General features: G+C 62.3%; 85 protein-coding genes, 4 pseudogenes and 1 riboswitch. Of the genes and pseudogenes, 47 read left to right on the top strand and 42 right to left on the bottom strand.

What is annotated here, in order from left to right; translation table 11 throughout:
- Positions 1 to 499: 499 nt before the first annotated feature.
- On the bottom strand, positions 500 to 1,639 hold the full coding sequence (locus EOA19_RS22360; protein ID WP_063169258.1) for a porin: 1,140 nt from the start codon (positions 1,637 to 1,639) through the stop codon (positions 500 to 502).
- Between the two features lie 681 nt (positions 1,640 to 2,320).
- Between EOA19_RS22360 and EOA19_RS22355 the strand changes: the two genes are divergently transcribed.
- Both EOA19_RS22355 and hemN read left to right on the top strand, forming a co-directional pair.
- Positions 2,321 to 2,677 (top strand): hypothetical protein, encoded by a 357-nt coding sequence (locus EOA19_RS22355; protein WP_024505577.1) that lies wholly within the window; start codon positions 2,321 to 2,323, stop codon positions 2,675 to 2,677.
- 464 nt (positions 2,678 to 3,141) lie between these two features.
- Positions 3,142 to 4,468 (top strand): annotated as a pseudogene (hemN, locus tag EOA19_RS22350) (oxygen-independent coproporphyrinogen III oxidase).
- A gap of 234 nt (positions 4,469 to 4,702) precedes the next feature.
- Here the strand turns inward: hemN and EOA19_RS22345 are convergent.
- The 10 genes from EOA19_RS22345 to EOA19_RS22300 form a co-directional block, all read right to left on the bottom strand.
- A complete protein-coding gene (locus EOA19_RS22345) occupies positions 4,703 to 6,346 on the bottom strand; it encodes an MFS transporter (RefSeq protein ID WP_063169257.1) in 1,644 nt (547 codons plus the stop codon).
- A 173-nt stretch (positions 6,347 to 6,519) separates the two neighbouring features.
- On the bottom strand, positions 6,520 to 7,503 hold the full coding sequence (locus EOA19_RS22340; RefSeq protein WP_063169256.1) for a beta-ketoacyl-ACP synthase III: 984 nt from the start codon (positions 7,501 to 7,503) through the stop codon (positions 6,520 to 6,522).
- Positions 7,500 to 8,765: an adenosylmethionine--8-amino-7-oxononanoate transaminase gene (locus tag EOA19_RS22335; RefSeq protein ID WP_063169255.1), complete on the bottom strand. Its 1,266-nt coding sequence runs from the start codon at positions 8,763 to 8,765 to the stop codon at positions 7,500 to 7,502. The genes EOA19_RS22340 and EOA19_RS22335 overlap by 4 nt, the downstream gene beginning before the upstream one ends.
- Positions 8,765 to 9,400 carry a dethiobiotin synthase gene (bioD, locus tag EOA19_RS22330; RefSeq protein ID WP_063169254.1) on the bottom strand — a complete coding sequence of 212 codons (636 nt, stop codon included), beginning with the start codon at positions 9,398 to 9,400 and terminating at the stop codon, positions 8,765 to 8,767. The genes EOA19_RS22335 and bioD overlap by 1 nt, the downstream gene beginning before the upstream one ends.
- Positions 9,397 to 10,536 carry an 8-amino-7-oxononanoate synthase gene (locus EOA19_RS22325; protein ID WP_024505572.1) on the bottom strand — a complete coding sequence of 380 codons (1,140 nt, stop codon included), beginning with the start codon at positions 10,534 to 10,536 and terminating at the stop codon, positions 9,397 to 9,399. Before EOA19_RS22325 ends, bioD begins: the two co-directional genes overlap by 4 nt.
- Complete coding sequence (gene bioB / locus EOA19_RS22320; protein ID WP_224570943.1) at positions 10,533 to 11,501, bottom strand: biotin synthase BioB; 969 nt, start codon at positions 11,499 to 11,501, stop codon at positions 10,533 to 10,535. The genes EOA19_RS22325 and bioB overlap by 4 nt, the downstream gene beginning before the upstream one ends.
- Positions 11,502 to 11,675: 174 nt before the next feature.
- Positions 11,676 to 12,557, bottom strand: coding sequence for a carboxylating nicotinate-nucleotide diphosphorylase (gene nadC, locus EOA19_RS22315; protein WP_063169252.1), 882 nt, complete (start codon positions 12,555 to 12,557; stop codon positions 11,676 to 11,678).
- 1 nt (position 12,558) lies between these two features.
- On the bottom strand, positions 12,559 to 14,100 hold the full coding sequence (locus EOA19_RS22310; RefSeq protein WP_063169251.1) for an L-aspartate oxidase: 1,542 nt from the start codon (positions 14,098 to 14,100) through the stop codon (positions 12,559 to 12,561).
- Positions 14,097 to 15,071 carry a quinolinate synthase NadA gene (nadA, locus tag EOA19_RS22305; protein WP_063169250.1) on the bottom strand — a complete coding sequence of 325 codons (975 nt, stop codon included), beginning with the start codon at positions 15,069 to 15,071 and terminating at the stop codon, positions 14,097 to 14,099. Before nadA ends, EOA19_RS22310 begins: the two co-directional genes overlap by 4 nt.
- Before the next feature lie 62 nt (positions 15,072 to 15,133).
- Positions 15,134 to 16,096 carry a membrane protein gene (locus EOA19_RS22300; RefSeq protein WP_024505567.1) on the bottom strand — a complete coding sequence of 321 codons (963 nt, stop codon included), beginning with the start codon at positions 16,094 to 16,096 and terminating at the stop codon, positions 15,134 to 15,136.
- A 171-nt stretch (positions 16,097 to 16,267) separates the two neighbouring features.
- Between EOA19_RS22300 and panB the strand changes: the two genes are divergently transcribed.
- From panB to EOA19_RS22280, 4 genes are all read left to right on the top strand, one after another.
- Complete coding sequence (panB, locus tag EOA19_RS22295; RefSeq protein WP_063169249.1) at positions 16,268 to 17,104, top strand: 3-methyl-2-oxobutanoate hydroxymethyltransferase; 837 nt, start codon at positions 16,268 to 16,270, stop codon at positions 17,102 to 17,104.
- Positions 17,101 to 18,009, top strand: a complete 909-nt coding sequence (panC, locus tag EOA19_RS22290) for a pantoate--beta-alanine ligase (protein WP_063169248.1) — start codon at positions 17,101 to 17,103, stop codon at positions 18,007 to 18,009. The genes panB and panC overlap by 4 nt, the downstream gene beginning before the upstream one ends.
- A 98-nt stretch (positions 18,010 to 18,107) precedes the next feature.
- The gene (locus tag EOA19_RS22285; RefSeq protein ID WP_063169247.1) at positions 18,108 to 18,827 is read left to right on the top strand and encodes a LuxR family transcriptional regulator; all 720 of its coding nucleotides are present in this window, start codon (positions 18,108 to 18,110) and stop codon (positions 18,825 to 18,827) included.
- A 92-nt stretch (positions 18,828 to 18,919) separates the two neighbouring features.
- On the top strand, positions 18,920 to 19,552 hold the full coding sequence (locus EOA19_RS22280; protein WP_063169246.1) for an acyl-homoserine-lactone synthase: 633 nt from the start codon (positions 18,920 to 18,922) through the stop codon (positions 19,550 to 19,552).
- Positions 19,553 to 19,917: 365 nt separating this feature from the next.
- Here the strand turns inward: EOA19_RS22280 and EOA19_RS35990 are convergent, their stop codons facing one another.
- A complete protein-coding gene (locus EOA19_RS35990) occupies positions 19,918 to 20,166 on the bottom strand; it encodes a DUF6074 family protein (RefSeq protein ID WP_063169245.1) in 249 nt (82 codons plus the stop codon).
- Between the two features lie 599 nt (positions 20,167 to 20,765).
- Between EOA19_RS35990 and EOA19_RS22270 the strand changes: the two genes are divergently transcribed.
- From EOA19_RS22270 to EOA19_RS22265, 3 genes are all read left to right on the top strand, one after another.
- Positions 20,766 to 21,236, top strand: coding sequence for a hypothetical protein (locus EOA19_RS22270; RefSeq protein ID WP_224570941.1), 471 nt, complete (start codon positions 20,766 to 20,768; stop codon positions 21,234 to 21,236).
- Positions 21,229 to 21,363 (top strand): hypothetical protein, encoded by a 135-nt coding sequence (locus EOA19_RS36465; RefSeq protein ID WP_256754986.1) that lies wholly within the window; start codon positions 21,229 to 21,231, stop codon positions 21,361 to 21,363. The genes EOA19_RS22270 and EOA19_RS36465 overlap by 8 nt, the downstream gene beginning before the upstream one ends.
- 174 nt (positions 21,364 to 21,537) lie before the next feature.
- Positions 21,538 to 21,783 carry a hypothetical protein gene (locus EOA19_RS22265; protein WP_063169243.1) on the top strand — a complete coding sequence of 82 codons (246 nt, stop codon included), beginning with the start codon at positions 21,538 to 21,540 and terminating at the stop codon, positions 21,781 to 21,783.
- 189 nt (positions 21,784 to 21,972) lie between these two features.
- On the opposite strand, the gene EOA19_RS22260 is transcribed toward EOA19_RS22265, so the two are convergent.
- On the bottom strand, positions 21,973 to 22,362 hold the full coding sequence (locus EOA19_RS22260; RefSeq protein ID WP_024505560.1) for a hypothetical protein: 390 nt from the start codon (positions 22,360 to 22,362) through the stop codon (positions 21,973 to 21,975).
- 706 nt (positions 22,363 to 23,068) lie between these two features.
- Here EOA19_RS22260 and EOA19_RS22255 point away from each other — a divergent pair.
- From EOA19_RS22255 to EOA19_RS22245, 3 genes are all read left to right on the top strand, one after another.
- The gene (locus EOA19_RS22255) at positions 23,069 to 24,283 is read left to right on the top strand and encodes a cation:dicarboxylase symporter family transporter (RefSeq protein ID WP_210326676.1); all 1,215 of its coding nucleotides are present in this window, start codon (positions 23,069 to 23,071) and stop codon (positions 24,281 to 24,283) included.
- Positions 24,284 to 24,433: 150 nt separating this feature from the next.
- Positions 24,434 to 24,739, top strand: a complete 306-nt coding sequence (locus tag EOA19_RS35985; protein WP_126057771.1) for a thioredoxin domain-containing protein — start codon at positions 24,434 to 24,436, stop codon at positions 24,737 to 24,739.
- A 732-nt stretch (positions 24,740 to 25,471) separates the two neighbouring features.
- Positions 25,472 to 26,473 (top strand): zincin-like metallopeptidase domain-containing protein, encoded by a 1,002-nt coding sequence (locus EOA19_RS22245; RefSeq protein WP_063169241.1) that lies wholly within the window; start codon positions 25,472 to 25,474, stop codon positions 26,471 to 26,473.
- A gap of 157 nt (positions 26,474 to 26,630) precedes the next feature.
- Here EOA19_RS22245 and groL read toward each other — a convergent pair whose 3' ends face one another.
- From groL to EOA19_RS22230, 3 genes are all read right to left on the bottom strand, one after another.
- Positions 26,631 to 28,286, bottom strand: coding sequence for a chaperonin GroEL (gene groL / locus EOA19_RS22240; protein WP_128304813.1), 1,656 nt, complete (start codon positions 28,284 to 28,286; stop codon positions 26,631 to 26,633).
- A 62-nt stretch (positions 28,287 to 28,348) separates the two neighbouring features.
- Positions 28,349 to 28,645, bottom strand: coding sequence for a co-chaperone GroES (gene groES / locus EOA19_RS22235; protein WP_006203049.1), 297 nt, complete (start codon positions 28,643 to 28,645; stop codon positions 28,349 to 28,351).
- A gap of 233 nt (positions 28,646 to 28,878) precedes the next feature.
- A complete protein-coding gene (locus EOA19_RS22230; RefSeq protein WP_128304812.1) occupies positions 28,879 to 29,673 on the bottom strand; it encodes a class I SAM-dependent methyltransferase in 795 nt (264 codons plus the stop codon).
- 72 nt (positions 29,674 to 29,745) lie between these two features.
- On the opposite strand from EOA19_RS22230, the gene EOA19_RS22225 reads away from it, so the two are divergent.
- Positions 29,746 to 30,597: a hypothetical protein gene (locus tag EOA19_RS22225; RefSeq protein WP_128304811.1), complete on the top strand. Its 852-nt coding sequence runs from the start codon at positions 29,746 to 29,748 to the stop codon at positions 30,595 to 30,597.
- A gap of 67 nt (positions 30,598 to 30,664) precedes the next feature.
- Here EOA19_RS22225 and EOA19_RS22220 read toward each other — a convergent pair whose 3' ends face one another.
- Entirely contained in the window at positions 30,665 to 31,291 is a 627-nt protein-coding gene (locus EOA19_RS22220) for a TetR/AcrR family transcriptional regulator (RefSeq protein ID WP_164892997.1), read from the bottom strand.
- 123 nt (positions 31,292 to 31,414) lie between these two features.
- Between EOA19_RS22220 and EOA19_RS22215 the strand changes: the two genes are divergently transcribed.
- Genes EOA19_RS22215 through EOA19_RS22205 form a run of 3 tightly spaced genes read left to right on the top strand, consistent with a single transcriptional unit; the run spans position 31,415 to position 35,053 of the window.
- Entirely contained in the window at positions 31,415 to 32,602 is a 1,188-nt protein-coding gene (locus EOA19_RS22215; protein ID WP_128304810.1) for an MFS transporter, read from the top strand.
- A 13-nt stretch (positions 32,603 to 32,615) separates the two neighbouring features.
- Positions 32,616 to 33,917 (top strand): D-arabinono-1,4-lactone oxidase, encoded by a 1,302-nt coding sequence (locus tag EOA19_RS22210; RefSeq protein ID WP_128304809.1) that lies wholly within the window; start codon positions 32,616 to 32,618, stop codon positions 33,915 to 33,917.
- On the top strand, positions 33,914 to 35,053 hold the full coding sequence (locus EOA19_RS22205) for a DSD1 family PLP-dependent enzyme (RefSeq protein ID WP_128304808.1): 1,140 nt from the start codon (positions 33,914 to 33,916) through the stop codon (positions 35,051 to 35,053). Before EOA19_RS22210 ends, EOA19_RS22205 begins: the two co-directional genes overlap by 4 nt.
- Positions 35,054 to 35,057: 4 nt before the next feature.
- On the opposite strand, the gene EOA19_RS22200 is transcribed toward EOA19_RS22205, so the two are convergent.
- The gene (locus EOA19_RS22200; RefSeq protein ID WP_128304807.1) at positions 35,058 to 35,891 is read right to left on the bottom strand and encodes an AraC family transcriptional regulator; all 834 of its coding nucleotides are present in this window, start codon (positions 35,889 to 35,891) and stop codon (positions 35,058 to 35,060) included.
- 295 nt (positions 35,892 to 36,186) lie between these two features.
- Positions 36,187 to 36,394: riboswitch (cobalamin riboswitch) on the top strand.
- 161 nt (positions 36,395 to 36,555) lie between these two features.
- Between EOA19_RS22200 and EOA19_RS22195 the strand changes: the two genes are divergently transcribed.
- The 3 genes from EOA19_RS22195 to EOA19_RS22185 all read left to right on the top strand — a co-directional run bounded on the left by EOA19_RS22195 (position 36,556) and on the right by EOA19_RS22185 (position 39,459).
- Positions 36,556 to 37,344 carry an ABC transporter ATP-binding protein gene (locus EOA19_RS22195; protein WP_128304806.1) on the top strand — a complete coding sequence of 263 codons (789 nt, stop codon included), beginning with the start codon at positions 36,556 to 36,558 and terminating at the stop codon, positions 37,342 to 37,344.
- A gap of 45 nt (positions 37,345 to 37,389) precedes the next feature.
- Positions 37,390 to 38,337, top strand: a complete 948-nt coding sequence (locus EOA19_RS22190; protein ID WP_128304805.1) for an ABC transporter substrate-binding protein — start codon at positions 37,390 to 37,392, stop codon at positions 38,335 to 38,337.
- 135 nt (positions 38,338 to 38,472) lie between these two features.
- On the top strand, positions 38,473 to 39,459 hold the full coding sequence (locus EOA19_RS22185; protein WP_128304815.1) for an iron ABC transporter permease: 987 nt from the start codon (positions 38,473 to 38,475) through the stop codon (positions 39,457 to 39,459).
- Positions 39,460 to 39,483: 24 nt separating this feature from the next.
- On the opposite strand, the gene EOA19_RS22180 is transcribed toward EOA19_RS22185, so the two are convergent.
- From EOA19_RS22180 to EOA19_RS22165, 4 genes are all read right to left on the bottom strand, one after another.
- The gene (locus EOA19_RS22180) at positions 39,484 to 40,335 is read right to left on the bottom strand and encodes a metal ABC transporter permease (protein ID WP_128304804.1); all 852 of its coding nucleotides are present in this window, start codon (positions 40,333 to 40,335) and stop codon (positions 39,484 to 39,486) included.
- Complete coding sequence (locus EOA19_RS22175) at positions 40,332 to 41,192, bottom strand: metal ABC transporter permease (RefSeq protein ID WP_128304803.1); 861 nt, start codon at positions 41,190 to 41,192, stop codon at positions 40,332 to 40,334. Before EOA19_RS22175 ends, EOA19_RS22180 begins: the two co-directional genes overlap by 4 nt.
- Complete coding sequence (locus tag EOA19_RS22170) at positions 41,189 to 42,049, bottom strand: manganese/iron ABC transporter ATP-binding protein (RefSeq protein ID WP_023813519.1); 861 nt, start codon at positions 42,047 to 42,049, stop codon at positions 41,189 to 41,191. The genes EOA19_RS22175 and EOA19_RS22170 overlap by 4 nt, the downstream gene beginning before the upstream one ends.
- A 77-nt stretch (positions 42,050 to 42,126) precedes the next feature.
- Positions 42,127 to 42,996, bottom strand: a complete 870-nt coding sequence (locus EOA19_RS22165) for a metal ABC transporter substrate-binding protein (RefSeq protein ID WP_206638092.1) — start codon at positions 42,994 to 42,996, stop codon at positions 42,127 to 42,129.
- A gap of 222 nt (positions 42,997 to 43,218) precedes the next feature.
- Here EOA19_RS22165 and EOA19_RS22160 point away from each other — a divergent pair, with 222 nt between their 5' ends.
- Positions 43,219 to 43,647, top strand: coding sequence for a Fur family transcriptional regulator (locus EOA19_RS22160; RefSeq protein ID WP_128304801.1), 429 nt, complete (start codon positions 43,219 to 43,221; stop codon positions 43,645 to 43,647).
- 64 nt (positions 43,648 to 43,711) lie between these two features.
- Here the strand turns inward: EOA19_RS22160 and EOA19_RS22155 are convergent, their stop codons facing one another.
- The 6 genes from EOA19_RS22155 to EOA19_RS22130 are packed head-to-tail and all read right to left on the bottom strand — an operon-like array spanning position 43,712 to position 49,509.
- Positions 43,712 to 44,647 (bottom strand): phosphatidate cytidylyltransferase, encoded by a 936-nt coding sequence (locus EOA19_RS22155; RefSeq protein ID WP_128304800.1) that lies wholly within the window; start codon positions 44,645 to 44,647, stop codon positions 43,712 to 43,714.
- A complete protein-coding gene (locus tag EOA19_RS22150) occupies positions 44,647 to 45,309 on the bottom strand; it encodes a lysophospholipid acyltransferase family protein (RefSeq protein ID WP_128304799.1) in 663 nt (220 codons plus the stop codon). The genes EOA19_RS22155 and EOA19_RS22150 overlap by 1 nt, the downstream gene beginning before the upstream one ends.
- Positions 45,306 to 45,749, bottom strand: coding sequence for a hypothetical protein (locus EOA19_RS22145; RefSeq protein WP_128304798.1), 444 nt, complete (start codon positions 45,747 to 45,749; stop codon positions 45,306 to 45,308). The genes EOA19_RS22150 and EOA19_RS22145 overlap by 4 nt, the downstream gene beginning before the upstream one ends.
- Positions 45,746 to 47,071 carry a phosphatase PAP2/dual specificity phosphatase family protein gene (locus EOA19_RS22140; protein ID WP_128304797.1) on the bottom strand — a complete coding sequence of 442 codons (1,326 nt, stop codon included), beginning with the start codon at positions 47,069 to 47,071 and terminating at the stop codon, positions 45,746 to 45,748. Before EOA19_RS22140 ends, EOA19_RS22145 begins: the two co-directional genes overlap by 4 nt.
- 5 nt (positions 47,072 to 47,076) lie before the next feature.
- On the bottom strand, positions 47,077 to 48,864 hold the full coding sequence (locus tag EOA19_RS22135; RefSeq protein WP_206638088.1) for a bifunctional alpha/beta hydrolase/class I SAM-dependent methyltransferase: 1,788 nt from the start codon (positions 48,862 to 48,864) through the stop codon (positions 47,077 to 47,079).
- A gap of 36 nt (positions 48,865 to 48,900) precedes the next feature.
- Positions 48,901 to 49,509, bottom strand: a complete 609-nt coding sequence (locus EOA19_RS22130; RefSeq protein ID WP_127381491.1) for a CDP-alcohol phosphatidyltransferase family protein — start codon at positions 49,507 to 49,509, stop codon at positions 48,901 to 48,903.
- A gap of 194 nt (positions 49,510 to 49,703) precedes the next feature.
- Between EOA19_RS22130 and EOA19_RS22125 the strand changes: the two genes are divergently transcribed.
- The 3 genes from EOA19_RS22125 to EOA19_RS22115 all read left to right on the top strand — a co-directional run bounded on the left by EOA19_RS22125 (position 49,704) and on the right by EOA19_RS22115 (position 53,195).
- The gene (locus EOA19_RS22125) at positions 49,704 to 50,183 is read left to right on the top strand and encodes a MarR family transcriptional regulator (RefSeq protein WP_027038640.1); all 480 of its coding nucleotides are present in this window, start codon (positions 49,704 to 49,706) and stop codon (positions 50,181 to 50,183) included.
- Positions 50,180 to 51,361 carry an HlyD family secretion protein gene (locus tag EOA19_RS22120; RefSeq protein WP_128304795.1) on the top strand — a complete coding sequence of 394 codons (1,182 nt, stop codon included), beginning with the start codon at positions 50,180 to 50,182 and terminating at the stop codon, positions 51,359 to 51,361. Before EOA19_RS22125 ends, EOA19_RS22120 begins: the two co-directional genes overlap by 4 nt.
- Before the next feature lie 301 nt (positions 51,362 to 51,662).
- The gene (locus tag EOA19_RS22115) at positions 51,663 to 53,195 is read left to right on the top strand and encodes a DHA2 family efflux MFS transporter permease subunit (protein ID WP_023813528.1); all 1,533 of its coding nucleotides are present in this window, start codon (positions 51,663 to 51,665) and stop codon (positions 53,193 to 53,195) included.
- 9 nt (positions 53,196 to 53,204) lie between these two features.
- Here the strand turns inward: EOA19_RS22115 and EOA19_RS22110 are convergent, their stop codons facing one another.
- Both EOA19_RS22110 and EOA19_RS22105 read right to left on the bottom strand, forming a co-directional pair.
- Positions 53,205 to 53,714, bottom strand: coding sequence for a CAP domain-containing protein (locus EOA19_RS22110; RefSeq protein ID WP_023813529.1), 510 nt, complete (start codon positions 53,712 to 53,714; stop codon positions 53,205 to 53,207).
- Positions 53,715 to 53,784: 70 nt separating this feature from the next.
- Positions 53,785 to 54,147: a helix-turn-helix domain-containing protein gene (locus EOA19_RS22105; protein ID WP_023813530.1), complete on the bottom strand. Its 363-nt coding sequence runs from the start codon at positions 54,145 to 54,147 to the stop codon at positions 53,785 to 53,787.
- Positions 54,148 to 54,253: 106 nt separating this feature from the next.
- Between EOA19_RS22105 and EOA19_RS22100 the strand changes: the two genes are divergently transcribed.
- A complete protein-coding gene (locus EOA19_RS22100; protein WP_128304794.1) occupies positions 54,254 to 54,970 on the top strand; it encodes a glutathione S-transferase family protein in 717 nt (238 codons plus the stop codon).
- Positions 54,971 to 55,104: 134 nt separating this feature from the next.
- Here EOA19_RS22100 and EOA19_RS22095 read toward each other — a convergent pair whose 3' ends face one another.
- Complete coding sequence (locus EOA19_RS22095) at positions 55,105 to 56,328, bottom strand: TadE/TadG family type IV pilus assembly protein (RefSeq protein WP_128304793.1); 1,224 nt, start codon at positions 56,326 to 56,328, stop codon at positions 55,105 to 55,107.
- 285 nt (positions 56,329 to 56,613) lie between these two features.
- Between EOA19_RS22095 and EOA19_RS22090 the strand changes: the two genes are divergently transcribed.
- Complete coding sequence (locus tag EOA19_RS22090; RefSeq protein WP_023813533.1) at positions 56,614 to 57,438, top strand: DUF2189 domain-containing protein; 825 nt, start codon at positions 56,614 to 56,616, stop codon at positions 57,436 to 57,438.
- A gap of 48 nt (positions 57,439 to 57,486) precedes the next feature.
- Here EOA19_RS22090 and EOA19_RS22085 read toward each other — a convergent pair whose 3' ends face one another.
- Positions 57,487 to 58,236, bottom strand: a complete 750-nt coding sequence (locus EOA19_RS22085) for a CTP synthase (protein WP_128304792.1) — start codon at positions 58,234 to 58,236, stop codon at positions 57,487 to 57,489.
- A gap of 81 nt (positions 58,237 to 58,317) precedes the next feature.
- Between EOA19_RS22085 and EOA19_RS22080 the strand changes: the two genes are divergently transcribed.
- Positions 58,318 to 59,187 carry a LysR family transcriptional regulator gene (locus EOA19_RS22080; RefSeq protein WP_164892996.1) on the top strand — a complete coding sequence of 290 codons (870 nt, stop codon included), beginning with the start codon at positions 58,318 to 58,320 and terminating at the stop codon, positions 59,185 to 59,187.
- A 39-nt stretch (positions 59,188 to 59,226) separates the two neighbouring features.
- Here EOA19_RS22080 and EOA19_RS22075 read toward each other — a convergent pair whose 3' ends face one another.
- Both EOA19_RS22075 and EOA19_RS22070 read right to left on the bottom strand, forming a co-directional pair.
- Complete coding sequence (locus EOA19_RS22075) at positions 59,227 to 59,859, bottom strand: LysE family translocator (RefSeq protein ID WP_128304791.1); 633 nt, start codon at positions 59,857 to 59,859, stop codon at positions 59,227 to 59,229.
- A gap of 131 nt (positions 59,860 to 59,990) precedes the next feature.
- A complete protein-coding gene (locus EOA19_RS22070) occupies positions 59,991 to 61,976 on the bottom strand; it encodes a TadE/TadG family type IV pilus assembly protein (RefSeq protein WP_206638086.1) in 1,986 nt (661 codons plus the stop codon).
- Positions 61,977 to 62,206: 230 nt separating this feature from the next.
- Between EOA19_RS22070 and EOA19_RS22065 the strand changes: the two genes are divergently transcribed.
- Both EOA19_RS22065 and EOA19_RS22060 read left to right on the top strand, forming a co-directional pair.
- The gene (locus EOA19_RS22065) at positions 62,207 to 63,067 is read left to right on the top strand and encodes a TIGR01459 family HAD-type hydrolase (protein WP_164892994.1); all 861 of its coding nucleotides are present in this window, start codon (positions 62,207 to 62,209) and stop codon (positions 63,065 to 63,067) included.
- 6 nt (positions 63,068 to 63,073) lie between these two features.
- Complete coding sequence (locus EOA19_RS22060; RefSeq protein WP_128304789.1) at positions 63,074 to 64,054, top strand: bifunctional riboflavin kinase/FAD synthetase; 981 nt, start codon at positions 63,074 to 63,076, stop codon at positions 64,052 to 64,054.
- 18 nt (positions 64,055 to 64,072) lie between these two features.
- Here EOA19_RS22060 and EOA19_RS22055 read toward each other — a convergent pair whose 3' ends face one another.
- Positions 64,073 to 64,627 carry an HdeD family acid-resistance protein gene (locus EOA19_RS22055; RefSeq protein WP_128304788.1) on the bottom strand — a complete coding sequence of 185 codons (555 nt, stop codon included), beginning with the start codon at positions 64,625 to 64,627 and terminating at the stop codon, positions 64,073 to 64,075.
- A 194-nt stretch (positions 64,628 to 64,821) separates the two neighbouring features.
- Between EOA19_RS22055 and EOA19_RS22050 the strand changes: the two genes are divergently transcribed.
- The 3 genes from EOA19_RS22050 (at position 64,822) to EOA19_RS22040 (ending at position 69,799) form a co-directional block, all read left to right on the top strand.
- Positions 64,822 to 65,628 (top strand): MipA/OmpV family protein, encoded by an 807-nt coding sequence (locus EOA19_RS22050; RefSeq protein ID WP_127408602.1) that lies wholly within the window; start codon positions 64,822 to 64,824, stop codon positions 65,626 to 65,628.
- A gap of 290 nt (positions 65,629 to 65,918) precedes the next feature.
- Entirely contained in the window at positions 65,919 to 68,912 is a 2,994-nt protein-coding gene (gene ileS, locus EOA19_RS22045; protein ID WP_128304787.1) for an isoleucine--tRNA ligase, read from the top strand.
- A 206-nt stretch (positions 68,913 to 69,118) separates the two neighbouring features.
- Positions 69,119 to 69,799: a hypothetical protein gene (locus tag EOA19_RS22040; protein ID WP_128304786.1), complete on the top strand. Its 681-nt coding sequence runs from the start codon at positions 69,119 to 69,121 to the stop codon at positions 69,797 to 69,799.
- Positions 69,800 to 69,839: 40 nt separating this feature from the next.
- Here the strand turns inward: EOA19_RS22040 and EOA19_RS22035 are convergent, their stop codons facing one another.
- Positions 69,840 to 70,289: a nucleoside deaminase gene (locus EOA19_RS22035; RefSeq protein WP_127289016.1), complete on the bottom strand. Its 450-nt coding sequence runs from the start codon at positions 70,287 to 70,289 to the stop codon at positions 69,840 to 69,842.
- A 182-nt stretch (positions 70,290 to 70,471) separates the two neighbouring features.
- Here EOA19_RS22035 and EOA19_RS22030 point away from each other — a divergent pair, with 182 nt between their 5' ends.
- The 5 genes from EOA19_RS22030 to EOA19_RS22010 all read left to right on the top strand — a co-directional run bounded on the left by EOA19_RS22030 (position 70,472) and on the right by EOA19_RS22010 (position 76,874).
- Positions 70,472 to 72,592, top strand: a complete 2,121-nt coding sequence (locus tag EOA19_RS22030) for a pseudouridine synthase (RefSeq protein ID WP_128304785.1) — start codon at positions 70,472 to 70,474, stop codon at positions 72,590 to 72,592.
- A complete protein-coding gene (gene rsmD, locus EOA19_RS22025) occupies positions 72,589 to 73,143 on the top strand; it encodes a 16S rRNA (guanine(966)-N(2))-methyltransferase RsmD (RefSeq protein WP_023813546.1) in 555 nt (184 codons plus the stop codon). Before EOA19_RS22030 ends, rsmD begins: the two co-directional genes overlap by 4 nt.
- A gap of 131 nt (positions 73,144 to 73,274) precedes the next feature.
- Positions 73,275 to 74,663, top strand: coding sequence for a pitrilysin family protein (locus EOA19_RS22020; protein WP_128304784.1), 1,389 nt, complete (start codon positions 73,275 to 73,277; stop codon positions 74,661 to 74,663).
- Between the two features lie 4 nt (positions 74,664 to 74,667).
- A complete protein-coding gene (locus EOA19_RS22015) occupies positions 74,668 to 76,008 on the top strand; it encodes a pitrilysin family protein (protein ID WP_128304783.1) in 1,341 nt (446 codons plus the stop codon).
- Complete coding sequence (locus EOA19_RS22010) at positions 76,005 to 76,874, top strand: patatin-like phospholipase family protein (RefSeq protein WP_128304782.1); 870 nt, start codon at positions 76,005 to 76,007, stop codon at positions 76,872 to 76,874. Before EOA19_RS22015 ends, EOA19_RS22010 begins: the two co-directional genes overlap by 4 nt.
- A gap of 41 nt (positions 76,875 to 76,915) precedes the next feature.
- Here EOA19_RS22010 and EOA19_RS22005 read toward each other — a convergent pair whose 3' ends face one another.
- Positions 76,916 to 77,455: a dihydrofolate reductase family protein gene (locus tag EOA19_RS22005; RefSeq protein ID WP_128304781.1), complete on the bottom strand. Its 540-nt coding sequence runs from the start codon at positions 77,453 to 77,455 to the stop codon at positions 76,916 to 76,918.
- Positions 77,456 to 77,591: 136 nt separating this feature from the next.
- On the opposite strand from EOA19_RS22005, the pseudogene EOA19_RS22000 reads away from it, so the two are divergent.
- The 5 genes and pseudogenes from EOA19_RS22000 to EOA19_RS21980 all read left to right on the top strand — a co-directional run.
- Positions 77,592 to 77,786 (top strand): annotated as a pseudogene (locus EOA19_RS22000) (hypothetical protein); the annotation flags it as partial.
- Positions 77,786 to 78,298: a hypothetical protein gene (locus EOA19_RS21995; protein ID WP_128304780.1), complete on the top strand. Its 513-nt coding sequence runs from the start codon at positions 77,786 to 77,788 to the stop codon at positions 78,296 to 78,298. The pseudogene EOA19_RS22000 and the gene EOA19_RS21995, both read left to right, overlap by 1 nt.
- 26 nt (positions 78,299 to 78,324) lie before the next feature.
- Positions 78,325 to 78,459: pseudogene (locus tag EOA19_RS21990) on the top strand (patatin-like phospholipase family protein); the annotation flags it as partial.
- 401 nt (positions 78,460 to 78,860) lie between these two features.
- The gene (locus tag EOA19_RS21985) at positions 78,861 to 79,847 is read left to right on the top strand and encodes a thymidylate synthase (protein ID WP_128304779.1); all 987 of its coding nucleotides are present in this window, start codon (positions 78,861 to 78,863) and stop codon (positions 79,845 to 79,847) included.
- Between the two features lies 1 nt (position 79,848).
- Complete coding sequence (locus EOA19_RS21980) at positions 79,849 to 80,766, top strand: hypothetical protein (RefSeq protein ID WP_128304778.1); 918 nt, start codon at positions 79,849 to 79,851, stop codon at positions 80,764 to 80,766.
- Positions 80,767 to 80,771: 5 nt separating this feature from the next.
- Here the strand turns inward: EOA19_RS21980 and EOA19_RS21975 are convergent, their stop codons facing one another.
- The 4 genes from EOA19_RS21975 to efp form a co-directional block, all read right to left on the bottom strand.
- Positions 80,772 to 81,872, bottom strand: coding sequence for an ImmA/IrrE family metallo-endopeptidase (locus EOA19_RS21975; RefSeq protein WP_128304777.1), 1,101 nt, complete (start codon positions 81,870 to 81,872; stop codon positions 80,772 to 80,774).
- A complete protein-coding gene (locus EOA19_RS21970; protein ID WP_128304776.1) occupies positions 81,869 to 82,195 on the bottom strand; it encodes a hypothetical protein in 327 nt (108 codons plus the stop codon). The genes EOA19_RS21975 and EOA19_RS21970 overlap by 4 nt, the downstream gene beginning before the upstream one ends.
- Positions 82,196 to 82,267: 72 nt before the next feature.
- On the bottom strand, positions 82,268 to 82,633 hold the full coding sequence (locus tag EOA19_RS21965; protein WP_128304775.1) for a MazG nucleotide pyrophosphohydrolase domain-containing protein: 366 nt from the start codon (positions 82,631 to 82,633) through the stop codon (positions 82,268 to 82,270).
- A 309-nt stretch (positions 82,634 to 82,942) separates the two neighbouring features.
- On the bottom strand, positions 82,943 to 83,512 hold the full coding sequence (gene efp / locus EOA19_RS21960; RefSeq protein ID WP_128304774.1) for an elongation factor P: 570 nt from the start codon (positions 83,510 to 83,512) through the stop codon (positions 82,943 to 82,945).
- A gap of 117 nt (positions 83,513 to 83,629) precedes the next feature.
- Between efp and epmA the strand changes: the two genes are divergently transcribed.
- Positions 83,630 to 84,670: an EF-P lysine aminoacylase EpmA gene (gene epmA, locus EOA19_RS21955; RefSeq protein ID WP_128304773.1), complete on the top strand. Its 1,041-nt coding sequence runs from the start codon at positions 83,630 to 83,632 to the stop codon at positions 84,668 to 84,670.
- Positions 84,671 to 84,798: 128 nt separating this feature from the next.
- Positions 84,799 to 86,049 carry an FAD-dependent oxidoreductase gene (locus tag EOA19_RS21950; protein ID WP_128304772.1) on the top strand — a complete coding sequence of 417 codons (1,251 nt, stop codon included), beginning with the start codon at positions 84,799 to 84,801 and terminating at the stop codon, positions 86,047 to 86,049.
- 23 nt (positions 86,050 to 86,072) lie between these two features.
- Here the strand turns inward: EOA19_RS21950 and EOA19_RS21945 are convergent, their stop codons facing one another.
- Entirely contained in the window at positions 86,073 to 86,489 is a 417-nt protein-coding gene (locus EOA19_RS21945; RefSeq protein WP_127288998.1) for a VOC family protein, read from the bottom strand.
- 166 nt (positions 86,490 to 86,655) lie between these two features.
- Here EOA19_RS21945 and EOA19_RS21940 point away from each other — a divergent pair, with 166 nt between their 5' ends.
- The 4 genes and pseudogenes from EOA19_RS21940 to EOA19_RS21925 all read left to right on the top strand — a co-directional run.
- Positions 86,656 to 87,999, top strand: coding sequence for a TldD/PmbA family protein (locus EOA19_RS21940; protein ID WP_128304771.1), 1,344 nt, complete (start codon positions 86,656 to 86,658; stop codon positions 87,997 to 87,999).
- Entirely contained in the window at positions 87,986 to 88,801 is an 816-nt protein-coding gene (locus EOA19_RS21935) for a 3'(2'),5'-bisphosphate nucleotidase CysQ (protein ID WP_128304770.1), read from the top strand. Before EOA19_RS21940 ends, EOA19_RS21935 begins: the two co-directional genes overlap by 14 nt.
- Positions 88,802 to 88,904: 103 nt before the next feature.
- On the top strand, positions 88,905 to 89,150 hold the full coding sequence (locus tag EOA19_RS21930; RefSeq protein ID WP_127288992.1) for a DUF4170 domain-containing protein: 246 nt from the start codon (positions 88,905 to 88,907) through the stop codon (positions 89,148 to 89,150).
- A 5-nt stretch (positions 89,151 to 89,155) separates the two neighbouring features.
- Positions 89,156 to 89,527 (top strand): annotated as a pseudogene (locus EOA19_RS21925) (hypothetical protein); the annotation flags it as partial.
- Positions 89,528 to 89,570 lie beyond the last annotated feature (43 nt).

Below are 89,570 nucleotides of genomic sequence, written 5' to 3'. Positions count from 1 at the left end.
ACGCAGCGGTGTGAGACGGGCATTCTTGTGGATGTTCATTCGGACCCTCCGATGGATGCTGAAGCGTGGTAACTCCAGTCTCCTCGGTCCGGTCCGAATGGACAACCTCTCGAAAGCTCACACCTAGGATGGGTGCTGCCACGCGGCTCGGACTCAGCGTGCATTATCACGTAAATGTTGAGAGAATGAATGGCGCCGCGAAGGGCAATTCCAGCCGTCCAAAGCGACAGGCGTGTCGCGGCCTCGACATTGCAGTGGCGCTTACCTAACACGGCCTCACACTGCCCTCTAAACGGCCCCGAATTTGAACTGACGGCCCCTGGCCGGTTCATCGGGCAGGTCAAGGGCTAGGTGTAGTACACAGGGCTCATAACTTTCAGTTTCTAGTTGGTACGATGGGCCGTGGACGGTCGATGCAGACTTCAAGATGGCGAACGAAGCTCTCCATGCGTGCGTTGTCGAGGCAAGTGCCTTTGCCATGCTCGCGACTGGAGAGATTTCAAAATGAGCCTTGTAAGCGGAGAATGCCGCCGACGCTGTTCGGCTTGCTCGTGCCCTTGACGGCGGTAGGCTCGGCAGGGCCGAGGCCAGAGTTGCCGTAGTGGTCGTAATCGACCTCGGCTGTGACCGTGAAGCCGGGAACGACCATGTAGGCGACGTTTGCAGCCACACCAGCATCCTTGAGCTGATCACCCGAGACCTGAAGGTTGAACGAAGTTTTCTCGTCAAACTCGTAGGTGGCGCCCGCCCAGAAAGCCCACTGGCCGTTCCAGATTTTGTACGAGCCGCGCCCATGATTGGCAATTGCGCCGTTTGAGTCCTCGTTGAGACTGGCATTGGAACCGTAGCCGAAGAGTCCAAACAGCGACAGCTGGTTTGTGACAGCGACGTCGACGCGGATCTTGCCGGCAAAAGCTTCGTAATTGCTGTCATAAGCCGCGACGCCGATGATCGAGCCCCAGCCTTGCGTGTATTTCAAGCCGGCGACAACGTGCGGAATATAGCTGTCGATAGTACCGGCTGAGCCCGATCCTTGTTCGAGCGAAATCACAGTCGAAATGCCGTTGCCGGCGTCGAAGTGGTACTGAGCCACGTTGGTGTCGAAGCCGGCCGACGGAACGAGCATACTATCGAGAACGTTGCCAGCGTAGCTTGCAAACGTATCGAAGGCCGACCCCTCCTTGCCAACTCGCAGGCCTCCCAGCTCGACCCAGGCAGAAGCCAGTGCGAGGCCGCTGTTGAAATCATAGTTCTGAGGACTGTCATGCGAGTTAGCGCTGTTGCCAAAATTCACCTGGGTTTCGGTATAGGTCGTCAACGCGCCGAGCTCGGTCTGCTGGCCGGTCCAAGTTTTGAACGTGAAGCGTGTGCTGTTTCGCCAAGTGCCTTGGTCCTCGCCAGTTCTCACGTCCGAGGTTCTTGCGCTGTCATACGATCGGACGTCACCCAGGCCGATATCGTAACGGACATAGCCGCCGATGCGCAGGCAGGTCTCGGTGTTGGGAATATAGGAATATCCCGAGCCGAGGACGTCGCAGATCTTGATGTACTCGGCCGGTTCCCGCTCGGCGCCAGCTGCTCGACCGACGGAAATGGTCATCAGAGCAGTTAAGCCGAGAAGAGGACTCTTGATGTACATGTCTAGATCTCCATGAAGGAATAAAAAGGATAGAGGCGAAAGAGCAAGCTTTTCCTCTAAATTTTGTGCGTGTTGTCTCCAATATGTGGACGCCAAAGCGCTTGACACGAGAGGTGAGCCAGCGTAAAAGCCACATGTACTTATAATAGTGTTTTCTGCTAGGAGATTCATTATCGTTTACATGTGAAACACTCCGGTCGGACCGCTGCAGCTCTCCGAATAGAGCAGCAAGCGACATGCCAACCTGAAGCGTAGATGCGGCCGACACCAAAATCGGGCCGACGCGCCTTCGTCTCGCTGGAATCACTTTTTTTGAGGGTCACTGCGAAAAGAAATGTGCGACACGGTTCGCCATGTTCGATATGTGACAGTCTCGTTTAACAGCGACGGCTTCCCGTCTGACCGCAACGGAGGCCGCGCCATCCGCTACCGAGAAGGATCACTGCGCGTACGCTCCGCAAGGGCTGCGCCAGGAACAGAGGGCGTGCACGTCCGAGGCGTCGCATGGTGGCCGCAGCACCTTTTCGCCGCTGTAAGTTCGCCGTGCAGGTACATTGCGCGGCCGGAAGCGAGAGGGAGCGCACCCTGAAACGGCTGCCTACGGCTCGCCTCGAGTAATTGGCGATGAACAGTATTCTCGAGAACTTAGTCTCGACGGAAAGAGCAACGAAAGGAAGCCGCTTGGACGAGCACGATCCGAAGGAAGAACCGATCGAGACCATTTTCCGCAACGGCACAATCACTGCCGTGGGTATCCTGCTTGCCTTTTCCCTCGGCTTCCTCACTCATTGGGCCGCGAACCCCTTGCCATGGCAACTCTACGATCTGTTCGCCGTAGTGCCGATCCTGCTCGGCATCGCACTGCAGATGAGAGCGCTGTCCATGCTGCTCGACATGAGTTCCTTGCGGCGCCCCATCTACGAACGCGCCAATCGCATTTTCATGGTCGGCCTCATCCAGACCGCGTGTGGCGTCGGCATGGCCATCTTGGTCGATCTTTTCGGGATATCGGTAGGGGGCACGCTGCCCGGCGCTTGACGACAAGCCACACCGCTCTTCGCTCGAAGCGACGTCAAGCCGGGGAACCTTGTGCACCCCCTAGCGGCGTCCTCCTTTCATCAAATGAGCCGACGTCAGCTTTAGAGCGTCTCGGTGGCTAAAGCCGGTATGGTTTTTCGGCCGGCAGGGAAGGCCGCTGGCTGGACCTGGATGGCGTCTGAACGAGGCTTGACAGGTCCGTTGCGTCGGACATGAATTTCGCATTGCAAAGTTCTTCCGCAGACGCCTCAAGCACACTGCACTGGCGTCACGTACTCAGACGTTGAATGCGGCACCGCACCATCACCTCAGGCGCAACCATGGCACGCGCGCTCCCCGGCGTGGTTGACCCCATCCTGTCCAAACGAGACTGCGACATAAGCGGGACGCACTGACTTAGGTCAGAGACCAGGACGAGCGCGCAACGAAAGAATGATGGATGAGCGACGTGGGATGACAGCTCCTTGCACACCTCAATCCTGACAAAGTACCGGGACCCCCGGCCGCCTTGGTATACCATCTATCCGACTGTGCCAGACTTCTCTGCGGCAGTTGGTGCTGACGATTATGAGGAATGGCTGGGGGGCCTCCCGGCCGACGAATCGGTGTCGCTCTATTTCCACATTCCGTTTTGCCGATCCATGTGCTGGTATTGCGGCTTCCCTACCGCGGTCATCCGTCGCAACGGCCCGATCCTTAATTATTTAGCGGTGCTGCGTCAGGAGATCAGTTTGGTGTCGGAGCAAGTGCGGCAAGGGCTGCCGGTGAGCGATGTGCATTTCGGCGGCGGAACGCCTCACCTTATCGGGCCAGCCGAGCACTTGGCGCTGATGGAATTTCTACGCCGCCACTTCGCTTTCAGCAAAACTGCTGCGATCGCCGTGGAGATCGATCCCCGAACGTTCACACCGGAAATGGCCGAAGCCCTGGCAGCTAACGGTGTCAACCGCGCGAGCATCGGATGCAGAGCTTTGATCCCGATGTGCAAAGGCGATCAATCGGATCCAGAGTAAGGTGCAGACGGCCGCTGCAGTCCAAAATCTCCGCCGGCATGGCGTTGGCCATATCAACTTCGACCTCATCTTCGGTCTACCGAAACAGACTGTGCAGTCCTGCATCCAGACCGCGATGGCTGCGGTCGCCATGCGCCCCAACCGGCTTGCGGTGTTCGGATACGCGCATATTCCTTCCGTGATAAAGAATCAGCGCCTAATCGAGCAGGCAGGTCTACCGGACGGCGATCTTCGCGCCGAACAGGCTGCAACTGTCGCCGAGACACTGGTTGGCGCTGGCTACCGGGAGATCGGGCTCGATCATTTCGCTCCGCCGGACGACGAACTTGCGCTAGCGCCAGAAGACCGGGCGCCTACGGCGTAATTCGCTGGGATACTCGGCCGATACTTGCAAAACGTGATCGGCTTCGGCGCGTCGGCTATTGGCCGAGTCCGCGAGGGGTATGTTCAGAACGAAGTAACACGGGATTCTTACGCCCGGCACATCGCAAGTGGACGTCTGGCGACATCAAAGGGTCACCGTCTGACCGACGATGACCGGGTGCGCGCAGCGATCATCGAGCGACTGATGTGCGATTTGGAGGCCGACGTGCCGACCATCTGTGCCGCCCACGAAATCGAACCAGCTCGTTTTCTCGATTCAGTTGAGAGTTTGGTGACGCTGGCTGAGGAGGGGATCCTGGACGTCGAAAACGGCTTCATCCGCGTGCGGCCGGAGCACCGCTTTGTTGTTCGCGCCGTTGCTGCTGCATTCGATGCTTTTCTCGCGAATCGATGAGTTGAGGCCACGACGCCGAAAGGCATCAGACCTTGTTTGGCGCTCGTCGGCATGGGCTCTCGCAGAAGACTCCGCAAGCGTATGCAGGGGACTTCCACTTGACGCCGCGTTCACCATCATCTCGCCTGGGTGCGCGCGAAAGCGCACAACCCGGAGCACGCTGCTCTCGGTGTGAGGCTGTGCTCTGCAAAGCACCGGTGATCCACCCTGTCCCTGGACAGCAGCTTGATGGCGTCATCTTGGAGGACGAGAAAAGATTGTCGAGGTACGGGTACGAATTGCCTCGGTCGTCCGTTCAATCGAAAGCACTGTCTGCGGAGGCACCTCTCCTTCATGCAGTGACAGGAGATGCTGGGCGACTTCCTTATCTGCTGCGGTGAGTCGATGATTTAGGCGGAGAAAGTCCATCCAGGTGGGGGTGCGGAATGTCTCCGTCCAAAGTGACGGTGTTTGCAGATTTCGCTGGAGCGTCCAGTTTCGTGCACCGGCACGGCTCTGGACGTGTCGCCGCGTGCGCATGGAGCCCAGAAAGGCCTCGATATTTTCCTCCGATATCAAATACTCGACCTTGGCCACGATAGGGCCACTTCTGGGTTTCAGATCGAGAGCCACGTCCGGCGGATGAAAAACTGAACTTTCTTGATCGGTTTCTTCCCAGGGACGGACCGGCAACACGATCCCCGCTGCTGCAACCAGCAACAGAGCGCCTGCGGCGCCCTCCAATGCTGAGGTCAAGGAATAGTTTTGCGCGACAGAACCCCAGATCCAGCTGCCAGCAGCCATACCGCCTGCGCTCAAGGCGTAGTAAATGGAGAGCGTGCGGCCTACAACCCACCTTGGGCTTGCCAACTGCACCGACACGTCAATGCCCGTCCAGGTGATAAGCCAACCCGCTCCGCCGAGCGCCAGCGAAATGGCCGCCACAGGAAGCGACGATGTAAGGGCAAGGGAGAGGCAACAGACTGCACAAGCCACAGAGGCGAAGGCCACCAGCCTGTTTTGAGACGTGACCTTCCTCAAGAAGCCGTTGCCCATACCCGCGATGAAAGCACCCATGCCGAAGCCGGCCAATAAGATACCGTAGACAATTGGCCCACTCTTCAACTGATCCCGGACGACGAGGGGGAGCAACGCCAGAATGGAGATGCTTGCCAACCCGAAAAGAGCGGCTCGGGCGGTCGCTGCCCTGATCTCCAAAGACATCGCCGTAAAGCGCACTCCGTCATGAATTGCCGTCGTCATTCTCTCACGAGGGAGAGGCGAAGAGCGGACCTCCCATTTGGTGCGCCATATCGCGCTTATGGGCGCCAGATCACTCACCGCAGCCAAGGCGAAAGCGGCCAGCGGCCCAAAGACGGCCAGGATCACGCCCCCCAAGGCTGGACCAACGCTGCGCACAATGTTGTATCCGACGGACATAAGCGTCACTGCGGCCGGAATGTCGCGTTTGTGAAGGATATCGCCGACCGAAGCGTGCCAAGCCGGATCATTCAAGGCAAAGCCGCAGCCGGCCAGGAAACCTAACCCGAGAATCAGCCAAGGACTGACAAATCCCAGACCCACAGAAATCATCAGCGTCGTCGACGCCGATGCTATCAGGCAGTGTCCCGCAAACATCACCCACCGGCGGCTGAAGTTGTCGGCAATGGCTCCGGCGAAAACTGAGAGGAAGAACACCGGCAATGTGGATGCGGCCTGGACGAGTGCCACCATGAGGTCGGACGCTGAAATCGTTGCCATAAGCCAACTGATGGCGACCGTTTGCACTAGCCAACCGAGGCTGGAAATCTGGGTGGCCGCCCAAATTGAGCGAAACACCTTGTTTCGAAATGGGGCGAGCGTCTTTGAAACGGGCGGTTGGGGATTTTCGCTCTGCATGAGGTATTGCTGGCCTTCGATGAGCGCTGCGATTTGAGCAAGCGGGTCGATACTTAGACATCGCGGAGCACCGCACGGACCCCAGCTCTATGGAGCTTGCCGGCGACTATTTGCGTATTGAGCCATTCTCATAGTCTCATTCATGAGCAGTCCTGTGCGCAAGCATTGCTTTGCTAAATTCCCACCACAAGCGCGCCGCCGCTGAGACCCGCACCCGCTGCCGCCAAGAGGACTTTCTCGCCAGGCCGAAACGGCTGCGCCCGATGGGCCAGCGACAATGAGAGCGGGATCGTCGCGGCGGAAGAGTTGCCATATTCGGCGATCGTCTTGACGATCGAGTGATCAGCGATGCCGAGGTTCCTGCCGACCGCGTCGAAAATGCGCGCATTGGCCTGATGCGGCACGAAACGATCGAGGTCTTGCGGCCTCAGTCGGGCAGCAGTGAGCGCATCTCTCGAGCAGGCGGTCATCATCTCCACGGCCTTGCTGAATACTTCACGGCCGTCAGTGATCGTCATCCGTGTCTGCGCGAGGTCGAGGTCGGCATGGAACGGAGTGTTGCTTCCCCCGGCGGGAATCTGGATTAGCCCGTAGCGCGAGCCGTCGGAATCCACCGAAGCGCCGAGAATGCCTCGATCCGGGTCATCGCAAGGACTGATCACCATGGCGCCGGCGGCATCGGCAAACAGCACGGCGCTGGCGCGCTCGGCCAAATTGATGCGGTGGCTGAGGATGTTGGCGGCGATGACAAGGCTCGCTTTGCCGTGCAGGCGGGTGAACCCGTCGGCGAACATCAGCGCATAGATGAAGCCGGCGCAGGCGCCGGTCAGGTCGATCGCTCCGGCGCGGCCTAGCCCCAGCCGATGTGCGACCAGCGGCGCGCTTGGCGGCAGAAGGTGATCGGGCGTCGACGTGGCGAGCAAGAGTAGACCGACGTCGCCGCGGTCGATACCGGCATTGGTCAGCGCCATGTCGCCGGCAGAGGCGGCAAGGCCCGACAGCGTGTCTTCGTCTGTTGCCCAGAAGCGCGAGCGAATTCCGGTGCGCCGCTCGATCCAGCCGGGCTCAAGCCCGAGCCGGTCTTCGATTTCCGGGTTCTCGACCTTGCGCGTCGGCGCATGATGGCCGAAGCCGAGAACGCGCGACGATAGGTTCATGGCCGCGAGCCGAAGCGTTCGCCGGCCTCCTCTATCGCGTCATAGAGCCCGTCCAATTCGTCGCTGGTGATGCAATAGGGCGGCAGAAGATAGAGGACATTGCCGAGCGGGCGCACCAACAGGCCGCGCTCAAGGAAAAAAGCGCGCAGTTTTGGCCCGATCTCGGCCAGATAACCGGCTGAGCCGGTGCGTAGGTCGAGTGCCGCGATGGTGCCGGTTGTCCGGCAGTCGGTGAAATATGGATTGTCCCGGAAGCGTTGCAGCCCCGCGGCCTGCCTCGCGCTCAAGACCGCGATCCGCTCGGCCACCGGCTCGTCACGCCAGATCTCGACATTGGCAAGTGCTGCCGCGCAGGCGATCGGATTGGCGGTGTAGGAGCTCGAATGGAAAAACGTCTTCTTGCGATCCTCCGAAAAGTGAGCGTGGAAGATGGCATCGGTGGCGATCGTGGCGGCCAGCGGGATGGTACCACCGGTCAGACCTTTCGAGGTGCACAAGATGTCGGGCGAGACGGACGCCTGTTCGCAGGCAAACATGGTTCCGGTGCGCCCCCAGCCGGTCATCACTTCATCGGCGATCACGAGCGTGCCGGAGGCTTCGGCGATCCTCTTCAATTCGGCAAGAACCCAGGCCGGATACATCAGCATGCCGCCGGCGCCAAGCACCAGCGGCTCGACGATCAGCGCGGCTGCGCGCCGGTCGCGGCTAACGGCCTCGAACCGATCCAGCGTTTCCTGCTCGCGCCCGGCGGCCGGGAAGGGGATGGTGTCGACCTCGAACAGCAAAGGCTCATAGGCGGCGTTGAAGACGCCACGGGCGCCGACGCTCATCGTGCCGATGGTGTCGCCATGATAGCTGTGCTCCATGACGGCGATGCGCGAACGCGACGCGCCGATGTTACGGAAATAGCCGAGCGCCATCTTCAGCGCGACTTCGACTGAGGTCGAGCCACTGTCGGAATAGAACACCCGGTGGAGGCCGGCGGGTGCGATGCCTACAAGCGCCTCGGCCAGCCGTTCGGCCGGCTCGTGGGTGAAGCCCGCGAAGATGATCTGGTCGAGGCTCGAGGCGGTCGTCTCGATGGCCTTCATGATGCGGGGGTGGCGATGGCCATGGGTGACGACCCACCAGGAAGAAATCGCATCGAGGATGCGGAAGCCGTCGGCCTTGTGGAGATAGGCGCCTTCAGTCAGCACGATTTCAGGGAGCGAGGGCTCTAGCGCGTGCTGCGTGAACGGATGCCAGACTCGAGACTCCGCCATCAGTCGCCTCCGGCAATCATGGCCAGGTCGAAGCCGGAAATCATTGCATCTCTCAACGTTTCACCCGTCAGCGGACCGAGGTGCGGCAGCCTGCCCAGCTGCGGCACGCCGCCGAATTCCACGATTGTCCTTTGTGTATCGGCCACCTCTTCGCCAATGAAGGCAATGCCGATGAGCGGGATGGAGCGGGCTCTCAGGGCCTCGATCGACAACAGCGTATGATTGATGGTGCCAAGCGCGGTGCGGGCGCACAGTATGACCGGCAGCCGCCATTGTTCGAATATGTCAATGAACCTTGTCTGTCGATTGAGCGGCACCATCAGCCCGCCGGCGCCTTCGATGACGAGCGGTGTCGGCAGGACCGGAAATGAAAGATCGTCGGCCTCGATCGCGACGCCGTCGATTTCGGCTGATCGATGCGGCGACAGCGGCATCGTCAGTCGATAGACTTCGGGCAGCACGCGTCCGTCGGGCAAGCCGGAAAGCCGGGCGACGACCTCGCTGTCGGTCTCCTCGTTGAGGCCCGATTGCACCGGCTTCCAGTAGAAGCCGTCGAGCAGCCCGGCAAGTCCGGCCGAAAACACTGTCTTGCCAATTCCAGTGTCTGTTCCGGTGACGACGATGCGTTTGGTCATGCTGTGGCCAACACTCCGACGAGAGCCTCGACCATGGCGGAAATGTCGGCTTCGTCGACGTTGAGAGTCAGCGAAATGCGCAGGCGCGACGTACCCTCAGGCACTGTCGGCGGGCGAATGCCGCGTATGTCGAAGCCGCGTGCCTGCAGTCCTGCCGCCACCGCCATGGTGCGGCTGTTATCGCCGATCACAAGCGGCTGGATCTGCGAGCCGCTGGGCATCACGCCGCAGCGTTCGGCCAATTGCCGGCTCGCGAAAGCGACACGCTCGTGCAACTGAGCACGACGCATAGGCTCGTCAGACAGAATAGTCAGCGCCTCACGTGCCGCGACTGCCATCAGCGGCGATGGTGCGGTCGCATAGATGAATGGCCGGCACCGGTTGATAAGATAGTCGCACAGTGTTCGCGGTCCGGTAACGAGCGCGCCGGATGCGCCAAGCGCCTTGCCGCATGTGTGGAGCGTGACGATGTTGTCGCGGCCTTCATACGCGGCGGCCAGTCCCCGGCCGTCCGGTCCCCAGACGCCGGTGGCATGCGCTTCATCGACGACGATGAATGCCTGGTACCGATCAGCCAGCGCGACCAGGCTCTCCATCGGCGCACGGTCGCCATCCATGCTGTAAAGGCTTTCGAAGGCGATCCACACCCGCCCCATGCCGCCTTCGGCGCGCCAGCGGGTGATTGCGTCCTCGACAGCGTCGACGTCGTTGTGCGCGGCCAGCTTGAACTCAGCGCGCCCGGCCTGGGCACCCTCATGCATGCTGGCATGAGCGAGCTCGTCGAGGACCAGCAGGTCGCCTTTCTGCGGCAGGGCCGTCAGCAGAGCGAAGTTGGCGATATAGCCGCTGCCGAAGAACAGTGCACGCTCGGCTCCGAAAAATGCCGCTGCGTCCGCCTCCAGTTGCTCATGTTCCGGTGCATTGCCGCGCAACAGCCGCGATCCGGTGGCGCCCACTGGCGTGCCCCGCGCAATCGCCGTCGAAACCGCATCGCCCAGTCTTTTGGAGGCGGCAAGTCCGATATAGTCGTTCGACGAGAAGTCGAGCCCGGCGCGCGGTGCGAGCGTCCGCAACCGGTCCTTGCGCCCCAGTCCCCGCAAGGTTGCGTCATAGCGGGCAAGAATTGCCTCCTTCATTGCGTGGCGAGTTCCATAGGCTCAATGCCGAGGCGCCGGAACAGAAGGGTATCCTTGTCCTCGCCGGGATTTCCCGCCGTCAGCAGCGTGTCGCCGACAAAGATCGAATTGGCGCCGGCAAAGAAGCACAGCGCCTGCGTTTCGTCGCTCATCGCCGTCCTGCCGGCGGACAGCCTTACATAGGATTTCGGCATCATCACCCGCGCGAGCGCAACGATGCGGACGAAATCGATCGGATCGATGGCGTCGGCCGCGGCAAGCGGCGTGCCTTCGATGGGAATAAGCATGTTGATCGGCACGCTTTCCGGCGGCTCGGGCAGGTTCGCGAGCGTGACCAGCATGTCGATGCGATCGGTCTTTTCTTCTCCCATCCCGACAATGCCGCCGCAGCAGACTTTCATCCCAACCGCGCGCACGTGCCCAAGCGTTTTCAGCCGGTCGGCAAAAGTCCTGGTTGAAATAACCTCGCCATAGTAGCGCTCAGAGGTATCGATGTTGTGGTTATAGTAGTCGAGACCGGCCTGCTTCAGGCGAGCAGCTTGCTCAAGATCGAGCATGCCGAGCGTCATGCAGGTCTCCATGCCGAGGGCCTTGACGCCCTCAATCATGGCGACCACAACGTCCATGTCGCGCTCCTTGGGACTTCGCCACGCCGCGCCCATGCAATAGCGCGTTGCGCCGCCATCACGCGCCTTGGCCGCTTCGTCGATGACATGCTTGACGTCCACCAGCTTCGACGCCTTCACACCGGTTTCGTAATGCGCAGACTGGCTGCAATAGCCGCAATCTTCGGGGCACCCGCCGGTCTTGATGCTAAGGAGCCGCGACAGCTGCACTCGGTTTCGATCGAAGTTCTGGCGGTGGATCGTCTGAGCCAGGAACAGCAGATCGTTGAATGGCATGCCGTAGATGGCCTCGGCCTCTTTGCGGTTCCATCGCGGAGGCGTTCCGTCGACCGATTGCATGGTCTGGTTCACGTCGAACTCCGAGTTCATTCCAATCGTCATCGTCAAACCTTTGTTTGCTAGTCCGGTACGCCTTCTTGGCTTTGGGGCGCACTCGCTAAAGGCGAGCTGCGGCACGTCTTTCCAGCACCTCCTACGCCTGCCGAGCTGATGTTGCTCCTCACGCCGTAATCCTCAGTTCAAGTGCTTGCAGATGTTCTGGTGGTCCGGCATGTCCAGGCCGATGTCGAGGATCGGGGCGCTGTGCGTCAGCCAACCCATGGAGATGAGATCGACACCGGTCGCCGCAATCGCCGCCGCCGTTTTCGGCATCACCCGACCGGACGCCTCGGTGATCGTACGGCCATCCACTATAGAAACCGCGCGGGCAAGATCCTCGACCGACATATTGTCGAGCAGCACCGCGTCAACACCAATCGCGAGCGCTGCATCGAGCTGCTTCAGCGTGTCGACCTCGACCTCGACCTTCACCATATGCCCTGCTGCGGCGCGCGCCCGCTCTATTGCTGTGCGCATATCGCCGGCGATCGCGATGTGGTTGTCCTTTATGAGCACGCCGTCATCGAGGCCGAACCGGTGATTGGCACCGCCGCCGACGCGCACGGCGTATTTCTCCAATGCCCGCAGCCCGGGCGTCGTCTTTCGCGTCGATACAATCCTCGCCTTGTGACCGCGCACGGCCTCAACCATGGCCGCTGTGGCAGTGGCAATGCCGCTCAGCCGGCATAAGAAATTGAGGGCCGTGCGTTCGGCCGTGAGCAGGCCTCGTGCGGGTCCGGACAATCTTGCAATGGTTTCCCCGGCCCCAACCTCGCTGCCATCAGGGCGCCAGATCTGGATGTTGATCGCCGGTTCCACGAGAAGGAAGGCATACGAGACCAGATCGAGCCCGGCAACGACGCCCGCCTGCCTCGCTTTGAGCACCAACGTGGCAGTGCAATCATACGGGATAACCGCATCGGTGGTCAGGTCGCCGGATCTGCCCAGGTCTTCGAGGAGCGCAACGCGCACAATCGGTTCGATCAGGGTCGCGGGGAGGGGGGAGAATGAAGTCATATCAAGTGCTCCGTATGGTAGCCCGGCAATCGAGTGCGGCCGCGGCCCGCATTGCGCTGTGCAGTGTCAGCCGTGATGGGCGCACGTTGGCATCGTGGAGCGGGAAATCGGACCGACAGTGCGCGCCTCGACTCTCTTCCCGCCTCAGGGCCGCCGCGGCGATCATCAGTGAGACCAAAGCCGGACCAGAGGCAGCGACACTATTGGCTGCGATCGGCAGCAGGGTCGCCACCGCTTCGCGCATTGCCTCGCCGTCGCGGATGATACCCAGGGCGGCGGAGACAATCGGGCGGACCACGGAAGCGTCTGGTCGTGGAGGGACGAATGTGGAGCATCTGCGCGGTCGCCGGGTATACGACGTGCCGGCAACGCTTTCGGCAACCCAGCTCGCGGTGACCGCCGCTTCGGTGAGCGAGTTGCTGGCCAGGCGGTTGGCGCCGTGCAGGCCGGTACAGGCCACCTCACCGCAGGCCCACAATCCCTCGATGGAGCTGCGGCCGGCGCTGTCTACGGCGACGCCGCCCATGTGATAATGTGCCGCCGGGCGCACCGGGATCAGGTCGGTCGCTGGGTCGATTCCTGCGCTCCGGCACAATTCGGCGATGCCTGGAAAACGCTTGCCAAATCTCGGGCCGAGACTTTGCCGTGCGTCCAGGAATACGCGGCGTCCAACGGCAAGCTGGTGCCAAATGGCGCGCGCTACGACGTCGCGAGGCGCAAGTTCACCGCCAGGTGTGTCGGCGAGGAAGCGCTCTCCTCGCTCATCGATGAGCACCGCGCCTTCGCCACGCACGGCTTCGCTCACCAGCGGCATCGGCCGGCGCGGACCGTCGAGCGCAGTTGGATGGAACTGTATGAATTCCAAGTCGGCGAGTTCCGCCCCCGCCCATGCGGCGAGCGCCAGCCCGTGACCCCATGAGCCAGCGGGGTTTGTCGTGTCGCAAAACAGCCCGCCGACGCCGCCGGTCGCCAGCACCGCGCGACGCGTGGGCAGAGCGAGCGCGCCGGCTCGTCCTGCTGCGACCACGGCGATGACCGACCCGTCCTGCACGACCAGCCGGCGGACCTCCACATTTTCGATAATGGTGATCGAGGCTGTACGCCGAACCGCGGCGACGAGCGCGCGCACCAACTCGCGACCGGTGGCGTCGCCGGCTGCATGCACAATCCGCCGTCGCGAGTGTGCCGCCTCGAGCCCAAGTCGCAACGCGCGGTCAGGGTGCTGGTCGAAGTCGACGCCGAACCTTTGGATCGTCCTAATCGCTTCGGGTGCAGCTCGTACCACTCGCCGCACCGTGGCCTCATCGCAGAGTCCGTCGCCGGCAGCTATCGTGTCGCAAAGGTGAAAATCTGGGCCGTCGTCGCCCCCGAGACTTGCCGCAAGACCGCCCTGGGCAAGTTCACTGCAGGCTCCGGTTCCAAGCGGCGCGTTGGTCAAAAGCACGACCGGTTCCGGCGCCAGATGAAGCGCCGTCATCAGGCCGGCAATGCCGCCGCCGATGACGACCGGCGCCCCCGCGATTTCGCGAACCTCCAGACTCATAGGGAAAGCATGCGCTCGACCGCGCGGCGGGCGGGGCCGGCAATTTCGGGATCAATCCGGACCTCATGCCGGTTCTGCTCGAGTGCGGCGCGAATGTTGGCCAGGTTGATGCGCTTCATGTGCGGGCACAGATTGCATGGGCGAACGAACTCGACGTCGGGATGCGCGACCGCGACGTTGTCGCTCATCGAACATTCGGTCAGAAGGACGACACGCTTCGGTTTCTCACGCTCGACATAATCCGACATCGCCGCGGTCGAGCCGGAGAACTCCGCCTCCGCGACAACGTCTGGTGGGCATTCTGGATGGGCCAGCACGATGACGCCTGGATGGGCATCGCGCAGTTCCCGGATGTCTGCTGCGGTGAAGCGCTCATGCACCTCGCAATGGCCTTTCCAGGCGATGATCTCGACGTCTGTATCGGCTGCCACGTTCCTCGCCAGATATTCGTCCGGGAGCATCAGCACACGCGCCACGCCAAGCGATTCCACCACCGCCTTGGCGTTGCCGGACGTGCAGCAGATGTCGGACTCCGCTTTTACGGCGGCGGAAGTGTTGACGTAAGTAACAACGGGGACCCCCGGATACCGCAGCCGCATTAGCCGCACGTCGTTTGCCGTGATCGATTCGGCCAGCGAGCAGCCGGCGCGGAGATCCGGGATGAGCACGGTCTTGTTCGGATTGAGCAGTTTTGCCGTCTCGGCCATGAAATGAACGCCGGCAACCACGATGATGTCGGCGTCGACCGTCACCGCCTTGTGGGCCAACGCCAGGCTGTCGCCGACGATGTCTGCCACGCAATGAAAAATTTCGGGCGTCTGGTAATTGTGCGCCAGCACCACCGCATTGCGCTCACGCTTCAGCGCTAAGATGGCTTCAATATCGCCGGCGAACGCGGGCCATTCAACGGGTGGGATCACCCGCCGGACACGCTCATACAAGGACGCAGCCATAGGTAACGCCCCAGTCATTGGCGCCTCGATTATATTCGGTTTGACAATAAGGGAATATATCTACCTTGACTATAAGTATGTCAAGCCCGCGCCAGCGGTAATTTTGTCCCGGCGATAGCCCTGTCGTCGAGGACGGCATGCCGGAAGCGATAAAGCTTCGCCGGTCGGCCGCCCGTGTCGAGGGAGGTCTCCCCGGTCTCCTCAACAAGTTCCTGCTGCTCGACCAATCTCCGGAAGTTCGGCTTGTTGATCAGCCTGCCAGCCAAAGCTTCCACGGTTCGCTGCAGTTGCAGCAGCGTGAAGGAAGGCCGCATAAGCTCGAACACGACCGGCCGGTATTTGATCTTCGAACGCAGCCGCGCGATCCCGGTTGCCAGAATACGACGGTGGTCAGCGACCATTGGTTTGCCAGCCGCGGCCGCAATCGCGTCCCTGCCGCCACCGGCCTCCTCAATCAGAGCAGCTTCATAGAGCAACTCGTAGCGTTGGAGCGTGAGTTCCTCGTTCCAATGGCGGTCGTCGAAGCCGAAGGCTATCGCAGCGCGCTGCCGGCGCTCGCGTTGAGTGGTCGGCTCGCTGGCGCCGCCGGCCCACTCAATCAGGCGGGGCCGCAATCTATCGAGCAGCACAGGCGGCGTGCCGAAGCGGTGGTCCTCCCAGGGAAAATATTCGTACCAACTTTGCCAGCCGCACGCGGCCGAGTTCGTTGCCTGTTCCTTCCTGGTCAATGCGAGATAGCTGATTGAGATGACGCGCTGGTGGCGCTCAGTGCCGATGCGATCGCGATCGGCGAAGGTGTAGAGTTGCTCGATGTATCCAAGTGCATGGCCGGTCTGCTGCTCCACCCACCCCCTCAAACCCGACTGCAGTGATCGATGCTCAAGGGCAAAAGGTCCAGAAGGGAGGGTGTCCGCATGACCGACTGTGAGGACACAGGGCTCACTGTCGTTTACGGCGACCACGACGGCAGTCAGGTCCACTTTGGCTTCGTCAGCTTTGACGGCGGCTTTGCCTTTCTTGGTTCTTCTTGTCTGAGGATCCATGTTTGCGAAAGCGGGTTGGCCCAACGGAGCGCCTTAATCGATTGAATGTAACCTTGGAAGCCAGCACGTCAACACCGGAGTACTCAAGCGCTGTTTTTAGCTCTTCGCAGTCGCACAAAAATATGCCAAACGCGACACCCGCTGTTGGTAACGTAAGGGAAGGGGCCTCGGTTGAGCGCGGCTGGTGAGATAAAAGGGATGACTCCTCCAGATATTCGATCGCGAAAAGGCCAGACGCCACTTGTATGCTTGACGGCCTACACCACGCCGGTCGCGAGGCTGCTCGATCGCCACTGCGACATCGTTCTTGTCGGCGACAGCGTCGGCATGGTGCTGCACGGCCTGTCGTCGACGCTGGGGGTCACGCTCGACATGATGATCATGCACGGACAGGCCGTTCGCCGCGGCCTTGAACACGCGCTGATGGTCGTCGACCTGCCCTTCGGTTCCTACGAGGAAAGCCCAGAGCACGCTTTCGGCAACGCTGCGCGCGTGATGGGTGAGACCGGTTGTTCAGCGGTAAAGATCGAGGGCGGCGAGACCATCGCGGAAACCATCCGCTTCCTTACCGCGCGCGGCGTACCTGTCATGGCCCATGTGGGCCTGACGCCGCAGGCGGTAAACACGTTTGGAGGCTATCGTGTGCAGGGCCGGGGAGCCGATGCAGAGCGGATCAGGCGCGACGCCAGGGCGGTAACTGAAGCTGGCGCCTTCTCCTTGGTGCTGGAAAAGATACCGGAGCAGCTTGCACGGCAGATAACCGCCGATATCGACATACCCACCATCGGCATCGGTGCCTCGCCAGCTTGCGACGGCCAGATTCTGGTGAGCCACGATATGCTCGGGCTCTTCACCTCATTTCGGCCGAAGTTCGTCAAACGCTATGCCGAGCTCGGTGAGCAGGCTGAGGCGGCAATCGCCGCTTACGCCACCGATATGCGGAACCGGCACTTTCCGGCGGTCGAACATCTCTATGTCAACGCCTTGAAGGCCGGTGACTTCACATGAGCGTGCCGATCGCTCGAACCGTGAGCGAGCTGCGCGGCGTCGTTGCGCAATGGCGTCGCTCGGGTGCCACGATCGGTATTGTGCCGACCATGGGAGCCTTGCACGACGGGCATCTGAGCCTCGTGCGGAAGGCGCTCGAAAGGGCCGAGCGGGTGATCGTGACGCTGTTCGTAAACCCCAAGCAGTTCAACAGCCCCGCCGACCTGATTGCCTACCCTCGGACGGAAAGCGACGATGCTGCCAAGCTCGCTCTGCTGGGCACGCATCTGCTCTATGTGCCGGACACAGAGGAAATGTACCAGGTGGGCTTCGCCACGGCCGTTTCAGTGTCCGGCATCAGCGAATGCCTTTGCGGCGCATTCCGGCTCGGCCATTTCAATGGCGTGGCGACGGTCGTGGCCAAGCTCTTCCTGCAGGCCGGCGCTGACTTCGCCTTTTTTGGCGAAAAGGATTTTCAGCAACTTCAGCTTGTCAGGCGCTTGGTCCGGGATCTCGACATTCCGATCACTATTGTGCCCTGTCCGACAGTCCGCGAAGCCGATGGTCTTGCGCTATCGTCGCGTAACGTGCGGCTCTCCCCAGCCCAACGCGCCATTGCCCCAAAACTAGCATCGGTCCTGCTCGATACGGCCGAGCGGCTTGCACGCGGCTCCCCCATCCTGCCTACGCTTGATGAAGCGCGTGCAGCAATTCTGGCTGCCGGCTATCGCGAGCTCGAATACCTGGAGCTTCGCGGAGAAACAGACCTGCAATCGTTAGCAAGCCTTGACCGACCGGCACGCTTGCTTGCTGCGGCTTGGCTTGGCGACACGCGGCTCATCGATAACGTCGCAATATCACCCATCGGTAGTTGGTCAGGTGGGCGGAGCTCTCTCCAATCGGAAGCAGCACAGCAATTGCGGTGATGACGGCGGCGCGTCGTATGCCCTGCAGGGACAGGCCATCATTTAGAACCACGTCTCCGTCGGCTTCCAGCAACCTCCGCGAGGTACGCTAAGCGCAGATGCATCGCGTATTTGAAACCTTGGTCGAGCAACTCTCTGCAAGCGTCGATGCCGTCGATCTCCATGAGGCAATGGCGTCCGCCGCAGCCGGGTTCGACTTTCCGCTCTTCGCTTATTTCACCTACCCATCCGCTTCCGGCGACAGGCCGCGATTGATCTCGAATTATCCATCATCATGGACATCACATTACCTGCAACAGCGCTACCACAGCGTGGATCCCGTGATCCTGCGGGGACTGCGGGGCTGGGATACCTTCGACTGGGGTGTGGACCGCGATCACCGTTATTTGCCGACCTCTCAGCAGGAAGTCCTGGAAAAAGCAGCTGAGTTCGGCATTCGCGGCGGACTGACCATGTCGATGCATGATCATCGCGGCCGGTTCGCCGCACTGACCTTCGCCTCCAACGAGGCGCATCCGCCATTTCTGAGGTCGCTGACGCGCTACGAAAAAGCAATGCAACTGGTTGCGATCAACGTTCATATCCATGCCCGGCGCAGGCTCGCCGAAGATTGCGTGGTAGATGGCATAATGCTCACCCGGCGGGAGTTCGAGTGCCTGAAATGGGCGGCGTGCGGCAAGTCGGCCTGGGATATCAGCCAGATTCTCGGTGTCTCGAAACGCACCGTGACCTTCCATCAGGAAAACGCCAAGGCGAAGCTTGGCGTGCGAACCATCAACCAGGCCGTAGTGCGGATGGCTGCTCGGGCGAGATCCTGATCCTCTCCAAGTCTAGCTGTAAAGGTCTACAGGCTGCATTCATGACGGCTTTGCCCTTCGATTGCGTGGACACATCCCGCACGGAGACGACAATGATGCAGCTGATAACACCCGACTGCTACGCCGAGTTTGCGAGCGAACTCAAGGAAATGCACGGACTTAGGTATCGGGTTTTCAAGAAGCGGCTCGATTGGGAAGTGCAGACCGAAGGCGAAATGGAAACGGACTCGTTTGACAGCCTGAACCCCGTCTACCTGCTTCTCAAGGGGTCCGATTGGCGAACTTGCGGCTGCGTCCGCCTTTTGCCGACCACCGGACCGACAATGTTGCGCGATACGTTTCCGACGCTGCTGGATGAGATGGTGGTCCCTGCGAGTGCCGATATCTGGGAGAGTAGTCGTTTCGCGCTCGATCTCCCTGCGACAGCGCCGAAGGCAGCTGGCGGCCTGGCCCAAGCAACCTACGAGCTCTTCGCGGGGATCATCGAATTCGGCTTGGCCAACAATCTCTCCGGGATCGTAACGGTGACAGATACGCGCATCGAAAGGATCCTTCGTCTCGCGACCTGGCCGTTGTCACGTATCGGACAGCCCAAGCAGGTCGGCAACACCGAGGCAGTCGCCGGCTTCCTCGATATTTCCTACGCCAGTCTCTTGCGCATCCGCTGGAGGGGACGCCTCAACGGGCCGGTGTTGTGGCAACCAGTTCTCATCCAATCGGCATAGCGCCTGCGGATGCTCAGCCGTGACTTGAGTTAAGTCTGCTCACGGCCGCCACCGCCGCCGTGAGGGTGAGCGGACCCGCCCCACGAGCTTTCGACTGTTCCGGTCGATTGGCTCGCGCGGCCGGACTTTGGATTTCCGTAGGCGCAACCCGCAGTCCAGCGTGAGCACGCCAAAATGGCGCCCCTCCGCTTCGTCCAAAGAAGCCAACGTGGCTTCTGAGGTCGTCTTAGAATATTGGACCGGCCGCCGTGAGCGATCGCAACCTCAAAGCTTTGCCGGTATGCCGGTTTGGCCGGACCGTCGGCCAGTCGGAGCAGTCCCCCGATAAGGACCCGAGCTGACGCGCGGTCCAACAGCGCCCGAGCCTATGCTTTGTGCATTACCGTTCGGTTGGCCATGTCGTCCAAGACCGCATGAAGAAGGCTTCCAACCTCCTGCGCAGCGAGCTCTGGCGCAATTCCTACATCGGACAATTGAATGAGCATTTTCTTGGCGGCACAGCGCCAGAACGCGCTCGCCGCCTCGCCGTTCTTGGTCTCGAGGGCCTGGGCGATACTTTCGACCAATATACGTCGCCGATGCAGCGGAAATACGCAAATGTTTGATTCATGCATCAATCACCTCACAGATTCAGTTCCACAAAGAAAAACACCGGCGTCTTCAAAAGAGCCCCGCTAGCGCGGTGACGGTTCGCGGCGACATGACGAGTTCCACTTCCCCATCGACAAGCCATTGGGAGATGAGCCGCCGGACCGCATATCCGGGACCGCACATAAGGTGAACCACCATTGCTCATCCGGCTGCATTTTCCTGGGCCGTTCGACGAGGCGTTCCAGCCGAATTGACGTCCAATGACTTGATCTCTGAAAGGGCAGGGCGGTACGAATCACCCGACTGTTCCGCTGCTTACATTCCTGCGAGCTTGTGTATGAACGATTAAAGCGTGCCCGAGCCGTTCTTGGTGGCCGCCGCAGAAGGGAATCATGTCATCCGCTGCCTATCGTAGGCGGCGCGACTTCTAGCATGACTGCACTGCCCCGACAGGGCTTTGCAATCGCGCGTTTCGAAGCCTATGCTTTGGCATCGGCCGGCATTTACTTCGGTGCAGCCGACAGTAAGACGTACGCGCTCTTGCCCCGTTGGAAGAGAGCCTTGCCCGATCCCTCTTTCGCGACCAGGTGCTGAAGCCCTCACCCCGCAGGACTTCGCGCTTTTGCGACCATCGCTGCATCACGTCGAACCGGGCATCAAGGACAAGTTGGAGGTCGCGCATCAGCCGATCAAGAACGTATATTTTCCCGAGAGGGGCATCGCGTCGGTGGTCGCCACCATGACCGGCGGGCGGCAAGGTGAAGTCGGCATTGTCGGCTATGACGGGATGAAAGGAATTGCCGTCATTCTCGGAAAGGAAAGCACTACCTGGCGCCTGCCGGTTGAAAACCTTCGCCCTGCGATTAGCCCGTCGCTTCGCACCTCAGTGCTGGACTATGCCCACGCGTTCCTCGTCCAATCATGCCGGACGGCACTGGTCAATGGCCACTCCAAGGTCGAAGAACGGCTGGCCCGCTGGCAGCTGATGGTCCACGACCGTGCGGAAGGAGATAAGATCCTCCCGACGCATGAATTTCTGGCGACCATGCTCGCGCCCACCGCCCGGGGTCACCACGGCCCTGCAAATGCTTGAGTATCGAGGACTGGTGCACGCCAAGCGCGGCGAGATCACGATCATCGACCGTGCCGGATTGATAAAGCTCACACATGGCGCTTATGACAAGGAGGAGCAGCGTTATTTCGGCCTGGCCGCTGCCTGAAGCATGTCGGTTGAAACGGGTTCAGCCGACGTCTCCTTGCCCCTCACCAGGTCGCCCAAAAGCATCAGCGGTTTTGAACGAATCGCAGCGATTGTCCGCAATCGGACATAGGCTTGAAGGCGGTCGAATTCGTGCCATAAGTCGGGTTGGTCAGGGTTCAGGGAGGAATTCGTCATGACCAATTCGTTTCACACCGTCACCGTCGAAAAAGCCGCAGAAGCCTATGTCCTTTCCAGGGGAAGGGTCCGCTTTCTCTCCATGGCGCAGGCGATCCGCGCCATCCGAACACTAATGCCGGCATGCAAGGCCACCGACCGCGAGTTGGAGGAACTGTTGGCGGCCGCTTCCTTCGTTCATGGCGTGCCCGTCGCCTTCGACACAAAAACAGCCGATGGTGTAGAACCACGGCTGCATTCCTAAGAGGGCATGCCGCGCCATGCAGACTGTCAGAGGGCATTCGTCAGATGGTAGTCCGCTAACTTAACTGCAGAGTCTAAAGGACGTGTTCCAGCATTGCGAACTCACCGATCGCTTTGTTGCCAAAGCTGCCAGCAAGCGATCGCCTCATCCAGCCGTTTGCACCATCTCATCACAGACATCATCGCGATGCTACCTGTCCAGCATATGTCCAGCATTTCGCAAGGCGGCCAGAAGGAGCCTCGCATAGCCTGTGACATCGATCTGGGCCTGCATCGAAAGGGGCATGCTGGTCCAGTTCTCCAACGGTGCAATGAAAGGTGAGAAGGTGCCATTGACAAGGCAACAACAGCTAACAAGGCCCTCTCGGTCCAATGCCACCACACCGATCTTGTCGCCTGGATATCCAATGGCTGCGACTCGCTGGACCTCCAGGTCACCGTCCACCCGCACGTCAAAAAGAAGGCTACCACGGCTCCTCGTGGCTATCTCAGCCGCCTTCTCATCAAAGCTTGAAGAGAGCAAGCGGACGCTTTCCACCGCCATCTGGAAAATCACCAAATCCAGTTCATTCACGGCCATATGGGCATTTCCGCGCAACGGGTGGTGATTGCAATGACACATACTGCTTGTTCACAGATGTCGGTCACGAACGATCATTCGTCGGGTTCCGGTTCCGACCAACGGTGTCGCCACCTGATCGTGCTGCGGTTCGAACCTTCCGAACGCGAGCCGAGCGCGCTATGAGGTTGGAGTCTAGGTCTCGGACCCTGCCTCGCGGCCTGCTCATCTTTGGCAGACCCGTTGCAACGCCGCCGCGATGGCGCAAACGCCAGATGACGCTGATCCATCGCTTGATCGTGAACTGAGCTTCTGAACACCATTGGGACAGCAGGGTGGAAGGGCTTGACCAACGCTGCCCCCGTTTTCCAAGAGGACCCGTCCTCGATTGAATCTTTCGAGCCCCGTGCAGCGCGCAGCCAAATGATGACCATCTGGACCCAGCTCGCAGACCGCAAGGCAAAGAGGGAACCTTCCAGGCAGCCAAGCTGCGTCGACGCAAAGAGCGGCCTTTGGAGTTCCCAGAATCGACCCTTCCATAGTTGCGACAGGCAACCACTGCACGAGTGTGGGAGAGCGAATCGCAAGCATTGCGTGAGGTCCTGCGCGTTTTCCCCTCTTGCTATTTGGCACATCGTTTGCGCCGAAGTGGGCGCAGCGTTCGACCGGAGCACTGCATGGGAGAGGGAGGAGCCCCACCCCGATCCGGTCAAGGAGAGAGACGGTGTTGGTTCCAAGAGTTCCCCGCGCGATCTTAGCGCCCCGCAAGCGCCATTTTGCCCGGACCTACGTGCAGGTACTTGCCGCCATAATCCTGGGTGCCGCAATCGGCTATTTCCATTTGGAGACCGGCCACAGCCTGAAGCCGCTCTGCGATGCCTTCGTCGATGTCGTCAAGATAATCACCGTACCTGTCATCTTCCTGACAATGGCGACCGGCATTGCCGGCATGAGCGATCTGCAGAAGGTCGGCCGAGTTGCCGCCAAGGCGATGGTTTATTTCCTTACCTTCTCGACGCTAGCACTCCTTGTCGGGCTGATTGTCGCGAATATCGTTCAGCCTGGCGCCGGCCTCAACATCGATCCGGCCTCGCTCGATGTCGAAGCCGTTAAGGGCTATGTGGCCACGGCTCACGAGCAGTCCGTGACCAGCTTCCTGATGAACATCATCCCGTCAACGATTGCCAGTGCCTTCGCGGAAGGCGACATCCTGCAAGTCTTGTTCCTCTCGGTCCTGTTCCTCTCGATCCTGTTCGGCGCGGTCTGCCGCTACAACGGCCGCTCGCTCTTCTCTCTCGTCCGATACATCAAGGACGAGCTGCTGCTCGCAATGTCCTCCTCAGAGGCCGCGCTGGCCTCGCTCATGGAGAAGATGGAAAAGGCCGGCGCCACGCATTCGGTCGTGGGTCTCATTCCATTCAATCTGGACGGCACGAATATGATGCTCGCCGCCCTTTTCATCGCCCAAGCGACGAAAACTGATCTCCCGATCGGCTGCCGGATCCTCATGCTGTTTGTCGCATTGTTCCCTTCGAACGGAACAACCCGCATTACCGGTGCAGGCCTCGTCACAATGGCTGCAACGCTCTTTCTTGTTCCGGCCGCACCGGTCACCTCCGTGGGGCTTATTCTTGGCGTCGATCAGCTTATGTCCGAATGCCACGCGCTGACGGTTTTTCTCCGCAGCGTAGCGGCAACGCTGGCTGTCACCCGGTCCGGGGCGAGCGGGATAAACGACGATTCGGGGAGCGCCTCACTAGCGGACCGTTCAGCGCTCTGGCGGTGGACGGTCAAGTCGCCCGGCGTGGTGAACACAATTCCCCGTGCGAACGACGCTCAGCTATTGGGGTGGACCCGATGGCGCAAAGCCGTATTTGAGAAACCGCCAGATCGCACCGGCACCTGTGCGCCTGTAGCAACTGCGGGGCACGATCAAAACTGACCCATTTTACACCAAAAAGGCGGCCGTTGCTGCCACGCCGTCCATGGATTGGAGACTCATGTCTAAGCCGACTGCCATCACTGTCGCAGCTCTTCTTTTACTCCTCGCCTTGCTGGCGAGCCAATATAGCGCGAACCTGCACCGGCAGGCGTGGTCGACCGACAGGCAAAAGTGGAGCGGCGCATTCGACAACGATCTCCTTCGCCAATCGCCGGCAACCCGCAAGGCGATGCCGTTCTGGTCATATTCAATGACTACCACAACTGTCCGCATTGCAGACTGGCTGATATCAACTACCAAAAAGCCTTCAAGCATGAGCCCAATCTGAAGCTTGTGATCAAACAGTTCCCGGTCCTGGGACCGGATTCCCAATTCCCAGCCTTCGCCGCACTCGCCTCGAGAAAACAGGGAAAGTTCGACGAATTCCACCGCGCCCTTATGATTTCCCCCAGTTGAAGGGTCACTCTCAAGATCGCAGCGCGTGTAGGCCTTGACGTTGAGCAGCTCAAGCGGGAATGCAAGATCCGGCCATCGCAGATGAAATGCGCGCGTCCGCGCACTCGCGAAAGGTCTGCACTTAGACGGTACGCCCGCGTTGGTGGTCGGCGATATAGTGGTCGCCGACCTTGTGGACATGGCCAGCTTGCAACGCTTGCATCGCCGATGCGCGCTCAAAGCGTGCTGGCTCTCGTGCGGGGCAGCATCTGTAGACCGGCCACGCTGTTGTTGCCGGAGCGTGCCGTTTGTGGCAGCTGGCTTTGCTGTCGCTCCTCGTAATCTTGTTGCGGTCATCCAGCTGCCGTGGGCGCCAACAACAATCCTGAGCGCCCGCGCCTGAAGTCGCTGGCCGGGTGCTCGTGAACCGAGCCCGCTTTTCTTCGGCAAGCTCAGGCGGTCTTGGCCCTGCGGCATCGCCCCCTGGCGCGGGGCAGCCTTCGGCTGCTGACGGTCGCCGGCCTGTCGGCCGGCGTCTTTCTATTGTGGCCTTCCCCCTGGCGCAGGGTGGGCAGCACTCCCTTCTAGGCCCGCCGCGGCGTCCCGCAACCCTTCGCTTGTCGCTTTCGGGTCCTCCACTCCGTTCCGGTCCTGCTGATGCAGTCCGCCTCCGACGGCGGGCCTTTCCGGTCGCTTTTGCCGCCCACCCCGCTTCCGGGGAGGGCGCGCGATTGTAGAGCGGAGGACATCACGATGCGTGCAAACAACAAACGTTGCGGCAGCCGACAGGCTGGCGCAGACAGCGGCGGGCGCACCGGCGCCAGCCTTTATCAGGAAATCACCGACCGCATCATTGCCGAACTGGAGCGCGGCACCGTGCCATGGGTCAAGCCGTGGGGCAGGGCAAGGACAGGCCTCGGCCTGCCGCGGAATGCGGCCACCCAGCGCCGATATTCCGGCATCAATATCCTGATCCTGTGGGGCGCGGTCATCGAGCGCGGTTTCCCCAGCCAGAACTGGCTCACCTTCCGGCAGGCGCTTTCGCTTGGCGGCAATGTCAGGAAGGGCGAGCACGGCACCACCATCGTTCACGCTGACCGCTTTGTTCCCAAGAACGAAAAGCAACGCGCCGACACCGATGGCGACGAACCGCAGGCGGTGCCCTTCCTGAAGCGCTTCACCGTCTTCAATGTCGCGCAGTGCGATAATCTGCCCGAACATCTTTACGCCGCCGGCGAGCCTCTGCCTGAGCGCGAGATGGTCCCGCAGGCCGAGGCGCTCATTCATGCAACCGGCGCTGATTTTCGCGTCGGCGGCGAGCGCGCCTTCTACATGCCCGGCAGCGACACCATACAGGTGCCGCCGCAGCCGGCTTTCTTCCACCAGATCGACTATTACCGGACCTGCTTTCACGAGCTTGGCCACTGGACCGGCCACCCGAGGCGACTCGCGCGCGACCTGTCCGGCTCCTTCGGGTCCAACACCTATGCGCGCGAGGAACTGGTCGCCGAAATCGCATCAGCCTTCATCTGCAGCAGTCTCGGCATCGAGCCGACCGTGCGCCATGCCGACTACATCGGCTCATGGCTGACGGTTTTGCGCGAGGACAACCGCGCCATCTTCCGCGCCGCAAGCCATGCCTCGAAAGCCGCCGATTTCCTGCTTGGCCGCAATGTCGATGTCGAAGGCGAGGCACATGCCGAAACCGCCTATGGGAGCGCGCAATCCTCACACGCGACCGCCTTGCGCCTCTGATGACGCAAAGCCGCGCGCAACCAACTCGACAGTTCTTTTGAGGTTGCCCTAACGCCGATGGCCGGCGTTGGCGTCGATCGTTCATCGGACCGAGGTTCGCAAAAAAAGAGGGCGGCATTGATGCCGCCCTCTCGTTGCGAAAGCTGCCAGAGCTGGATTAGAAATCCATGCCGCCCATGCCGCCCATGCCGCCGCCGCCCATGCCGCCAGGCATGCCGCCGCCAGCCGACTCCTTCTTCGGAGCCTCCGCGATCATGGCTTCGGTGGTGACCAGCAGGCCGGCGACCGAGGCCGCGTCCTGAAGAGCCGTACGGACAACCTTGACCGGATCGACGATACCCATGGCGATCATGTCGCCATACTCGCCGGTCTGGGCGTTGTAGCCGAAGGTCGCGCCCTTGTTCTCAAGGATCTTGCCGGCAACGATCGATGCTTCCGCACCGGCGTTGGCCGCGATCTGGCGGGCCGGAGCCTGCAGCGCACGACGCACGATGTTGATGCCGGCGGCCTGGTCGGCATTGACGCCGGTGGCCTTGATGTTGGCCGAAGCGCGCAGCAGCGCGACGCCACCACCAGCAACGATGCCTTCTTCGACGGCCGCGCGGGTCGCGTTGAGGGCGTCATCGACGCGGTCCTTCTTTTCCTTGACTTCGACTTCCGTCGCACCGCCGACGCGGATCACCGCAACGCCGCCGGCGAGCTTCGCCAGACGTTCCTGCAGCTTCTCCTTGTCGTAGTCCGAAGTGGTCTTTTCGATCTGCTGCTTGATCTGGGCAACGCGGCCCTGGATCTCGGCCTTCTTGCCGGCGCCGTCGACGATGGTGGTGTTCTCCTTGGAGATCGACACCTTCTTGGCGCGGCCGAGCATGTTGAGGCCGACGTTCTCGAGCTTGATGCCGAGGTCTTCCGAGATGACCTGGCCACCGGTGAGGATGGCGATGTCTTCCAGCATGGCCTTGCGGCGATCACCGAAGCCCGGCGCCTTGACGGCGGCGATCTTCAGGCCGCCACGCAGCTTGTTGACGACCAGCGTGGCCAGAGCCTCGCCTTCGACGTCTTCCGAGATGATGAGCAGCGGCTTCGAGGTCTGCACGACGGCTTCGAGAACCGGCAGCATGGCCTGGAGGTTGGACAGCTTCTTCTCGTGCAGGAGGATGTAGACGTCCTCGAGCTCGGCAACCATTTTGTCGGCGTTGGTGACGAAGTAGGGCGAGAGGTAGCCGCGGTCGAACTGCATGCCTTCGACGACTTCGAGTTCGGTCTCGGCGGTCTTGGCTTCCTCAACCGTGATGACGCCTTCGTTGCCGACCTTCTGCATCGCTTCCGCGATCATCTTGCCGACCGACTCGTCGCCATTGGCCGAGATCGTGCCGACCTGGGCAACTTCCTCGGAGGTCTTGATCTTCTTGGCAGCCTTGCCGAGCGCCGCGACGACTTCGACGACGGCCAGATCGATGCCGCGCTTCAGGTCCATCGGGTTCATGCCGGCGGCTACCGCCTTGTGGCCTTCCTGGACGATCGACTGTGCCAGAACGGTCGCGGTCGTGGTGCCGTCGCCGGCAATGTCGTTGGTCTTCGAAGCAACTTCGCGGACCATCTGCGCGCCCATGTTCTCGAACTTGTCTTCAAGCTCGATTTCCTTGGCGACGGTGACGCCGTCCTTGGTGATGCGCGGGGCGCCGAACGACTTGTCGATGACGACGTTGCGGCCCTTGGGGCCGAGCGTGACCTTCACCGCGTCGGCGAGGATGTTGACGCCGCGCAGCATGCGCTCGCGGGCATCACGGGAGAATTTTACGTCTTTGGCAGCCATTTTTAGCTCCTGGCAGGGGCTTTGATCGAGCCCGGGAATTCAGTTGACGGAAAGGCCTGGTATCAGCCGATGATGCCCATGATGTCGGATTCCTTCATGATCAGAAGGTCTTCGCCATTGAGCTTGACTTCGGTGCCCGACCACTTGCCGAACAGGATGCGGTCGCCGGCCTTGACGTCCAGCGGGACCAGCTTGCCAGCTTCGTCACGAGCGCCGGAGCCGACAGCGATGATCTCGCCTTCCTGCGGCTTTTCCTTTGCCGTGTCGGGGATGATGATCCCGCCAGCGGTCTTGGATTCGGATTCGACCCGGCGAACGACCACGCGGTCATGAAGCGGGCGGAACTTCGACTTTGCCATTTTTTCTTCCTCGATGAGAACGGTGAGAAACAGTTCCTCCATCCGGCGGCGCCGGACATATGAGTTAGCACTCACCAATGGAGAGTGCTAACGTGGCGCTGAAATAGGCTGACGGCTTTTGAGAGTCAAGGTGCGCGAAGGCCGCGATGCGAGCGAAATTTTTCTCATGCTACCGCACGATTTAACAAAGCCTGGGTTGCGCCTGCCCCGGCTCGAGTGCCGTCCTGCTATCTTCAGTGTCTTGGCGCCCGCAGCACCAACAGCGGGCATCGCTCGGCGAGCCCATAGCTCCCGGTCAAAGCGATGCGAACATCACCAAAGAACGCTTCCGCCTCGCTCGCCAATGCAGTCGCCGGCGCGAAGGTGTAGATGGCCGGCGAGTTCCGATAGACATCGATGGTGCCGATGGTGGGCAGGTCCCAGCCCGTGCGAGCCGAAAGCTCTTTGCGGTCAGGAAACAGTGCATCGAACCTTTCCGCGATCATCCTGACCGGAATGGCATGGTCGGGCGCATCGCCCGTCGCGGTCATTGCGACGCGCCATTTGAGTTCGTGGAAGGTCGAGACACCGCCCGACAGTGCAAGCGCCCGCACCGCCGCCGGATCGTCCGGTGTTTCGGGACCGGCAAAGAGACGCAGTCCCGCTCGGCCGCCGGTGCGCAGTACGCCGGCGATCGCCGCAAACAGCGCCCGGCGCGCGGTTGAAAGGCCGAGCGCCGACAGGCAGCCATCGCCGATCACCGCATCTATGCTTGCGTCCGACACCGGCAAGTCGAGCCAGTCGCCGTTGATTGCCTTTCGCAACGCGGTGTCGCCTGGCCAGATACCGGCGATCATGTCGGAGGATTCGTCGACGGCCATCATCGTCGTCCCGAGCCCGGCGAGTTCCGGCGTCACGCCGAGCAGAATGACGTGCGCCTTCGAAAGGTCGAGCTCACGCTCATAGGCCTCAACCGCTTCCGCTGGCGGCCGCAACGGTGGCCCGAGCAACTGCCAGTGCCCTCGAATGGCATTCCAATGGTCGGTCATCCACACCCCCAAGCCGGCATTGTATTTGCAGGCATAATGGAGGACGCTAATGAAGCCAAGCTCGGGGGGCGCATGACACGCATCGCGGTTATTACGCATGAGTTCGACAGGTTCGAACGCCGGCGTGGCCTGCTGTTTCGCCGCCGGAGCTCCTATATGCTTTTCGGTTTGCTGGAGGAACTGAAGCGACGCGGTCATTCCGTCCGCATAATCCCCGGAACGTCGGCAAAGCCGGAGGCCGACATCGCGGTGCTGCACGTCGATGCGACTGTGACGCCCCCCGAATATGTCGAATACGCACGCGCTTTTCCCTTCTGCCTGAACATCGGAGCCGCCGACATCTCCAAGCGACGCGTCAGTGGCGCGGTGATCGGCAAGGAGGACGACTGGCAAGGACCCGTCATCGTCAAGAGCAATCTCAACAATCTCGGGATGCGGGAGCAAGCGCTCAACCGGCGATCGCTGCGAGCCGGGAAGCCGAAGCCGTTTCCCGGCGTCGAGCTCATCGAGGGTTATCGCGTCTATGCATCCCTTTCGGATGTTGCGCCGGAGGTCTTCGATCGCAGCGATCTCGTCGTCGAAAAATTCATTCCCGAGCCGGAGGCGGACGGCTTTGGAGCCCGCTTCTGGATATTCTGCGGCGAGCGCGAGCGCTGCACCCGCCATGTCTCGCCGCAGAGCCTCGTCAAGGGAGACGACACGATCCGCCGTGAGCCGGTTCCGGTTCCCGACGAGCTTCGCACGTTGCGGCGCCGGCTTGGCTTTGACTACGGAAAGTTCGATTTCGTCATGCATGAGGGCAGGGCGGTGCTGCTTGATGCCAACAAGACGCCCGGTGGCGCCCGCAATCTTTCTGCGTTTCTCGCTGCCGGCAATGCCAATCTTGCCGAAGGCTTCGAAGCCCTAGTCCGCCAGGTCGCATAGCGGGCGTTCTGATGCTTGCGATGCCCGACACCTCTCATTCGCGGCAGCTTGCTGACGATCGCCACGGCTACAAAAACAGCCGCAGCTGGGTGTGAATGATAGACCGGTAATCCTCGATGGTCTGGCGGCTTTCCGCTTCGCCCTCGGCGAGCGCCAGGCGCACCACGCCGCCGGCGAGCTGGAAGATCAGCAGAACCATGCGTTCGAACTGCTCGCGCCTCTCGGGCTCGAGCAAGGCGATGACGTGGTCGCAGAACATTTTGGCTTGGTACCGGGTTTCCGCGATGTCGAGGTTCTTGAGCGCCTTGTCGGCCTGGATGGCGTTCTGCAGATCCTGGATGGCCGGATCGCCGGCGACACGGCTGAGATAATCATCGAGCAGCCGGTCAGCGGCCTCGATCACATCTTTCGCCTCGTGGATTTCGGCGATGATTGTCGTCAGCCGTGCCCGGCTGACCTCTGAAAACCGCTCATAGAGCATCGCCAGGATCGCCGATTTGTTGGGAAAATAGTGGTAGACGGTGGCGATTGGCCCGCCGGCCAGCATGCCGACCTCCTTCATGGTGACGGCGTCGATACCCTTTTCCCCGATCAGCCGCATGGTCGTCGACAGGATCGCGTCGATGCGCTCGCGGCTGCGTTCCTGCTTGGGCCTGCGCCTCGGCTCGGTCGCCATTCTCTTCAATTCCGTCATGCACCAATCTTTCGCACGGTTTTCAAATTCCGATTGACAAGAAATATGATCAAGTATCAGTTTCTGAAATACTGACAGGTTGTCAGCTTTTTTGCCGCACGGCAAGGACGTTGGGAGGCGCCTTTGGCTTCGACAGACACCGGCCATGCAGGCAGCGGCGACTGGCTGGTCGGCAATCCGACCGGCTGGCAGCTGGCGTCTGCCCTGTGGATCGGTTCGGTCGGCCTGCTCATCCTAGGCCTGCAGCCGGTGCTGCTCGGGGCCCTTTACACCGAGGGTCATGTCAGCGGCGATGAACTGGCGCTGGTCGCCACCGCCGAGATGATCGCCATTGCCGTCGGTTCGGCTGTCGTGGCGATGCTGCTTTCGGCGCACCACATGCGCTGGAAAAGTGCCGTCCTTCTGCTGCTGCTGGCGCTGGCCAATGTGTGGACGGCCTATGCCGCAACCGCCAACACGCTGATCGCGGCCCGCGCCCTGGCCGGGCTCGCCGAAGGCGGTCTGGTCGCGGTCGCCACCGAACTGATCGCCCGTTCGCGGCGCGCCGAGCGCATCGGCGGCTATTTCGTCACCATGCAGACGCTGGCGCAATGCGCGCTTGCCCTGCTGCTGGCGCTTTATGTCATTCCGGCCGCCGGGTCGGCGGGCGGCTTCATCGTTCTTGCCGTCGTCTGCGTCGTGTCGCTGGCGGTCGCCTTCACCGTACCCGGTGACTATGCCGACCTGCCCAAGGAAGAGAATTTGGCCAATGTGCTGACTGTTCCCTCGATGACCGCGCTGTTGTCGGTCTTCTGCTACTTCATGTTCTTCGGCGCGGTCTGGGCTTTTCTGGAGCCGCTTGGCGCGCAATACGGCATCGATGGCCGCACCGTTGGCCTGATCGTCTCGGCCAGCCTCGCGGTGCAGGTCCTGGGGGCGATGACGGCGACCGCGTTCGAGGCGCGCATCGATTATCGCCTTGCCATCGCGGCGATCGGCGTCGTCGCGCTTGTCAGTTCCCTGGTTCTTGCCAGTAGCCCCGGCCTGACGACGTTCTGGGTCGCTGCCCTGGCCATGGGCTTTATCCTGCTGTTCATCGTGCCCTACCAGATCCGTCTGGCGATCACCGCCGACGAGACGCGCACCACCGTGCTGCTGGTGCCGGCAGCCCAGCTTTTCGGCCTGGCGATCGGGCCGATCGCGGCGTCGCTGCTCATCGATGGCAAGGATTTCCGGCCGGTGCCGGAATTCGCCGCCGCCAGCGCGGTGGCCAGCGTGGCGCTGCTCGGTCTGTTCGTCCTTGTGTCGCGTCGCCGTCGTGCGGTTGCCTGAGCGGGGAGGTGGCATGTCAAACATTTGGAGCAACTGGTCGGGCTTTGTAAGCGCCGAGCCCAAGCTGATCGCCAGCCCCGGCGATGCCGGTGAGCTCGGTGATCTCGTCCGGACCGCGCCTGGCCCGGTGCGCGTCGCCGGCGCCGGTCATTCCTTCACGCCGCTGGTGAAATCGCGGGGCACGATCCTGTCCCTGGAGAGACTGGAAGGGCTGGTCTCGCACGATGCGCAAAAACATCAGGCGCGGGTGCGGGCAGGAACCCGGCTCGGCGCGCTGATGGGCATCCTGCAAGGTATTGGCCAGGGCCTGCCCAACATGGGCGATATCGACCGCCAGGCGATCGGCGGCGCGCTGGGCACCGCCACGCACGGCTCGGGACCGACGCTCGGCGCCTATCACACGCAGCTGGAGACGGTGCAGATCGTCGACGGGCTTGGCAAGGTCCGCGACTTCAAGCAGGCAGGGGATCAGGACATGATCCATGCCATCGGTGTCGCGCTCGGCGCTTTCGGCGTGCTCACCGAAGTGACGCTGAACAACATCGCGACCTACCGGTTGCGCCGCCGCAAATGGGTGCTGCCGATCACCGAGATGCTGCGCGATTTCGAGGCAATGATGGCCGCGCATCGCTCGGCCGAATTCTACTACATTCCGTTTTCCGGCTATGCGCAGTTCATCGCCAGCGATTTCAGCGACGCCGCACTCACCGCACGGCCGCCGGAAGAGGACGAGTCGGGTTTGAGGACACTGCGCAGGCTGCGCACCTCACTTGCCTGGCTGCCATCGCTGCGTGGCCGTCTGATCCTGGGCGCCATCGCCAAATTGCCGGCCGAGGACTACGTGCAGGACTGGCTCAACGTCTATGCCAGCGACCGGCAGACCAAGTTCAACGAGATGGAATATCATTTGCCGTTCGAGGAAGGGCCGAAGGCGCTGGCCGAGATCATCGAGCTGACCGAGAAGCGTTTTCCCGAGGTCTATTTCCCGATGGAGGTGCGCTCGGTCGCGCCGGACCAGTTCTGGCTTTCGCCATTCTACAACAGGCTGACCTGCTCCATCGCCATCCACCATGATGCAGCGAACGATCCGTTGCCGTTCATGCGGGCGGCAGAGCCGATCTTCCGCAGATATGGCGGCCGGCCGCATTGGGGCAAGATGCACAGCCTGAAAGCGGCGGATCTGAAAAAGCTCTACCCGCGCTGGGACGACGCCATGGCGGTGCGCCGCGACGTCGATCCGCAAAACCGCTTTGTCTCACCCTACATGGCCGGCCTGTTCGGCATCGAGCCCAGTCCTTTTGGCATCGAACGATGAGCGCCTATTTTTACGCCCTGTCGGACGCACTGAAGAGCGCCGGTATCTTCCAGCCCTGTCTGGTGCTCGATCTCGACCGACTGGACCGCAATATCGCCCTGGTGAAAGACAGGCTCGACCCCGGCCTTGCTGTGCGGTTGGTCGACAAATCGCTCGCCTGCCTGCCGCTGCTTGTGCATATCGGCAAGGCGCTCGGCAGTGAGCGCTTCATGACCTTTCACCCGCCGATCAGCGAGGCGGTGCTGAAGGCGTTCCCGGATGCCGATCTGCTGTATGGCAAGCCGATGCCGATCGGTGCGGCAAGGGCTGCGCTGGTGAAGGGTAATGTTGACTGGTCGCGTGTCTGCTGGCTGATCGACAGCGAGGAGAGACTGGCGGAATATGGCGCCCTCGCTGGCGAACTCGGCATCGGCCTGCGCATCGCTTTCGAGATCGATGTCGGGCTGCATCGCGGCGGGTTCGCCAATCCTGAGGCCTTGTCGAAGGCGTTGAGCGCGTTGCCGGCCCGGCTGCATTGCGAAGGCGTCATGGCCTACGAGGCGCATGCGCCGCTCATTCCCGGCCTTTTCGGCGGACCGGCAAAGGCATTGGCCAAGGCGTCGGCGCAGGCCTCGGCGTTCGTCGCCTGTCTCGGCGCCGACCAGCGCCGTATCCTGAACATCGGCGGCAGCAAGACCGCGCTGCTTCATCATGGCGGCATGGCCAACGAGGTCTCGATGGGCTCGGCCTTCGTGCTGCCCAGTGATTTCGATACGCCAGGCCTCGACGGCTTCCAGCCGGCGGCCTTCATCGCCACGCCGATCTTGAAAATGGTCGAGCCGATGCTGCCTGGCCCGCCGGCCGTCACCCGCCTGCTGCAGGCGCTCGGCCGCTTCCCGCGCAAGGGCTGCTATCTCTATGGCGGCAAGTGGATGGCCGAGCCCGTCTTCCCCGAAGGCATGAAGGCGAATGGGCTGCTCGGCCTGTCCTCCAACCAGCAATTCATGGGCTTGCCCGCCGACGCGACCGTAAAACCCGGCGACTACGCGTTTCTAAGGCCGACGCAGAGCGAAGCCGTGCTGCAGCAGTTCGGGTCGATCGCGGTGTTTTCCGGCGGCGGGATAGTCGATCGCTGGCCGGCGCTGCCGATGGCCTGACCGACTACGCCTTCACCGGTATCCAGATCTCCAGCCCGCCATTGCCGCTGCGTGGGTCGAACTCAGGGCCGTAGCGTTCGAATTCCGGCGCATCCGATATCTCGTGGCCGGAAGCCGGCAGCCATTTGTTCCAGATCGTATTGACCGTGCGGCGGATGGTCGAGATGTGTTCGCGGTGGGCAAAGACCGCATATTTCTGCGCCGGCACCCGCACCCGGCTGAATTCCCTCGGCAGGTCGGAAAAATCAGACACTTCGACGCCGGCGATGTAGTCGAAATTGCCGGCATCGTCGCCGTTGACGCAGACGCCATAGTCGACATCGCCGGTCTCGCCCGGAATGTTGCCGATATAGGGGCCGAAGCGCTGCCATTGCATCGGAATGGCGGCGCTGGTTTCGCAGCTGTAGCGTTCGCCGAGGCCGGCGATCAGGAACGGCCGGCTGGTCTCGAAACGCGGTGGTTCGAGATTGGTGAGGAAGGACTGGTCCATCAGGATCGGCTCCACGAGGTCGAGCTTGTCGAGTGTGCCTTGCGCGCGCACCAGTTCCGGCGTGGTGCCGAACTGATCGCGGAAGGCACGGGTGAACGCCTCATGCGAGTTGTAGCCGGCGTCGAGCGCGACGGAGAGAATGTCGGGCGCCCCGCCGGCCAGCTTGCGCGCCGCCTCGGTGAGCCGGCGTGAGCGCATGTAGCCCATCACCGAGCGGCCCGTGGCAGCGCCGAAAGCCCGCGTCACATGAAAACGCGACACGCCGCTGCTTTGCGCGATATCGTCAAGCGAGATCGCCTCCGGCAGATGACTTTCAACGAACCACAGCGCTTTCTCGGTCGGGTTCATTTTGCTCCTCGCATTGGCCAGATCATCCTGCCGTTTCCTGGCGCGGCCAGTTTGATCGAAATTGCGCATCCCGCGCAATCGAACCGATCCCGTCACAGTCGCACACCGATATGGCACAGCGGTCGAGCGCCCCTTGCCGCCGACGAGCCAAATTCGGCAGGCTTCGCTTGACAGCGCCAGGCGGCATCCTCTAAATGCGTAATGTTATTACATATCGAGAGCGTGAAATGCATGTTTCCCCTAGCCGGTCCACCACTCCGTCCGAGAAATCCATTGCGAAGCGATTGGGGGAAATCTACGCTGAAGCGGTGATGGTCCCCGAGTCGAAAGGCGAGGGGTGAAAAGGGAACACGGTGAGATCCCCAGGGGTCGAGGCCGTGGCTGCCCCCGCAACTGTAAGCGGCGAGCAAAATCCGTGAATGCCACTGGCCGGCAAGGCTGGGAAGGCAGGATGGCGCAACGACCCGCGAGCCAGGAGACCTGCCATCACTGAGTTGACCGGACGGGGTGTGCCGGGAGGAAACGCGAATCCCGGTCTTGTCGGCCGCTTCGCCAGCTTCCTTCCGTCGCCAGTTTTGGAAAGTGACGGAAAGTTGGACGGCTCTATCGATCATCGCATCATCGTGTGCACGCTTTGCCATCCCGGCAATCTGGCGGGCAGCCGATGACCGTAGCGCTTCTCGAAGCACATGACCTCTGCGCCATGGCCAATGGGCGGGATCTGGTCCAGGCGGTCAGCTTCTCGGTGGCCGCTGGCGATCGCCTAGCCATCATCGGTCCCAACGGCGCGGGCAAGACGACGCTGCTGCGCATGCTGTCGGGCATGCTGCGGCCGAGCTCCGGCGAGGTGAACCTCGGCGGGCGCCGGCTGGGCGGGATTTCCGCCGCCGAGCGGGCGCTGCATATCGCCGTTGTCGGCCAGACCGACCAGCCCGATCCGCGGCTGGCGGTGATCGACTATATCGAGCTGGGCCGGGTCCCGCACGCTCGGCTACGGCGCAGGAGCGAGGAGCGTGACATTGTCGTCGATGCGCTGCGCCGGACCGGCCTGCTGCCGCTGCTTGGCCGCACCATCGGCTCGCTGTCGGGCGGCGAGCGCCAGCGCGCCCAACTGGCCCGCGCCATCGCCCAGCAGCCAAAGATCCTGTTCCTCGACGAGCCGACCAACCATCTCGACCCGCGCGCCCGCGGCGAACTGCTCGACCTCGTGGCAGGTTTCGAGATGACGGTGATCGCGGTGCTGCACGATCTGGCGCTGGTGGCACCGTTCGCCACCAGGGTGGCGGTGATGAACCATGCCCGTCTGCAAGCGCTCGCCGCACCGCGCGAAGCGCTGACCCAAAAGCTGATTCGCGAAATTTTCGGCATCGATGTGCTGCGTCTGCGCCATCCGACCGAAGACCGCGAACTGACGGTGTTCGATGTTCCGAACCGTGCCGCGCCGCCATCCTGATTGAAGCCGTCCCATATCGATCATCCCGTCCACAGGAGCAAACCCTTGAAACGCCTTGCTTTTTCGCTTGCCTTCTCGCTGCTGGCCTCGACAGCCCTGGCCTTCCCGGTAACTGTCGACAGCTGCGGCAAGCCGCTGACCTTCGATGCGCCACCGAAGCGCGCCGTCATCCAGGATCTCAACATGGCCGAGATGGCTTTCGCGCTGAAACTGCAGCCGTCGATCGTCGGCCTGACCGGCATCACAGGATGGTACAAGGTGGGTCCCGAATTCGAGGCCGAGCAGGGTTCGATCCCGGAACTGGCGCCGAAATATCCGACGCTCGAAAACCTCGTCGCGGTCGAGCCCGATTTTTTCTTCGCCGGCTGGTATTATGGCATGAAGCCGGGTGGTGAAGTGACGCCCGACACGCTTGCTCCGCACGGCATCAAGACGCTGGTGCTGACGGAAAGCTGCGTCCATCTCGACAAGAGCCGCCCCGCCGCCTCGATGGACCTACTCTATGGCGACGTCGAGAAACTGGGCAAGATCTTCGGCAAGGAGGCCGAAGCTGAGAAGCTTGTCTCCGGCTGGAAGACGCGGCTCGCCGACATCACCGCCAAGGTCGGCGACGCCAAGGGAACGCGGGTCTTCCTCTATGATTCCGGCGAGGACAAGCCGTTCACCGCAGGCAAATTCGCCATCCCCAGCGCCATGATATCAGCCGCTGGCGGCGACAACATTATGGCCGACATGGACACCAGTTGGGGCAATACGGACTGGGAAACGGTGGCGTCGCGCAATCCGCAATTCCTCATCCTGCTCGATTACCAGGATGGCGGTGGCTACAGGAAACTGCTCGATTTCCTGAAGGCGCATCCGGCGATGAAGGAGACGGACGCGGTCAAGAACGAGCGCTTCGTCGCCCTGCGCTATGCCGAACTGACGCCGGGCCCGGCCAACATCGAAGCGATCGACAAGATCGCCAAGGCCATGCATCCGGAAGCGTTTTGATGCCTGTGGCCCAAAAGTGCGCAGCGGTCTTGGGGCAACGACATGCATGAACAAAAGATCCTGGAAGTGCGTCGCACGCGTCCTGACAGACACGACGCATTTCCAGGCTTGCGCCATACGGCATTTGCACTGGCCATGCTGGCGGGGGCGGCGGCGATCGCCGCTCTCGCTCTGCTGTCGATCGCCTACGGCTCGACGCTGATCCCGCTGACCGATGTTGTTGCCGCGCTTGGCCGCGCAGTCGGCTTCAGCGGGCACGACGTGGCCGGGCCGGTCGGCAAGATCGTCGTCGACCTGCGGCTGCCGCGCACGATCCTGGCCATCTGCGTCGGGGCCGGTCTCGGCGTCGTCGGTGCGCTGCTGCAGACGGTGACCCGCAACGACCTTGCCGACCCGTTCCTGTTCGGCCTGTCGTCGGGCGCCGCCGCGGGTGCGGTTTCCGTCATCACCGTCTTCGGCGACAGTTTCGGCATCTGGACATTGCCGGTCGCGGCCTTCACCGGCGGCATATTGGCTGCCGGCGTCGTGCTGCTGCTGGTTGCGCGGGTGAGGGGGCAAGGCCCGGAGCGGCTGATCCTTGCCGGCCTTGCCGTGTCCTTCATGTTCACCGCCTTGACCAACTATCTTGTCTTTGCCGGCGATCAGCGCGCCGCCCACTCCGTGCTGTTCTGGACCATGGGCGGCCTTGGCCTGGCGCGCTGGGATAATATCTGGCTGGGCGCGCTGGGAGCAGGCACCATTCTGGCTTACGCGCTGTGGAACCACCGCCGGCTCGATGCTTTCCTGGCCGGCGAAAACGCCGCCGAAAGCCTGGGCGTGCCGGTGGCGCGGATGCGAAGGATGACCTTTCTCGTCGCCGCCTTCTCGACGGCGATCCTGGTCTCGGTCGCCGGCGTCATCGGCTTCGTCGGGCTGATGATCCCGCATCTGTCGCGGCCGCTGGCGGGCCCCTTGCACCTGCGCCTGGTTGCCAGCTGCGCCGTCTTCGGCGCCGTGCTGTTGCTGGCCAGCGATCTTCTGGCCCGAACGCTGCTGCCGCCGCAGGAACTGCCGATCGGCATCATCACCAGCTCGGTCGGCGCGTTCTTCGTCGTCACCATGCTGATCCGCAACCGGCTTTGAGTGCGGCCTGGGTCAGGGCCGCGATTACTCTCCCGAAATGCCCAGTTGCACCCGTTGCTTTGGGCGCTTCGACTGGAACAGGGCAAGCAAAAAAACGCCGGCCTGAACGACGACGATCGTCGGGCCGGTGGCTGCGTCGATGTGATAGCTGAGGATCGTTCCCACGACGCTCGACCCGATGGCGGCCGCGGCAGCAATGGCGAGCATGCGCTCAAAGCTCTTCGTCAAAAGAAAGCCGATCGCTCCCGGCGCGATCAGCATGGCGATGACAAGGATGATCCCGACAGCCTTCAGCGAGGCCACGATGGTCAACGCGAGCAGCGTCAGCAGCCCGAAATGCAGCAGGTTGACGGGCAGGCCGATCGCGCGCGCATGGGCCGGATCGAAACAATAAAGCAGCAGATCCTTGCGTTTTGCCAGAACGATGAGGATCGCCGGCACGACGATGACCGCCGCCTCGATCACGTCGCGCCACTGGACGCCGAGCATGTTGCCGAACAGGATATGATTGAGATGCTGGTCGGTCTCGACTTTGACGAACAGCACCAGGCCAAACGCGAACATGCCTGAGAAGACGATGCCCATGACTGCGTCCTCCTTGATCCGGCTTTGCTGCTTGAGGTAGCCCGTCGCCAGCGCGCAGCCAAGTCCTGCCACGAAGGCGCCGAAGGCAAGCGGGATCCCGGCGATATAGGCGAGCACGATACCCGGAAGCACGGCATGCGAAACGGCGTCGCCCATCAGCGACCAGCCCTTCAGGACGAGATAGCAGGACAACACCGCGCAAATGGCGCCGACCAGAACGGCGACGGCGAGACCGCGACGCATGAATTCGTGGCTGAGCGGTTCGGCGATCCAGGACCAGATCGTCATCATGACGCGACCTGCGATGCGGCACGTGCCGCCCGGCGTGCGGCGAGCCGCCCATGTTTGGGTGCGAAGACGAAGGCAATCAGAAAGACCACGGTCTGCAGCACCACGATCAGTCCGCCAGTCGCGCCATCGAGAAAGAAGCTGAGATAGGCGCCAACCGCGCTCGTCGCCGCGCCGATCGCCATCGCGAGCAGGATCATGACGCCGAACCGATCGGTAAGCAGATAGGCGGTGGCGCCAGGCGTTACCACCATCGCGATCACGAGGATCGCGCCGACGGTCTGGAGCGCGGCGACGATGCAGGCGCTGAGCAGCACGAAGAACAGGACCCGCAGCCGCCACGGATTCAGGCCGACGCCGCGCGCATGGTTCTCGTCGAAGAACACCAGCATCATATCCTTCCATCGAAGCCCCAGTACAGCCAGCGAAATCGCTGCGATGAGGATGACCTGGGTTACATCCTCGTCGGAGATTGCGAGGATGTTGCCGAGTACGATGGACTGGATGTTTACGGAGGTCGGACTGATCGACGCAATCAGCAGCCCGCCAGCGAACAGCGTTGTAAAGACAAGGCCGATCACGGCGTCCTCGCGAAGTTGCGTCACGCGCCGCACCAAGGTGATGCCGAGTGCGGCGATGAGGCCGGAGGCGAATGCGCCGGCGGCATAGGGAAGGGCCAGCATGTAGGCGGCCGCAACGCCCGGCACCACCGAGTGGGCAAGCGCGTCGCCCATCAGGGCCCAGCCCTTTAGTATGAGATAGCAGGACAGGAACGCGCAGACCATGCCGACCAGGGCGCTGACCCAGATGGCCTTGGCCATGTAGTTGTAGGTGAAGGGTTCCAGCAGGATGTCGATCACGGGGCTGGCGATCCGCTGTCGGGCTTCATCATCTTCTCTTGATCCCGCTCGCCGTAAAGCACCAGAGGACGCTCGTCATCGGTCAGCACGGTCAGGTGGCGAGCGTCGGGGTCGTCATGAAGATCGGCGCCGCCGAGGCGCAGATGCCTCAGCACGCCGCCAAAAGCTTTCGCAAGATTGGCTTGCGTAAACGTTGTCTCTGTTGGTCCGAAGGCCAGCACCGTCTTGTTGAAGATGACGACATGGTCGCAGAAATTGACGATGCTGCCGAGATTGTGCGTCGACACCAACATCAGCTTGCCGTCGTCGCGCATCGACCGAAGGAGATCGATGATCGCTGCTTCGGTCTGAACGTCGACCCCGGTGAACGGCTCGTCGAGCAGGATGATTTCGCCGCCCTGCGCCAGAGCGCGCGCCAGGAACACACGCTTCTTCTGGCCGCCGCTCAGTTCGCCGATCTGGCGCTTGCGAAAATCGGTCATGCCGACCCGTTCCAGTGCCGCGTCGACCGCCATGCGATCGGCTCTGCCTGGGATACGCAGAAAATTCATGTGGCCGTAGCGGCCCATCATGACGACATCTTCCACCAGCACCGGAAAGTTCCAGTCGACATCCTCGCTCTGCGGCACATACGCGACTAGGCCGCGCTTCAGCGCTGCGTGGACGGGCAATCCGGCGATAAGCACTGTTCCGGTCGACGGCGTCAGGAAGCCCATCAGCGCCTTGAACAGCGTCGATTTGCCGGAGCCGTTGACGCCGACCAGCGCGCAGATGGTGGAGGCGCCGAGCCTGAAAGAGGCGGAGTGTACGGCCGTGACCCCGCTTGAATAGCTGACGGTGACGTCGTCCACGTCGATGGAGGCAACGACCCGGCCGCTACCGGTCGATGTTCGATCATGGCTGCTGTCCGGAGCGAGCGCGGTGCGAACCCCGGTCACCCGCCGAACCCCTGGACGATCGTCTCGACGGTGGTTTCGAGAAGCTTCAGATAGGTCGGAACCAGGCCGTCTTCCTCGCTCAGCGAATCGACGTAGAGAACGCCTCCATAGGTGGCTCCGGTTTCGCGCGCGACTTGCTTGGCCGCCTTGTCGGAAATGGTGCTTTCGCTGAACACCACCGGAATCTTGTTCTCGCGCACCAGGTCGATCAGCTTGCGCGCCTGTTGCGGGGTGCCTTGCTGGTCGGCGTTGATCGGCCACAGATAGGCTTCGCGCAGGTCGAAGTCGCGTGCCAGGTAGCTGAAAGCGCCTTCGCTTGTAACCAGCCAGCGTTGGTCCGTTGGGATCGCCGACAGGCGCTTGCGCATGGGCTCGTCGATTGCCTTGATCTTTTCCGAATAGGCGGCGGCATTGGCGGCATAGACCGGGGCGTTTGCCGGATCCGCCTTGGACAGCGCCTTGCGGATGTTCTCGACATAGATGAGGGCGTTCTTCGGCGACATCCACGCATGCGGATTGGGCTTGCCTTCGTAAGGTCCCTCCTTGATCCCCATCGGCTCTATGCCCTCCGTGACGACGGCACTCGGCACGTTCTTCACGTTGTCGAAGAATTTCTCGAACCAGCGTTCGAGGTTCATGCCGTTCCAGAGCACGAGGTCGGCCGATTGCGCCCTCACCACGTCGAGCGGCGTCGGCTGATAATCGTGGATTTCAGCGCCGGGCTTGGTCACCGACTCTACGATTGCCGCGGTCCCGGCCACGTTTTGCGCGATATCCTGGATGATCGTGAACGTCGTCACGACGCGCAGAACCTTCCCTGCCGCAGGCCGGGTCTCCTGTGCCATGACCGGAACGAGGCTCGCCATCGTCGCAAAACCGATGGCCACAAGGCCGCCAAGCGCCCGCTGCATCGTCCTGCGGGTTGGGGAAGCAGAAACAGTCATCGGATGCCTTTCGACTGGAGTTGATCGTCGCCCATGCGCTAGTCACGTCATGCTAATGCAAGTGATTTGCATCTAATATTGCAGTTGCAACTGATTTGCAAGTAGCTAATTGCAGTCGCGTGGCAACGCGGCTAAGTATGACGGATGAAAGCGGACAACGACCTTTTCGAGCGATTCCGGAGCAATTTGAAAGCCGCCGGTGTCCGGATGACCGAACAACGCAAGGTGATCTTGCGGCTGCTGGCGGATGCGCACGACCATCCGGACGCGAACGAATTGTATTCTCGTGCCCACCAGATCGACGGCAGCATTTCCTTGTCGACCGTCTACCGGACGTTGCGGCTCCTAGAGGAGAAAGGCGCCATCCAGCGTCATGCCTTCGACGAGGGCCGCGCCCGGTTCGAAAACGCGGACCGTGAACATCACGACCATCTCATCGACCTCGACACCGGTCAGGTGATCGAGTTCCGTTCCGACAAAATCGAGAAACTGCAGGCCGAGATAGCGTCGGAGCTTGGCTTCGAGATCGTCCGCCACAAGCTGGAACTGTATGTCAGGAAACGCGATAAATAGCGGGGTTTCTGGTCGTCACCATGCTCATCCGCAACCGCTTTGAGCGCGGCAACAGATCGCCGGATCACACGGTCCAGAAATAGCGCACGATGTGGAAGAACACAGGGGCGGCGAAGACCAGGCTGTCGGTGCGGTCCATCATGCCGCCATGGCCTTCGATCAGATGGCCCCAGTCCTTGACGCCCTGGTCGCGCTTGATGGCCGAGGCGACCAGCCCGCCGAGGAATCCCATCGAGCAGGCGACGAAGGCTACGCCTGCCGCCTGCAGCGGCGAAAAGGGGGTGACGAACGACAACAATGCGCCGAGCAAGCTCGCCGACACCAGTCCGCCGATCAGGCCTTCCCAGGTTTTCGATGGTGAGACGTTCGGCGAAAAACGGTGTTTTCCAAACAGCTTGCCGAAGATGTACTGCAGCACGTCGCTGCCTTGCACGACGATGATCAGGTAGGCGATCAGCAGCAGGGTGCGGCCTTCGAATCCCGGCACCTCGAGTGTCAGCAGAGCAGGGACATGGCTGACGCAATAGACCGAGATCATCACCGCCCATTGCTGCGCGGCGATCCGCTCGAGGAAGCGTTCGGTGTCGCCATGCAGCGCCGTGATGGCCGGCATCAGCAGGAAGCAATAGACCGGAATGAAGATGACGAAGAGCCCGTACCAGGCGGTCCACACCAGCCAGTATTGAAACGGTATGATGATGCCGAACATGCCGAGCAGCACCCAATGGTCGCTGCGGCGCGTATGCGTCAGCGTCACGAATTCGCGCAGCGCGGCGAAGGAGATCAGAGCGAACAGGATGGTCATCCCGTAACGGCCGAAGAAGAAGGCGACCGTCATCAGCGCCACCATCACCCACCAGGCGTTGATGCGCTGGGTCAGATTGACCAGCGTCGAACTGAGCGGCTTCGGCGCCCGCGCCGAAAGGATGGTGGCGACGATGCTGGCGGTGGTCAAAACCGCCAGCAGGCCGATGATCAGGATGGAGATTTCGTGGCGCATCAATCGTCTCGCTCGGGACGCGGGTTGAGCGCCAGAAGCGTGGCGTGGGCGCGTTCGAGGAAGGCGCGGCGTTCTTCTCCCGGACCGATCGCCACCGGCGCGCCGAAGACGACGCGGCACAGCAGCGGCACCGGCAGGAACTGGCCCTTGGGCAGCACGCGCGACATGTTCTCGATCCAGCACGGGATCAGCTCGACCTCAGGCCGCGCCGTCGACAAATTGTAGAGCCCGGAGCGGAATGCCAGCAGCGGCTCTTCGGTCATGTTGCGTGTGCCTTCGGGAAACAGGATCAGCGAGTGCCCCTGGTCGAGAACCGACAGCATGATCTCGATCGGATTTTCCTCAGGTCTCGTCCACTGCCGGTTGATGAGCACCGACGACAGCATGTCCTGCGCGATGAAGCGGCGCAGCCGCGACTTCCCCCAATATTCGCCTGCGGCAACAGCATGGGTGATCGCGCGCTCCCTTTCGCTGAGGCAGGCCGACAAAAGGATGAAGTCGCCATGGCTGGTGTGGTTGGCGAAATAGATGCGCTGGCGGTCGGAGGGCAGGCTGCCGTTCCAGATCGGCCGCACGCCCGTCACCATCCGGGCCAGCGCCGACAGGCCGACCGAGGTTACCGTCTGCAGCAAGGTGAAGGTCTTGAGCGAAAGCCTGTTCATCGCGGCGCCCAAAACTCTGCCGCCAGAAGTGCTGCGGCAAACAGAGCCAGGGCGCCACGCTGCTTGAACAGCAGACGACGCGTGCCGGCCATGCGGTCATCGAGCGAGCGTGTCGCGGACGGAGCCGTTTTCAGGCGCATGCGCGCCAGCATGTCGTCCACTCCGGCACCGCCGGAAGCTTCGTCATCATGGCTGGCCATGATCCGGAACAGCAGCGCGTCAAACGCCAGCAGTGTCGACAGCATCAGCACCGCCACCGCGCTCGCGGCGGTGATCGACAAAGCAACGGCCGCGGGCAAGTTTTCGAAAGCGCCGCGCGTCGAGGCAGCCAGCGGCGCAAGGATGTTCGCGGCCACCACGATTGCGGCCGGCCACGCTGCCTGCCGCATCAGCATGCCAGCGAAGCGATGGGTGCGGTCCTGATAGGCATTGCCGGTCATGACGCCGCCGGATCCGTGGCTTCTGCAAGATGAACCGGCCGGCCGAGGGCCGCGAGCATCTCGCGGGCGAGCGTCGACGTTTTGGCCCTGCCGGTCGCCACCAGCCATTCGGCCACGACGCCGGCGCTGCGCTGGAAGCCGAGCGCGCAGCACACCAGCACGGTGCCGTCGCGGCGCGCACTCTCCAGCGCGCCGGCTGCCTGTTGCCGTATCGCCACTGGCGGCGGCAACAGGTCGACCATCGGAAAGCTGATCCAGCGGCAATCGGCTGCCGCCGGTCTTTCAAGTTCGGCGGCAAGGTCGATGACCGTGCCGAAGCCGTTGGCCTCGCGTGCCGTAGGAAAGCGCCCGAGAAAGACGCCATCGGCAATCGCCACCTGGGGAGCAAGTTTGCGCGTCCAGGCCCATATGTTTGCCCTGGCGCCGAGACGGTAAGGCAAGAGCAGGACACGGCTTGCAAGCGTGATGCTGCCATCGGCGGATTTCTGGAACACTTTTTCGCCTGCCCCTGCATAGGCGAGGGCGACGATGGCCAGCGCCAGCGCCGGCCAAAGCAGGAAGAGGGCGACAGCACAAACGAATGCCCCGAGCGCGGCGCCCGCCAGCGCAAGGACGGCGCCCAGCGCATAGAACAGCGCCAGCCGCCGCACTTTCGCATCGCTGGTCAGCCGGGCCCCTGAAAACGGCAACGCGCCGCTGCGCGGAAACAGCCACAGCGCAAAGAACCCGAGCAGCGCGCCGGTCGGGATATCGATGAAATGATGCTGCCAGGTCGTCAGCACCGAGGCACCGATCAGAAGGCACCAGCCATGCCAGACCGGCAGGAGAAAGCCACCGAGCCGACGGCGCCAATGATCCCAGATGATCACCAGAAGGGCGATGTGCAGCGAAGGCGCCTGGTTGAACGGCTTGTCGAAGCCGCCGAGCACGGCAAACAGGAAGCCGGGCAGGCCGGTCGTCGCCGGTCGCACGAATGTCGCGGTCAGCGGGAACAGGATGAAGCAGGCAACGGCGACGATTTGCGCGGTGAGATAACGCCCGGCCAGGCGGTCCACCCCTTGCCTGTCGTTGTTGAGCAGCAGCGACAGGCCGTAGAACAGGTTGATCGACCAATAGGGCACGATGGTCCAGGCGACGAACGGGATGCCGTGCTCCCACGAGAACACGATGCTGCCGACATCGTCGCGCCGCGAGGCCAGCCAGTTGGCGAAGCCGTAGCTGAGATAGAAGAACGGTGCCAGTAAGGCCAGCCAGAGCGCAGCCCTGACGACCACCCGGCTATAGGGTTCGGCACGCGCCACGGATGCAGGCGATAAGACCATGCTGTTCAGCGGCGCCGCGCGACCGAGACGGTGAAGATGCCCCATTGGTCGATGCGCTGGTCGAGCTTCTCGAACCCGGCGGATTCGACGAGCTGGTCCATCTCGCCCTGCGTGCGCCGCCGCATCACCCAGGCCTCGCCGCCGCGATGCGAAGTCAGGCTGCGGGCGATCATCTCGAGCTGCGGGTGCCAGGGCTGGTTGGTGTAGAGCAGCAGGCTGCCCGGCTGCATGGCGCGGGCCAATCCACCGAGCGAGCGCGCGATCATCGCATTGTCCGAGAACAGCTCGTAAAGGCCGGAAACGATGGCGAGGTCGGGCGCTGGATCGGCGCCGGCGAGCATGTCGGCATCGAAAGCGTCCGCACGCTGGAACGAGACATCAGCCGGCAATTGCCGCTCAGCGATCAGCTTGCGGCCAAGCTGGACGTTGAGGTCGGAATAATCCTGCAGGCGAACGCTCGCTGGCTGGTCGGGGCTCTTCGCGATGGCATCGAGAACATAGCGGCCATGGCCGGCGGCGATGTCGAGAATGTGCGCCGGCCGACCAGCGGCCTTGAGCGTCGCCAGGCAAGAGCCGATGAGCTCTTCGAGATGCAGCTTGCGCTGGCGGATGCCGCGCCAGCCGATGGCTTCAAGGAAGACCCGGTCGACGACGCGGCCAAGAGGTGTAAGACCCCGCGCGTCGTTCTCGTAGACGTAATCCAGCGTCGAGCCGGAATCGAAGCCGGTGGCGATGCCGGTCTTCATGCCCTGCGAGACCCAGGCGCCCATGCGGATGGAGGCACGGCTGAATGCCCAATAGAGACCCTTGGGCGACAACAGATCGAGCGGCGAGGCAAGCCTGTCGGCCTCGTCGCGGGTGTAGCCCGCAATATCCGCCTCCTTCAGGTCGACCGGCGCGTCCGGTGCCGCGAACTGCCTGGCCAGGAACGGCCGGATCAGCTCGAGGGCCTGCGCCCGGTCGCGTTCGCCCAGCGTGTCGTGAAAGAAGCCCGGCAGCACATGGCGTTCCTTGGCGCGGCTGCCGAGATTGACGAAGAACTCGTGCTGCGGGCCGTGGCGCACCACCCAGTCGCTGCCCGAAAGCAGAAGCTGGGTCGGCACGCTGATGGCGCGGGCGTCAGCGACGATGCGTGCGGCATGCTGGTAGAGTTCGACCAGGATGTTGGAAGCGATCGGCCGCGCGATCAGCGGATCGCTCTCGAAGGAGGCGATGCGCACGGGATCATGGGTCAGGAATTTCGCCTTGACGTAGGAATTGACGAAAAAGCGGCCCTTGATCTTCTGCCAGAGCGCGATGCCCTCCTTGGCGAAGGGTACGTAGAGTTTCACCGAGAAGGCCGGTGAAGCCAGCACCATGGCGCGCAGCTTGGGCGCATAGTCATGCACCCAGGCGGCGGCCAGCACGGCGCCGAAGGATTGCGCGATCAGCGCGATATCCCGAGTGGCAAAGCCATCCCTGGCTGCAATCTCGCGCATGAAGCAGTCGATGTCGCGCACCAGGGCCGAGAAGGAGGGCGCATAGCCGCGCTCGCCGGACGAGCGGCCATTGCCGCGGGCATCCCAGGCATAGAAGGCGTGGTCCGGCATCTGCAATTCATCGACGAGATGGGCCATGCGGCCGCCATGCTCGTGGCCGCGATGAAAGAGCACCACCGCGCCCTTGGCATCGGCGGAGGCCGCCGGCCAGAATCGGTAGAAGATCTCCGTCCCGTCATGGCTGCGGAAAACCCGCTCCTGTGCTTGCCGCGCAAGGCTTTCCGTGGCCGCGGCGGCGATCGGTTCGTGCATCATGGTCTTCCCCTCTGGCGGCATGGCGAGCCTCGATGCTCAGCTGGCGCTGCCAATAATGCCGGCGCGTATCCGGTTTATGGCGGTCAGCAGCGAAAGCGTTGCCATGGCCGGAAACACAAACGGCGTTATCGATGCCGGCCACAGCCCGGCGGCACACAGCGTGGCGACGACGCCGAGCGCCAGCGCCCTGTCGCTCTTGCCGAACGGCCCGGCATAATTACGCCCGACCTTGGCAGCGATGCCGAGCACGCCGGCGAACTCGGTCAGCACGGCCGATATCGCGAAGGCGACGACGCCCCATGCGCCAAATTCGGGAAAGACGGCAAAAGGGAGAATCAGCGCGAGGTCTGAAACGACGTCGCACAACTCGTTCAGATACATGCCAAGCGTCGAGGCTTGGCCATGCTCGCGCGCCAGCATGCCGTCCACGGCATTCAACGCCATGCGCACGAACATCACCAAGGGGATAAGCAACAGCAGCCAGCGCCATTCGTGCCAGATCGCAATGGCCGCGCCGGCGGCTATCGACATCGCGGCCGCCAGGATGGTTATGCTGTTTGCCGTGACCCCGATTGCCGCCAACCGATTGACCAGCGGCCGCAGTCGACCCTGGAAGGCCGGCTTGAGAGCGTAAAGCGTCGGCATTGCGTTGATCCCCCGATCCTGTTCAGCGGCTGTACATCAATATGCCAGACGCGACCAGTGTAGAGGCGGCGCGGCCATCTGCGTTTGCAAATCGATAACCATGATTGGTCCGGCAAAGCTGTCATGCACATTTGCCGGCTTCTCGTGCAACGCGGCGTCTTGAATAGTGAGCACGCTTATTATATATGCCGCTCATGGTTTCCGATGGCATCGACAGATTGGGCTTCTTGATCCACGACGTGCAGCGCTTGATGCGCAAGCGCTTCGAGGCGAGGGCCAGTGGCTTGGGGCTTTCTTCGGCGCAATGGCGGCTTCTGGTCCGCGTTGCCAAGGAAGACGGTGTCGCGCAGGCGCGGCTGGCCGAACTTCTCGAAATCGAGCCGATCAGCGTTTCGCGCCTGGTCGACCGCATGGAAGAGGGAGGCTGGATCGAGCGCCGGTCCGACGCCGCCGATCGTCGCGTCCGCATGATCTTCCTGACGCCCAAGGCAAGCGATGCCTACGCCGTGATCAAGAGCATTGCCGGAGAAGTCTATGAGGAATCGCTGGTCGGCGTGAAGCCGGAAGCCCGTCGCGTCCTCATCGAAGGGCTCGAGGCGATGGTTCGCAACCTGACCGACGACGAGACGCCGTCCATTGAAAAAGTGAAGAATACAGAAGGCGCAGCAGCATGAACGCGGTAGCCAAGATAGACGAGAAAGTGACCGAACTGGACATGGAAGCGCCGGCGCAGCCGGCCGCGGCCCCGCCGGCGGTTGCTCCCCCGGTGCAGCCGGCCCCAGTGCCCGTGAAGAAAAAGCGCCGGCTGGGCCGCTTCCTGCTGATGGTCGCGCTGCCTGCGGCATTGGCTGTCGGCGGCGGCTATGTCTGGGTCACCGGCGGCCGCTATCAGGAGACCGAGAACGCCAATCTGCAGCAGGCCAAGGTGTCGATCGCTTCCGACACGGCCGGCCGCATCGTTAAGGTCGACATCTTCGATAACCAGCTGGTCAAGCAGGGTGACGAGCTGTTTGCCATCGACCCCGAGCCCTACCGGATCGCGCTGGCGCAGGCCGACGCGGCGGTGGCGGGCGCGCGTCTCAATGTCGAGCAGCTGCGCGCGGCCTATGGCCAGTCGATGGCTCAGCAGAAGTCCGATGCCAGCCAGGTCGTCTTCGCCCAGTCGCAGTTCGACCGCGCCGCCGATCTTGCCCAGAAGGGCATCAACGCCAAATCGTCGCTGGACGAGGCCAAGAACGATCTCGACAAGGCCAAGCAGCAGCTGGCCGTTGCCGAGCAAGGCATCATCAGCGCCAAGGCAGCCCTTGGCGGCAATCCCGACATCGAGACCGACAAGCACCCGACCGTGATGGCCGCGCTCGCCGCGCGCGACAAGGCGGCCTACGACCTGGCGCAGACCACGGTCAAGGCGCCGGCGGACGGCATCGTCAGCCAGGCCTCGTCGTTCAAGGTCGGCCAGTATGTCGGTTCCGGCACGCCGCTGTTTTCGCTGGTCGAGACCGGCGACACCTGGATCGATGCCAATTTCAAGGAAACGCAGCTCACCCACATGAAGCCCGGCCAGAAGGCCGAGATCGTGGTCGACACCTATCCAGGGCGCACCTTCGAGGCGACGGTCAAGGCGATCGGCGCCGGCACGGGAGCCGAGTTCTCGCTGCTGCCAGCCCAGAATGCCACCGGCAACTGGGTCAAGGTCACGCAGCGCATCCCGGTTCGTCTCGAATTGACCGATGCGGACGCCAAGATGGCGTTGCGCACCGGCATGAGCGCCACCGTTACCGTCGACACCGGCGTGGCGCGTGGCCTGCCTTCGATCTTCGGTCACGCCACGGCTGGCGAGGCCGCGCAGTAACGTCAGAATGCCGCAGGACCAGCGGCGGAGGTGAATAGCAGGATTGGTCTGATGGGAGGAACTGGAGGATCAGCGTTTGGGCGCGCCGCGTAGCGGCCTGGCCGAAATCTGAAATCTCCGACGCGGACCCGTCGGTCCTCATGTTTCCGGGCGGCAGGCATCCGCTCATCAGAGACTTTCAGTCGATGTAACCCCCACATCGACAATCGCGTCCCACCGCGACGAGGGTCTCTCAACGGAAGGCGTTGCCGCCCGGAAACCCCTTGTACACGTTTTTGTTACCTGCTGGAAGTTTCATGCCATGAGCACGCCCGAACCCTTCAAAGAAGTGCCGCATCGCGGCCTGATCACGGTCGCGCTCATGCTGGCGACGATCATGCAGGCGCTCGACACGACGATCGCCAACGTCGCGCTGCCGACCATGACCGGCGATCTCGGCGCCTCACCCGACAACATCAACTGGGTGCTGACCTCCTACATCGTTGCCGCCGCCATCATGACGCCGGTCACCGGCTGGCTGGCCGATCGCTTCGGCCGCAAGGAACTGTTCCTGGGGGCGGTTGTCGGTTTCACCGTGTTTTCGATGCTGTGCGGTATCGCCTGGAGCCTGGAGAGCATAGTGTTCTTCCGGCTGATGCAAGGCGTGTTCGGCGCCGCCATCGTGCCACTGTCGCAAACCTTCCTGCTCGACATCAACCCCAGGGAGCGCCACGGCCAGGCAATGGCCATCTGGGGCGCCGGCATCATGCTGGGGCCAATCCTGGGTCCGACGCTCGGCGGCTGGCTGACCGAAAATTTCAACTGGCGCTGGGTGTTCTTCATCAACCTGCCGGTCGGCATCATCGCCTTCCTCGGTATGGCCGCCTACCTGCCGGCGGTTGCCCGGCGAGTGCGCAGCTTCGATTTCTTCGGCTTCGCCATGTTATCGCTCGGTGTCGGTGCGCTGCAGTTGCTGCTTGACCGCGGCGGCGAGGTCGACTGGTTTTCCTCGGTCGAGATCTGGATCGAGCTTGCTCTTTCGATCACCGGATTCTGGGTGTTCATCATCCACACGCTGACGGCGGAACGTCCTTTCATCGATCCCAAGATCTTCCTCGACCGCAATTTCGTGACCGGGCTGGCATTCATCTTCGTCATGGGCGTGCTGATCCTGGCCTCGATGTCGCTGCTGCCGCCGATGCTGTCGACCATCTTCGGCTATCCGACCGTCACCATCGGTGTCGTGTTGGGGCCGCGCGGTGTCGGCACCATGATTTCGATGCTTGTCGTCGGGCGGCTCATGAGCAGGATCGACGCCAGGATTCTTGTCGTCATCGGCTTTCTGCTCACGGCGCAATCGCTCTACACCATGTCCAGCTTCACGCCACAGATGGACAATTGGCTGATCCTCAGCTCCGGCGTCATCCAGGGCCTGGGGATGGGAATGGTGTTCGTGCCGCTGTCGACCGTCGCCTTCGCCACGCTTGACGTGCGCTTCCGCACCGATGCCACGGCTTTGTTCAGCCTGGTGCGCAATCTTGGCTCATCCATCGGCGTGTCGGTCGTGACGGTTCTGATGGTGCGCAACACGCAGGTCAACCACACCGAGCTTTCGGCCTTCATCAACCCATTCAATCCGAATCTGTGGGCGGTCTCTCCAGCCGCCGCGAGCGGCGATCCCATGGCGCTCTCACAGGTCGATCGCATGGTCAATCTCCAGGCGATGATGATCTCTTACGTCAATGACTTCAAAATGCTCATGGTGATGACGCTGCTTGCCATTCCGTTTGTTTTCCTGCTGCGCAAGCCGAAGCAGGCGCCTGCCGGCGGCGCGCCGGCAGCGCATATGGACTAGCTTTCCATCCTATTTCCCGAGCACCAGGCTCCAGTAACGGAGCTTGCTGTCGCCGCCGTCGCGCACATAGGCAAGGCCGAAGCGGGTGAAGCGCGGGTCGAGCATGTTGCGGCGATGGCCGGGCGAATGCACCCAGATGTCGAACAGCTTCTCAAGATCGAAACGGCCCTCGGCGATGTTCTCCGCCGCGGCACCGGAAATTCGATTGTCCCTGACGCGCGAGGCGAAATCCTTGCCCCAGCCGGTGGTGTGGCTCATGCGGCGGCGCTGCGCCATGTAGCCGGCCTGCTGCAGGGCGGCCTGTTCGAGCTGCCGGTCGGGGACCATCGGCGCCAGCCCGGCCGAGGCGCGGATACTGGCCAGCGTGCCGGTGGCGGAGGAGGAGACCCCGGCGCCTTCGCCGGTTGGCAGTGAAACAGTGCTGCAGGCGGCGAGTCCGGCTAGGGCGGCGAGGCCGGTCAACACCATGCGCCTGTTCAGATTCGGCATCGGGTAGGTTTCGATTTTCGCTATGGTCATGCCCCTGAGATAACGTCGATCATGGCTTTTGCCGGGCAGGGCGGCGAAAATTCTGGTCTAACCGACGGTTCTAGGCGGCGGTATCGAGATTTACGTCCGAAGCCGGCGAGCGGCCGGTCCGGTCGTCTTCGGTCCGTTCCCACCAGGCGCCGAGCGCATCGACCAGCGGGACAAGCCTGCGGCCCGGCGCGGTAAGGTCATAGTCGACCCGCAACGGATAACCCGGACGCGCCGTTCGCCGCACGATGCCGGCTTCCTCCAGCTTGCGCAGTTCCAGCGTCAGGATGCGATGCGACACCGTCGGGTTGTCGCGTCTCAGGTCGCTGAACCGCTTGGTGCCGTCCTTCAGATAATAGAGCAGCAGTGTGGGCCAGCGACCGCTGAGCACGCGCATGGTCTCTTCGATCGGGCAGCGTGAGACGACGTCTTTCATGGGCGGATCCTGGTTACAGAATTGTGCGTAATTTACATGGGACGATCAGCGTTTAGGGTCAAGTTTCGCTGCGCGGCGTGATCCCCTCAATCACGGAAGAAAACAAATGGAACCTATCCTGCTTTATGGCTTCCCGGCGGGAAGCTCGATGGGGCTCGTCGCTGCCTTCGAACGCATCGGGCAACCCTATCGCCTGTGCCGCGTCGACATGCTCACCGAGATGAAAAACGATGCCTATGCCAGCATCAACGACCGTCAGGAAACGCCGGTGCTGATCACCGACGAAGGCCGGGTGCTCACCGAGACAATGGCCATCGCCGCATGGCTCGAAGCCCGCGACACACAGCGTCGCATCAGCTTCGAACCGCGCACGCCGCAAGCCGACCGCATGCACCAGTTGATGGCCTTCGTGAACACCGGTTTCACCGCCGCCTTCAGCCCGCTCTGGGTGGCATTGGAAATGGCGGCGGATGAACCCGCGCTGAAGGCGACCTTGCGGGAGTTCGGCCGCAAGGCCGTTGCGGAACGTCATGATCGGCTCGAGGCGATGATCGCCGGTACGGATTTCCTGGTCGGCGACGGGCTGACTCTTGCCGATACCACGCTGATCGGCGTGGCACGCTGGGCGGAATTTCACCAGGCGATCGACGGCGCTGCCTATCCCAAGCTGGCCGGATTGCGCCTTCGCATCGAAGCCGATCCGGCCGTGCGTTATGCCCTGGCTGTCGAGGATGGCGAACAACCCGCCGGTTCTGGCGCCTGCCTTGGCCACGTCCCCCTGACTGAGGTGATCGATCGCTTCGCTGCACCGGCGCAATCGTAGCGATACCCCATTTTCAACCAGGATGTGCCTTTGTGAGAGGCACTGATCTGCCGGAGTGCGGTCGCCGCACTCCGGCATTGTTAAACGCGACCGCCATTTTTCTCAACGCGACCGCTTGGGCCGCCTGTCGTTTCTCATTTCACCAGAGTGATCATCCGATCGGCATACATTGTGCGATTTCCAAGCGCCGCCGCGCAGTCCGACTTGACGGACGAGTTTCCGGTCATCTGTATCGTATTGCCGACAAGCCTGAGACAGTTGCCCTGGGCGCTCATATCAGAGTTGCCGGCGTAGGAAATGGGCGCGTCCGGCGCGTAGATAAAACCGCTGATCACGGAATTTGCGCCGCCATTCAATGTCAGAGCAGACGTGTTGCCGTGATCCTGAAAAATGGTGATACCGGCATAAGGGCCGCTGGTGGGCGGGGAAAGGTTCACCTTCTCATTGGCATTTATGTAGATCTGAGCGCTTTCCATGAGGAATATGGTCACGCCCTGGCCAGTCAGGCTGCCGTTTCCCCCTGGCTTTATGGTGGTGCCGCGCATGATGTAGACGCCCGGATTAAGCGTGATGTTTCCCGACAATGTCTTGTCGCAATAAGTGCCTGGCGACAGCGTGTAGGTTTTGCCGTTCGGGACCGGCAAACACAATGTGTAAGGGGGAGGAACGACGTCGGCCAGCGGATCAAAGGATGCGTACCGATGTTCGTGCGGCGTTCCGCAGGCGAGACTGGCGCTGGGTGGCAACAGCCCGCTGGTGCCGCCGACAGTTGAGACACAGCCCGCTGAAACCAGGGCGGAGCCGCCCCTGTTCACGGAATCGGGGGCGTCCGAGTTCGCCGCGATCACACAATTGTCCATCGAGACGTTGGTCGAGCCCTGCAGGTTCACGGCGGCGGACGCATGCGGATCGAGCGCCAGCACGCAGGCCTGCGCGCCAGGTTTTATCTTGACCGAGGCCGAGCGGTAGGCCTGCCAGGGGGCCGAGGCGCTGATGAAGCTTGGGCGGCTTATGCTGGACGACAGCGAGATAAAGTAGGCGCTTGGGCTGCCGCTTGCCGTTGCCGCGAAAGCGGAGACGCTGCCCAGATATTCCTGCTGGTCGGCCACGCTCATATTGGCGGCGAAGAATTGCAGCCCAAGCTGCTGGACATCGCCGGCCGCCATATCGGGAGAGAACTTCGTGCCGATGGCGAGCCCCGCCGCGTCAAGCGAGTTCTGTAGTTGCGAGGCGTCATGGCTCGTGCCGATCAGATCAACGGCGCCGGCCAAACCAATCATTATCGGCAGCATCCCGATGGCGGTCGTTATGGCAAAGTTGCCACGCTCCGAAGACCAGAAGCCTTTCAATGCGAACATAGTTCCTCGCCGAACTTCGTAAAGCTCAGGTGATACGCCAAAGATCCCTACGAGCAATTTAAGTAAATGCTAAAATGCGTAAATGCTAAAATGCAGCACAATGATTGGTCAAAATGAAGGACCGCCAAGGTACGCCATATGAGAGGCCATACGGAGAGTGTTGCTCCCCAGGCAATTGACGCGGCGACAATCGCCGCCAACTCTGCTATCGTGCCTCTCGTTCTTGAAGTGGCAGCTCTGGCGGCCATCCTGGCGGTGACCGCCCCGACACACGGGAGGAAGGTTATGGCCGGCTTTCATGTCATGGCGGACGCACGTGGAATGCATGTGCAGCCAACGGTGCGCCGCATCACCACGTCGGACCTTTGGGATGCGCTGCGCCTCGGCGTCGAGGATTTCTGGGCAAAACCTTCGCACTATGTGTTCCTGTGCTTGATCTATCCCATCGTCGGCCTGATCCTGACGCAGTGGACGTCCGGGGCCAACGCCATCCAGCTCATCTATCCCCTGATGTCGGGTTTCGCGCTGGTCGGGCCCTTTGCGGCGCTCGGCCTTTACGAGATCAGCCGCCGGCGCGAACTCGGCATGAACACCTCCTGGCGGCACGCGTTTGATGTGCGGCGCTCGTCCGCGGTTCCGTCGATCGCCGTCATCGGGATCATGCTGGTGGCGCTGTTCCTGTTATGGCTCTACACCGCGCAATCGATCTACACCGGCCTGTTCGGCGACCAGCCGCCGGCCTCGATCGGTGGCTTCATCCGCGACGTGCTGACCACCAGCAAGGGCTGGACGCTGATCCTTGCCGGCAATGCCGCGGGCTTTGTCTTTGCCGTAATCGTGCTGGCCACCACCGTGGTTGCCTTCCCGCTGCTGCTCGACCGTGACGTCGGCGCCGTTTCGGCGATCGAGACCTCGGCACGGGCGGTAATGGCCAACCCGCTGCAGATGGCGCTGTGGGGCTTGCTGGTCGCCGTGCTTCTGGTGATCGGTTCCATCCCGCTGTTTGCCGGGCTAGCCGTCGTCATGCCGGTGCTCGGCCATGCCACCTGGCATCTCTACCGCAAGGTGGTCGAGCCCGAGCGGGCGCAGCAGACAAGGCGGCCGATGTAGGGTGCGCTGTCGCTAACTTCTTGCAATCACTCAACGACGATAGGCCGTTCAGCGATTGAGCTGGGAAACATCACCGCCCCAAAACGCGGCGCGCGGTCTTGACCGGGCGCTTTCCAGGAAGGCGACAATGATTGGATGCGGGTGCTGCTTTGTCGACGTCAGCTGCGGCACGAAGAGCGTGGCAAGGTAGAATGGGTGGGATGGCAGCAGGAGGACGCGAGCCTCGCCATTCGAATCCCTGCCGACAATGTGAAAGCCGCCGGCGTCCAGTTCTTTCTGGTAGGCTGGATTGATGCCGAAGTTGCAATAGTAGCGCTCTTTCGTGTTCGTTTGTCCATAAATCCGCGCTGCCCGGCTCCCTCGCGTCAGAAATACGTCCATGGTTTGCCCAACGAGTGAACAGGTCAGCTGTGTGACGAACAGGGTGGAAGCATAGGGATCGTATTCCGCATGCTCGGCGTCCTGGAAACCCAGCACGTTGCGGGCATATTCGACGACCATATGCTGGCAACCGCCGCAGGTCCCCAAAGCAGGAATTTCGTTTTCCCTGGCATGCCGGATGGCATTCAGAGCGCCATTCATGCTCCTGTACGGGCTGCCTGGAGCGATCCAGATCGCATCAAAAGGTGCCAGCTTGTCGCTGACCCCGGTGATCACTTCTTCGGTCGAAATCCACTGGTGTTCGTACTGGATACCGAGCGTGGACCCGGCATGATCCAGCGCTTCGTCCATCTTGGCGTGTGGTTCGAAAGATGGCGTGTATTCACCGATCAGCGCCAATGCGAGTCGTTGTGTCATGAGAGCTCCTATGAATTGAAGTGAGCTTCCAGATGCGTTATCGGAGATGCATAAGTAAAATGCATTCGGATGATATCTATCATGACTATCACTAATATCACTCTCGCTCAGCTGCGGGTCCTGACCATGATTGTCGAAGACGCGAGCTTTTCGACGGCCGCTACGCGGATCGGCATGACGCAGTCGGGCGCAAGCCAGGCGATGAGAAGCCTTGAAGGCGTTCTTGGAGTGAAGCTTCTGGTTCGCGGCAAGAACGGGGTGTTTCCGACGGAAATTGGACAAGCAGTGCTTCAGGATGCGCGAGAGGCCGTTCTGGCCATCGAGCGAATCCAGCAAAGGAGCGCCGCAGCTTCAGGCGCTCAGACCGGGCGGTTGCGCATTGGAAGCGTGGCAAGCGCGGTAGAGCGTTTGCTGCCGCAAATACTTGCCCGCTTCCAGCGGCTTTTCCCCGGCGTCGAACTGGTTTTGCTGGAAGGAACCGATCATGAGGTTCTGGAATGGGTTGAAACAGCAGTCGTTGACGTCGGCCTGACCTCCGAACAATCAGCCGAAACTGTCGGGGATGTAGTCCTGGAGGATGATTTCGTCTTTCTTGCTGCTTGCGACCACCCGCTAGCAGCGACGGCGCGCGTCAAATTGTGCGACCTGGCCGACGAGAATTTCATCATGTCGGGCTCTGGTTGCGAGCCGGTCATCCGTCAGCTCTTCGCATCCGTGAACATCTCGCCTAAGGTTGTCCTTACGGTTCGCGATACGGCTGCCCTGGTGGAAATGGTGTCGCAGGGGATCGGTGTGACACTGATGCCTGAGCTTTCCACTCCGGAAGGAGACGCTCGCGTGTGTCGAATTCCCATTGTTCCTTGTGTTCAGAGGCGGCTGCTCGTTGTCAGTCTTGCAAGGGCCAATCGTTCGCCAGCCGCGGAGAAATTCGTGCAGCTGCTGGCGCCCTGACGTTTCTAGCTCAGCTCGCGATGATCGTCCAAGGCGAATTCAGCGCTGCGCCTCTGTCGCCATCTTCAGCGCAAGTGCCGCCAGCACGGTGCCCATCATCCAGCGCTGGATGACCAGCCACAAAGGCCGTCCGGCGAGAAAGGTGGCGATCGAGCCGGCCGTCACCGCGATGACGGCATTGACGCTGAGACTGATCGAGATCTGCGTCGCGCCGAGCACCAGAAGCTGCGACAGGACGTGGCCTTTGCCGGGGCTGATGAACTGCGGCAACAGCGACAGATAGAGCACGGCCACCTTCGGATTGAGCAGATTGGTCATCAGGCCCATGGCAAACAGTTTGCGCGGCCGGTCCCTCGGCAGGTCGCGCACCTGGAACGGCGAGCGTCCGCCCGGCTTCACCGCCTGCCAGGCCAGCCACAGCAGATAAAGCACACCGGCAAAGCGCAGCGCGTCATAGGCGTAGGGCACGGCGAGCAGCAGCGCGGTGATGCCGAATGCCGCCGCCAGCACATAGAAGACAAAGCCGAGTGCCACGCCGCCAAGCGAGATGAGCCCCGCCTTCGGCCCCTGCGACAGGGAACGCGAGATCAGATAGATCATGTTGGGGCCAGGCGTCAGCACCATGCCGAGGCAGACCAGCGCGAAGGCGAGATGATTGGCTGTTTCGGGCATCTGTTCTTCCCCAGCGCGCCGCGAATGGACGCGCGATCCGGCAGGCGGCCAACATGTGCCTGTCCCGGCAGGCGCGCGCAAGTGCATGGCGGCGCCAGCCGTTGTTCCAGCTAGCCGCCGGTGCCTACGGATCAGCCGACGATGCGCAGGTTCGACAGTTCGTTGCCGATTTCCTTGAAATCGTTCGACAAGCTGGCGCCGGTGGCGTTCCAGAACAGTTTTGCCGGCTTGCTCGCGTCCGTCGGATCCTTGCGGAAGCGCGAGTTCGACGAGCAGGATTTCAGCGCCTCGATCGCCTGCTGGTCGGCGATTTTAGTCGTCGACAGATCGAGCGCTACCGTCATCACCATGATGTTGGCCGCCTTGGCGTTGTTGCAAAGCGTCGCCATCTGCTCGTTGAGCGCGTTGGTGTAATTGCCGTTCGAATAATCGAATTGGCCAATGGTGCTCGATGTGCCCATGAACAGGCGGCCCACCGACGTGCCGTTGTAGCCGGGTTTGAGATAGCCGAAGGACGCGTAGGTCGACTTCGAATCGGCGGGGTCGGAATAGCCGAGCGAGGAAGGCGTGTAGTAGGTGTTGGCGCCGTCGGTCAGCACGATCACGACCTTGTCGTTGCCCCTCTCGGTTTCCGGGCGTCCTTGCGTGAAGGGCTCGCCGCTCGAAACCACGCGCCATCCCCAGGCCATGCCTTCGGGAACATTGGTGCCGCCATCGGGCTTCATCAGGTCGATCGCGGCCTTGATCGCCGTGAGCCCAGTGGCAACGCTGACATCGGTCAGCGGCGTGATCGGGTTGGTGGAGCAGCTGTAGTTCGGCCCGTTGCCGGCGGCCAGCGCCGGCGCATTGATCGGCCGCGGCTGGAAATATTTGGCCATGTTGCGCAACCGGGATTGGCCGGTGCTGCTTGTCGGGTCGTCATTCCACCAGCTGTTGATAGCGCCATAGGCCGTCGGCGCGGCCTCATCCGGATCCTGAGTGATCTTCCAATGGTTGCCGGGTTCGTCAGGGGCGAACATCGGCACGAACATCGTCGCCGGATCGCCAATCCCTATGCCGGTGTTCGCAGAGCCGCCGGAAGGCGCCGCGTCGTTGACATTGTAGGGATAGGGCCTGGCCTCGACGCAACCCTGCCAACTGGCGAACGGGCCATAGGAATCGATGTAGTCGTATTCGTCGTGGTCGCGTTTGCAGGTGTTGTTCGAGTTGTATTCGTCGCAAACCACGCGCTTGCTGTTGGTGACACGCTCATGGTTGGTGACGACCTTCATGTCTCGGTAGAGCGAAAACCGGGTCAGCATCTGGCCTTCGCCGGTACCCCATCCGGTGCCGCGCTTGTACCAGATACCGTTGGTCTGCTGGGCGTATTTGTCGACCGCGTTCAGCGTCGACCAGTCGAAATTCTCGTTCGATACCGGCGACAGTCCTTCGGTGTCCATCCAGGACGCGTTACCGTTGCCGGGTCCGACATTGACCGAGGCGGCAAACGGCACGAGGCCGAACTGCACCGGCCTGTCGACCTGCTTGATCATCGCCGCCTGCTGGGCCAGCGTGTCGACCAGCTGTTTGGCCGCGGTCTTGAGAAGGTCGATCCGCGTTTGCCCCGAGCCCGTTCCGGTCTTGGTCATCGACCCGGAATTGTCGAGCACCAGGGCGACTTCAAGAGTGTTCTTCAGCCGCACTTCCGAGGAGACGTTGAAGCTGATCTTCTGGTTGGCGTCGGTTTCGGATTTGCCGACGATCTGGCCGAAGACCGGATAGAAATAGGGCTTGTAGTCAAGCCGCGCGCTCATCTTGAGCAAGCCCCCGCCGGCGGTGTTGCTTGGCAAGGTGACGCTGAGCGTCGTGTTGGCGGGGTTGATCTTGTTGAGGTTGGCATTGAAGAAATCGAGCGCATAGGCTCTCAACTGGTCGTCGGTAGCACCTTCCGTCAGCCGGCGCGCCGTGGCGAAGTTTGCGGCATCGAGCGCATTCGAAACCGCCTGTTTTTCGCGGCTCATCTCGGTGAAGTCGACGGCCATCGCCAGGGCGCCCATGAGCGGAACCATCGCGACGACGGTCATAAGAGCATAGTTGCCGCGTTGGTCGCGGCAGAACTGACGCCAAAGTCCATGCATGTCTTGCAGCGGCCCCCGCCGGCGGATTCTCGATCGATGCCAGCTTTCCACAAAACGCTGAAGGCCGTGTTTGGGAAATCGCTCGATTGCCGGGGCAGCGCTTCACCAACCGCTAACCAATCGTGCCTGGCGAAAGCTGATGACAGGCCGGGGCGGTTCGGCTAATCCGAACCGGCTGCGGCGAACCGTCGGTCGCGGCGATCGCAACGATCATGACTGAAGGAAACGGCATGGCGGATTCGCCTGAAATCATCAGCTCGCTCGAAGACGTGTCGAAGGCCTATTCGGCAATCCTGTGCGACGTCTGGGGCGTGGTGCACAATGGTGAAACGCATTTCCCGGTGGCGGCCTCGGCATTGGCAAGGGCTCGAGAGGCGAAAATCCCCGTCGTCCTGATCACCAATTCGCCGCGCAGAAGTGCCGATGTCGTGGCGCAGATGAACGCGATCGGTGTTCCACCGTCAGCCTACGACCGGGTGGTTACCTCAGGCGACGTGACGCGGGATCTGATCGCCGAAGGGCCGCGCAAGATTTTCCATATCGGCGCCGACCGGGACGTCACCCTCTATGAAGGTCTCGATGTCGAGCTTGTCGAGGAGTTCGAGGCGTCCGGCGTCGTCTGCACCGGCCTGTTCGACGACGAGGTCGAGAAGCCCGAGGATTACACCGAGCTCCTGCGGCGGCTGCGCGCCCGGAACCTGCCTTTCATCTGCGCAAATCCCGACATCGTGGTCGAGCGCGGCGAACGCATGATCTGGTGTGCCGGCGCGCTGGCGCGTGACTATGCCCAGCTTGGCGGCCGCACATTGATCGCTGGAAAACCATACGCGCCGATCTACAATCTCGCGATGAAGGAGGTCGCCGAGATTCTTGGCCAGCCGGTCGAGCGCGGCCAGGTGCTGGCCATCGGCGACGGCATGATGACCGATGTGAAGGGCGCCGCCGACAATGGCTTCGATGTTCTTTATGTCTCCGGCGGAATCCATGCCCGCGACTATGGCGATACCCTGTACCCGGACCCGGCAAGACTGGCGGCGTTCCTGGAAAAGCATGGCTATGGTCCGGTGGCCGTCATTCCCAGACTTCGGTAGGTGACGATGGCAGCCTTCCAACGCATCCTGGCAACTGCGCCGCTTCCCGCCGACCTGCGCGGCGGCGTGGTGGCGATCGGCAATTTCGATGGCGTCCATCGCGGCCATCAGGCGGTGCTCGAGCGGGCCTCTGCCGAGGCCGGACGGCGTGGAGTGCCGGCCCTGGTGCTGACATTCGAACCGCATCCGCGCAAGATCTTCAGGCCTGATATCCCGTTGTTCGTGCTGACGCCGCCGCCGATGAAGGCGCGGCTCCTGTCGCTGCTGGGCTTCGCCGCGCTCGTCGAGCAGCCGTTCACGCGCGACTTCGCCTCGCTGTCGGCGGAAGCGTTCGTGACGGATGTGCTGGAAAGAAATCTTGGCATTACCCACGCCGTGACCGGGTTCGATTTCCATTTCGGCAAGGATCGTCAAGGCGGCCCGGCCTACCTGATGGCGGCCGGCCAGCGTCACGGCTTCGGCGTCACGCTCGTCGACGCCTTCCGGGACGAGGGCGCCGAGGTGGTGTCGTCCAGCCGCATCCGCGGATTGCTGGGCGAGGGCGAGGTGGCTGAAGCCGCCGGTCTGCTCGGCTACCGCTTCACCGTCGAAAGCGAGGTGGTCGGGGGACAGCAGCTTGGCCGCACCCTTGGCTTTCCAACCGCGAATATGAGGCTGTCGGCTGAAGCCGCACTCAAAGAAGGAATCTATGCCGTCCGCTTCCGCCGCGCCGACGGCACGCTTCACGACGGCGTCGCCAGCTTCGGCCGTCGGCCCACGGTCGACGACAATGGCGCGCCGCTGCTTGAAACCTTCGTCTTCGACTTCTCCGAAGACCTCTATGGCGAGGTCTGTCAGGTTTCCTTCTTCAGTTTCCTGCGCCCGGAGGTGAAGTTCGAAGGGCTCGACGCGCTGGTCGCGCAGATGAAGCGCGATGAAGCCGAGGCACGCGCGCTGCTTGCCGGCGTCAAGCCGCTCTCCGATCTCGACGCGGCCATGGCTTTTTGAGTATAGTCGTGATCCCGGCTACTTTTTCAGCGCGAGACCGACGGCGATGAAGGTCCAGCCCTGGAAGATCAGGTCGATCGCAAGGAACAGACCGAGCACCCACAGGCTGTTGACCGGCCAGCCCATGGCGATGATCAGACCTGCAAGGGCGCTGATGACACCGGCGGCGACGATCCAGCCCCAGCCGCGTTCCGGCCGATGGCTGTAGCCGACCCAGGCCCTGAGCACCCCTGACGCGACCAGCGCGATCGCCAGCAGGAACGTCAGCACCGCCGAGGCAAGCAACGGATTGCCGAAAGCGAAGAAGCCGGCAACGGCGTACAGCAGTCCGCTGAGCAGCCAGTAGAAGAAGCGACTCCAGCTCTTGACGCCGAACGCGTGCACGATCTCGATGATACCCGCCATCAGCATCAGCCATCCCACGACGTAGACGGAAGCCACCGTGGCGACGAACAGATTGGCGAAGGCAATGCCGCCGAAGATGAGCAGCAGCACACCGAGCGCGACAAACCATCCCCATTTTGTCCGTGTCTGTTCGATCCCGATTTTCAAGGCGTCGCCATGCAGGGTCATTGTCGCGATCTCCATCGAGGGCTGCGGAATACTGCGGATGGAAGGTAATCCGGGCGCCGGCCAACGTCCAGTCGATGACCGGCAACGGGATCGCGGCAAAGCGCGAGCATATGTCTCGGGTTTAAATCAAATTTTACCAAACGGCCGTCAAAGCTGTCATCGGCAATCATATGCGTTGTGTTAGTGGAGTGGCCATGAGTTCGGTCGGAAGAATCTCTCTGGTGTTGGCCGCTGCGGTGCTGGGTGGGACGGGCGCTGCCAATGCGGGCGAGGGCAGCTGGCTGTCCGGCGACTGGTATCTGACCGTAGGCGCCACCGGCATGGTCGCGCCGAATTTCGAGGGCGGCAAGAAGTACCTGCTCAGCGCCTCGCCGATCATTTCGCTGGGCAAGGCCGGACCTGCCGCCCGCTTTGTCTCGCGCAACGACAACATCTCGCTGGCGCTGGTCGATGATGGCGGTGTCCGCGCCGGCCTGACCGGCAAGTTCCTGTTTTCCCGCGACGATGACAACGCCGATGAGCTAAAGGGCCTCGATCCGGTGCGCTGGGGCGGGGAAGTCGGCGGCTTCTTCGAATTCTATCCGACGGACTGGCTGCGCGCCCGCGCCGAGCTGCGCCATGGCATTCGCGCCCACAACGGCTTTGTCGCCGACATTGCCGCCGACGCCTTCTACGATGTGACGCCAACCGTCAGGATTTCGGGAGGACCGCGTGTTTCCTTCGCCTCAGGCAACTATTTCGACGCCTATTATGGCGTCAACGCGCAGGAAGCGGTGGCTTCGGGCTTGAGCGAATATCATCCCGGTGGCGGGCTGAAATCGACCGGCCTTGGCGGCGCCATAACCTGGAAGGTGACCGAGCCGATGACCGCCAGCCTGTTTGGCGAATATTCGCGCCTGATGGGACCGGCGGCCGATTCCAGCCTGGTCAAGGAGCGTGGCGACCGCAACCAGTTTATGATTGGCGTGTCGACCACCTACCGCTTCGATTTCACGATGTAGGTGAATCGAACGAGAGACGCTTTATTCCTGCGTCTATCTCCGCTAAAAGCCCACCAATGACGAGCTTTTCGCGCCTTCGCGTGCTGACGATACGAATTACCGGCCCGGTGTTCCGGGCGGCCTGAGGGTCGCCGGAACCGCCGGGAATTCTGCGCGCGGCCTCTCGCGCTTTTTCCAGATCATCAGGCATGTCGCCCAAAAGTGGCCCCGGTTTTGGGAAAACGACATGCGCAAAAGTATAGTTCAACGCCCGAGCTCTTTTGCCGCCGGGCAATGCACATGGCAGACCAATGACCGATACAACTGAAACGATCGACTATTCCAAGACGCTTTACCTGCCGCGGACGGATTTCCCGATGCGTGCCGGCTTGCCGGAGAAGGAGCCGCTGCTGGTCAAGCGCTGGCAGGACATGGACCTCTACCGCAAGCTGCGCGAGAGCGCTGCCGGCCGCACGAAATACGTGCTGCATGACGGCCCGCCCTACGCCAACGGCAACATCCATATCGGCCATGCGCTGAACAAGATCCTCAAGGACGTCATCACCCGCTCGTTCCAGATGCGCGGTTACGACTCGAACTATGTGCCCGGCTGGGACTGTCACGGCCTGCCGATCGAATGGAAGATCGAGGAGCAGTACCGCGCCAAGGGCAAGAACAAGGACGAGGTGCCGGTCAACGAATTCCGCAAGGAATGCCGTGAGTTCGCCGCAGGTTGGATCACGGTGCAGGGGGCCGAGTTCCAGCGCCTCGGCGTCATCGGCGACTTCGAGAATCCCTATACGACGATGGCTTTCCATGCCGAGTCGCGGATCGCCGGCGAGCTTTTGAAATTCGCCATGTCGGGCCAGCTCTACCGCGGCTCCAAGCCGGTGATGTGGAGCGTGGTCGAGCGTACGGCGCTGGCCGAGGCCGAGATCGAGTACCACGACTATGAGAGCGACACGATCTGGGTGAAGTTTCCGATCCAGTCTGCTGATGGGGATACGATTTTACACGTCGAGGACGAAGGTGGTGAGCGAACTGGCAGGAAAATTGTCGTAAAGCCGCCGCACAGTTTGTCCCATGCTTCAGTTGTCATCTGGACGACAACGCCTTGGACGATCCCGGGTAACCGGGCGGTAGCCTATTCGCCACGCATTGCCTACGGACTTTACGAGATCGTGGCAGCCGAAAATGACTTTGGCCCTCAGCCCGGTGAGAAGCTGGTCTTTGCCGACGCGCTTGCCGATGAAAGCGCAGCCAAAGCCAAGGTGAATTTTAAGCGACTTCGCACCGTGACAAGCGAGGAACTTGCCAACGTAACGTTAGATCATCCGTTTTTTGCGTTAAACGGAGGGTATCATTTCGATGTGCCCATGCTCGTCGGCGACCATGTCACCGACGATGCCGGCACCGGCTTCGTCCACACCGCGCCCGGTCACGGCCGCGAGGACTTTGACGCCTGGATGGACGCGGCGGTGGATCTGCGCGCACGCGGCATCGATCCCGCCATCCCGTTCACCGTCGACGATGGCGGCTTCTTCACCAAGGACGCGCCGGGGTTCGGCCCCGACCGCGAGGGTGGACCGGCACGCGTCATCGATGACAATGGCAAGAAGGGCAACGCCAACCAGGCCGTCATCGACGAGTTGATCAAACGCAACGCGCTGTTCGCGCGTGGCCGGCTGAAGCACAGCTACCCTCACTCCTGGCGGTCCAAGAAACCGATCATCTTCCGCAACACGCCGCAATGGTTCGTCTACATGGACAAGGACCTCGGCGATGGCTCGACGTTGCGCAGCCGGGCGCTCAAGGCCATCGACGACACCCGCTTCGTGCCCGCCGCAGGCCAGAACCGCATCCGCGCCATGATCGAGGAGCGCCCGGACTGGGTGCTGTCGCGCCAGCGCGCCTGGGGCGTGCCGATCGCCGTGTTCGCCGATGCCGACGGCAATGTGCTGAAGGACGATGCGGTCAACCAGCGCATCATGGACGCCTTCGAGCAGGAAGGCGCCGACGCCTGGTTCGCGGCTGATGCCAAGGAGCGTTTCCTTGGCAATCACGACGCTTCGAAGTGGAAGCAGGTGATGGACATCCTCGACGTCTGGTTCGATTCGGGCTCGACGCATGCCTTCACGCTGGAGGATCGTCCTGACCTGAAATGGCCAGCCGACGTCTATCTCGAAGGCTCCGACCAGCATCGCGGCTGGTTCCATTCGTCGCTGCTGGAGAGCTGCGGCACCAGGGGCAGGGCGCCTTACGACACCGTCGTCACCCATGGCTTCACCATGGACGAGGATGGCCGCAAGATGTCGAAGTCGCTCGGCAACACCGTCGTGCCGCAGGACGTCATCAAGCAGTCGGGCGCCGACATACTGCGTCTGTGGGTGGTGACGACCGACTACTGGGAGGACCAGCGGCTCGGCAAGAACGTGCTGCAGACCAACATCGACGCCTACCGCAAGCTGCGCAACACCATCCGCTGGATGCTGGGTACGCTTGCCCATGACGATGGCGAAGAGGTGCCGATGGAGAAAATGCCGGAGCTGGAGCGGCTGATGCTGCACCGGCTGGCCGAGCTCGATGAGGTCGTGCGTTCGGGCTACGACGCCTTTGAATTCAAGCGCATCACCCGCATGCTGCTCGATTTCATGGTGGTCGAGCTGTCGGCGTTCTATTTCGACATCCGCAAGGATGCGCTCTACTGCGACGCGCCGTCGAGCCTGAAGCGCAAGGCTTCGGTGCAGGTGGTGCGCCATCTCTTCGATTGCCTGGTGAAATGGCTGGCGCCGATGCTGCCTTTCACCACGGAGGAGGCCTGGCTTGACCGTCATCCCGACGCCGTCTCGGTGCATCTCGACCAGTTCCCGCAAATCCCGGCGGACTGGAAGAACGAGGCGCTGGCGGAAAAGTGGCGCCAGGTGCGGCAAGTGCGGCGCGTCGTCACCGGCGCGCTGGAGATCGCGCGCGCCCAGAAGGTGATCGGATCGTCGCTGGAAGCGGTGCCGGTCGTCACAATCAACGACGCAGCGCTCGAAGCGGCGATTTCAGATGTCGACATGGCCGAGATGGCGATCACCAGCGATCTGGTCATCGCTCATGGCGAGGCACCGGCTGGTGCCTTCGCGATCGACGACGTCAAGGGTGTCGCCGTGGTGGTCGAGAAGGCCGAGGATCGTGGCCTGTTAAAATGTGCACGCTCCTGGCGCTACACCGCCGATGTCGGCCAGGATCCGGAATTCCCGGATGTTTCGGCCAGGGATGCGGCGGTGCTGCATGAATTGAAGGCGCTTGGCCGACTTTAACGGTTAGTCGGCTGGATCGGTGCACAAATGCCACGCCGGGCGGGCGAAAACCGCCCGCGCGTTGCCCTTAACGAGTGGTTGAGGTAAACACGCGAAACTCCGGAAGACAAATTGTCGCCGGATTTCCGTCGCAAGTGCTTGGACGATGGGGACCGGCCACAAGGCCGGCGGCAATCGAGAGGCTGTCTAGAGTGGGACTTTTTGGCATGACCGAGAGATATAATGCGCGCTTGGCGCTGCTGGCGCCGCTTCTCGCGTCGGGCCTCGCTTTGTCCGGCTGCATGGGCTCTCCGACCTACGGCACCGACAAGACCGCCGGCGAACAGCTGGCCGGCGATATTTCAGGTGCCTTTTCATTCGCGCCGAAGCGCAAGGAACAGATCGACTACAAGCCGCGTCCGACGCTCGTGAAGCCGGCGCCAGGCCAGAAGGAAGCGCTGCCGGCCCCGCAGGACAGCATCGAGACGGCGAGCGCCGAGTGGCCCGAATCGCCCGAGCAGCGCCGCGCCCGCTTGCGCGCCGACGCCACCGCCCATCAGAACGACCCGGCCTATCAGTCTGAGATCGTGGACGACGTGCAGACGGACCCGGCCTCGGTGAAGAGGGCGATGGCGGAGTCAGGGTCGAGCCACCCGCCGGCATGGACACCGGCCGATTCCGACAAGGGCCGTGCCGCCGAGATCCAGCGCCGCCTTGCCGACAGCAAGCAGGGCGATCCGAACACCCGCAAATATCTGAGCGAGCCTCCAGTGCAGTATCGTGTCGCGGCCGGCACCGCGCCGCAGAATGAGCTTGGCGAGGACGAATACAAGAAGGAACGCCGCCTCAAGAAAGAGGCGGAAGGCAAGAAGGGCAGCGGCTGGTTCGACTGGATGCCGTCCCTGTAAAAACCGCCTCTTTGTTGTTTATTGCCGAAGGGCGCCCGGTTCAACCGCGCCGTTCCAGGAAAAATCCTTTGAGCAACAGGGCCGCCTCGGTCTCGCCCATGCCTGGATAGATGTCGGGCGTGTGGTGGCAGGTCGGCGAGGCGAAGAAGCGCACGCCATTGACCACCGCGCCGCCCTTGTCGTCGGCGGCACCGAAATAAAGCCGGCGCAGCCGGGCGAAGGAAATGGCGCCGGCGCACATGGCGCAAGGTTCCAGCGTCACATAGAGATCATGGCCGGTCAGCCGCTCGGCCGACAGTTTGCGGCAAGCTTCGCGGATGACCAGCATCTCGGCATGCGCGGTCGGGTCGGCAAGTTCGCGTGTGCGGTTGCCGGCGCTGGCGACAACACCAGCGCCATTGGCGATGACGGCGCCGACCGGCACTTCGCCTCGCAAGGCGGCAGCCTCGGCCTCCTTCAGCGCCAGCGCCATGAAATCGGGCCGCTTCACGCGATTTTCACTCCGATTATCTCCTCGCCACCTGACGGTGATCCTGTTATTGAGCGCAGGACCTCGAAAATCGGGACTCGGTTTTCGAAAATGATCATGCGCCACATCAAAAGTGCTACAGCGTTCGTTGCGCGCCCGAAAGGATGCGCCACGCTGTAGCAGCGCAAACGGATAAAGGCCACATGGACGACAACGAGAAGAAATTCCGACCCAGGAAGGGTCCGGCCAAGAGTGGGCCGAAAGCCGCGGGACCGCGCAGCCGAGATGGCGCCGCGGGCAAGGGCGGCAAGCCGTCCTTTGGCGCCAAGAAGCCTTACGCACCGCGTGGCGATCGGCCGATGGCCGCTGATGGCGAGCGGCCGAAGCGCGATTTCAAGGGCGGCGACAAGCCTTTAGGCAAAGGCCCGCGACCCGAAGGGAAGCCTTTTGAGAAGCGCGAGGGGCCGCGCAAGCCCTACGCACCGCGCGGCGACCGCCCGATGGCCGCCGAGGGTGAGCGCAAACCGTATGAGAAGCGCGAAGGACCACGCAAGCCCTACGCACCGCGCGGCGACCGCCCGATGGCCGCCGAGGGTGAGCGCAAACCGTACGAGAAGCGCGAAGGACCACGCAAGCCCTACGCACCGCGCGGCGATCGCCCGATGGCCGCCGAAGGTGAGCGCAAACCGTATGAGAAGCGCGAAGGACCGCGCAAGCCCTATGCACCGCGGGGAGACCGGCCGGCTGCGGCGGCAGCGGACGGCGAAAAGCGTTTCGACCGTCCCAAGCGTGATTTCAGTGACCGCGCGCCGCGCGACGCCGGCGATCGCCCGAAGCGTGACTTCGCCGACCGCCCCAAGCGTGATTTCGGCGAGCGGCCGAAGCGGGATTTCAATGATCGGCCGCAAGGCGCGTCAGGTGGCAGCTTCAAGCCACGCCCGCGTCCCGCCGAGGGCGCGGAAGAGGCAGGCGAGCGCATCGCCAAGCGGCTGGCGCGCGCCGGCCTGGCCTCGCGCCGCGATGCCGAGGAACTGATCGCCGCCGGCCGCGTCAAGGTCAATGGGCGCGCCCTGACTTCACCGGCCTTCAACGTCATGCCTGATGACATCATCCATCTCGACGGCATGGAAATCCCGCCGATCGAGCGCACCCGGCTGTTCCTGTTCCACAAGCCGGCCGGCGTCGTCACCACCAACCGCGATCCCGAGGGCCGCAAGACCGTCTTCGACGTGCTGCCGGCTGAATTGCCGCGGCTGATGACCATCGGCCGGCTCGACATCAACACCGAAGGCCTGCTGCTGCTCACCAATGATGGCGGCCTGTCGCGCGTGCTCGAACTGCCGGCCACCGGCTGGCTGCGCCGCTACCGGGTGCGCGTCCACGGCAAGGTCGAGGAAAGCGCGCTTGCGGGCCTGCGTGAAGGCATTGCCGTCGACGGCGTGTTCTACGGTGCCATCGAAGCGACGCTCGACCGTGAGCAAGGCACCAATGCTTGGCTGACGATCGGCCTGCGCGAGGGCAAGAACCGCGAAGTCAGGAACATCCTGGGTTCGCTCGGCCTCGACGTTACGCGGCTGATCCGCATCTCCTACGGGCCGTTCCAGCTCGATGACCTCGCCGAGGGCCATGTGCTGGAGATCAAGGGGCGCGTGCTGCGTGACCAACTCGGCGAGCGCCTGGTCGAGGAATCCGGCGCCAATTTCGACGCCGATGTCACCAAGCCGTTTTCCAACAAGCCGGTGCGGCGCACCGAAGTTCGCGAGCCGGAGCCGGAGCGGCCGAAATTCACCCGCGACGGTGAGCGCCGCCCGATCGGGGAGGGCGGTCTGATCAAGAACCGCAAACGCCGCGAAGGCAGCCGCGACGAGGCTCTGGGCAAACTGTCGACAAGTCCCGACAGAAGCGCGGAGAAGAGTTTTGGCGAACGCGGCCCGCGTCCCGAACGCAGCTTCGGCGACAAGCCGCGCGGCAATTTTGGCGACAAACCGCGCGGTGGCTTCGGTGACAAGCCACGCGGCGGTTTCGGCGACAAGCCTCGGGGTGGTGGCAAAAAGTCCGAGCGCGAGCAGCGGCCGATCGAGCCGCCCGGCCAGCGCAAGGCCAATGTCTGGATGGCACCGGGCGCGCGGCCGATCGGCAAGGGCAGGGCCGACGCAGACGCAGCCAAGGCCGCTGAAGCCAAGGCGCGAAAGGCATCGTTCAAGCCGACCTATGGCAAACCGGCCGGTGCCAAGCCGTTCGGCAAGCCGAGAGGCGAACGTCCGGGCGGGGCCGGCGGCGGTGAGCGTCCGCGCAATGGTCCCCGAGGCCCCAAAGCGAGATGAGAATCGTCGGTGGTGAGTTTCGCGGGCGTCCGCTGGCGACGCCCCGTTCGAGCGCCATCCGTCCGACGACCGATCGCACCCGCGAGGCGGTCTTCAACGTGCTGGCGCATCGCTTTGCCGCGCAGTTGGACGGTGCGCGCGTGCTCGACCTGTTCGCCGGCACCGGTGCGCTGGGGCTTGAGGCGCTGTCGCGCGGTGCCTCCTATGGCGTCTTCATCGAGGAATCGGCCGAAGGCCGTGGCCTGATCCGCGACAATGTCGAGGCCTTTGGGCTGACCGGCCGCACCAAGATCTTCCGTCGCGACGCCACGGGCCTCGGCGAGGCCGGCACGCTGGCGCCGTTCGGCCTCGTCTTCGCCGACCCGCCCTATGGCAAGGGTCTTGGCGAGCGCGCCTTGCAGTCGGCGAAAGCCGGCGGCTGGCTTCGCCCCGGCGCGCTGTGCGTGGTCGAAGAGGCGGCAGTGGCGCCGTTCGAGCCTGGTCCCGGCTTTTCGGTGCTGGACGAGCGCAACTATGGCGAGACCGTTATCCGCTTTGTCGAGGCGGTCTGATAGCCTGCATCCTTGGCCGGGCCTCATGGGCCGGCCTCTTTGCCGCCGCCTTTGCCGGCAACATGACCAACAATTCACTTTGCTTGTCGCCAGCACCTTGCCTATCGTCCGCCAAGAAACCGGAGCCGTTGATGACATCCAGGATTGAATGGCTGCGCGGAACGCTGTTGGCGTCCTCTTTGGCTTTTGTCATGACCAGCCCGGTGCTGGCCGAGAGCCCCGTCTTGCCCAACACGGTTCCGGCCGAGTTCAAGGTCACGGATTTCCTGCTCGACAACGGCATGGAGGTCGTCGTCATTCCCGACCACCGTGCACCGATCGTCACCCACATGGTCTGGTACAAGATCGGCAGCGCCGACGAGCCGCCCGGCAAATCCGGCATTGCGCATTTCTTCGAACATCTGATGTTCAAGGCGACGACCAACCATGCGGCCGGCGAGTTCGACCGCGCCATCTCCGATATTGGCGGCTCCAACAACGCCTTCACCTCTTACGACTACACCGCCTTCCACGAGACGGTGGCGCCGTCGGCGCTCGAGCTGATGATGAGCTTCGAGGCCGATCGCATGCGCAATCTCATACTCACCGACGATGTCATCAAGACCGAGCGCGATGTCATCCTCGAGGAGCGCCGCTCGCGCATCGACAACAGCCCCCAGGCCGTGCTGGACGAGGAGGTCGATGCGACGCTGTGGCAGAACCAGCCCTATCGCATCCCGGTCATCGGCTGGATGCAGGAGATGCAGCAGCTGAACCGCGCCGACGCTGTCGCCTTCTATGACAAATATTACCGGCCCAACAACGCGGTGCTGATCGTTGCCGGCGATGTCGAACCGGACACGGTGCGGGCGCTGGCCGAAAAGACCTATGGCAAGGTGGCGCGCGGCCCCGATCTGCCGCCGCGCATCCGTCCGGTCGAGCCGGAGCAGAACACCAAGCGCACGGTGACGCTCGCCGACGCCCGCGTCAGCGTGCCGAGCTTTTCCACACAATGGGTGGTGCCGTCCTATCACACCGGCAAGCCGGGCGAGGCGGAAGCGCTCGACCTCTTGGCGGAGATCCTTGGCGGCGGCAATCGCAGCCGGCTCTACCAGGCGCTCGTCGTCCAGCAAGGTATCGCATCCAGCGCCGGCGCCTTTTTCCAGGGCACCATGCTCGACGACACCAACTTCACCGTCTATGGCGCGCCGCGCGGCGATGCCAAGATTTCCGACGTCGAAGCGGCGGTCGATGCCGAAGTGGTGCGCATCGTCAAGGATGGCGTCACGCCATCGGAACTGGAAAAGGCCAAGGACCGCTATGTCAGGTCGATGATCTTTGCCCGCGACAAGCAGGATTCCATGGCCAACATCTACGGCTCGACGCTGGCCACCGGCGGCAATGTGCAGGACGTCCAGCAGTGGACGGACCGCATCCGCAAGGTCACGACAGACGAGGTCAAGGCCGTCGCCGCGCGCTATCTCGTGCTCGCACGGTCGACCACCGGCTATCTCTTGCCGCAGCAACAGGCGGGGAATTGATTTGATGACGAGCACGAACGCGGTACGCGCACCCCTCACCACCCTTTTCCTCTCCATCCTCTTCCTCATCCTGCCGGCACTCACCGCGCGGGCCATGGACATCCAGTCCGTCACCTCGCCGAAGGGCATCACCGCCTGGCTGGTCGAGGACTATTCCGTGCCGGTCGTTGCCATCCGCTTTGTCTTCGGCGGCGGCTCGACGCAGGATCCGGTCGGCAAGGAGGGACTGGCCAATCTGATGACCGGCCTGTTCGACGAAGGCGCCGGACCGCTCGACAGCGAAGACTTCCAGATCAAGCTCGACGATGCCGGCGCCGAGATGAGCTTCGACGAGAGCCGCGACGGCATCTACGGCTCGATGCGCATGCTGGCCGAGCAGCGCGACCAGGCCTTCGACCTGTTGCGGCTGGCGGTCAACGAGCCGCGCTTCGACCAGCTGCCGATCGACCGCATCCGCGCCCAGATCCTGTCCGGCATCATCGCCGGCGAGAATGATCCCGACACGGTGGCGCAGAACAAATGGGCGCGCGCCCTCTATGGCGATCATCCCTATTCCCGCTCCGACCAGGGCACCAAGGAAAGCATCGCCACCATCACGCCCGATGATCTCAAAGCCCTGCACAAAGCGGTGTTCGCGCGCGGCGGGCTGCGTGTCGCCGTTGTCGGCGCCATCGACGCGGAGACGCTGAAGAAGAAGCTCGACATGGTGTTCGGCGACCTGCCGCAAAACCAGGCGCTGAGGCCGGTGGCCGATATCGACCCGAAGCTGGCGCAGCATATCGAGGTCGACTACGACCTGCCGCAGACCTCCCTGCAGCTCGCTTTTCCCGGCGTGAAGCGCAAAGCGGCGGATTTCTTCCCCGCCGTGCTGATGAACGAGATCCTCGGCGGCGGCACCTTCACCTCGCGCCTGTTCCAGGAAGTGCGCGAGAAGCGCGGGCTGGCCTACAGCGTCAACTCCTCGCTCATCAACCAGGACCACGCCAACGCGCTGATTGTCAGCACCGGCACCCGCTCCGACCGTGCGGCCGAGACGCTGGGCATCATCCGCGATGTGGTCAAGCGACTGGCCGAACAAGGCCCGACCGAGGCGGAACTGGCGGCGACCAAGAAATACATGATCGGCGCCTACGCCATCAACAATCTGGACTCCTCCAGCGCCATCGCCTCGACGCTGGTCGAACTGCAGCTCGACGATCTCGGTATCGACTACATGCAGCGCCGCGCCGGCTACATCAACGCGGTGACGCTCGACCAAGTCAAGGCGGCGGCGAAGAAGCTGCTGACCGCCGAGCCGACCATCATGGTCATCGGCCCGAAATTGGCCGGAGCCGGCAAGGGATGAGCCCGACCTTCGGCATCGCCTTCGGCGGCGGCGGCGCGCGCGGGCTGGCGCATATCCATGTCATCGAGGCGCTGGACGAGTTGGGCATCAAGCCGGTGGCGATTGCCGGCTCGTCGATCGGCGCCATCATGGGCGCCGGCATGGCCGCGGGCATGACCGGCAAGGACATCCACGACTATGCCCGCTCGATCCTCGGCCGCCGCGCCCAAGTGGCGAGCCGCATGTGGCGGGCGCGGCCGGGCACCATCGCCGAAGCCATGCAGAACGGCATCCGCGTCAGCCAGTTCAACGTCGAGCGCATCCTGAAAGCCTTTCTGCCCGAGGCCATTCCCGAAACCTTCGCCGAGCTGAAAATCCCGCTCAAGGTGACGGCGACCGACTATTTCGGCCACAAGCTCGCTGTCTTCGAAGACGGCGACCTGCACTCCGCACTGGCGGCATCAGCAGCCATCCCCGCCGTGTTCCGCCCGGTGACGCGTGACGGCAGGCTGCTGATCGACGGCGGCATCTACAACCCCGTGCCGTTCGACCTGATCGAAAACGACGCCGACATCATCATCGGCGTCGACGTCGTCGGCGCGCCGGAGGAAGTCGATCGCAAGCAGCCGACCTCCGTCGACCTGATGTTCGGTGCCACGCAGCTGATGATGCAGTCGATCATCGCCAACAAGCTGAACCAATGCCGCCCCGACATCCTGGTCCGCCCGGCAGTCTCGAGATACCGCGTCCTCGACTTCCTGAAGATCGACGCCTTGATGAACGAGACGGTGGATATCAAGGACGAGCTGAAGCGGCAGGTGGAGAAGGTGCTGGAGGCGAGGAGCGCCGCCGCCGTTAAAGGGAGGCGAGGAAAGCAGGTCGGGTGAGGATGCATCTTCCCGACGCGATCTGAAAGGCTCCAACCGATTTACGATTTCGCCACCGGCACATACTCCAGCGCCACAACACCGTTGCTGAACGGCGTCGCCGAAATCAGTTCGAGCGACACCGGCTCGCCGGCTAGGAACAGCGGCTTGCCCTGACCGACGGCGCCGGGGTAGCTGAGCAGCCTGACGCGGTCGACCAGGCCATGGCGCAGCAATTCCTGCGCGACGCTGAGGCTGCCATGCACATAGATGTTGCCGCCGCTGCCTTGCTTCAGCGTCCTGACCGCATCCGGCAGCGGTCCCTTCAGCAATTCGGCCGGCTCCCAATCGAGCGCCTTCAGGCTGGTCGAAGCGACATATTTCGGCAGCGCGTTGAACCGGTCGGCAAAATCTCCGGTTTCCGTTGGCCAGGAGCCGGCAAAGATCTCATAGGTCGTACGCCCCAAAAGCATGGCGCCGCTGTCGGCAAGCTCCTCCTCCTTGAACCTGTTCATCTCGTCGTTCCAGATCACCCTGGGCAGCTTCTCGACCTCGGCAATGCCATCGACGCTGATGAATTCGGTGACGATAAGTTTTCGCATGGCGCGCTCCTTCTTTGGTCAAAGGACGAACCGGGTGGGCGCTTTGCGACATGCTTGGTGAAAAATATCGCGGCGCTCTGTCGTCTTCGGTTAGTGCTCAAGATACGCATTGACCTCAGCCGGCCTAACGGCGCACCCCGACATATTGATCCGCCTGGGGGTGTCGAAGTACCGCGTGCTCGATTTCCTGAAGATCGACGCGCTGATGAACGAGACGGTGGATATCAAGGACGAGCTGAAGCGGCAGGTGGAGAAAGTGCTGGAGGCGAGTGCGTTCTTGCAATATCTCCAGGTCAAGCTCCAGAGCCAGTTTACATCAATGGATCTCTAATGAGTGCGCGCTTATCGACTGCCATTAGGATCGGGGAAGCCGCAAAGGCGATCTTTCGAAAAACTCAGAGCTTTCCAAGTCGAGAATTCGGAGAGCATGCAGACCTGAGCGAACGCGAACACACCGGTGTTGAACCGATGCTTTTGGCGCTTTCGATGGAGTTGGCACTCAAAGCGTGGTTCGTCTTCGACCACGACGATCCAAGAGTTGTCAAATCGCACAACCTGATGAAGCTGTTTGATCGCCTAAAGCCCGAAAGCCAGGAGAAACTCGACGCTGAGTTCAAAAGGTCGGTGGCCCCGTATCATCCCAATGGTTTCTACATCGGCTACAGCATTCGTCACATTCTGCATCAGCACCAAGATGCCTTCACCGATTGGCGCTACTTTCACGAGGCGAAGAAATCGATGATGTTCGATCAGGGTGCTTTTGAGGCAACGCTCGAAATGGTGCTCCGTGAGTTCGAGAAAAGATATCGCATTGAGCGGGTGAAGCCGCTTTGGCCATCCTGAATGCAGTCCGGGTCGGGGGCCCCGATGCGCCAGAAGAGGCCGACCGCAAACAGCCGACCTCCGTCGACCTGATGTTCGGCGCCACTTTGATGAACGAGACGGTGGATATCAAGGACGAGTTGAAGCGGCAGGTGGAGAAGGTGGTTGAGGCGAGGAGCGGGAAGGGCAAGCGCGGGTGGCTGGGTGAGGGCGTTGGCGTGCCGCTAGGCGCCCCAAGTCGGCCTTTCGGACACTCTTGGCCTTCGCATAAAAGCGGACGTTCGCGGGGCAAAGTAGATGGCGACAATGCAACCTTTTTCAGCCATCACAATGCGCAAGTCGATCTCAAAAAAGTGGTCGTTCATGTGACGCCACTTTAAGAGGGTGCAACCCCAAAAGCGAAGTAGGGTTTCTCTCGCTGCCTTATCGGTTAAACAGTCGCGGCCGAACTTTGCGCCTCTGCGACAGGGCGGTCATCTCTGTCGGTTCCCGAGCCGCTTGCCCCAGATGCGAGAAAGGCCCGTATTTTACTTACCGAAATCCAGTCATAACATGTGCCACAGCGGTAGATTCGGGGGGCGGCATGTATCTGTGCGGTGAAGGCATTGATGAAATACTGATCGAACTGTACCCGATCCTTCTGGCGGAGGGAGCCGCGAACGTCGGCACCCGCGGCGAAATGCGAGAAAGGCTTGGGGTGTCCTTCCGAATGACGAACCCCAGAGCTCGGATCAGTCGATCACAGGACCGTGGCAAGCCTTTCAGCGCCTTGGGGGAACTGCTTTGGTATCTTGGAGGTCTCGATACTCTCGAGTTCATCAAGGAATACATCCCGGATTACGCCAAGGATGCCGAAGATGGCATCCTTGCTGGCGCCTACGGTCCACGGATCCATGCGATGCGCGGAAGTATCAACCAGCTTGAGAATGTTACCAGGCTTCTGAAAGAGAAACCCACGTCCAAGCGCGCTGTGATCCAACTTTACGATGCTGCGGACATCGCGGTCCATCACGAGGAGATTCCGTGCACGACTGCACTGCAATTCGTAGCGCGCGACGGTCGTCTTCACATGTCCACCACGATGCGGTCGAACGACGCGTACAAGGGCCTGCCGCATGACGTGTTCTGCTTCACTATGCTCCAGGAGATGATGGCAACTCGCCTTCACCTCGATCCGGGGGATTACCTTCACTACGCCACCAGCATGCACGTTTACGACGGCTCGATCGAGCCGATGAAGAATTACGTGAATGAAGGACATCAGAAGACCGTGCAAATGCCCCCGATGCCTTCCGGAGACGCATTCTCAATTACCGACGCCCTGTTGAAGGCTGAGGGGGAGATCCGAGCAGAAAAGAAAATTCGGGCTGAAGACTTTGCGAGAGCACCATACTGGGCTGACATCATTCGCCTTCTCCAGGTGTTCTGGGCTACTAAACGGCGGGGTGCACCAGGATTCGAAGGTCTCGACGAGTTGAAGGCCGAGTTTCATGACGAGGTTTATCGAACATATCTCGAGCGGAGGCTGAAGACCCGAGTCCTGCGAGATACCAAAACAAATGGAGCCTGAAATGTGGCCGACCAGGCAGCTGCAGCATGCGCAGATCTCTAGCGCTCTTCAAACTTTCTCCGCCAGCGTTCGTAATCTTCCAGGTGCCTCGGGGAACCTAGCGCGCGACACACTCGCGATGCAGTTCGTTGCGAGCCTAAGACGCGAAGATTACTACAGGCGAGTACAGGAAAGGCCCGTCACTGCAGGGAAAGCAGATCCCAATTCGGGCACGTTCGATGCCGAGCGCGCGGTTGCATATCATATGCAGAACGGCGACGTAGAAGAGGCCGCATGGCTTGTGTTCCTTATGACGCATTTCGCTCGACCTTCGTCTTCCGGATGGCTTCGACTGCAGCAGGTATACGGTCGCCTAGGGGCTGGGGTGTGGGACTGGCAGACTGTTTCGAACAACCCACAGACAATGATCTCATGGCTCGCCGCGAATTGGATGAACATCGGGGGAAAATTCGGCAATCACCGGAAGTACGAGAGTCTGCGGCCGAATTCCAACAGGAGCTTCGGCGATGTCTTGCTCAGCTACGTCGGTTGGATAGGGCTCACGGGACATCAAACGTTCTTCGCTGCAAAGATCCAGCAAACAGGCAACAATCCCACGACGATCTTCGATGCTCTTTATCGGAGCATGAGCGTGAAGACCTTTGGGCGGCTTGCGAAGTTCGACTACCTTGCGCTGATCGGACGATACGGTATCGCTCCGATCGAGCCAGGATCCGCCTACTTCAAGGGCGCTACGGGTCCCGCTTCCGGCGCACGCCTCCTGTTCACAGGTTCACACACTGGCGCGGCGACGGACGCACAGCTTCAAAGCTGGGTGGATGAGTTGGATGCACACCTTCACGTGGGAATGGCCGTGATGGAGGATGCCTTGTGCAACTGGCAGAAGAGCCCGACCGCATTCGTCCACTTCAAAGGATAGCGATCCTAGACGGTGGCGGGATTGATCTGCCTCCAGTCCCACGTACGCTTGAGATAGTTCAATTTGTCGGGCTCCAACATTCCACGGTGCTGCATCTGTCCGACGGTTAGGCCTGGAGCTACTCCAATCGACACGCTGAAGCGAACGATGTCGTCTCGTTTCGGCGTGACGCGTTCGAATTCGGACTCCCGAAGAGCAGGAATGACGCATTCCGCCGCAAACTCGTTGGCCTCGTTTTCCCGATCTGGGTCCCCGGGCAGAGCATCATCGTCAACGAAGGTGTTCGCCTTATGGAGCACCAGATGTCCGATCTCATGGAAAACCGTGAACCAGAACTGATCATCCCGCTTGTAGCGGAAGCTCAGCAAGAGCATTGCCTTGTCGGGATCGACCATTCGTATCGCGCCGCTGGCGCGGCAGCCATCGGGAGCCTTGACGACTACAAGCGCAACGCCCGCTTCCGCGCAGAGCGTCCTCAATCTCGGTAGAAAGAGCTGAGGATGGCGGATCATAGAAAGCCTTCGGATGTCCCGCAGCCGATCCATCAGATTCCCGGAATTCCAGGCGCGTGTCTGGATCATGTCGGCCTCAAGTTCGCCGCGCCGGAGCCACAGAAGAGTGGCATCTTCCTTTGACGCGAATGCCTTGGAGGTACGATAGTCCGTTTCGCCCACCAGGCGCCCATATCGACCCGTCCACGATTCTGCGTCCGGAACGTTGTAGAACACCAATCTTTTGCGGATTTCGGCCGCACGGCGCTCTAGGGATAGCTTACCACGCACTTTCTGGCCCGGAGCGGGGATGCGCAGCAGCAGATCCTCATGTCCACTTTCTCGGACTTGAACCACGGCACGATCGACTGCCTTATCAAAGTTCTCTTGCCGCTTCAGCCAGAATTTCACCGTCGCTCCAAGCGCCGCCGACAGTGTCGAAGCAGTTGATTCGTCGATTTGCCGCGACCCATCTATGAGGCTGCGGACAGCATCAAGCCCATCCTTTAAGCGCTCAGCAAGGTCATGAGCGGAAATGTTGCGTCGTTGCATGATTGCGCGGATCGAGTCGCCAGGTTTCGAAAACCAGTTGGCTGTAGCGTGCTCATCGATCATCGTACTTCCGATATGGCTGTCAGCTTCACAAATTCAACACCGGCCCAGTCAATCCGTCCAGCGTCCGTCAGTGCGACGTTCTGATCCACGCTCACGAAGGTTGCGGTGTACCTCGAGCCGATGGCGATTTCAAAGCTCTCATCGTCATTGATGGTCACGTTTCCCCCTAGGATCTCATGCCACTCCTGGACATTCTCGAAAGCTTCCGCATCCGCAAGCTCGGTAACTAGGCGATCTGCATATGTTCTACCAAACCGTTTTTCCGCCACGTCACGGTTGAGGCAACAATGCTTTAGATCGGCCGTCCCATACGAAATCTGCATCCGCGAGTCAGCGTCCGCTTGCGCAATACTGGATGGCGAGGCTTGCGCCACCCTGATCGGCTAAGGCTAGCTTCATTGAGGACGAGCCGATCCCCGAGGTTTGTCGGCTTGCTTGGCGCGGATACGATCAATGCGGGACCAGTTCCTGCCCAGTTCCTGTTCGGCGGCCTCATCCATGTCGACGCTGGTTGCGTTGCAGAGGGCTGCGAGCGTAACGAGGACCCCCCCAACTTCTTGGCGCACGTCACCTTTCGCCCTGCCGAACACGTACTCCACTAGTTCGAGTGCCTCCTCCTTTGTGCAGGAATTCGACTGAGCAAGTTCAAGCGCCTCTTCGAGGAAGCGATGATTGCGCTCCTGTACATCGAGGTGCGCCGATGTCGGAAAACATGCGACAATCCATTGCCATACGCGGTCTTGAAACGAGCCTGAAGGCATGTTCACTCCCAGAAGTTGCCCTGAGAAGACACTGAGTCTGAGATTGGTTCAAGTCTTAGTCGAATACCAAGCCTGCTGGACAATAAAGGTTGTGCATAAAACCGTCGCTTTGTCTTGCGGCGGGCCTCGTTCTCTTCCAGAAGAAATCAATCTCGTCACGATGCCGCCAGACTGGATGCCGAATGACAGCTTATGCCAACAGAAATCAAAAAAAGCAGACAGACCGCCGCCGGCCCCTTGGATGCCTTATACCTGAGGCCGCTCGCTGAGGAATAAACCGCCTTCGCCCTGAGCTAAAGGGCCGCCCCCTCAGTCCTTCGCCCGCTCCACATACGCCCCATCGGCGGTCATCACCACCACGCGGGTGCCCGGCGCGATGTGCGGTGGCACCAGCGTACGCACGCCGTTGGACAGCACGGCCGGCTTGTAGGACGACGAGGCCGTCTGGCCCTTGGTCGTCGGCTCGGTTTCCACCACTTCGAAGGTGGCGCGCTGCGGCAGCACCAGGGAAATGGCAATGCCGTTGAACTGCGACACCTGCACGGCCATGCCTTCCAGCAGGTAGGGCGCCATGTCGCCGACCACGGCTTCCGACACCGCGACCTGGTCGTAGCTTTCCGGGTTCATGAAATGAAAGCCTTCGCCGTCGCGATAGAGGAAGGTGTGCTCGCGCTCTTCCACATAGGCACGCTCCACCTGTTCGGTGGTGCGGTAGCGCTCCGAAACCTTCACCCCGTCGCCGATGCGGCGCATGTCGAGCTGCGTTACCGGCGTGCCCTTGCCTGGGTGGATGTTTTCGGCAAAGAGGATCACATAAAGCTTGCCGTCCCTGTCGACGACATTGCCTTTGCGGAGCGAACTGGCGATGACTTTCACCACGGTTTTATATCCTGCAAGAAGAGTTGACTGGCGTTTGCCGGCTAGTGCGGCGCTGGATGGGGGCCTACCGCATCTTGGCCGCCGCCGCCAGCCCCATTCCACCATGTTCCGAGCCGCATGACCGAAGCTTCGCCCTGGTGGACGCCGCATGTTCATGCCGACCGCCGCCCGCGGCTGATGCTGCGCAACGGCATCGCCGCCGGCCTGCGCGGCTGGTTCGCCGCCCATGATTTCGTCGAGGTGGAAACGGCGGCCCTGCAGGTCTCACCCGGCAACGAGGCGCATCTGGCGGCTTTCGCCACGGAAGCGGTCGGGCCGGACGGTGCAAGGGCGCCGCTCTATCTCCACACCTCGCCGGAATTCGCCTGCAAGAAGCTGCTCGCCGCCGGTGAAACCAGAATTTTCAGCTTCGGTCCGGTCTACCGCAACCGTGAGCGCGGCCCCTTGCACCATCCCGAATTCACCATGCTCGAATGGTACCGGGTGGGCGAGGCCTATGAGAGCCTGATGCTGGATTGCGCCGCCTTCCTGGCGCTCTCCGCGACAAGGGCAGGGGCGACTCTTTTCTCGTTTCGGGGCCGCGACTGCGATCCGTTTGCCGAGCCGGAACGTCTGACGGTGGCGGACGCCTTCTCTCGCCATGCCGGCATCGACTTGCTGGCCACGGTCGCCGCCGACGGCAGCACCGACCGCGACGCGCTGTATGCCGCCTTGACCCAGGCCGGCCTTCGCACCGCGCCCGACGATAGTTGGGCCGACCTGTTCAGCCGGGTGATGGTCGAAAAAATCGAGCCATTCCTCGGGCAAGGGCGGGCGACCATCCTGTGCGAATATCCGCTGGCCGAAGCGGCACTGGCGCGGCCGAGCCCGCGCGACCCGCGCGTCGCCGAGCGTTTCGAGCTCTATTGCTGCGGCGTCGAACTCGCCAACGGCTTTGGCGAACTGACCGACGCCGACGAGCAGCGCCGGCGTTTCATCCTCGAGATGGACGAGAAACAGCGCATCTATGGCGAGCGCTATCCGCTGGACGAGGATTTTCTGGCGGCCCTCGCCATCATGCCGCAAGCCAGCGGCATCGCGCTCGGCTTCGACCGGCTGGCGATGCTGGCCACCGGCGCGCAAAAAATCGAGGATGTGATCTGGACGCCCGTCGCCTGAGGGCCAGAACGTCTGGCCCATTCGATTCCAGGGATCAAGACTGGACCATGACCCCGAACCAAGCGACCACATGAGCGGCACGCGGGACCGAGAGTTCAAAGCTCACGGTCAAACGGGAAGGTCCAACATTGTCAGTTTCTGAAACGGTCGAAATCGCCATTGTCGGCGCCGGAGTCGTCGGGCTGGCGACGGCACTTTGCCTTGTCGCGGACGGCCGCGAAGTTCTGCTCATCGATCCGAACGAGCCGGGCTCCGGCGCGTCGTTCGGCAATGCCGGGACGATCGCCGAATATGCCTGCATGCCGGTCGGCACTCCTGCGGTGCTGCGGGCGTTGCCAAAGCTGCTGCTTGATCCCGACAGCCCGTTTTCGCTGCGCTGGCCGGCGCTGCTGCAGCTGGCGCCATGGTTAGTTCGGTTCATGCGGCAATCGCTGCCGGCGGCCACCCGGGCCAATGCGCTGGCGCTCGCCGGACTGCTGGCCGACGCCCTCCCGGCCTGGGAGGAAATGGCTGGGGAGGCCGATCTGGACGATCTGCTGCGCCGCAATGGCTGTCTTTACCTCTATCGCCGCGAGAGCGATTTTGCCGCTGGCGCCGGCGGCCGGGCAATGCGCGCTGGGTTTGGCATCCACCAAGAGGTGCTGACCCCGGAAGAGGTGGCGGCACTTGAGCCGGGCCTGCCTGCGACAGTAGCGCATGGCGTGTATTTTCCCGACTCGATCAATGTCACCGATCCGGCAATGGTGATGCGGCGGTTGCTGGGCGCGGTGAGCGCCCGTGGTGCATCGGTAAAGCAGGCTGAGATCACCGGGCTGCAGGTCGAGGCTGGCGGTGTCCAGCTCAGCGGCCCCGGCGTTCGCATCAAGGCTGGCACGGTGGTGATCGCCGCCGGTGCACGGTCGCGCGCACTGGCCGCGCAGGCCGGCGACAGGATTCCGCTCGAGACCGAGCGCGGCTATCATCTGGAATTTCGGACCGACGCGCCGCTGCTCAACCGGCCTGTCTGTCCCGTCGATCTTGGTTTCTACCTGACGCCGATGGCTGGCCGCTTGCGGGTCGCCGGCACCGTCGAACTCGGCGGCCTGGTCGCGCCGCCAAATCCGCGCCGGCTGGCGCTGCTTGACCGTGGTGCCAGGCAAATTTTTCCCAAACTTGGCTCGCCTGCCTCGCAATGGCTCGGCTTCCGGCCGTCCCTGCCGGATTCCAGGCCGGTCATCGGCCCTTCACACGCCAGTTCCCGGGTGATCCATGCTTTCGGTCATGGCCATCTCGGCCTGACGCTCGCCCCGATCACGGCGCGGCTGGTCGCCGACTTGATCGCTGGACGCGAAGATCCGGCTCGGCTCGCACCTTTCGCGGCGGGCCGTTTCGGCCGTTGATCGACCGATGCCCTCGATCTGGGCTAGTGCGCGAAAACCTGCTCCAGTGAGCGAAAACCCTTGAATTCCAGGGCATTGCCCGAGGGGTCGCGGATGAACAGCGTTGCCTGTTCGCCGGGCTCGCCCTTGAAGCGGACCATCGGCCGTTCCAGCCAATCGATGTCGTCGCGCGCCTCCAGCCGCGTCGCCAGACGCTGCCAGTCGTCCATCAGCAGCACGGCGCCGAAATGCGGGATTGGCACGACAATGCCGTCGACCTTGCCGTCATTGGAGGCTTGTGCGGCCTGCGGCCGCAGATGCGCCGACATCTGGTGGCCGTAAAGGTCGAAATCGACCCAGGTCGCTGACGAACGGCCGATCGCGCAGCCCAGCACCTCGCCATAGAAAACGCGGGTTTCATCGAGATCACGGACCGGGAAGGCGAGATGGAAAGGCGTCATCGAAATGCTCCGTGCAGGCTGCGGACCGATTTTGCGTCACAGGGTTCGCGATTTGAACCGTCCGCCCCGCATTTTGATTGAAGCCTATGCCATTGCACAAGCCGGACCGGAACAATAGATGGGTGGGCAACGGCCGCACACCGGCCGCACCAGCAGGAATTCAGGCATGACGGATATATCAGACGCAGCAAAATTGACCGACCGCGTCGCGGCCCTGGTCGAGGCTGCCAAAAAGGCCGGCGCCGATGCCGCCGACGCGGTGGCCGTGCGCGGCCGCTCGACTGGGGTGTCGGTGCGTCTCGGCAAGGTCGAGGCTACCGAAGCCTCCGAGAGCGAGGATGTGGCGCTTCGCGTTTTCGTCGGCGGCCGCGTGGCGAGTGTCTCGGCGACCGCGGCGTCCGACCCGAAAACACTGGCCGAGCGCGCCGTGGCGATGGCGAAAGTGTCGCCGCAGGATCCTTATCAGGGGCTGGCCGACCCGGCATTGCTGGCCAAACAGACGCGCGATCTCGATCTGTTCGACTCCACCGAAGTGTCCGCCGACCAGTTGAAGGAAGCCGCATTGGCTGCCGAAGCGGCAGCGCTTGCCGTCAAGGGCGTGACCAATTCGGCCGGCGCCAGCGCCGGTGCGGGGCTGGGCGGCCTGGTGCTGGCCACCTCGCACGGCTTCCTCGGCCACTATGTCGGCTCGCGTTTCTCGCGCTCGGCCAGCGTCATCGCCGGCGAGGGCACCGGCATGGAGCGCGACTATGAATTCTCCTCGCGCCAGCATTTTGCCGATCTCGATGCGCCCGAGGACATCGGTCGCAAGGCCGGTGAGCGCGCCGTGCGCCGCATCGGCGCGCGCAAGGCGGCGACCGGGCCGGTCGACGTGGTTTTCGATCCGCGCGTCGCGCGCGGCATCGCCGGCCATCTTGCCGGCGCCATCAACGGCGCCTCGGTGGCGCGCAAGACCTCGTTCCTGCGCGACATGATGGGCAAGCAGGTGGCCGCATCCGCCATCACCGTCACCGACGAGCCGCTCCGGCTGCGTGGCCAAGCCTCGCGGCCGTTCGACGGTGAAGGCGTCGAGGGCGAAAAGCTGTTGATGGTCGAGAAGGGCGTGCTCAACCACTGGTTCCTGTCGACCTCGGCCGCAAGGGAACTGGGCCTCGTCACCAACGGCCGCGGCGCGCGCGGCGGCTCTTCCGTGACGCCATCCTCCACCAATCTCGCCATCGAGCCGGGCGAGCGGTCGCCGGAAGAGTTGATCAAATCGCTCAGGACCGGCTTCTACGTCACCGAAGTGTTCGGCCAGGGCGTCGACATGATCACCGGCGAATACAGCCGTGGCGCTTCGGGCTTCTGGATCGAGAATGGCGAACTGGCCTATCCGGTCGCCGAGGTCACCATCGCCTCGAACCTGAAGACCATGTTCCTCAACATGGTGCCGGCCGATGACCTCGACCGCAATTTCGGCACCGCCGCGCCGACGCTCCTGATCGAAGGCATGACCCTTGCCGGAGCATGACCTGACCATAGCCGGGGCCATCTCCGGCGCCTCTGGGGACTTGCCGCTGCTGCGCGATGCTGCCCGCGAGGCGGGGGTCATCGCCATGCGCTACTTCGGCAACAGCCCGCAAGTCTGGATGAAGGGCGGCACATCGCCGGTCAGCGAGGCCGACCATGCCGCCGACGCCTATCTGCGCGAAACGCTGCTGGCGGCCCGGCCCGACTATGGCTGGCTGTCGGAAGAGACGGTCGACGATCCGGTCCGGCTTTCCGCACGCCGCACCTTCGTCGTCGACCCGATCGACGGCACACGCGGTTTTCTGGAAGGCCAGCGCACCTGGTGCGTCAGCGTCGCCGTCGTCGAGCGTGGCCGTACGCTGGCCGGCGTGCTGGAATGCCCGGCGATGGAGGAGACCTATTGGGCGCTGCCCGGCCAGGGTGCTTTCCGCAACGGCAAGCGCATTGCGGTTCGCAAGCTGGCGGATACGGCCGAGATTTCCGGGCTGAAGCAGTTGACCGACCTGATGCCGGCCGAATGGCAGGCGCGGCTGAAACGGGCGCCTTACAGCCCTTCGCTCGCCTATCGGCTGGCCATGATTGCCAATGGCGCGCTGGATGCCACTTTCGTCAAGCCGAACGCGCATGACTGGGACATCGCCGCGGCCGACCTCATCTTGCGCGAGGCCGGCGGCCAGCTGCTCGATCAGCATGGCCGTGCTCCGCTCTATGCCGGCGAGGTGACCCGTCACGGCGCGCTCGCTGCAGGCAGCGGTGAATTGCTGGCCGTGCTCGCCGGCGTCATCGCCGGTCTGGACGCGTGAAAGCGTTTTCCCGGGCGAGACGAATTCATCTCGCCCTAAAGGTTCCAAAGTCGGCGGCTTTGGTCTAGACCTGTCACAAACTCACGATATGTGAAGGACCGACATGGCCGCGGAAGACGGAAAGAAACAGCTTTTGCATCTGGTGTTCGGTGGCGAACTGAAGAAGCTTGGCGGTACCGAATTCCGCGATCTCGACGGGCTCGACATCGTCGGCATCTATCCCGACTATCAATCCGCGCACACGGCATGGAAAGCCAAGGCGCAAGCCAGCGTGGACAACGCCCACATGCGTTATTTCGTCGTTCATCTGCACCGGCTGCTGGACCCCGACAACAAGGCTTCCGGTTGACTTCGATGGAGCATGACCTGGCGAAAGGGCCAGCAAGCGATGCCGCGCCCACGGGCAGGGGACGCAGCCGCACGACCAAGGCCTTCTGGCGCAAGATTCGCCAACCGCTGGCGCAGTCGCGATTCGTCAAGAACGCCATCGCCAGCCTGTTCGCCCAGTTCGTCCGCTTCGTGCGCCTCACCAATCGCGTCGTGGAGGGCTCGGCGCGGTTTTCGGGCGGCGCCTATACCGAGTTCGAGCCTGGCATCATAGCCCTGTGGCACGGCCAGCATCTGCTGACGCCGGCCTACTACCCCAAGCGCAAGCCGCTGGTCGCCATGGTCTCACGCAGCGCCGATGCCGAGCTCAACGCGCTGATGCTGGAAAAATTCGGCATCGGCGCTGCGTGAGACCATGGCGACCAGCGGCTTGCGCTTGGGG

It is taken from the genome of Mesorhizobium sp. M7A.F.Ca.US.010.02.1.1 (genome assembly GCF_004023085.1).
Classification (GTDB): Bacteria; Pseudomonadota; Alphaproteobacteria; order Rhizobiales; family Rhizobiaceae; genus Mesorhizobium.
Note: the sequence above shows the minus strand (reverse complement) of the source record. Positions and strands in the feature narration are given on the sequence as shown.

Bases quoted from the DNA above. Each gene is read 5' to 3' on its own strand.
- EOA19_RS22135 (WP_206638088.1), bottom strand. From the start codon at position 48,864: ATGATGCACGAACCGATCGCCGCCGCGGCCACGGAAAGCCTTGCGCGG.
- EOA19_RS22165 (WP_206638092.1), bottom strand. From the start codon at position 42,996: ATGGCGAGCCTCGTTCCGGTCATGGCACAGGAGACCCGGCCTGCGGCA.
- EOA19_RS21940 (WP_128304771.1), top strand. From the start codon at position 86,656: ATGACGGATATATCAGACGCAGCAAAATTGACCGACCGCGTCGCGGCC.
- ileS (WP_128304787.1), top strand. From the start codon at position 65,919: ATGACCGATACAACTGAAACGATCGACTATTCCAAGACGCTTTACCTG.
- bioD (WP_063169254.1), bottom strand. From the start codon at position 9,400: ATGACCAAACGCATCGTCGTCACCGGAACAGACACTGGAATTGGCAAG.
- EOA19_RS22110 (WP_023813529.1), bottom strand. From the start codon at position 53,714: ATGACCATAGCGAAAATCGAAACCTACCCGATGCCGAATCTGAACAGG.
- EOA19_RS22095 (WP_128304793.1), bottom strand. From the start codon at position 56,328: ATGTTCGCATTGAAAGGCTTCTGGTCTTCGGAGCGTGGCAACTTTGCC.
- EOA19_RS22325 (WP_024505572.1), bottom strand. From the start codon at position 10,536: ATGAAGGAGGCAATTCTTGCCCGCTATGACGCAACCTTGCGGGGACTG.
- EOA19_RS22185 (WP_128304815.1), top strand. From the start codon at position 38,473: ATGCTGGCGGGGGCGGCGGCGATCGCCGCTCTCGCTCTGCTGTCGATC.
- EOA19_RS21970 (WP_128304776.1), bottom strand. From the start codon at position 82,195: ATGCAGATTTCGTATGGGACGGCCGATCTAAAGCATTGTTGCCTCAAC.
- EOA19_RS22080 (WP_164892996.1), top strand. From the start codon at position 58,318: ATGACTATCACTAATATCACTCTCGCTCAGCTGCGGGTCCTGACCATG.
- EOA19_RS22050 (WP_127408602.1), top strand. From the start codon at position 64,822: ATGAGTTCGGTCGGAAGAATCTCTCTGGTGTTGGCCGCTGCGGTGCTG.
- EOA19_RS22100 (WP_128304794.1), top strand. From the start codon at position 54,254: ATGGAACCTATCCTGCTTTATGGCTTCCCGGCGGGAAGCTCGATGGGG.
- rsmD (WP_023813546.1), top strand. From the start codon at position 72,589: ATGAGAATCGTCGGTGGTGAGTTTCGCGGGCGTCCGCTGGCGACGCCC.
- EOA19_RS22335 (WP_063169255.1), bottom strand. From the start codon at position 8,765: ATGGCGGAGTCTCGAGTCTGGCATCCGTTCACGCAGCACGCGCTAGAG.
- EOA19_RS22310 (WP_063169251.1), bottom strand. From the start codon at position 14,100: ATGAGTCTGGAGGTTCGCGAAATCGCGGGGGCGCCGGTCGTCATCGGC.
- EOA19_RS22160 (WP_128304801.1), top strand. From the start codon at position 43,219: ATGAAAGCGGACAACGACCTTTTCGAGCGATTCCGGAGCAATTTGAAA.
- EOA19_RS22260 (WP_024505560.1), bottom strand. From the start codon at position 22,362: ATGGCCGTGAATGAACTGGATTTGGTGATTTTCCAGATGGCGGTGGAA.
- EOA19_RS35990 (WP_063169245.1), bottom strand. From the start codon at position 20,166: ATGCATGAATCAAACATTTGCGTATTTCCGCTGCATCGGCGACGTATA.
- EOA19_RS21965 (WP_128304775.1), bottom strand. From the start codon at position 82,633: ATGCCTTCAGGCTCGTTTCAAGACCGCGTATGGCAATGGATTGTCGCA.
- EOA19_RS22020 (WP_128304784.1), top strand. From the start codon at position 73,275: ATGACATCCAGGATTGAATGGCTGCGCGGAACGCTGTTGGCGTCCTCT.
- EOA19_RS22120 (WP_128304795.1), top strand. From the start codon at position 50,180: ATGAACGCGGTAGCCAAGATAGACGAGAAAGTGACCGAACTGGACATG.
- EOA19_RS22040 (WP_128304786.1), top strand. From the start codon at position 69,119: ATGACCGAGAGATATAATGCGCGCTTGGCGCTGCTGGCGCCGCTTCTC.
- EOA19_RS22105 (WP_023813530.1), bottom strand. From the start codon at position 54,147: ATGAAAGACGTCGTCTCACGCTGCCCGATCGAAGAGACCATGCGCGTG.
- EOA19_RS22300 (WP_024505567.1), bottom strand. From the start codon at position 16,096: ATGGATCCTCAGACAAGAAGAACCAAGAAAGGCAAAGCCGCCGTCAAA.
- EOA19_RS22015 (WP_128304783.1), top strand. From the start codon at position 74,668: ATGACGAGCACGAACGCGGTACGCGCACCCCTCACCACCCTTTTCCTC.
- EOA19_RS22340 (WP_063169256.1), bottom strand. From the start codon at position 7,503: ATGAACCTATCGTCGCGCGTTCTCGGCTTCGGCCATCATGCGCCGACG.
- groL (WP_128304813.1), bottom strand. From the start codon at position 28,286: ATGGCTGCCAAAGACGTAAAATTCTCCCGTGATGCCCGCGAGCGCATG.
- EOA19_RS21930 (WP_127288992.1), top strand. From the start codon at position 88,905: ATGGCCGCGGAAGACGGAAAGAAACAGCTTTTGCATCTGGTGTTCGGT.
- nadC (WP_063169252.1), bottom strand. From the start codon at position 12,557: ATGACTTCATTCTCCCCCCTCCCCGCGACCCTGATCGAACCGATTGTG.
- EOA19_RS22030 (WP_128304785.1), top strand. From the start codon at position 70,472: ATGGACGACAACGAGAAGAAATTCCGACCCAGGAAGGGTCCGGCCAAG.
- EOA19_RS36465 (WP_256754986.1), top strand. From the start codon at position 21,229: ATGCTTGAGTATCGAGGACTGGTGCACGCCAAGCGCGGCGAGATCACG.
- EOA19_RS22150 (WP_128304799.1), bottom strand. From the start codon at position 45,309: ATGAACAGGCTTTCGCTCAAGACCTTCACCTTGCTGCAGACGGTAACC.
- EOA19_RS22265 (WP_063169243.1), top strand. From the start codon at position 21,538: ATGACCAATTCGTTTCACACCGTCACCGTCGAAAAAGCCGCAGAAGCC.
- EOA19_RS22220 (WP_164892997.1), bottom strand. From the start codon at position 31,291: ATGACGGAATTGAAGAGAATGGCGACCGAGCCGAGGCGCAGGCCCAAG.
- EOA19_RS21980 (WP_128304778.1), top strand. From the start codon at position 79,849: ATGTGGCCGACCAGGCAGCTGCAGCATGCGCAGATCTCTAGCGCTCTT.
- EOA19_RS22130 (WP_127381491.1), bottom strand. From the start codon at position 49,509: ATGCCGACGCTTTACGCTCTCAAGCCGGCCTTCCAGGGTCGACTGCGG.
- EOA19_RS22065 (WP_164892994.1), top strand. From the start codon at position 62,207: ATGGCGGATTCGCCTGAAATCATCAGCTCGCTCGAAGACGTGTCGAAG.
- EOA19_RS21985 (WP_128304779.1), top strand. From the start codon at position 78,861: ATGTATCTGTGCGGTGAAGGCATTGATGAAATACTGATCGAACTGTAC.
- EOA19_RS22230 (WP_128304812.1), bottom strand. From the start codon at position 29,673: ATGACCGACCATTGGAATGCCATTCGAGGGCACTGGCAGTTGCTCGGG.
- groES (WP_006203049.1), bottom strand. From the start codon at position 28,645: ATGGCAAAGTCGAAGTTCCGCCCGCTTCATGACCGCGTGGTCGTTCGC.
- EOA19_RS22280 (WP_063169246.1), top strand. From the start codon at position 18,920: ATGATGCAGCTGATAACACCCGACTGCTACGCCGAGTTTGCGAGCGAA.
- EOA19_RS22155 (WP_128304800.1), bottom strand. From the start codon at position 44,647: ATGCGCCACGAAATCTCCATCCTGATCATCGGCCTGCTGGCGGTTTTG.
- nadA (WP_063169250.1), bottom strand. From the start codon at position 15,071: ATGACTGGGGCGTTACCTATGGCTGCGTCCTTGTATGAGCGTGTCCGG.
- EOA19_RS22090 (WP_023813533.1), top strand. From the start codon at position 56,614: ATGGCCGGCTTTCATGTCATGGCGGACGCACGTGGAATGCATGTGCAG.
- EOA19_RS22180 (WP_128304804.1), bottom strand. From the start codon at position 40,335: ATGATGACGATCTGGTCCTGGATCGCCGAACCGCTCAGCCACGAATTC.
- EOA19_RS22010 (WP_128304782.1), top strand. From the start codon at position 76,005: ATGAGCCCGACCTTCGGCATCGCCTTCGGCGGCGGCGGCGCGCGCGGG.
- EOA19_RS22345 (WP_063169257.1), bottom strand. From the start codon at position 6,346: ATGCAGAGCGAAAATCCCCAACCGCCCGTTTCAAAGACGCTCGCCCCA.
- EOA19_RS22070 (WP_206638086.1), bottom strand. From the start codon at position 61,976: ATGCATGGACTTTGGCGTCAGTTCTGCCGCGACCAACGCGGCAACTAT.
- EOA19_RS22210 (WP_128304809.1), top strand. From the start codon at position 32,616: ATGTCAAACATTTGGAGCAACTGGTCGGGCTTTGTAAGCGCCGAGCCC.
- EOA19_RS22195 (WP_128304806.1), top strand. From the start codon at position 36,556: ATGACCGTAGCGCTTCTCGAAGCACATGACCTCTGCGCCATGGCCAAT.
- EOA19_RS22205 (WP_128304808.1), top strand. From the start codon at position 33,914: ATGAGCGCCTATTTTTACGCCCTGTCGGACGCACTGAAGAGCGCCGGT.
- EOA19_RS22125 (WP_027038640.1), top strand. From the start codon at position 49,704: ATGGTTTCCGATGGCATCGACAGATTGGGCTTCTTGATCCACGACGTG.
- EOA19_RS22145 (WP_128304798.1), bottom strand. From the start codon at position 45,749: ATGACCGGCAATGCCTATCAGGACCGCACCCATCGCTTCGCTGGCATG.
- EOA19_RS22225 (WP_128304811.1), top strand. From the start codon at position 29,746: ATGACACGCATCGCGGTTATTACGCATGAGTTCGACAGGTTCGAACGC.
- EOA19_RS22285 (WP_063169247.1), top strand. From the start codon at position 18,108: ATGCATCGCGTATTTGAAACCTTGGTCGAGCAACTCTCTGCAAGCGTC.
- EOA19_RS22140 (WP_128304797.1), bottom strand. From the start codon at position 47,071: ATGGTCTTATCGCCTGCATCCGTGGCGCGTGCCGAACCCTATAGCCGG.
- epmA (WP_128304773.1), top strand. From the start codon at position 83,630: ATGACCGAAGCTTCGCCCTGGTGGACGCCGCATGTTCATGCCGACCGC.
- EOA19_RS22060 (WP_128304789.1), top strand. From the start codon at position 63,074: ATGGCAGCCTTCCAACGCATCCTGGCAACTGCGCCGCTTCCCGCCGAC.
- EOA19_RS22005 (WP_128304781.1), bottom strand. From the start codon at position 77,455: ATGCGAAAACTTATCGTCACCGAATTCATCAGCGTCGATGGCATTGCC.
- EOA19_RS21975 (WP_128304777.1), bottom strand. From the start codon at position 81,872: ATGATCGATGAGCACGCTACAGCCAACTGGTTTTCGAAACCTGGCGAC.
- EOA19_RS22200 (WP_128304807.1), bottom strand. From the start codon at position 35,891: ATGAACCCGACCGAGAAAGCGCTGTGGTTCGTTGAAAGTCATCTGCCG.
- EOA19_RS21995 (WP_128304780.1), top strand. From the start codon at position 77,786: ATGAGTGCGCGCTTATCGACTGCCATTAGGATCGGGGAAGCCGCAAAG.
- panC (WP_063169248.1), top strand. From the start codon at position 17,101: ATGAGCGTGCCGATCGCTCGAACCGTGAGCGAGCTGCGCGGCGTCGTT.
- EOA19_RS22245 (WP_063169241.1), top strand. From the start codon at position 25,472: ATGCGTGCAAACAACAAACGTTGCGGCAGCCGACAGGCTGGCGCAGAC.
- EOA19_RS22115 (WP_023813528.1), top strand. From the start codon at position 51,663: ATGAGCACGCCCGAACCCTTCAAAGAAGTGCCGCATCGCGGCCTGATC.
- EOA19_RS22085 (WP_128304792.1), bottom strand. From the start codon at position 58,236: ATGACACAACGACTCGCATTGGCGCTGATCGGTGAATACACGCCATCT.
- bioB (WP_224570943.1), bottom strand. From the start codon at position 11,501: ATGCAATCGGTCGACGGAACGCCTCCGCGATGGAACCGCAAAGAGGCC.
- EOA19_RS22360 (WP_063169258.1), bottom strand. From the start codon at position 1,639: ATGTACATCAAGAGTCCTCTTCTCGGCTTAACTGCTCTGATGACCATT.
- EOA19_RS21945 (WP_127288998.1), bottom strand. From the start codon at position 86,489: ATGACGCCTTTCCATCTCGCCTTCCCGGTCCGTGATCTCGATGAAACC.
- EOA19_RS22055 (WP_128304788.1), bottom strand. From the start codon at position 64,627: ATGACCCTGCATGGCGACGCCTTGAAAATCGGGATCGAACAGACACGG.
- EOA19_RS22075 (WP_128304791.1), bottom strand. From the start codon at position 59,859: ATGCCCGAAACAGCCAATCATCTCGCCTTCGCGCTGGTCTGCCTCGGC.